This is a genomic window from Rhodococcoides fascians A25f (genome assembly GCF_000760935.2).
GTDB lineage: Bacteria > Actinomycetota > Actinomycetes > Mycobacteriales > Mycobacteriaceae > Rhodococcoides.
Genome location: NZ_CP049744.1, coordinates 5,570,906 through 5,684,239, shown reverse-complemented (window position 1 = coordinate 5,684,239; position 113,334 = coordinate 5,570,906). Strand labels below are relative to the sequence as shown.

110 protein-coding genes, 1 tRNA gene, 1 pseudogene and 1 riboswitch (2 of these 113 only partly in view) are annotated in these 113,334 nt (G+C 64.7%); of the genes and pseudogenes, 49 read left to right on the top strand and 63 right to left on the bottom strand.

Annotated features, from left to right (window positions below; all coding sequences use genetic code 11):
* From ggt to BH93_RS26695, 3 genes are all read right to left on the bottom strand, one after another.
* Window positions 1-1,435, bottom strand: the 5' portion of a protein-coding gene (gene ggt, locus BH93_RS26705) for a gamma-glutamyltransferase (protein ID WP_037172542.1). Its footprint begins 488 nt before the window's first position; only the first 1,435 of its 1,923 coding nucleotides appear in the window; it begins with the start codon at window positions 1,433-1,435; its stop codon lies off the left edge, out of view.
* A gap of 36 nt (window positions 1,436-1,471) precedes the next feature.
* Window positions 1,472-3,694, bottom strand: a complete 2,223-nt coding sequence (locus BH93_RS26700; RefSeq protein WP_037172544.1) for a putative bifunctional diguanylate cyclase/phosphodiesterase — start codon at window positions 3,692-3,694, stop codon at window positions 1,472-1,474.
* Between the two features lie 124 nt (window positions 3,695-3,818).
* Window positions 3,819-4,796, bottom strand: a complete 978-nt coding sequence (locus BH93_RS26695) for an NAD(P)/FAD-dependent oxidoreductase (RefSeq protein ID WP_037172337.1) — start codon at window positions 4,794-4,796, stop codon at window positions 3,819-3,821.
* A gap of 242 nt (window positions 4,797-5,038) precedes the next feature.
* Between BH93_RS26695 and BH93_RS26690 the strand changes: the two genes are divergently transcribed.
* Window positions 5,039-5,281: a hypothetical protein gene (locus BH93_RS26690; RefSeq protein ID WP_037172339.1), complete on the top strand. Its 243-nt coding sequence runs from the start codon at window positions 5,039-5,041 to the stop codon at window positions 5,279-5,281.
* Here BH93_RS26690 and BH93_RS26685 read toward each other — a convergent pair.
* Entirely contained in the window at window positions 5,278-5,436 is a 159-nt protein-coding gene (locus BH93_RS26685) for a hypothetical protein (RefSeq protein WP_165712885.1), read from the bottom strand. The two genes, BH93_RS26690 and BH93_RS26685, sit on opposite strands and share 4 nt — an antisense overlap.
* A 253-nt stretch (window positions 5,437-5,689) precedes the next feature.
* Between BH93_RS26685 and BH93_RS26680 the strand changes: the two genes are divergently transcribed.
* Together BH93_RS26680 and BH93_RS26675 are read left to right on the top strand one after the other, a co-directional pair.
* Entirely contained in the window at window positions 5,690-6,580 is an 891-nt protein-coding gene (locus BH93_RS26680) for an SGNH/GDSL hydrolase family protein (protein WP_242459077.1), read from the top strand.
* Between the two features lie 61 nt (window positions 6,581-6,641).
* Entirely contained in the window at window positions 6,642-7,283 is a 642-nt protein-coding gene (locus BH93_RS26675) for a LysE family translocator (RefSeq protein WP_037172548.1), read from the top strand.
* Here BH93_RS26675 and atzF read toward each other — a convergent pair.
* The 5 genes from atzF to BH93_RS26650 are packed head-to-tail and all read right to left on the bottom strand — an operon-like array spanning window position 7,208 to window position 13,950.
* Window positions 7,208-8,968 carry an allophanate hydrolase gene (gene atzF / locus BH93_RS26670; protein ID WP_242459076.1) on the bottom strand — a complete coding sequence of 587 codons (1,761 nt, stop codon included), beginning with the start codon at window positions 8,966-8,968 and terminating at the stop codon, window positions 7,208-7,210. The genes BH93_RS26675 and atzF overlap by 76 nt on opposite strands.
* Entirely contained in the window at window positions 8,958-10,985 is a 2,028-nt protein-coding gene (locus tag BH93_RS26665; RefSeq protein ID WP_037172345.1) for a 5-oxoprolinase/urea amidolyase family protein, read from the bottom strand. The genes atzF and BH93_RS26665 overlap by 11 nt, the downstream gene beginning before the upstream one ends.
* On the bottom strand, window positions 10,982-11,635 hold the full coding sequence (locus tag BH93_RS26660) for an urea amidolyase associated protein UAAP2 (RefSeq protein WP_037172348.1): 654 nt from the start codon (window positions 11,633-11,635) through the stop codon (window positions 10,982-10,984). Before BH93_RS26660 ends, BH93_RS26665 begins: the two co-directional genes overlap by 4 nt.
* On the bottom strand, window positions 11,617-12,399 hold the full coding sequence (locus BH93_RS26655) for an urea amidolyase associated protein UAAP1 (protein WP_037172350.1): 783 nt from the start codon (window positions 12,397-12,399) through the stop codon (window positions 11,617-11,619). The genes BH93_RS26660 and BH93_RS26655 overlap by 19 nt, the downstream gene beginning before the upstream one ends.
* A 3-nt stretch (window positions 12,400-12,402) precedes the next feature.
* Window positions 12,403-13,950: an amino acid permease gene (locus BH93_RS26650; RefSeq protein ID WP_037172352.1), complete on the bottom strand. Its 1,548-nt coding sequence runs from the start codon at window positions 13,948-13,950 to the stop codon at window positions 12,403-12,405.
* A 187-nt stretch (window positions 13,951-14,137) separates the two neighbouring features.
* On the opposite strand from BH93_RS26650, the gene BH93_RS26645 reads away from it, so the two are divergent.
* Genes BH93_RS26645 through BH93_RS26630 form a run of 4 tightly spaced genes read left to right on the top strand, consistent with a single transcriptional unit; the run spans window position 14,138 to window position 16,769 of the window.
* Window positions 14,138-14,839: a TetR/AcrR family transcriptional regulator gene (locus BH93_RS26645; protein WP_037172354.1), complete on the top strand. Its 702-nt coding sequence runs from the start codon at window positions 14,138-14,140 to the stop codon at window positions 14,837-14,839.
* The gene (locus BH93_RS26640; protein WP_037172355.1) at window positions 14,836-15,501 is read left to right on the top strand and encodes an SDR family NAD(P)-dependent oxidoreductase; all 666 of its coding nucleotides are present in this window, start codon (window positions 14,836-14,838) and stop codon (window positions 15,499-15,501) included. Before BH93_RS26645 ends, BH93_RS26640 begins: the two co-directional genes overlap by 4 nt.
* A gap of 10 nt (window positions 15,502-15,511) precedes the next feature.
* On the top strand, window positions 15,512-15,952 hold the full coding sequence (locus BH93_RS26635; RefSeq protein ID WP_037172357.1) for a cupin domain-containing protein: 441 nt from the start codon (window positions 15,512-15,514) through the stop codon (window positions 15,950-15,952).
* Window positions 15,945-16,769, top strand: a complete 825-nt coding sequence (locus BH93_RS26630) for a spermidine synthase (protein ID WP_037172359.1) — start codon at window positions 15,945-15,947, stop codon at window positions 16,767-16,769. Before BH93_RS26635 ends, BH93_RS26630 begins: the two co-directional genes overlap by 8 nt.
* Here BH93_RS26630 and BH93_RS26625 read toward each other — a convergent pair.
* From BH93_RS26625 to uraD, 5 genes are all read right to left on the bottom strand, one after another.
* Window positions 16,766-17,470, bottom strand: a complete 705-nt coding sequence (locus BH93_RS26625) for an IclR family transcriptional regulator (RefSeq protein WP_230594679.1) — start codon at window positions 17,468-17,470, stop codon at window positions 16,766-16,768. The genes BH93_RS26630 and BH93_RS26625 overlap by 4 nt on opposite strands.
* 100 nt (window positions 17,471-17,570) lie before the next feature.
* On the bottom strand, window positions 17,571-18,971 hold the full coding sequence (locus tag BH93_RS26620) for a nucleobase:cation symporter-2 family protein (protein WP_080738950.1): 1,401 nt from the start codon (window positions 18,969-18,971) through the stop codon (window positions 17,571-17,573).
* Window positions 18,972-18,983: 12 nt separating this feature from the next.
* Entirely contained in the window at window positions 18,984-19,874 is an 891-nt protein-coding gene (gene pucL / locus BH93_RS26615; RefSeq protein ID WP_037172361.1) for a factor-independent urate hydroxylase, read from the bottom strand.
* Window positions 19,875-19,879: 5 nt separating this feature from the next.
* Complete coding sequence (gene uraH / locus BH93_RS26610) at window positions 19,880-20,218, bottom strand: hydroxyisourate hydrolase (protein WP_037172363.1); 339 nt, start codon at window positions 20,216-20,218, stop codon at window positions 19,880-19,882.
* Window positions 20,211-20,723 (bottom strand): 2-oxo-4-hydroxy-4-carboxy-5-ureidoimidazoline decarboxylase, encoded by a 513-nt coding sequence (gene uraD, locus BH93_RS26605; RefSeq protein ID WP_037172364.1) that lies wholly within the window; start codon window positions 20,721-20,723, stop codon window positions 20,211-20,213. The genes uraH and uraD overlap by 8 nt, the downstream gene beginning before the upstream one ends.
* Window positions 20,724-20,978: 255 nt before the next feature.
* Between uraD and BH93_RS26600 the strand changes: the two genes are divergently transcribed.
* The 7 genes from BH93_RS26600 to allB are packed head-to-tail and all read left to right on the top strand — an operon-like array spanning window position 20,979 to window position 28,435.
* Entirely contained in the window at window positions 20,979-21,374 is a 396-nt protein-coding gene (locus tag BH93_RS26600; RefSeq protein ID WP_032385160.1) for an allophanate hydrolase-related protein, read from the top strand.
* Between the two features lie 12 nt (window positions 21,375-21,386).
* Window positions 21,387-22,217, top strand: a complete 831-nt coding sequence (locus BH93_RS26595; protein ID WP_037172365.1) for a hydroxypyruvate isomerase family protein — start codon at window positions 21,387-21,389, stop codon at window positions 22,215-22,217.
* An 8-nt stretch (window positions 22,218-22,225) separates the two neighbouring features.
* Window positions 22,226-23,122, top strand: a complete 897-nt coding sequence (locus BH93_RS26590; protein WP_037172366.1) for a 2-hydroxy-3-oxopropionate reductase — start codon at window positions 22,226-22,228, stop codon at window positions 23,120-23,122.
* A gap of 1 nt (window position 23,123) precedes the next feature.
* Window positions 23,124-24,923, top strand: a complete 1,800-nt coding sequence (gene gcl / locus BH93_RS26585) for a glyoxylate carboligase (RefSeq protein ID WP_037172372.1) — start codon at window positions 23,124-23,126, stop codon at window positions 24,921-24,923.
* A gap of 2 nt (window positions 24,924-24,925) precedes the next feature.
* Window positions 24,926-26,083 (top strand): glycerate kinase, encoded by a 1,158-nt coding sequence (locus BH93_RS26580; protein ID WP_037172374.1) that lies wholly within the window; start codon window positions 24,926-24,928, stop codon window positions 26,081-26,083.
* On the top strand, window positions 26,080-27,123 hold the full coding sequence (gene alc, locus BH93_RS26575; protein WP_037172376.1) for an allantoicase: 1,044 nt from the start codon (window positions 26,080-26,082) through the stop codon (window positions 27,121-27,123). The genes BH93_RS26580 and alc overlap by 4 nt, the downstream gene beginning before the upstream one ends.
* Window positions 27,113-28,435: an allantoinase AllB gene (allB, locus tag BH93_RS26570; protein ID WP_037172377.1), complete on the top strand. Its 1,323-nt coding sequence runs from the start codon at window positions 27,113-27,115 to the stop codon at window positions 28,433-28,435. Before alc ends, allB begins: the two co-directional genes overlap by 11 nt.
* Here the strand turns inward: allB and BH93_RS26565 are convergent.
* From BH93_RS26565 to BH93_RS26530, 8 genes are all read right to left on the bottom strand, one after another.
* Window positions 28,432-30,762 (bottom strand): HNH endonuclease signature motif containing protein, encoded by a 2,331-nt coding sequence (locus tag BH93_RS26565; protein ID WP_165712881.1) that lies wholly within the window; start codon window positions 30,760-30,762, stop codon window positions 28,432-28,434. The genes allB and BH93_RS26565 overlap by 4 nt on opposite strands.
* 147 nt (window positions 30,763-30,909) lie before the next feature.
* Entirely contained in the window at window positions 30,910-31,239 is a 330-nt protein-coding gene (locus tag BH93_RS26560) for a hypothetical protein (RefSeq protein ID WP_155290893.1), read from the bottom strand.
* Window positions 31,240-31,325: 86 nt separating this feature from the next.
* Complete coding sequence (locus tag BH93_RS26555; RefSeq protein WP_037172379.1) at window positions 31,326-32,402, bottom strand: XdhC family protein; 1,077 nt, start codon at window positions 32,400-32,402, stop codon at window positions 31,326-31,328.
* Window position 32,403: 1 nt separating this feature from the next.
* Window positions 32,404-33,846 carry an NCS2 family permease gene (locus BH93_RS26550; RefSeq protein ID WP_032378622.1) on the bottom strand — a complete coding sequence of 481 codons (1,443 nt, stop codon included), beginning with the start codon at window positions 33,844-33,846 and terminating at the stop codon, window positions 32,404-32,406.
* Between the two features lie 109 nt (window positions 33,847-33,955).
* Entirely contained in the window at window positions 33,956-36,280 is a 2,325-nt protein-coding gene (locus BH93_RS26545; RefSeq protein ID WP_230592393.1) for a xanthine dehydrogenase family protein molybdopterin-binding subunit, read from the bottom strand.
* On the bottom strand, window positions 36,277-37,629 hold the full coding sequence (locus BH93_RS26540; protein WP_037172380.1) for an 8-oxoguanine deaminase: 1,353 nt from the start codon (window positions 37,627-37,629) through the stop codon (window positions 36,277-36,279). The genes BH93_RS26545 and BH93_RS26540 overlap by 4 nt, the downstream gene beginning before the upstream one ends.
* Entirely contained in the window at window positions 37,626-38,099 is a 474-nt protein-coding gene (locus BH93_RS26535; protein ID WP_032378620.1) for a (2Fe-2S)-binding protein, read from the bottom strand. Before BH93_RS26535 ends, BH93_RS26540 begins: the two co-directional genes overlap by 4 nt.
* Window positions 38,100-38,101: 2 nt before the next feature.
* Window positions 38,102-38,968, bottom strand: a complete 867-nt coding sequence (locus tag BH93_RS26530) for an FAD binding domain-containing protein (protein ID WP_037172557.1) — start codon at window positions 38,966-38,968, stop codon at window positions 38,102-38,104.
* A gap of 147 nt (window positions 38,969-39,115) precedes the next feature.
* Here BH93_RS26530 and BH93_RS26525 point away from each other — a divergent pair, with 147 nt between their 5' ends.
* Together BH93_RS26525 and BH93_RS26520 are read left to right on the top strand one after the other, a co-directional pair.
* Window positions 39,116-40,621, top strand: a complete 1,506-nt coding sequence (locus BH93_RS26525; protein WP_037172381.1) for a PucR family transcriptional regulator — start codon at window positions 39,116-39,118, stop codon at window positions 40,619-40,621.
* Between the two features lie 14 nt (window positions 40,622-40,635).
* Entirely contained in the window at window positions 40,636-40,932 is a 297-nt protein-coding gene (locus BH93_RS26520) for a putative quinol monooxygenase (protein ID WP_037172382.1), read from the top strand.
* A gap of 68 nt (window positions 40,933-41,000) precedes the next feature.
* Here the strand turns inward: BH93_RS26520 and BH93_RS26515 are convergent, their stop codons facing one another.
* The gene (locus BH93_RS26515; RefSeq protein WP_037172386.1) at window positions 41,001-41,393 is read right to left on the bottom strand and encodes a winged helix-turn-helix transcriptional regulator; all 393 of its coding nucleotides are present in this window, start codon (window positions 41,391-41,393) and stop codon (window positions 41,001-41,003) included.
* Between the two features lie 128 nt (window positions 41,394-41,521).
* Between BH93_RS26515 and BH93_RS26510 the strand changes: the two genes are divergently transcribed.
* Window positions 41,522-42,436, top strand: coding sequence for a zinc-binding dehydrogenase (locus tag BH93_RS26510; protein WP_037172388.1), 915 nt, complete (start codon window positions 41,522-41,524; stop codon window positions 42,434-42,436).
* Window positions 42,436-42,681, top strand: a complete 246-nt coding sequence (locus BH93_RS26505) for a nuclear transport factor 2 family protein (protein ID WP_037172391.1) — start codon at window positions 42,436-42,438, stop codon at window positions 42,679-42,681. The genes BH93_RS26510 and BH93_RS26505 overlap by 1 nt, the downstream gene beginning before the upstream one ends.
* A 155-nt stretch (window positions 42,682-42,836) precedes the next feature.
* On the opposite strand, the gene BH93_RS26500 is transcribed toward BH93_RS26505, so the two are convergent.
* The 4 genes from BH93_RS26500 to BH93_RS26485 all read right to left on the bottom strand — a co-directional run bounded on the left by BH93_RS26500 (window position 42,837) and on the right by BH93_RS26485 (window position 48,996).
* Complete coding sequence (locus tag BH93_RS26500) at window positions 42,837-44,663, bottom strand: bifunctional diguanylate cyclase/phosphodiesterase (protein ID WP_242459075.1); 1,827 nt, start codon at window positions 44,661-44,663, stop codon at window positions 42,837-42,839.
* Between the two features lie 117 nt (window positions 44,664-44,780).
* Window positions 44,781-47,150, bottom strand: coding sequence for a lysylphosphatidylglycerol synthase transmembrane domain-containing protein (locus BH93_RS26495; protein ID WP_037172393.1), 2,370 nt, complete (start codon window positions 47,148-47,150; stop codon window positions 44,781-44,783).
* A gap of 9 nt (window positions 47,151-47,159) precedes the next feature.
* A complete protein-coding gene (locus BH93_RS26490; protein ID WP_037172394.1) occupies window positions 47,160-47,747 on the bottom strand; it encodes a GNAT family N-acetyltransferase in 588 nt (195 codons plus the stop codon).
* The gene (locus tag BH93_RS26485) at window positions 47,716-48,996 is read right to left on the bottom strand and encodes an MFS transporter (RefSeq protein WP_037172396.1); all 1,281 of its coding nucleotides are present in this window, start codon (window positions 48,994-48,996) and stop codon (window positions 47,716-47,718) included. The genes BH93_RS26490 and BH93_RS26485 overlap by 32 nt, the downstream gene beginning before the upstream one ends.
* A gap of 89 nt (window positions 48,997-49,085) precedes the next feature.
* Between BH93_RS26485 and BH93_RS26480 the strand changes: the two genes are divergently transcribed.
* Together BH93_RS26480 and BH93_RS26475 are read left to right on the top strand one after the other, a co-directional pair.
* Entirely contained in the window at window positions 49,086-49,400 is a 315-nt protein-coding gene (locus tag BH93_RS26480; RefSeq protein ID WP_037172398.1) for an ArsR/SmtB family transcription factor, read from the top strand.
* 34 nt (window positions 49,401-49,434) lie between these two features.
* Window positions 49,435-50,583 carry a macrolide family glycosyltransferase gene (locus tag BH93_RS26475; protein WP_037172560.1) on the top strand — a complete coding sequence of 383 codons (1,149 nt, stop codon included), beginning with the start codon at window positions 49,435-49,437 and terminating at the stop codon, window positions 50,581-50,583.
* 38 nt (window positions 50,584-50,621) lie between these two features.
* On the opposite strand, the gene BH93_RS26470 is transcribed toward BH93_RS26475, so the two are convergent.
* Together BH93_RS26470 and BH93_RS26465 are read right to left on the bottom strand one after the other, a co-directional pair.
* Window positions 50,622-51,347 carry a rhomboid family intramembrane serine protease gene (locus BH93_RS26470; protein ID WP_037172399.1) on the bottom strand — a complete coding sequence of 242 codons (726 nt, stop codon included), beginning with the start codon at window positions 51,345-51,347 and terminating at the stop codon, window positions 50,622-50,624.
* Between the two features lie 48 nt (window positions 51,348-51,395).
* Entirely contained in the window at window positions 51,396-51,722 is a 327-nt protein-coding gene (locus tag BH93_RS26465; protein WP_037172401.1) for a hypothetical protein, read from the bottom strand.
* A gap of 29 nt (window positions 51,723-51,751) precedes the next feature.
* Here BH93_RS26465 and BH93_RS26460 point away from each other — a divergent pair, with 29 nt between their 5' ends.
* Complete coding sequence (locus tag BH93_RS26460; RefSeq protein WP_037172403.1) at window positions 51,752-52,504, top strand: alpha/beta fold hydrolase; 753 nt, start codon at window positions 51,752-51,754, stop codon at window positions 52,502-52,504.
* On the opposite strand, the gene BH93_RS26455 is transcribed toward BH93_RS26460, so the two are convergent.
* The 5 genes from BH93_RS26455 to BH93_RS26435 all read right to left on the bottom strand — a co-directional run bounded on the left by BH93_RS26455 (window position 52,493) and on the right by BH93_RS26435 (window position 56,911).
* The gene (locus BH93_RS26455) at window positions 52,493-53,236 is read right to left on the bottom strand and encodes an AIM24 family protein (protein WP_037172406.1); all 744 of its coding nucleotides are present in this window, start codon (window positions 53,234-53,236) and stop codon (window positions 52,493-52,495) included. The two genes, BH93_RS26460 and BH93_RS26455, sit on opposite strands and share 12 nt — an antisense overlap.
* Window positions 53,237-53,247: 11 nt before the next feature.
* Window positions 53,248-53,925: an AIM24 family protein gene (locus BH93_RS26450; protein ID WP_032378609.1), complete on the bottom strand. Its 678-nt coding sequence runs from the start codon at window positions 53,923-53,925 to the stop codon at window positions 53,248-53,250.
* Window position 53,926: 1 nt separating this feature from the next.
* Window positions 53,927-54,535, bottom strand: coding sequence for an AIM24 family protein (locus BH93_RS26445; RefSeq protein WP_037172562.1), 609 nt, complete (start codon window positions 54,533-54,535; stop codon window positions 53,927-53,929).
* Between the two features lie 76 nt (window positions 54,536-54,611).
* Window positions 54,612-55,286, bottom strand: a complete 675-nt coding sequence (locus BH93_RS26440) for a response regulator (RefSeq protein WP_037172408.1) — start codon at window positions 55,284-55,286, stop codon at window positions 54,612-54,614.
* The gene (locus BH93_RS26435) at window positions 55,283-56,911 is read right to left on the bottom strand and encodes a sensor histidine kinase (RefSeq protein ID WP_052064926.1); all 1,629 of its coding nucleotides are present in this window, start codon (window positions 56,909-56,911) and stop codon (window positions 55,283-55,285) included. The genes BH93_RS26440 and BH93_RS26435 overlap by 4 nt, the downstream gene beginning before the upstream one ends.
* Window positions 56,912-57,015: 104 nt before the next feature.
* Here BH93_RS26435 and BH93_RS26430 point away from each other — a divergent pair, with 104 nt between their 5' ends.
* Genes BH93_RS26430 through BH93_RS26415 form a run of 4 tightly spaced genes read left to right on the top strand, consistent with a single transcriptional unit; the run spans window position 57,016 to window position 60,435 of the window.
* Complete coding sequence (locus BH93_RS26430; protein WP_037172564.1) at window positions 57,016-57,996, top strand: Bug family tripartite tricarboxylate transporter substrate binding protein; 981 nt, start codon at window positions 57,016-57,018, stop codon at window positions 57,994-57,996.
* A complete protein-coding gene (locus tag BH93_RS26425) occupies window positions 57,993-58,532 on the top strand; it encodes a tripartite tricarboxylate transporter TctB family protein (RefSeq protein ID WP_037172412.1) in 540 nt (179 codons plus the stop codon). Before BH93_RS26430 ends, BH93_RS26425 begins: the two co-directional genes overlap by 4 nt.
* Window positions 58,532-60,049 carry a tripartite tricarboxylate transporter permease gene (locus tag BH93_RS26420; protein ID WP_037172414.1) on the top strand — a complete coding sequence of 506 codons (1,518 nt, stop codon included), beginning with the start codon at window positions 58,532-58,534 and terminating at the stop codon, window positions 60,047-60,049. Before BH93_RS26425 ends, BH93_RS26420 begins: the two co-directional genes overlap by 1 nt.
* On the top strand, window positions 60,046-60,435 hold the full coding sequence (locus tag BH93_RS26415; protein WP_037172417.1) for a universal stress protein: 390 nt from the start codon (window positions 60,046-60,048) through the stop codon (window positions 60,433-60,435). Before BH93_RS26420 ends, BH93_RS26415 begins: the two co-directional genes overlap by 4 nt.
* Window positions 60,436-60,498: 63 nt before the next feature.
* Here BH93_RS26415 and BH93_RS26410 read toward each other — a convergent pair whose 3' ends face one another.
* A complete protein-coding gene (locus BH93_RS26410; protein WP_032368006.1) occupies window positions 60,499-61,476 on the bottom strand; it encodes an LLM class F420-dependent oxidoreductase in 978 nt (325 codons plus the stop codon).
* A 59-nt stretch (window positions 61,477-61,535) separates the two neighbouring features.
* On the opposite strand from BH93_RS26410, the gene BH93_RS26405 reads away from it, so the two are divergent.
* Entirely contained in the window at window positions 61,536-61,913 is a 378-nt protein-coding gene (locus tag BH93_RS26405; RefSeq protein WP_037172422.1) for a VOC family protein, read from the top strand.
* A 6-nt stretch (window positions 61,914-61,919) separates the two neighbouring features.
* Here the strand turns inward: BH93_RS26405 and BH93_RS26400 are convergent, their stop codons facing one another.
* Both BH93_RS26400 and BH93_RS26395 read right to left on the bottom strand, forming a co-directional pair.
* Window positions 61,920-63,029: a S1C family serine protease gene (locus BH93_RS26400; RefSeq protein WP_037172424.1), complete on the bottom strand. Its 1,110-nt coding sequence runs from the start codon at window positions 63,027-63,029 to the stop codon at window positions 61,920-61,922.
* Between the two features lie 38 nt (window positions 63,030-63,067).
* Window positions 63,068-64,612, bottom strand: a complete 1,545-nt coding sequence (locus BH93_RS26395) for a metallophosphoesterase (protein ID WP_037172426.1) — start codon at window positions 64,610-64,612, stop codon at window positions 63,068-63,070.
* A gap of 69 nt (window positions 64,613-64,681) precedes the next feature.
* On the opposite strand from BH93_RS26395, the gene BH93_RS26390 reads away from it, so the two are divergent.
* Window positions 64,682-65,515, top strand: a complete 834-nt coding sequence (locus BH93_RS26390; RefSeq protein ID WP_037172427.1) for a DUF72 domain-containing protein — start codon at window positions 64,682-64,684, stop codon at window positions 65,513-65,515.
* A gap of 48 nt (window positions 65,516-65,563) precedes the next feature.
* Here BH93_RS26390 and BH93_RS26385 read toward each other — a convergent pair whose 3' ends face one another.
* Window positions 65,564-66,364 (bottom strand): IclR family transcriptional regulator, encoded by an 801-nt coding sequence (locus tag BH93_RS26385; protein ID WP_037172430.1) that lies wholly within the window; start codon window positions 66,362-66,364, stop codon window positions 65,564-65,566.
* Window positions 66,365-66,513: 149 nt separating this feature from the next.
* Between BH93_RS26385 and BH93_RS26380 the strand changes: the two genes are divergently transcribed.
* From BH93_RS26380 to BH93_RS26360, 5 genes are read left to right on the top strand one after another with little or no spacing between them, the layout of a single operon-like run.
* Window positions 66,514-67,374 (top strand): isocitrate lyase/PEP mutase family protein, encoded by an 861-nt coding sequence (locus tag BH93_RS26380; RefSeq protein ID WP_032379388.1) that lies wholly within the window; start codon window positions 66,514-66,516, stop codon window positions 67,372-67,374.
* Window positions 67,371-68,636, top strand: coding sequence for a 3-isopropylmalate dehydratase large subunit (locus BH93_RS26375; protein ID WP_371832079.1), 1,266 nt, complete (start codon window positions 67,371-67,373; stop codon window positions 68,634-68,636). The genes BH93_RS26380 and BH93_RS26375 overlap by 4 nt, the downstream gene beginning before the upstream one ends.
* Window positions 68,633-69,184, top strand: coding sequence for a 3-isopropylmalate dehydratase (locus BH93_RS26370; protein WP_037172433.1), 552 nt, complete (start codon window positions 68,633-68,635; stop codon window positions 69,182-69,184). Before BH93_RS26375 ends, BH93_RS26370 begins: the two co-directional genes overlap by 4 nt.
* Window positions 69,181-70,500, top strand: a complete 1,320-nt coding sequence (locus BH93_RS26365; RefSeq protein ID WP_032378601.1) for an MFS transporter — start codon at window positions 69,181-69,183, stop codon at window positions 70,498-70,500. Before BH93_RS26370 ends, BH93_RS26365 begins: the two co-directional genes overlap by 4 nt.
* A gap of 60 nt (window positions 70,501-70,560) precedes the next feature.
* The gene (locus BH93_RS26360) at window positions 70,561-71,625 is read left to right on the top strand and encodes an NAD-dependent epimerase/dehydratase family protein (RefSeq protein WP_052064927.1); all 1,065 of its coding nucleotides are present in this window, start codon (window positions 70,561-70,563) and stop codon (window positions 71,623-71,625) included.
* Window positions 71,626-71,744: 119 nt separating this feature from the next.
* Here BH93_RS26360 and BH93_RS26355 read toward each other — a convergent pair whose 3' ends face one another.
* Window positions 71,745-72,311 carry a TetR family transcriptional regulator gene (locus tag BH93_RS26355; RefSeq protein ID WP_037172570.1) on the bottom strand — a complete coding sequence of 189 codons (567 nt, stop codon included), beginning with the start codon at window positions 72,309-72,311 and terminating at the stop codon, window positions 71,745-71,747.
* A gap of 81 nt (window positions 72,312-72,392) precedes the next feature.
* Between BH93_RS26355 and BH93_RS26350 the strand changes: the two genes are divergently transcribed.
* Window positions 72,393-74,012, top strand: a complete 1,620-nt coding sequence (locus BH93_RS26350) for an MFS transporter (RefSeq protein WP_230592390.1) — start codon at window positions 72,393-72,395, stop codon at window positions 74,010-74,012.
* A gap of 69 nt (window positions 74,013-74,081) precedes the next feature.
* On the opposite strand, the gene BH93_RS26345 is transcribed toward BH93_RS26350, so the two are convergent.
* On the bottom strand, window positions 74,082-74,840 hold the full coding sequence (locus tag BH93_RS26345; protein WP_052058511.1) for a GTP pyrophosphokinase: 759 nt from the start codon (window positions 74,838-74,840) through the stop codon (window positions 74,082-74,084).
* Between BH93_RS26345 and BH93_RS26340 the strand changes: the two genes are divergently transcribed.
* Window positions 74,839-75,000: a hypothetical protein gene (locus BH93_RS26340; RefSeq protein WP_165712875.1), complete on the top strand. Its 162-nt coding sequence runs from the start codon at window positions 74,839-74,841 to the stop codon at window positions 74,998-75,000. The genes BH93_RS26345 and BH93_RS26340 overlap by 2 nt on opposite strands.
* Window positions 75,001-75,261: 261 nt before the next feature.
* On the opposite strand, the gene BH93_RS26335 is transcribed toward BH93_RS26340, so the two are convergent.
* Together BH93_RS26335 and BH93_RS26330 are read right to left on the bottom strand one after the other, a co-directional pair.
* Window positions 75,262-75,417 carry a DUF6131 family protein gene (locus tag BH93_RS26335; protein WP_094608853.1) on the bottom strand — a complete coding sequence of 52 codons (156 nt, stop codon included), beginning with the start codon at window positions 75,415-75,417 and terminating at the stop codon, window positions 75,262-75,264.
* 93 nt (window positions 75,418-75,510) lie between these two features.
* Window positions 75,511-77,466 (bottom strand): helicase-related protein, encoded by a 1,956-nt coding sequence (locus tag BH93_RS26330; protein ID WP_037172434.1) that lies wholly within the window; start codon window positions 77,464-77,466, stop codon window positions 75,511-75,513.
* 48 nt (window positions 77,467-77,514) lie between these two features.
* Here BH93_RS26330 and BH93_RS26325 point away from each other — a divergent pair, with 48 nt between their 5' ends.
* Genes BH93_RS26325 through BH93_RS26315 form a run of 3 tightly spaced genes read left to right on the top strand, consistent with a single transcriptional unit; the run spans window position 77,515 to window position 80,711 of the window.
* Window positions 77,515-78,228, top strand: coding sequence for a type 1 glutamine amidotransferase (locus tag BH93_RS26325; RefSeq protein ID WP_037172436.1), 714 nt, complete (start codon window positions 77,515-77,517; stop codon window positions 78,226-78,228).
* 9 nt (window positions 78,229-78,237) lie between these two features.
* Window positions 78,238-79,416: an alpha-hydroxy-acid oxidizing protein gene (locus tag BH93_RS26320; protein ID WP_037172439.1), complete on the top strand. Its 1,179-nt coding sequence runs from the start codon at window positions 78,238-78,240 to the stop codon at window positions 79,414-79,416.
* The gene (locus tag BH93_RS26315; RefSeq protein WP_037172442.1) at window positions 79,416-80,711 is read left to right on the top strand and encodes an alpha-amylase family protein; all 1,296 of its coding nucleotides are present in this window, start codon (window positions 79,416-79,418) and stop codon (window positions 80,709-80,711) included. The genes BH93_RS26320 and BH93_RS26315 overlap by 1 nt, the downstream gene beginning before the upstream one ends.
* Here the strand turns inward: BH93_RS26315 and BH93_RS26310 are convergent.
* Complete coding sequence (locus tag BH93_RS26310; protein WP_037172445.1) at window positions 80,701-81,015, bottom strand: hypothetical protein; 315 nt, start codon at window positions 81,013-81,015, stop codon at window positions 80,701-80,703. The two genes, BH93_RS26315 and BH93_RS26310, sit on opposite strands and share 11 nt — an antisense overlap.
* Before the next feature lie 105 nt (window positions 81,016-81,120).
* Window positions 81,121-81,213: riboswitch (TPP riboswitch) on the top strand.
* Between the two features lie 47 nt (window positions 81,214-81,260).
* Between BH93_RS26310 and BH93_RS26305 the strand changes: the two genes are divergently transcribed.
* Both BH93_RS26305 and BH93_RS26300 read left to right on the top strand, forming a co-directional pair.
* Window positions 81,261-82,022: a 3-oxoacyl-ACP reductase gene (locus BH93_RS26305; protein ID WP_037172572.1), complete on the top strand. Its 762-nt coding sequence runs from the start codon at window positions 81,261-81,263 to the stop codon at window positions 82,020-82,022.
* Between the two features lies 1 nt (window position 82,023).
* Complete coding sequence (locus tag BH93_RS26300; RefSeq protein ID WP_037172447.1) at window positions 82,024-83,292, top strand: LLM class flavin-dependent oxidoreductase; 1,269 nt, start codon at window positions 82,024-82,026, stop codon at window positions 83,290-83,292.
* Here the strand turns inward: BH93_RS26300 and BH93_RS26295 are convergent.
* Window positions 83,286-83,873, bottom strand: a complete 588-nt coding sequence (locus tag BH93_RS26295; protein ID WP_037172449.1) for a TetR/AcrR family transcriptional regulator — start codon at window positions 83,871-83,873, stop codon at window positions 83,286-83,288. The two genes, BH93_RS26300 and BH93_RS26295, sit on opposite strands and share 7 nt — an antisense overlap.
* Window positions 83,874-83,960: 87 nt before the next feature.
* Here BH93_RS26295 and BH93_RS26290 point away from each other — a divergent pair, with 87 nt between their 5' ends.
* Window positions 83,961-84,896 carry a quinone oxidoreductase family protein gene (locus tag BH93_RS26290; protein ID WP_037172451.1) on the top strand — a complete coding sequence of 312 codons (936 nt, stop codon included), beginning with the start codon at window positions 83,961-83,963 and terminating at the stop codon, window positions 84,894-84,896.
* A 36-nt stretch (window positions 84,897-84,932) separates the two neighbouring features.
* On the opposite strand, the gene BH93_RS26285 is transcribed toward BH93_RS26290, so the two are convergent.
* The 3 genes from BH93_RS26285 to BH93_RS26275 are packed head-to-tail and all read right to left on the bottom strand — an operon-like array spanning window position 84,933 to window position 87,838.
* Window positions 84,933-85,823 (bottom strand): alpha/beta fold hydrolase, encoded by an 891-nt coding sequence (locus BH93_RS26285; protein WP_037172454.1) that lies wholly within the window; start codon window positions 85,821-85,823, stop codon window positions 84,933-84,935.
* Between the two features lie 12 nt (window positions 85,824-85,835).
* A complete protein-coding gene (locus tag BH93_RS26280; RefSeq protein ID WP_037172456.1) occupies window positions 85,836-86,942 on the bottom strand; it encodes a PDR/VanB family oxidoreductase in 1,107 nt (368 codons plus the stop codon).
* The gene (locus BH93_RS26275) at window positions 86,939-87,838 is read right to left on the bottom strand and encodes a metal-dependent hydrolase (protein ID WP_037172573.1); all 900 of its coding nucleotides are present in this window, start codon (window positions 87,836-87,838) and stop codon (window positions 86,939-86,941) included. The genes BH93_RS26280 and BH93_RS26275 overlap by 4 nt, the downstream gene beginning before the upstream one ends.
* Before the next feature lie 115 nt (window positions 87,839-87,953).
* Here BH93_RS26275 and BH93_RS26270 point away from each other — a divergent pair, with 115 nt between their 5' ends.
* The gene (locus BH93_RS26270) at window positions 87,954-88,469 is read left to right on the top strand and encodes an HD domain-containing protein (RefSeq protein ID WP_052064928.1); all 516 of its coding nucleotides are present in this window, start codon (window positions 87,954-87,956) and stop codon (window positions 88,467-88,469) included.
* Window positions 88,470-88,648: 179 nt separating this feature from the next.
* On the top strand, window positions 88,649-89,842 hold the full coding sequence (locus BH93_RS26265; RefSeq protein WP_037172459.1) for an ATP-binding protein: 1,194 nt from the start codon (window positions 88,649-88,651) through the stop codon (window positions 89,840-89,842).
* Window positions 89,843-89,906: 64 nt separating this feature from the next.
* Here BH93_RS26265 and BH93_RS26260 read toward each other — a convergent pair whose 3' ends face one another.
* The gene (locus BH93_RS26260; RefSeq protein WP_037172574.1) at window positions 89,907-90,374 is read right to left on the bottom strand and encodes an alpha-isopropylmalate synthase regulatory domain-containing protein; all 468 of its coding nucleotides are present in this window, start codon (window positions 90,372-90,374) and stop codon (window positions 89,907-89,909) included.
* A gap of 228 nt (window positions 90,375-90,602) precedes the next feature.
* Between BH93_RS26260 and BH93_RS26255 the strand changes: the two genes are divergently transcribed.
* Window positions 90,603-91,805, top strand: coding sequence for an ATP-binding protein (locus tag BH93_RS26255; RefSeq protein ID WP_037172462.1), 1,203 nt, complete (start codon window positions 90,603-90,605; stop codon window positions 91,803-91,805).
* Window position 91,806: 1 nt separating this feature from the next.
* On the opposite strand, the gene BH93_RS26250 is transcribed toward BH93_RS26255, so the two are convergent.
* Window positions 91,807-92,994, bottom strand: a complete 1,188-nt coding sequence (locus BH93_RS26250) for an alkane 1-monooxygenase (protein WP_037172464.1) — start codon at window positions 92,992-92,994, stop codon at window positions 91,807-91,809.
* A gap of 166 nt (window positions 92,995-93,160) precedes the next feature.
* On the opposite strand from BH93_RS26250, the gene BH93_RS26245 reads away from it, so the two are divergent.
* Together BH93_RS26245 and BH93_RS26240 are read left to right on the top strand one after the other, a co-directional pair.
* A complete protein-coding gene (locus BH93_RS26245) occupies window positions 93,161-94,027 on the top strand; it encodes an alpha/beta hydrolase (protein WP_037172466.1) in 867 nt (288 codons plus the stop codon).
* A 29-nt stretch (window positions 94,028-94,056) separates the two neighbouring features.
* Window positions 94,057-94,902 carry a patatin-like phospholipase family protein gene (locus tag BH93_RS26240; RefSeq protein WP_037172468.1) on the top strand — a complete coding sequence of 282 codons (846 nt, stop codon included), beginning with the start codon at window positions 94,057-94,059 and terminating at the stop codon, window positions 94,900-94,902.
* A gap of 37 nt (window positions 94,903-94,939) precedes the next feature.
* Here the strand turns inward: BH93_RS26240 and BH93_RS26235 are convergent, their stop codons facing one another.
* Window positions 94,940-95,848, bottom strand: coding sequence for an amidohydrolase family protein (locus BH93_RS26235; protein WP_052064929.1), 909 nt, complete (start codon window positions 95,846-95,848; stop codon window positions 94,940-94,942).
* Window positions 95,835-96,521: a dienelactone hydrolase family protein gene (locus tag BH93_RS26230; RefSeq protein WP_037152459.1), complete on the bottom strand. Its 687-nt coding sequence runs from the start codon at window positions 96,519-96,521 to the stop codon at window positions 95,835-95,837. Before BH93_RS26230 ends, BH93_RS26235 begins: the two co-directional genes overlap by 14 nt.
* 106 nt (window positions 96,522-96,627) lie before the next feature.
* Here BH93_RS26230 and BH93_RS26225 point away from each other — a divergent pair, with 106 nt between their 5' ends.
* Window positions 96,628-97,605, top strand: a complete 978-nt coding sequence (locus BH93_RS26225) for an NADPH:quinone oxidoreductase family protein (RefSeq protein ID WP_032378580.1) — start codon at window positions 96,628-96,630, stop codon at window positions 97,603-97,605.
* Between the two features lie 21 nt (window positions 97,606-97,626).
* Here the strand turns inward: BH93_RS26225 and BH93_RS26220 are convergent, their stop codons facing one another.
* Window positions 97,627-99,012 (bottom strand): ABC1 kinase family protein, encoded by a 1,386-nt coding sequence (locus BH93_RS26220; protein ID WP_052064930.1) that lies wholly within the window; start codon window positions 99,010-99,012, stop codon window positions 97,627-97,629.
* Complete coding sequence (locus tag BH93_RS26215) at window positions 99,009-99,572, bottom strand: TetR/AcrR family transcriptional regulator (protein WP_197914507.1); 564 nt, start codon at window positions 99,570-99,572, stop codon at window positions 99,009-99,011. The genes BH93_RS26220 and BH93_RS26215 overlap by 4 nt, the downstream gene beginning before the upstream one ends.
* 69 nt (window positions 99,573-99,641) lie before the next feature.
* On the opposite strand from BH93_RS26215, the gene BH93_RS26210 reads away from it, so the two are divergent.
* Window positions 99,642-100,259: a DUF998 domain-containing protein gene (locus tag BH93_RS26210; protein WP_165712873.1), complete on the top strand. Its 618-nt coding sequence runs from the start codon at window positions 99,642-99,644 to the stop codon at window positions 100,257-100,259.
* Here BH93_RS26210 and BH93_RS26205 read toward each other — a convergent pair.
* Entirely contained in the window at window positions 100,242-101,021 is a 780-nt protein-coding gene (locus BH93_RS26205; protein ID WP_037172474.1) for an enoyl-CoA hydratase/isomerase family protein, read from the bottom strand. The two genes, BH93_RS26210 and BH93_RS26205, sit on opposite strands and share 18 nt — an antisense overlap.
* A 73-nt stretch (window positions 101,022-101,094) precedes the next feature.
* Between BH93_RS26205 and BH93_RS26200 the strand changes: the two genes are divergently transcribed.
* Window positions 101,095-101,168 (top strand) — tRNA-Met (locus BH93_RS26200).
* Between the two features lie 53 nt (window positions 101,169-101,221).
* On the opposite strand, the gene BH93_RS26195 is transcribed toward BH93_RS26200, so the two are convergent.
* The 5 genes from BH93_RS26195 to BH93_RS26175 all read right to left on the bottom strand — a co-directional run bounded on the left by BH93_RS26195 (window position 101,222) and on the right by BH93_RS26175 (window position 108,923).
* A complete protein-coding gene (locus tag BH93_RS26195) occupies window positions 101,222-101,860 on the bottom strand; it encodes an LON peptidase substrate-binding domain-containing protein (protein ID WP_032378578.1) in 639 nt (212 codons plus the stop codon).
* Window positions 101,857-102,789, bottom strand: coding sequence for an alpha/beta fold hydrolase (locus BH93_RS26190; RefSeq protein ID WP_037172476.1), 933 nt, complete (start codon window positions 102,787-102,789; stop codon window positions 101,857-101,859). Before BH93_RS26190 ends, BH93_RS26195 begins: the two co-directional genes overlap by 4 nt.
* Before the next feature lie 102 nt (window positions 102,790-102,891).
* Window positions 102,892-105,432 carry an alpha/beta fold hydrolase gene (locus BH93_RS26185; protein WP_037172478.1) on the bottom strand — a complete coding sequence of 847 codons (2,541 nt, stop codon included), beginning with the start codon at window positions 105,430-105,432 and terminating at the stop codon, window positions 102,892-102,894.
* 180 nt (window positions 105,433-105,612) lie between these two features.
* Window positions 105,613-108,135, bottom strand: coding sequence for an ABC transporter permease (locus BH93_RS26180; RefSeq protein ID WP_037172577.1), 2,523 nt, complete (start codon window positions 108,133-108,135; stop codon window positions 105,613-105,615).
* A 53-nt stretch (window positions 108,136-108,188) separates the two neighbouring features.
* Window positions 108,189-108,923 (bottom strand): ABC transporter ATP-binding protein, encoded by a 735-nt coding sequence (locus tag BH93_RS26175; RefSeq protein WP_032378575.1) that lies wholly within the window; start codon window positions 108,921-108,923, stop codon window positions 108,189-108,191.
* A gap of 75 nt (window positions 108,924-108,998) precedes the next feature.
* Here BH93_RS26175 and BH93_RS26170 point away from each other — a divergent pair, with 75 nt between their 5' ends.
* A complete protein-coding gene (locus BH93_RS26170; protein WP_032379378.1) occupies window positions 108,999-109,763 on the top strand; it encodes a deoxyribonuclease IV in 765 nt (254 codons plus the stop codon).
* Here the strand turns inward: BH93_RS26170 and BH93_RS26165 are convergent.
* From BH93_RS26165 to BH93_RS26150, 4 genes and pseudogenes are all read right to left on the bottom strand, one after another.
* Entirely contained in the window at window positions 109,741-110,463 is a 723-nt protein-coding gene (locus tag BH93_RS26165) for a hypothetical protein (RefSeq protein WP_155290894.1), read from the bottom strand. The genes BH93_RS26170 and BH93_RS26165 overlap by 23 nt on opposite strands.
* Window positions 110,464-110,519: 56 nt before the next feature.
* Entirely contained in the window at window positions 110,520-111,035 is a 516-nt protein-coding gene (locus BH93_RS26160) for a DUF309 domain-containing protein (protein ID WP_052064938.1), read from the bottom strand.
* 10 nt (window positions 111,036-111,045) lie between these two features.
* A pseudogene (locus tag BH93_RS26155) lies at window positions 111,046-112,238 on the bottom strand (multidrug effflux MFS transporter).
* Between the two features lie 169 nt (window positions 112,239-112,407).
* On the bottom strand, window positions 112,408-113,334 hold the 3' portion of the coding sequence (locus BH93_RS26150) for an aldo/keto reductase (protein WP_037172480.1). It continues 18 nt past the right edge of the window; 927 of the gene's 945 nt are visible here — the last part of the coding sequence; its start codon lies off the right edge, out of view; the stop codon is at window positions 112,408-112,410.

Genomic DNA, 113,334 nt, shown 5'->3' with positions numbered 1-113,334 from the left:
CGTCGACCATGTGGAACGAACCGAATGCCGACTCGACGGTCGTCGTCATCGAGGCGGCATTGCCCTCGCCGTCGACGATGGAGATGTGGCTGGTGCCGTGCTCGGGGTCGGTGGACGAGGCGAACTGAACCGGGCCGAAGTCGCCGGGCTGCGCGGTACCCATCGACTTGGACTCGTCGATGAGTCCCGCTCTGCTGCTGAGATATTCGGGGTCGAGCAAGGCGTCGGGGGATCCGCCGGGCAGGGGTACGAAGTCCGGATCGGCCACGTACTTGTCGCGATCGGCGTAGGCCAGTCTCTCGGCCTCGGAGATCAGGTGCACGGCTTCGGCCGTCGGGGTACCGCCGTTGGCGTCCATTCCCGTCGGTGCGTACTGCGCCAGATCGAAGTTGGACAGAATGCCCATCGTCGACGCCACCGCGATGCCGCCCGACGACGGTCCCGGCATGCCGCAGATGTCGTGGTCGCGGTACTCGGTGCATACGGCCGTGCGGGTTTTGGGTTCGTATCCGGCGAGGTCGTCGAGTGTGATCTGCCCGGGGGTGCGGCCCGCGGTGGTATCGGCCGTCGCGTCGACGATGGCCTGGGCGATGTCGCCGGTGTAGAAGGCGTCGGCTCCGTCGGTTGCAATGGTGGACAGCGTCTTCGACATCGCCGGGTTGTTCAGAACCGTGCCGGCGGGCTTTCCGGTGCCGTCCGGTTGCAGGAAGTAGTCCTTGGATGCGGGGTCGAGGGCGAGCTTCGGTGCCGAGTCGGCGATGGACGAGGCCATGCGCGGGCTGATCTCGATTCCGTTGTCGGCGAGACCGATTGCAGGCTGGAAGAGATCCCCCCACGGCTTGTCGCCGTGATCGTCGTGGGCTTGCTCGAGCATCCGCAGGACGCCCGGCACGCCGATCGATCGGCCACTGGACCGTGCATCGGGTTGCGGCACAGTGCGGTTCACATCGTCGATGTATCTCAGGTAGTCGCCGGTGGCGCTCATCGGAGCGGTCTCGCGGCCGTCGTAGCTCTGTACCTCGCCGGACGCCGCGTCGTAGTACATCAGGAATGCGCCTCCGCCGATTCCGGACGACTGCGGCTCGACGAGGCCGAGCACAGTCTGTGCGACGATCAGTGCATCGGCCGCGGTGCCGCCGTCACGCAGCACCTCGCAGGCTGCTTCGGTCGACACCGGGTTCGCCGTCGAGACCGAGTACGACGCAGTCTCCACCGGTGCCATGTTCGATCGATATCCGGTCGCGACTTCCGGATTGGTGGAGATGTCGCCCGAACCCGCGCTGGGTGTCGCTCCTACCGGGGTGCCGCCGCTGGCACCGAGAACGCAACTGTTCTCGGCAGCGGAGTCGGTGCCGGTGCTGTCACTGCTGCTGCACGCGGCGAGCGGTACCAGCAGGAGGGCACAGGCAAGAGCGGTCGAGCGGAGTGGGCGCATTCCGGTTGCAGACACCGCCCGACGCTAACACCGTGATCACCGTCGCTGCGCCGATTCGAGGAGCCAGTGTGCGATGGGTGCGGGCCTGCCGAACAGGAAACCCTGCGCGAAGCGGCATTCGAGCGACTCGATGATCGAGGCCTGCTCCTCGGTCTCGACACCCTCGGCCACTGTGTTCACCGGCAGCGCCGACGCCATGGCGACGATCGCGCGAATCAGTTGAGTATCGGATTCGGAGTGACCGATCTCGTGCACGAACGACTTGTCTATCTTGAGCAACGCGATCGGCATCGCGCGCAACCTGTTCAACGAGGAGTAGCCGATTCCGAAGTCGTCCAGCACGATGAGCACACCCATGGCAGCGAGCCGATCGAGAAGGCTCTTCGCGGTGCCCATGTCGTCGATCAGAACGCTTTCGGTGATCTCGAGCGCCAGATCTGCTCCGTTGAGGCCGTACTCGTCGAGCAGTCCTCTCACGATGGTCGGCAGCGAATCGTCGCGCAATTGCATCGGGGACACGTTCACCGACATCGTGACGTCCTGACCGTGCGCGCGCAGCGTCACCAGATCCGAGAGCGCGGATCGCAGCACCCACTCTCCGATCTCCTTGATCAGACCGGTCGATTCGGCAATCGGAATGAATTCGTTGGGGGTACACACCCGGCCCTCCCTGTTCCAGCGGAGGAGCGCTTCGTAGACGACGGTGGTGCGCGAGGCGGTGTCGACGATCGGCTGGTAGTACACCTCGAGCTCGCCGCGTCTGATCGCGCCGCGCAGCGCGGTTGTGGTCTCCATCGCGGAAGTGGCACGTGCGCGCAAGGATTCGTCGAAGAACGCGTAGCGCGCCGCGCCGAGGGATTTGGCGTGATACATCGCGGTATCGGCCTCGCGGATGGCGTCGTGCAGTCGATCTGCATCGGCGATGCCGACCGATGCCGTGACGTAGGCCATTGCAGCGCTGAGCGGGAACGGCTCGTTCATTCGGTCGATGATGCGACGGGCCAACGCTTCTGCGCCGAGACGATCGCACCGGGACAGGATCACGAATTCGTCGCCCGCGTATCTGACGACGGAGTCGCCGGCACCGACGGCGGCGCGGATACGCCGCGCCGCGGCGACGATCAGTTCGTCACCGACGCGGTGGCCGTACGAGTCGTTGACGATCTTGAAGTTGTCGAGGTCGACGAACAGGACGCAGGTGCGCCCGGGAGCCTGCGAGCGCTCGTGTCGGGCGTATTCCTCGTCCAGCATCGTGCGGTTCGGTAGGCCGGTCAACAGGTCGTGAGCCGCGAGATACTTGGCGTGCTCCTTGCCGAACTGAACTCTGGTGAGTGCGCGTTCGCCGCGCAGGAAGGCACCGACCAGGATCGACGCCAGCAGCAGCGAACGCACGACCAGGTCTCCGGTGGATACCGCCGAGCCCAGCAGGGGCACGGTGGCGCACACGACCAGCAGCATCACCACGAACACGACCCGACGGTTGCTGTGGGCGGGTGCGGGATCCTGCCGCTGAGAGACGGTGCGCATCGACGGGTCGAGTGCTGCCATCGCCAGGGAGAGGTACGCGAAGAGGTAGATACCGTCGAGCAACCCCGAGGACGGCGCATCGGCAGTCGTGGCAGCGAACGCGTACGAGACGTCTCCAACGAGCGTCGCAATCAGAGCGATCAGCGCCCACTGCAACGCCGCTGTGCGGGGTTTGGACGAGTACAACAGGTAGGTGGTCAGCGTGATCAGCGCTGCGTCGATCGCCGGGTACACGCCGTTCACCACAGTCGATGCCGACGAGTGCGAGGATTCGAGGGCCGGTGAGATGAACAGCAACCACGACAGAAACAGGGTGCCGAGGAAGATCAGGCCCGCGTCGACCAGTGGCGTTATGTCGTCGATCGACTGGCGATCTCGGATCCACCGCGACAGGGCATATCCGACGAGTGCGTACCCGGTGAGGGTGAACAGGTCGGGTAGCAACGTGAAGGAATGGGTCAGCGTGCTGGGATCGCTACGAAGCGAAACGCCGAACATGAACAGCACCGAGGCCCCGAACAGTGCCCACCAGCACCGAGAGTCGTCGGGACGGTAGCGGCGAATGGCGGCGCTGATCGCGAGCACCGAGCCGACGGCGACTGTGGCCAGGACGCCGGCTCGCACATCGGCGTCGCCGAGAACGAAGAAAGTGGTGGCTACGACGACCACGGCGGCCAGTCCTGCTGTTCGTTTGGATTGGACGACAAAGGGCGCAGCGACCTTCGTGTTCATCGAAGGACCTACTTCCTTCTCGCTCGCGGCCTGCACACCGCTTCTTTCTCGACGCCTCCATCGGTGAATATACGTCTTCGGTCAGTGGATTCGGTGACAGATCTCTCCTAAGGAGGCACAGCTGTCAGGTCGCCACCGCGGACGTGCTCCGCTGGACTGCGATGCGGACGTCCTCTTCGATCAGGTCACCGTTGATCGCAGCACCGGCTCGCACTCCGGCAGCCGAGGCAGCGACCACCGTGTCCATCGGCGCGGCGACGTTACCCGCCACCCAGACACCGGGCACAGAGGTGGCACCGACGGGGTCGGCCTCGATGTAGGTGCCGAGAACGTGGTCGTTCATCACCATCTCGGTGGTGCCGATTCCGAGCGAGACCAGGATGTCGGCGCGAGAGGTGAAGTTGGGTCCCACGACCAACGCGTCGAGTCGGACCTGCCGCCCGTCCGCCAGCGTGACGCCCACGATCGCGTCGTCGGCGACGTCCACCCGAGCGATCTCCTCGTCCACCACCTCGATGCCGCGGGCGGCCAGACGGCCCTGATCCTCGTCGGTGAGTTCCGGTGCCAGGTGTGCGAACACCGTGACGTGTTCGGTGAGCTGACGCCACATCTGCGCCTGATGTCCGACGAGTGGGCTACCGATGATTCCGATTCTGTGGTCGCGGACTTCCCAGCCGTGACAGTACGGGCAGTGCAGTACATCGCGGCCCCACCGCTCGGCAAGGCCTGGAATGTTCGGGAGAACATCGGTGAGGCCGGTGGTGACCAACAGGCGGCGGCCACGCACGACGGAGCCGTCGGCAAGTGTGACCTCGAACCCGGATTCGGTGCGGATTGCCGACCGGGCGGTGCCCTCGATGATGTGGACCCCGTAGCGACGTGCCTCGTCGCGGCCGAGCCTGACCAGTTCGAGCGGCGACTCGCCGTCACGGGTGAGGTAGTTGTGCGAATGTGCTGCAGGTGCATTGCGGGGGTCGCCGGCGTCGACGACCACGACCGAGCGTCGGGACCGGCCGAGGGCCACGGCAGCGCTGAGACCGGCAACGCCGCCGCCGACGATGATCGCGTCGACCAGGGTGTGGTGAACAGTGTCTGATGTCATGCCCGGAAGTCTGCGGCCGACTGCAATGCATTGGCAAGAATAATTGCCGATCCAGCAACATATTCAAGAGGAAAATACCGCTAGGCGTGATTGGGTCGGCCTAACCGGGGAATGGACTGGTTTCGACCCGGAATGGCCATCCACCGCACTGCCGCTACTGCCGGTAAGCGCGGATGCACCGCTTGAACAGGCAGTTCGCTCGAGGTCTACTGGTCGGTAAGAATCGAGCCGGGGGGGGGCGTATGGGGCATTTCGAGATCGGCGAGACCGTTGTCGCGGTCCGAAATCTGGGACGCGTGCGGTGGCGCAGCGGTATCCCCAAGGGAACCGTCGGAATCGTCGTCGGTGTGGATTGGCTGGGCGACGCACGGGTGAATTTCACCGTCGACGGGTCGATGCGTGCCCGAGGCGAAACGGTGGAGCACATCGTCGCCGACGGGGACGTCCGCACGTTGCGGGCCGCTCCCCGGCGGCTGACCGGCTAGTTGCTGTCGGTGCGCTCGTCGGAGGTCGCGGGGCCGGTTTCGATTGCGCCGCCTTCGCTCGACCAATCGTTGTCTGTGGCGGAAGCTGCGGGGTCGGACTGAACGTCCTCTTCCGCGTCGGGGGCCGAGGTGTTGTCTTTGTTCTGCGTAGTCATGACCTCGGGGTACCCGTACGGTGCCGAACGAACCGTCGGCACCGTACGGGTGCTCGATCGGCCGCTCTCTACAGGCCGAAGGGCAGAGTGCCCGGTGCCAGCTCGAAGCCGCTGCTGCCTGCGGAGATGGAGCCGAAGCCGCCGAGGATCGCGTTGATGAAATTGGTGATCATGAAATGTTCCTGCCTTCGTTGTGTAGATGTTTCGTGCGGACAACCCGGTCGAGGCTACCGGCAGCGGTAGCGTCGAGGCTGTGAGAATCCAGGGAATCCTCGCCGGTGTTGCTGCGGCCGCCTGTGCGATCACGGCATGCACGACGGAATCTCCCGCGCCGACGGCGAGCGCTTCCGCCTCCCTCGACTACGCCTCCCTCGACTACGTGGCCCTCGGGGATTCGGCCGCGTCGGGCCCGCGCATTCCCGACCAGGTCGGCGTGCCGGGATGCCAGCAATCCGATTCCAACTACCCGCACGTTCTCGCGGAAGAACTCGCTGTCGCCTCGTTCGTCGACGTCACGTGCTCGGGTGCGATCACCGAGAACATCGTCTCCACTCCGCAGGGGACGTCCAGCGGTGAGGTGCCGGTGCAGCTCGATGCTCTGTCTGCAGACACCGATCTGGTGACCATCACGATCGGCGGAAACGACATCGGACTGGTGTCGACGGCCGTGGGCTGCCTGACCTTCACGGCGTCGTCGGCGACCAATGTCTGCAAGGACCGGCTCACTGCGGGCGGCGTCGACACCGTCGCCGCAGCCGTCGCGGAGAAGGCACCGAACTGGGGAGCCATGCTCGACGCGGTGGCCGAGCGCGCGCCCGACGCGCGGATCCTGGTCGTCGGCTACGGGACGTATCTGCCGGATGGCGGATGCTTCCCCACCCAACCGATGCTGCCCGAGGACGCCGACTACATCCAAAGCAGCATCACCGCGATGAACGAGGCCCTGAAGACGCAAGCCGACGAGCACGGTGCCGAGTTCGTCGACACCGAGGCGCTGAGCGTCGGCCACGACGTCTGTGTGGCTCCCGATCAGCGATACTTCGAGGGAGTGGTGCCGCAGAATCCCGCTGCGCCTCTGCATCCCACGGCGGCCGGAATGGCGGCGATAGGTGACGCGGTGGCGGAGGCCGTGCGCGCCGGGTAGGTAACCACGACATGGCAACTGGCCATGGAGCGGTCGGCCTCGGTCGCCCATGCTCGACACCATGGTCTCGTATTCCGCTGTGATCGGGGTGTTCGCGGTGGCTCTGGCGTTGGTTCTGACGCCGGGGCCCAACATGATCTACCTCGTCTCGCGAAGCATCTCGCAAGGCAGGCGGGCGGGAATGGTGTCGCTCGCAGGTGTGGCTGTCGGCTTCCTCGTCTATCTGACGGCCACCAATCTCGGCCTGGCAGCGGTGTTCACGGCCGTGCCCGCGTTGTACACCGCGGTCAAGCTCGCGGGTGCCGCCTACCTTGCCTGGTTGGCGGTGCAGGCGCTGCGGGGCACCGTGTCGGCATTCGAACCGACCGAGCTGCAACAGGATTCGACCCAGCGGCTGTTCACCATGGGTCTGGTGACCAACCTGCTGAACCCGAAGATCGCGATCATGTACATCTCGGTCATTCCGCAGTTCGTCGATCCCGCGGCCGGTCACCTTCTGCTGCAGGGATTCACGCTCGGCGGCGTGCAGATCGTGGTAGCGGTGGCGGTCAACCTGGCGATCGTGGTGCTGGCCGGGTCGATCGCCCGATTCCTCGGCGTCCGGCCGACCTGGCTGAAGATTCAGCGCTACCTCATGGGCACGGTGCTCGGACTGCTCGCTGTGCGCGTGGCGACCGACGGGGGCAAACCGGTCCCGGCTTGAGTCATGTATGCGCGCCACCCGCCGAATTCGGTGATGTCGGTTCCTTTCTCGGCTGCGTCATGAGCACAGCAGAACCCGGTGACCCAGCGTCCGTCCGACAACTCGACTGGCGCGAGGCCCATCGGCGCGGGCAACCCGGCGAGGAAGGTGCCGAGCGCGGCCGCGGACATTCGGTACAGCTCTCCGGCAATGGGTGCGCCGTCCCCTTCCCGCCGCACCAGACCGGGCTTGGGCGGGGTGGTGTGCAGATCCACGAGTCGATAGTCCGCAGATGTGGTCACCTCGCCGCTGAAGCGCGCACCCCTGTCGGTCAACTGGTGGTGCACAGGAAAACCGCGCAGATGCGCTCCGACCGCCAACACCTCGATGCCGTCGTCTATCAACGACGGTGACGGGACGCCGCTCAGCTGTGCGGCGAGGTCGATCGCGATCTGATCCTCGAACGCGGGGACGACGAACATGACTCCGAACGGACTGCCGTCCGGCGTCGGTTCACCGGGAACTGCCACCGCTGCCATGTCGAGCAGATTGCAGAAGTTGGTGAACGTACCGAGGCGACGATTGATGCCGATCGGATCCGACTGCACCGCAGCGATGGTCGGGTGTTCGGTGGTCGTGGGCAGCAGTAGACCGTCGAACCCGTTCAGCAGTGCGCGGGCCGCAGTCTCGGCTTCGGCGAGAGCGGCGAGATCGTCCACGTACCGGTGGGCGGACGGCTCCGCCGCCGATCCGACGATCGCGGCCACGGTGGGATCGGCCCCGCCGGGCGCGGTGTCGAGGAACTTCCCGACGGCCGAATACCGCTGCGCCACAATGGCTCCGTCGTAGAGTAGCGTCGCCGCGTCGAGCAGCCCCGAGATGTCGACTTCGACGTGGGTGAAGCCCTTCTCGGCCAGGCCTGCGACCGTCTCCTCGAATGCCCGACGGTACGCCGGGCTCAACGACGTCAGATCTTCACCTCGCGGGACGGCAACGCGGGGCTTCGGCGATGCGGCCAGTCGAACGTCGGTGGGCCAGGCCCGGCTGCGTGGATCGGTCGCGGTAGGCCCGGTCATCACTTTCATTGCCGCCGTGGCACTGTCGAGATCGTGGGCCAGCACGGTGACACAGTCGTAGTCGGCGCACGCGGGTACCACGCCGGTGTTCGGCACGATTCCAAGCGAGGCCTTGATTCCCACCAAGCCGTGGAACGCGGCGGGGACCCGTCCCGAACCGGCTGTGTCGGTGCCGATTCCGATGTCCACGATGCCCAGCGCCACCGCGACGGCTGAGCCCGAACTCGATCCTCCCGAGATCAGTACCGGATCCCAGGCACAGCGCACCGCACCGTAGGGGCTGCGGGTGCCAACCAGTCCGGTGGCGAACTGATCCAGGTTTGTCTTGCCGAGCACCAGTGCGCCCTGGCTCGTCAGTCGCTCGATGGCAGTGGCGGATTCTGCCGGCGTATAGGCGAATTCGGGACAGGCCGCGGTGGTGGGCAGGCCTGCCACGTCGATGTTGTCCTTGACTGCAACCAGTACGCCGGCGAGTGGCAGATCTGCGCCTGCCTCCAAGGCACGTTCGAGAGCCGTGGCCTCGGCCAGCACGTCGTTCTCGTCGCGCAAGGTGATCCACACCTCGGGGCGGTCCACCTCGGCAATACGCTTGTACGCAAGCAGAACTCGCTCTCTTACCTCAGGCCGCATCGGTTCTGCCTTTCGTCGTGTCGAATTCGCCTGCTGCCGACCACGCATCTCGTTCGGCTCCGAAGGCCACGGCTTGCGACGCGCGGAACTCGGCGATGGACTCGGCGTTGGTCTCGAGGAAGTTCTGATGCTCGGCGAGTGAGAATTCACCGTCGGTGATCTCCACTCCACCCCCGCGGCCGGCCGCCAGATCGGCGCGCAGGTCCATCAGCTCCTCGGGCTCCACCGAGTACCAGGAGATTCGGTCGAAGAACCGCAACAGCCACGGAGTTCCTTCCTCGAACGGCCCGCCGCTGTACGCGGCACTGTGGTTCCACACCTGCGTGGTTCGGCCGACGAACTGGTAGCCGCCGGGGCCCTCCATGCCGTAGATGCACAGGTACGCTCCGCCGATACCGACGGCGTTCTCCGGCGTCCACGTGCGTGCGGGGTTGTACTTCGTCGTCACCAGGCGGTGTCGTGGATCGAGTGGCGTCGCCACCGGAGCGCCCAAATACACGTCACCGAGTCCGAGCACCATGTAGTCGGCGGCGAACACGGTGTCGAAAACGTCTGCCACGGAATCGAGTCCGTTCATACGCCTGATGAACTCGATGTTCCAGGGACACCACGGGGCATCGGCGCGCACACCGTGCATGTATCGCTGGATCGCTTCCCTGGTCGACGGGTCGTCCCATGAGAGCGGCAGCCTGACCTGGCGGCTGGGCACCACGAGTTCCGAGGCTGCGGGTAGATCGTCCTCGACCTCGGCGAGCAGTCCCATCAGCGAATCGATCGACAGCACATCGGGATTCACCTTGACCTGCAGTGAGCGGATTCCCGGGGTCAGGTCCAGCAGGCCTCGGGGTGCGATGCCCTCGATCCGCTGGTGCAGCGCGTGCACCCGCGCTCGCAGGGTGAGGTCGAGCTTCATGTCGCCGTACTCGACGAGCACGTTGTCGTCGCCCGATCGGCGGTAGGTGACGCACGTATCGGCGTCTCGTCGAGCGATGACACCGTCGTCGCCGTCACCGCCTGCGGAGAAGACTGCGGGCAGTGATGCGCGCCGGGCGAGGCCGAGCGATCCCAACGGCGCGGTGGCCGCAGCCCGGACCGGAACGAATCGGATGGTGTCTCCGGGACGAAGTTGGCCGAGCTTCCAGCGTTCGGCCGCGACAACGGTGACGGGACAGACGAATCCGCCGAGACTGGGACCGTCGGGGCCGAGCAGGATCGGGGTGTCACCGGTGAAGTCCAATGCACCGACGCTGTAGGCGTTGTCGTGAATGTTGGACGGGTGCAGTCCGGCCTCGCCGCCGTCGGCGCGAGCCCACTGCGGCTTGGGGCCGATCAGCCGGACTCCGGTGCGATCGGAGTTGAAGTGCACCTCGTAGCGGGTGGCGTAGAGGGTGTCGATGTCGTCGCGGGTGAAGAACTCGGGCGCTCCGTGCGGGCCCTCGGTGACGGCGATGTCCCAGGCGGACGTCAGCACCGGCAGGTGTTCCATCGGGATGGGTCCGAGGACGGCAGAGTTGTCGGAGCGGCCGGCCAGTCCGATGATGTCGCCCTCGCTCAGGATGCCACCGCGATGTCCGCCGAACTTGCCGAGAGTGAATGTTGCTGCGCTGCCGAGGTAATCCTCGACGTCCAGGCCACCCTGGATCAGTACGTACATCCGCAGCCCGTGGCCGGTGGTGGTGCCCACGTCCAGCTTCGCTCCGGCGGGGACCAGCACGGGTCGCCACTGCGGTACCGATTTTCCGTCGATGCGCACCGGTACCGCGGCTCCGGTGACGCAGACGTAGGTATCGGCGTCGAACGTCAATGCCGGCCCGGCCATGGTGGATTCGAGCCCCGGTGCACCCTCGGGGTTGCCGAGCGCGGTGTTGCCGAGCCGGAACGACAGATCGTCCATCGGTCCCGACGGCGGCACGCCCACCTTCCAGTAGCCGACGCGTCCCGGCCAGTCCTGCACCGTGGTGAGCATTCCGGGCCGATGGACGGTCATCTTGGCCGCTGTCGAATTCACCGCGTTCATGCCCCTGCCGACTCTCGCGTCACGATCATCTGCACCGCGGTGGGGTCGAATCCGTTGCAGGGGTTGTTGATCTGCGGGCAGTTCGAGACCAACACGAGGGTGTCGATCTCGGCACGCAGTGAGAGCCTCTTGCCGGGGGCCGACAAGCCGTCGACGATGCCGAGGGTGCCGTCGGCGTCGACGGGGACGTTCATGAAGAAGTTGATGTTGGGGGCCAGGTCTCGCTTGCCGAGACCCCACTTGGAACCTTCGATGAGGAAGTTCTCGACGCAGGCGTGCTGGTGCTGGGTGTGGTGGCCGTAGCGGAGAGTATTGGATTCCTTGGAGCAGGCACCGCCCACGGTGTCGTGGTTGCCGACCTCGTCCTCGATGATCGTCATCAGCGGTGTCGAATCATCGCTGCGCAGAACGGTTCCGGTGGTGAGGAACAAGTTCTGTTGCGCGGTGACCGTCGCGGCGGCGGAGTAGCGGAGCGAGTGGTCGTGTGCGCTGTACAGCAGAGTGTCGACGGCCTGATTGCCGTACAGGTCGACGATGGTGAGGACGTCCCCTGCCTCGACGATGGCGGACCAGGGACCGAATGCTGGGGCGATCTCGTCTCGGATGATGGTGGTCTCGAGGGTGCTGATACTCACTGCGCTGCCTTCCATGCGTTCTCGGTGTTCTGCACTGCACGCTGGTATTCCGGTTCGGTGTTGTCGAGCGAGAGCAGCTCTTCGGGTGCCTTCCAGGCCAGTACGTCGAGTGTCGTTGTGGGGTACTCGGGGCTGGGGTCGAGTGGGTGAGCGGTGTTGGCGAGCAACACGATCACCGGCAGATGGATGAGCAGATCCACCGAGCGGCCCGGGCCGGCCGAGCCCGTGCTGACGAGGCCGCCGTCCGCGGCGACGGTGACGCCGTGGAAGAACGACAGAGACGGTGCCACGTCCCGCGGTTCGAGTCCGTGCTTGGCTGCGGCGAGGGTGAACAGTTCACGCCCTGCTGGGGCCGACGAATGTGGTCCGCTCACTCCGTATTTGGCGGTGTTGGTCGCCGAGGACGTCGTGCCGCACAGCGCATCGTGGTGGCCGGAGGTGTCGTCGACGATGGTCGCCAGCACTCGGCCCTGGTCCGAGAGCAGGGGGTGACCTGCACTCAGGTATGCCTGCCACGGAACCTTGACGGTGTCGGCGGTGTTGAGCCGTTCCCACGGTGCGTCGACGCGATAGAGCAGGATGTTGGCACAGGCAGCACCGTCGACGTCGACGAGACGCAGGCGGGTTCCGCGGGCGAGGACCTTGGTGGTGTAGCTGCCGCCCGGCACCGATTCGGCCCAGGTGAGGTCCGAGATACCCTCCGGTGCAGTGGGTGCAGGCGCGACGGTCGCCTGGGATCGTGCGTGTTCCTTGGCGGAATACGTTGTTGCCGTGCTCATGGTTCAGGCTCCGATCGTGACGGGCTTGGGGTGGGCTTTGCCGTGGGGCAGGCAGGCGACGCCTACGACGATCACGGCGAGGACGGTCAGTGGTGCGGCCCACCGCAGCAAGGGGAATTCGCCGGTGGGGTCGAAGATCTCGGCCCGCGGCCACGACAGGTTGATCACCATCAGGCCGCCGTAGAGCACTGCGGCGATGTTGACCGGCAGGCCGAGGCGGCCGAGGGTGAAGAGCTTCTCGCCGTCGGCGTCGTGCATGATCCCGCCGTGCGGCCATCCCTTGAGTCGCTGGATCAGCAGGGGGACGGTGACCATCATGTAGGCGAGGTAGATCAGCACGATGCACACGCTCGAGAGGGTGGTGAAGATCGCGGAGTTGCCGACGTTGACAGCGAGGATCGCAACGCAGGCCAGACCGATGAGCACAGAGGGTGCGATGGGAGTGCCGGTGCGCGAGTTGACCTTTGCCAAGGCGGCGGACGCGGGAAGTCGACCGTCACGGGCCATGGAGAACATCAGCCGCGAGGCCGCGGTCTGGATGGCGAGGGTGCAGATGAACACGGCGATGGCGACGTCGATCAGCAGCACCTTGCCCCACGGGGACGTGAGGATCGAGTCGATGACGTACGGAAGTCCCTGTGTCGCAAGCTGACCGTCGGTGAGGCTCGGTGCGGCCATCAGTGCACCGACGATCATCAGGCCACCGCCGAGAGCCGATGCCGAGAGGGCGAGGCGGATGGTGCGCGGTGCGACGCGTCGGGGATTGCGGGTTTCCTCGGCGAGCTCGCCTGCCGAGCCGAAGCCGACCATCACGTAGGCGGCCATCAGGCCCGAGATGATCCAGGCCCCGATGTAACCGGGATCGGCTCCGGCACTTCCGGTATCGAAGACAACCTGCGGTCCGCGCTCGGCGTGGGTGAAGAACACCAGCACCAGCGCGATGACGCCGACGATCTCGCAGGTGACGCCGATGCTGTTGATGCGCGACATCCAGTTCACGCCGATGCAGTTGATGGTGGTGGTGAGTACCAGCAGAATCGATCCGAGCACAACGGCATTCGCAGCTCCGCTCGACGAGGTGAGCGCGGTGTCCTCACCGATGAACTGGAATCCGCCCCAGACGCTGGGGAGTACGACCTGCAGTGCGATGGCGGCGGCGGAAGCGGTGACGATCTGCGCGATGATCATGAACCAGCCGGCGAACCACCCGACCAGTTCACCGCCCATGCGCCGCGACCAGTGGTAGATGGCACCCGAGATGGGATAGCGCGCGGCGAGTTCGGCGAAGTTGAGGGCCACCATGAACTGGCCGAGGAACACCAGTGGCCAGGTGAGAAAGAAGGCGGGGCCGCCGAAGCTGAAGCCGAGGCCGAAGAGTTGGAAGATGGTGGTGAGGATCGAGACGAACGAGAAACCGGCGGCGAACGACGCGTACTTGCCGAGACTGCGGTGCAGCTGCTGGTCGTAGCCCAGGGCCGCGAGATCCGAGTGATCGGTGGTGGACGTCGGTTCCGAACCCGAGCCCGGGGCCGGCAAAGTTGTCGAGCTCATGTTCTCTCCTACGGGCGAGGTGGGTGGTGAGTGACCGCCCGCTGCATCGCCGAGGCGGGTTTCTGTCAGTTGATAGTTTTCGGCGCCGCCGTTCCCGGGCGGTGACCGTCGTGCAACAAGCTCGTTTCGTCTATTTCGATCAGATGACAGAAATCTCACCGACACGATGACCTGACAAGATAGGGCCATGACCGGCGCAGGCAGACCGAGATTGAGCACGAAGAAGCGGCCCGGCGACACCGCTCGCGAGGAGATACTCGACGCATCGGCCGAGCTGTTCACCACTCGCGGCTTCACCAACACCTCGACTCGTGTCATTGCCGAGGCCGTCGGATTGCGTCAGGCCTCGCTCTATCACCACTTCGCTACCAAGGACGACATCCTCGACGCACTTCTCAGCGGTACCGTCGACGCGCCGTTGGCCGTTGCGCAGCGAATCCGTGATTCCGGGGCCGAGGCCTCGACCCAGATGTACGCGCTCGCCTACTTCGACGCCGGGCAGCTCGCCGCATCGACATGGAATCTGGGTGCGCTCTACCTCCTGCCCGAGCTGCGCAGCGAGCGCTTCGAGACCTTCCGCGACCATCGGTACACGCTGATGAGTCTGTATGCGGCCATCGCGTCGGACACCCTGGTTCAACTCGACTCCGAGCGTCGGCCGGGCACGGAAGACCTGCCGTTTCGCCTGGTGGAGACCGTGGTGAACGCGCGTGCCGATCGCGAGAACGGACGCCGAGACCCGACGGCCGATGCCGCGGGGATCGCCGAGGCCGCCCTGCGTGTGCTCGGCTGGACAGGGGATGTCGCCGCGTTGCACCGGAGTGCGGAGGCCCTGCTCGAGGAGGTTGTCGGAATAGTCGAGGATCGTCGGTCCTTGCATTCGACATGACATCGATAGCAATAGTCGGAGCAGGTGCAGGTCTCGGAGCAGCAGTGGCGCGCAAGTTCGGCGCGGAGGGCTTCTCGGTCGGCCTCATCTCCCGCAATCAGTCTCGTGTCGACGCGCTCGCTGATCAGCTGGTGGCCGACGGTGTATCCGCGAAGGGCTTCGCCGCCGACGTGCGCGACCCGGCCTCGATCGCCGCAGCCTTGGAGCAGGTCACCGAAACACTCGGCCCCATCGAGGTGCTGCAATACAGCCCGCTTCCGCAGAAGGACTTCATGCGGCCCGTCCTCGAGACCACCCCGGCAGACATGGTCGGCCCAGTCGAGTTCTCCATCTACGGACCCATCGCCGCCGTCCATCAGGTGCTACCGGGAATGCGATTCCTCGGCAAGAACAAAGGCACGATCCTGTTCGTCAACGGCGGCTCTGCCGTGAAGCCCGGTCGTACGGTCACCGGCACGTCCATCGCGTTCGCGGGACAGGCCGCGTACGCGCAGCTGCTCAACGAGGAGTTGGCCGAGGAGGGAATCCAGGTGTCGCAGTTGATCATCGGTGGTGCCATCGATGGCAAGGATCCGAAGAAGAGCCCCGAGGCTCTCGCCGAGCAGCTGTGGAGCCTGCACACCGAACGGAACAGGTTCCGGGTTCAGATCTCGGCTGACTAGGCTTGCCGGCATGACATCGCTGCCCGACTGGGCTCAGAGCCTGGACCTTGCACCCCACCCGGAGGGTGGTTGGTTCAAGGAGACCTGGCGCAGCGAGGTCACGATTCCACAGACATCTCTGCCCGACGGTTATCCCGGCCCGCGTGCGGCCGGAACGGCAGTCCTGTTCCTGCTGATGCCCGGTCAGCAGTCGGCCTGGCACACCGTTCGCGGCACGGAGATGTGGCTCTACCACCGAGGCAGTCCAGTGCAGCTGGATCTCGGCGGTGCGGGGGACAAACCGGGTGACGTGACCTCGCTGCTGGTTGCGCCCGAATCTCCGCAGCAGATCGTGCCACCGTTGGTCTGGCAGCGAGCCCGGCCGGTGGGCGAGGAGCCGAGCTTGGTCAGCTGCATCGTCACCCCCGGATTCGATTTCGAGGACTTCCGGCTCGAGGACTCCCATGGGTAGGAAGCGGGCAACGGCGTCGGCCGGATCTCTGCAACCCGGTGTGTTCGAGATCGATTCGGGCACCTGCGAATTGGTGCGGGACACGTTCTCTGCCGACGGGTGGGTAGTCAACGTCAACGACGTTCCCAGTTCGCACATCGACATGAACGACCCCACCGTGCTCGAGTTCGAGTACATGCGGTGGATCTCCGGACTGGTACGTGCGCAATGGGATTCGACCTTCCCGCTACGCGCGCTGCATCTCGGGGGTGGGGCCTGCACGCTGGCACGCTCGTTCACCGCCGAGTTTCCCGGTGCGCGTCAGGTGGTCGTGGAGCTCGACGGGAAGCTCTCGGAGCTGGTTCGCGAATGGTTCGACCTACCGCGGGCACCGTTGCTCCGTATCCGCGTCGGTGAGGCTCGGGCGGTCACGGAAACGCTGAACGAGAACAGTCGCGACCTGATCGTGCGAGATGTGTTCGCCGGAGCCACAACTCCGGCCCCGCTGCTCACCGCCGAATTCACCACCCATGTCCGACGCGTCCTCGCACCCGGCGGCATGTACGTCGTCAACTGCGGTGACCGCCGAGACCTGTCGCTCGCCAAGCAGGAGGCGTCGACCATCGGAAGTATCTTTCCGCACACGGCAATTGTCGCGGATCCGGCGATGCTCAAGGGCAGGCGCTACGGCAATATCATCATCGCCGGTAGTGACGTCCCGATCGGGGATTCCCCGTCGTTGGCTCGCGAACTACTCGGCGGGGCTGTTCCGGCCCACGTGTGGTTGACCGAGGAAGTGCAGTCCTTCGCTCGCGACGCGCGAGTACTGAAGGATTAGGGAGCTGGGTTGTTGCTCGCGAGATCCTTCGCCAGTCGCTCGGCCGCCGAGATCAGCAGGGGTACGAACTGTTCGGCCGATTCGAGGGTGACCCGAGCCGAGGGCCCCGCGATGGACATAGCCGTGAGCGTCGGAGCGCCGAGTACCGGGACGGCGAAGCAGCGCACCCCCACCTCCTGCTCGCCGTCGTCGATCGCGTAGCCGCGTTCGCGGATGAGCGCGAGATCCTCGAGCAACGCGTCGAGGGTGGTGATCGTATTGACGGTGCGGGGAGTCATGCCGAGGCGGCCGACGATCGCGCGGACGGCGTCGTCGTCCAACTGCGACAGCAATGCCTTGCCGACGCCGGTGGAATGCGGCAACACGCGCTGACCGACCTCGTTGAACATCCGCATCGCGTGCTCGGACGGCACCTGCGCGACGTACACCGCCATGTCGTCTTCGAGAAACGCCATGTTGGACGTTTCGTGGGTTATCCGGACCAGCTCTGCCAGGTACGGCTTGGCCCATCCGCCGATGAGCTTGGAGGCGCTGTCGCCCAGGCGAATGAGCTTGGTGCCCAATGCATATCGGCGTGACGGTAAGCGCCTGACGTAGCCGAGGGAGACGAGGGTTCCGATCAGTCGGTGCACCGTCGGCATCGGCAGATCGGTCGCCTCGGCCAGTTCGCTGATCCCGATTGATCCGCCGGAGGCGGCCATGATGTCGAGCAGCTCGAACGCGCGCTCCACGGACTGCACACCGCCACCTGCCGCCACAGTCCACCTCGCACCGTCGTAGTCGTACCCGTCCCGAAGGACTCTACTGGTGATGCCGCGTCGCCACCGGCGGTGCAGCGGTCACCACCGAGGGTGAGGGCTTCTGGCCACGGGTGACGACGTTGAAGAGGATGTTCAGGACCACGGCCACGATGCTCGCCGCGCTGATACCCGAGTCGAGCACCACGTGCACCCAGTCGGGGAACGCGGCGTAGAAGCCCGGTACGGCGATGGGAATGACACCGAATCCGATGGCCACCGCCACGATGACGAGGTTGAGGTTGCCGTCGAACTCGACCTTGGACAGTGTCCGGATGCCGCTGGCCGCCACCGAGCCGAACAACACGATGCCTGCACCGCCGAGGACCGGCAGCGGCACCGACGCCACGACGAGCCCGAGGACGGGGAAGAGACCGAGGAACAGCAGCACCGAGCCGCCGGCTGCGACGACGTAGCGACTCTTGATCCCGGTGACGGCCACGAGTCCGACGTTCTGGGCGAACGCACTGGCCGGGAAGGTGCCGAACACGGGAGCGATGGTGGTGGCGACCATGTCTGCTCGCAGGCCGTCGCCGACGCGTCGGGCATCGACGTCGGTGCCGACGATTTCACCGACGGCCAGGATGTCGGCGGTGGTCTCGGTCATGATCACCAGGATGACGACCACCATCGACATGATGGCTGCCACCTGAAATGTCGGCGCTCCGAACGCGAACGGCTCGGGGAAGCTGAAGATGGCACCGTCACTCACACCGGAGAAATCGGCCTTGCCGACCAGGACCGCAAACACCGTGCCGACGATGATGCCGATGAGAATCGACAGGCGCGAGAGCGTGCCCTGCACGAGTCGGCTGACGAGCAGAACCACCACGAGGCTGAATGCTGCGAGCCCGATGTTGGACATCGAGCCCCAATCGGTGGCCTGCTGATCACCGCCCATGGCCCACCGAACCGCAACGGGCAGTAGTGAGATGCCGATGACGGTGATGATCGTGCCGGTCACCACCGGTGGGAAGAAGCGAACGATCTTGCTGAAGAACGGGGTGATGAGGATGCCGATGGCACCGGCGGCGATGATGGCTCCGAACACCGAGTTCAGTCCACCCGGTCCGCTCGCGATGGCCACCATCGTCGACACCGACGCGAACGAAATTCCCTGTACCAGAGGTAACTTCGCACCGAAGTAGGGCACTCCGAGTGTCTGCAGCAACGTGGCCGCTCCGCTGACGAACAACGCGGCCGAGACCAGCAGTGCTATCTCGGTGCCGGTCAATCCCGCTGCGCCGCCGACGATCAGGGGTGGTGCGATGACACCGCCGTACATCGTCAGGATGTGCTGCAATCCGTAGACGTACGACCTGCCGATCGACAACCGCTCGTCCTCGGGACGGGCGGGATCGTGCGGCGCATGAGTCTTGGTCGGCGTGCGTTTCGTCAGCTTCATGTCGTGTCGCTCCTAGCAGAATCCGGGCACGGTATCCCAGGCGCGGCCTGCGTCCGGGGCATCGTCGCGTTCCACCGTGGCCTCGATCAGACCGTAGGGGCGATCCGCGACGTAGAAGACCTCACCGGGGTTGTCGAGTCCGAACGGCTCGAGGTCGACGAGGAAATGGTGGATGTTGGGCATCGAGAACTTGATCTCGCCGATCTCCGGGTGTGCTTCGAGAACCTGCTTGCCCATCTGGAACAGGCTCTGCTGCAACGCAAGAGAGTGAGTGGAGGCGAAGGCGTCGAGCATGATGGAACGGACGTCGTCGAAGGTCTTGTCGAAGTCGAGCTCGGTGGTGAGGTACCGCCAACGGGCACTGACCGACGTGGCCAGAATTCGGTCGGTGGTTTCCTTCAACGTGGTGTAGCGGTCTTTCGGGTAACCCCAGAACTCCGACGCCGTGGAGTTGAGGACCACAAGATCGCTGACTCCGGAGACGATGGAGATGTCGTCGCCGTCGACCGTGACGATCGTGTTCCGCTTCTCGTCGCTCGCCTTGACGAAGGAATGGTCGTATCCGTCTTCCCCGTTCGCGATACGCGACCACTGGTACTGCTCGATCTCCCAGCGTCCACCGGTGATCCAGTCGAAGTTGCCGGTGAAGTGCGCGCCGAGACGCAGTGCGAAGTTCTCGATGGCACCGATGCCGTCGCGGGCGAAGGCGTACACGGTGTTCTTCTGGGTGTCGGTGGCGACGACGTGTGCGTTGTCGCCCTCGGTGTGGACGGCGTCGAGGTCGCCGCGTAGCTGAGACGTGACGCTGACGTCGGTGATCCGGTGGCGGGGCGTCTCGCGGTCGACGCGGACGAGTCTGCATTCGGCCTTGCCGTACTGGTTTGCTCCGAGCACGATGGTCATGGTTTCTAGCTCCCTCGATAGGTGGTGAAAGCGAACGGGCTCAACAGAAGTGGGATGTGGTAGTGCTGGTCGGGTGCGGTTATTTCGAAGGTGACGACAACTTCGGGGTGGAAGCATTCGGTGTTCTGCGCCGCGAAGTACGCACCGGTGTCGAAGGTGAGGCGATAGGTTCCGGGTGTCAGTTCACTCGGCCCGAGTGAGGAGACTCGGCCCTGTTCGTCGGTGACGGCGTGGGCTGCCTGGGCACCGGTAGCGTCGGTCAGGCAGATCGATATCCCCTGCGCTGGAACGCCTTTGGCGGCATCGAGTACGTGAGCGGTCACGTGGCTGCGGTGGTCAGGCATTGCCCAGGCTTCCTGTCGCGCGCACCGCCGCGATCTCACGCAGTTCGTGCTCGACTACGTCCGCTTCGGTCTGCGGGTCGTTGCAGAGTCGGCTGTCCAGGGCCTTCAGCACGTCATGTGCGTCGCGGCCGGCTGCCCTGATCAGGAACACCTGCCCGAAGCGCTTCTCGTAGGCCAGGTTCCCCGCTCGCAGGCGTTGTTCGATGCTCTCGTCCGAGACGTCCACGCCGGCTTGCTCGGTGCTCGCATGGCGTGCGCTGGCGTCGTCGCCCTCGGGCCGTTCGCCGATGCGGGGATGAACCGCGAGTGCTCGGTGTACTTCGTCGGCCGTCAGTGGCGATGCGGCGTGGGTGATGGCGCGGCGAAGGGACCGCTCGTCGGCGAACGGTCGGTGCCGTAGAACCTCGTTCACCCAACGGGGAACGTCCAGGCAGAGGGACAGTATTCGAGCAGCTTCGGCCTCGGGGACCTCGTTCAGTTCGGTCGTCGCGTCGGGACCGCGCACTTGTGATTCCGCATTACGAAATGTTGATTCCACCAAACGAGCGTGACACCGATCACAACCGGTGTCAAGGGTCGATGTGTGGCCCGCCGCGAGAGAGCGCTTTCGCGTTGCGGCAGCGAGGCATTGGATGCACAGACCCACGCCGGGTCTTGACAGGACCACGTGGCGCACGCCACACTCGGTCGAACAAACGGAATTAGGATTCCGCATTACGGACTTTCAAATGGTCCGCTCGACTCCGAAAGGAACGACTACATGACGGAGCTCTTCTGCAACGGCGGTGCCATGCGCGGCGGCAGCCTGCACCACAACGTCTCCTCGCACCCGTTCGTGGGCACGGTGCGCACCACCCCCAACTACCGGTTCTTCTCGGTACGGGACGAATTTCCGGCGTTGCTGCTCGATCACACCGCCGGTGCGGCCATCGAAGGCGAGCTGTACGACATTCCGCTCGACGACATCCGTACGGCGTTCCTCCCGGACGAACCGCCGGAGCTCGAGCTCACCGTGGTTGCCCTCGAGGACGGGCGTTCCGTCCTCGGCGTCGGCCTCCGCCCCGGGGTGCTCGACGCGCAACCGGACGAGCTGACCGACATCACCTATGCCGGCAGCTGGCGTCGATACCGCGGACTGCCGCAACCTCAGAACTGAAAGGCACTGCGCATGAACCTCTTTGCTGATTCTCGACTCCAGTACACCGTCAACTGTTCCATTCTCTTCACCGATGTGCCCCTGCTCGATCGCCCGCAGCGTGCGCGCGACGCCGGGTTCGACGCCGTAGAATTCTGGTGGCCGTTCTCGAACCCGGTCCCGTCCGATGCCGACGTCGACGCATTCGTCTCGTCCGTCCGGGATGCGGGCGTACAGCTGACCGGACTGAACTTCGCGGCGGGAGACATGCCCGCAGGTGATCGTGGGATCCTTTCCGATCCGGCGCAGGTGCAGGCGTTCCGCGACAACATCGACGTCACCGTCGGAATCGGTGAGCAGCTGGGCACTCGCGCCTTCAATGCCCTGTACGGCAACCGTATCGGCGGTGTGGATCCGCTGGATCAGGACGAGGTAGCCATCGAGAACCTGGCCGCCGCTGGCAGAGCTGCAGCGAAGATCGGCGGCGTCGTGCTGGTGGAACCCGTCAGCGGCGCGCCCGCCTACCCGTTGAAGTCCGCTGCCGGTGCCGTCGCAACCATCAAGCGCGTTGCCCGCGAGCAGGACGTACACAACCTGCGCCTGCTCGCCGACCTCTACCACCTCGCCGTCAACGGAGACGACGTTCCCGCCGCACTCGAGGCCCACCACGACCTGATCGGGCACGTGCAGATCGCCGACTCCCCGGGCCGCGGTGAGCCGGGAACCGGCAGCCTCGATCTCGGCGGACAGCTCACCGGTCTGGCAGCACGGGGTTACGACGGCTACGTCGGACTCGAATACAAAGCCACCCAACATGACGCATTCGCCTGGCTCGACTCGGCCCGCGTCACCACTACCAAGTAGGGATTGATATGAGCACAATTGCATTCATCGGCCTCGGGATCATGGGCAGTCCCATGTCCGTTCATCTCGCCAAGGCAGGCCACCAGGTGGTCGGCTACAACCTGACGCCCGATCGCACCGGCCCCCTCGTCGAGGCCGGCGGCACTGCTGCCGACTCGATCGCCAAGGCCGTCCACTATGCCGACATCGTCGCGATCATGGTCCCCGACTCTCCGGATGTCCAGGACGTTCTCGCCGGGGAAGGCGGGGTGTTCGACAATGCCCGACGCGACGCGCTGATCATCGACTTCTCCAGCATCCGTCCCGACGTCACCGCCACCTTGGCAGCCGACGCGTCCTCGCGCGGGTTCCGTATCCTCGACGCCCCGGTCTCCGGTGGACAGGCCGGAGCCGAGAACGCGACTCTGTCGATCATGGTCGGTGGCAGCGCGGACGACTTCGCCACGGCCAAGCCGATTCTCGACGTCGTCGGTAAGACCGTTGTGCACGTGGGTCCGAGCGGATCCGGGCAGACGGTCAAGGCGGCCAACCAGTTGATCGTGGCCGGCAACATTCAGGTGCTTGCGGAGGCCATTGCGTTCCTCGAGGCCTACGGCGTCGATCTGGCTGCGTCGGTGGAAGTTCTCGGCGGCGGCCTCGCCGGTTCGGCCGTGCTGAACCAGAAGGCGCAGAAGATGCTGGACCGCTCGTTCGAGCCTGGCTTCCGCATCGACCTGCACCACAAGGACCTCGGCATCGTCACCTCGGCTGCGCGTGAAGCGGGCGTCGTGATTCCGATGGGCGCGGTGCTGGCACAGCTGATGGGCTCGGCCCGCGCCAACGGTGATGGTGGACTGGATCATTCGGCGCTGTACCGCGGTGTCGCTCGACTCTCGGGCTCCTCGATCACAGGCAAGGACAACTGACATGGCCAGGATGCGCGCGGCCGATGCCGCAGTGAAGATTCTCGAACTCGAAGGTGCAACAACTGCATTCGGCCTGCCCGGCGCTGCGATCAACCCGTTCTACGCGTCGATGCGCAATCACGGTGGCATCCGGCACGTGCTGGCTCGCCACGTCGAAGGTGCCTCGCACATGGCGGAGGGCTTCACCCGCGCCGCACCGGGCAACATCGGTATCTGTATCGGTACCTCCGGTCCGGCCGGTACCGACATGATCACCGGGCTGTATTCGGCCATGGCCGACTCGATTCCGATCCTTGCGATCACCGGCCAGGCTCCGGTTTCGCGGCTGCACAAGGAGGACTTCCAGGCCGTCGACATCGCGTCGATCGCGGCACCCGTCACCAAGATGGCGATGACGGTGCTCGAGCCGGCCCAGGTTCCCGGTGCATTTGCGCAGGCGTTCCATCTGATGCGGTCCGGTCGCCCCGGTCCGGTGCTGATCGATCTGCCCATCGACGTGCAGCTGGCCGAGATCGACTTCGATCCCGAGACGTACCAGTCGCTGCCCGTGCACAAGCCCGTCGCCTCGCGTGCTCAGGCTGAGAAGGCCATCGACATGCTTCTGGCTGCCGAGCGCCCGTTGATCGTGGCAGGCGGCGGCATCATCAACGCCGATGCGTCGGACCTCCTCGTGCAGCTCGCCGAGATCCTCGACGTTCCGGTCATCCCGACGCTGATGGGCTGGGGCACCATCCCGGACGATCACCGCCTCGCCGCAGGCATGGTCGGTCTGCAGACCGCGCACCGGTACGGCAACGCAACGCTGCTGGCCTCGGACTTCGTGCTCGGCATCGGAAACCGTTGGGCCAACCGGCATACCGGCGGACTCGAGACGTACCGCAAGGGACGGAAGTTCGTCCACGTCGACATCGAGCCGACCCAGATCGGACGAGTCTTCGCACCCGATTACGGCATCATCTCCGACGCCAAGGCGGCCCTTGAGCAGTTCGTCGCCGTCGCCGAAGAGCGTCGTGCCGCAGGCTCTCTGCGCGATCTGTCCGGTTGGGTCGACGACTGCGCGACGCGCAAGCGCACGATGCATCGGCGCACTCACTTCGACAACGTGCCGATCAAGCCTCAGCGCGTGTACGAGGAGATGAACAAGGTCTTCGATCGCGATACCCGCTACATCAGCACCATCGGGCTCTCGCAGATCGCGGGCGGTCAGTTCCTGCACGTCTACTCCCCTCGCAACTGGATCAACTGCGGGCAGGCCGGTCCGCTCGGCTGGACGATCCCCGCGGCGCTGGGTGCGGTGGCTGCCGATCCGACTGCGAATGTCGTTGCCCTGTCCGGCGATTACGACTTCCAGTTCATGATCGAGGAGCTGGCCGTCGGTGCGCAGTTCAACCTGCCGTATGTGCATGTGGTGGTGAACAACTCGTACCTCGGGCTGATCCGGCAGGCGCAGCGCGCCTTCGACATGGACTTCTGCGTGCAGTTGGGATTCGACAACATCAACCACCAGGACACCTTGGACACTCAGCCCGGTATCCCCAAGGGCTATGGCGTCGACCATGTGCAGGTGGCAGAAGGATTGGGCTGCAAAGCGCTCCGGGTCACCGAGCCCGAGCTCATCGGTGAGGCGCTCGTGCGGGCCAGGACTCTCGCCAACGAGCACAAGGTCCCCGTCGTGGTGGAGATCATCCTGGAGCGGGTCACCAACATCTCGATGGGTACCGAGATCGACAACGTCGGCGAGTTCGAGGAACTGGCCAACACGTCGGCGGACGCGCCCACCGCGCTGCTCCTGCTGGACTAGAGATGACGCGAATTCTGCTGGCCCCCGACAAGTTCAAGGGCTCGCTGTCCGCGGCCGAGGTCGCGCGCGCGTTGGCCGAAGGTCTGGTCGCGGTAGACCCGTCGCTCGAGACGGTGTGCTTACCCGTCGCCGATGGGGGTGACGGCACCGTCGATGCTGCCGTCACCGCCGGGTGGGACCGGGTGGCCGTCACGTGCTCGGGGCCGACCGGTGAGGCGGTCGATACGTCGTATGCCCGTCGTGGTGATACTGCCGTCGTCGAACTCGCCTCGGCGGTCGGGCTCGAGCTTCTGCCGGGCGCGCGGTCGGATGCGTTGGGAGCCAGTACGTTCGGGCTGGGCACTGTCATCGCGCATGCACTCGAGGCCGGCGCCGGGTATGTTTCAGGTGCGCGGCGTATCGTCGTCGGGCTCGGGGGCAGCGCATCCACCGACGGCGGTGCGGGAATGTTGACGGCCCTGGGGGCACGCGTCCTCGATGCCGACGGCAGCGATGTCGCGCGCGGTGGCGGTGCGCTACGGGGCGCGGTGCAGCTGGATGTCTCCGGTCTGTTGCCGTCGGCTCGAAATGCATTGTTCGAGTTGGCGTGCGATGTCGACAACCCGTTGCTCGGCCGGACCGGAGCAGCAGCGGTCTACGGGCCGCAGAAGGGTGCCGGACCGCAGGATCTGCTGTACCTCGAACACGGAATGCGGCAGTGGGCGCATTTGGTGCGCAACGTAATCGGACGGGATGTCAGCGGTCTCGCCGGTACCGGTGCGGCTGGCGGCACGGCGTTCGGAGCCATTGCTGTACTCGGTGCGGTTGCCAAGCCGGGTATCGAGACCGTGCTCGAGCTGATCGACTTCGCCGGTGCCCTGGCCGGCGCAGATCTGGTCGTCACCGGCGAGGGCTCACTCGACGAGCAGAGCCTCTACGGCAAGGCACCCATCGGAGTCGCGCACGCAGCGCGCGAAGCGGGTGTTCCAGTGATCACCGTTGCGGGGCGCAGCGTCATCGGCCTGGATCGATTGCGCACTCACGGGATCGTTGCCTCCTATGCATTGTCCGATCTCGAGCCGGACCCTCGAATCTCCATGCGCGACGCTGCAACTCTGCTCCGCGACGTCGGCCGCACGATTGCCACCACTCTCTGCCCTGTTTCGGAAGGAATCTCATGAGCACCACGCACTTCACCTCGTTGACCGATCTCGCGTCTCGGGCTCTCGGCGGCAGCGTCTCGGCCGCGAACGACGAACTGTTCGCGCAGCGCGAGAACCTGATCAAGCCCGACGCTCCGCTGTTCGATCCGGCGGACTTCGGCCACAAGGGAAAGGTGTACGACGGGTGGGAGACTCGACGTCGTCGTGACGAGGGTGGGCACGACTGGGCGATTGTACGTCTCGGCGCACCGGGCATCGTGCACGGCGTGGTGGTCGACACCGCACACTTCACCGGCAACTACCCGCCGTTCGTGTCCATCGAAGCGGCGTCGATCGAGGGCTACCCGTCCATCGACGATGTGCTGAAGGCGGACTGGCACACCATCGTGGACAAGTCTGCGGCAGTGGGTGATACAGCGAATACCTATGAGGTGGCGGATCGGCACCGGTGGACGCACGTACGCCTGTCCATCTACCCGGACGGCGGCGTGGCTCGGTTCCGCGTGCACGGTGAGGTAGTGCAGGACCCTCGCTTCCTCGGGGGCACCATCGACCTGCTCGCGGCCGAGAACGGTGCGCGGCTCACCGAATGCTCGGATGCCTTCTATTCGTCCCCTGCCAACATCATCCTGCCCGGGCGGGCACGGAACATGGGCGAGGGCTGGGAGAACTCCCGTCGTCGCAACGGCGGCAACGACTACGCGGTCTTCGCACTCGCGGCACCCGGCGCACCTCGGCACGTCGAGGTCGACACGAGCTACTACGTCGGAAACGCTCCGGGGTGGGTTCGGCTCAGCGCCATCGATTCTCGTCGCCGACACATCACGGACCCGACGGCGTGGACCGAGATCCTCGAACGCACCGCGGTGCAGCCGGACACGCGTCACCGCTTCCTGCTGAACGAGACGGAGGCGTATACACACCTACGACTCGACGTGTACCCCGACGGCGGTTTGTCTCGGTTGCGGCTGTTCGGCGAGCTCGACGCCGATGCCCTCGACGCGGCTGACATCGCATGGAAGTCGTCCGAGCTTCAGAGTGTCTCCAGTGCAGTCTGATCTGGTTCTTCGCGCTGCTCGTGCCGTGATCGGCGGACGAGAGGTCGCGGCGTCGATCTCGGTGCGGGACGGCCGAATCGTCGCCATCGATTCCTATGATGTGGATGCTTCGGCGGCTGCTGGGACGGTGGTCGAGCTCGGGCCGGACGAGGTGTTGCTGCCCGGGCTGGTCGATACGCACGTGCACGTCAACGAGCCGGGGCGCACCGAGTGGGAGGGGTTTGCCAGCGCTACCCGGGCGGCTGCGGCCGGTGGCATCACGACCATCGTCGATATGCCGCTCAACAGCATTCCCCCGACGGTCGATGTCGCAGCGTTGGAGATCAAGCGCCGGGTGGCGGCCGAGAAGTCGGTCGTGAACGTCGGATTCTGGGGCGGTGCAGTTCCCGGCAATGTCGATCAGCTGCGACCGTTGCACGACGCAGGAGTCTTCGGATTCAAGTGCTTCCTGCTGGCGTCGGGCGTGGACGAGTTTCCGCCGCTGACGATTGCGGAACTGGAGAAGGCGCTCATCGAGATCGCGTCGTTCGACGGTTTGATGATCGTGCACGCGGAGAATGCCGAGGTCATCGCCGAGGCCCCGTCCGCGGCGGGCCGTGAGTACTCGGGGTTCCTGGAATCGCGTCCGCGGGCGGCAGAGAACCGGGCCATCGAGCAGGTGATCGAGCTGTCCCGTCAGACAGGGTGCCGGGTGCACATTCTGCATCTGTCGAGCGCGGACGCGCTGCCGATGATTGCGGCGGCAAAGCGTGACGGCGTGCGGGTAACCGTCGAAACATGTCCGCATTACCTGTGTTTCGACGCCGAGGACGTGCCGGCGGGAGCGACGCAGTTCAAGTGCTGCCCGCCGATCCGCGAGGCCGGCAATCGAGAGGCGCTGTGGCAGGGTCTGCTCGACGGCACGATCGACACGATCGTCACCGACCACTCCCCCTGCACGCCTGATTTGAAGCGATTCGACACCGGAGATTTCGGCGACGCCTGGGGCGGTATCGCGTCGTTGCAAGTGTCACTGGCTGCGGTGTGGACCGAGGCGCGATCCCGCGGCTGTGCACTGACCGACATCGTGCGATGGATGGCCACGAACACCGCCGATCAGGTGGGCATGACCGATCGCGGACGCATTGAGGTCGGCTGCGCTGCAGACCTTGTGGTGTTCGCGCCCGACGAAAAGTTCACCGTCGACGTCGCGCAGCTGTACCACCGCAACCCGGTGACCGCTTACGATCGATTGGGCTTGTCGGGTGTGGTGCGGCGGTCATGGATTTCAGGGTCGGAATCGTCGACGGGGCGATTGCTGGCGCGCGCCTAGAACGGCGGTGCTGCCGTGTCGTCTGTCTCGGGTTGTTGGTTGTCGGGTGGGTCGGGGTAGGCGATGATGCCGGATCGTCTGGGTTTTGTGGGTATGTGTGGCCTCAGGTCGTTGCCGATGATGGGTACGGCTGTTCCGTTGGCGGGCAGGGTGATTCGGGTGGTCTTGGAGGTGGAGGTCCACAGGATCGCCCCGCCGGGGAGCATGACGGCTTTCCAGTAGCCGGCGGTTTTGACTGTGTGGTGGAACTCGCAGAGGCATTGGAGGTTGTTGACGGTGGTCCAGCCGCCGCCGAGGGGGTTGGCGTGATCGAAGGGGATCACGTGGTCGAGTTGGCAGCGGTCGGCGGGGCGGTGGCAGTCGGGGAAGCGGCAGTGTCGGTCGCGGAGGCGGACGGCGGCGGTGGTGAGGGTGTCGGGTCGGTAGATCAGGGCTCGGTCGGTGAGTGGGTCGCGTCCGACGGATTTTCCGAGGGTGGGGTCGGCGGCGATCGCAGCTTCGAGAGCAGCGGCCAGCGATGCGTTGCCGAGGTAGATTCCGGCGGGTGTGTGGATGGTTCGGTTGTTGCGCCGGTTTACGGAGGACAGATCGAGGGCAGAGCTGTGCCGTGTGCCCCTGCCGACGGGTGTGTGGGTGCAGAACAGGGCCGCAGCGGAGGTGAGTGATCCCGCGCGACGCTGGCGTTGGTCGTCGCTGGCGGCGGCAGCCGCGCCTGTTCCTGACGCTGGGTCGTCGGCTGACGTCGGATCGGATGCTGCAGAGCCGGGTTCTGTGGGGCCGGATGGTGTTGTGGACGAGCGTGATTCCGAACAGCTCGGTGCGACATCAGGTGCCGGCGATGTCTGTGGCCCAGGTGATTGCGATGCTGTCGCGGGTTCAGGCGATGCAGCTGCCTCAAGGTCGGCGTGAGACGTTGCCTCCGCTGACGGGTCGGTCACCGGTGACCCTGCGCGTGTTGCTGCGTGCTTCCGCACATGATTGGCGGCATCTGGGTCGGGAGTTGCCGACGGGTCGGCTGCAGGTACGGGTGCAGACTCGTCGGCCTCGTCGGCCTCACCGTTTTCCCGGGCCTCGCCTGTCTCGTCGACCGCATCTGTCGGTGCAGCTGGTGCCGGTGTCGAGGTGTCCACCGGCGCCGGTGCAGGTGCAGGTGTGGGTGTACTGGCCGAAGTCTGTCCGGTCGAGGAATCAGACTCCCTGCCCGAATCGGTGGCCGACCCCATTCCACCATCGCCGTGAGCAGCCGTTGCAGCATCGGCATCAGCAGCCCAGTCCACGCCTTCGTCTCTGTCTGCGTCAGCGTCAGTGTCTGTATCTCCGTCGGCGTCGGCGTCTGGTTCCGTCGCTGTTTCCGTCTCGGGTCCTGTTGCCGCCCCTGTCTTCTCGCTGTCCGAGCGTCGTTCCCATTCCCCGGTTTCCGGGTTCTGCACCGCCAGTCCCAGTTTCTCGGCGAGGGTGACTGCTTCGGTGAGCAGGATCTGCCACTGACTGTTCCGCGCCAACTCCCGCGCGAGATCGGGGTCGATCGATCCATGACCGGCCAGGTATGCCGGGTTGGCGAGTAGTCCGATGAGGGTGGCGATGTCGACGGTGATCATCGTCAGCGGCACCCGGCGATCGGGCAATGCTGCATCTTTTTTCGGGCAGTCGTCGCGTCGGCACAGGCATGCCAGGCGGGGTTCGCCGTGCATGCGGGCCATGAACGCATCGCACAGGCGTTCTTTCTTGCCGCGGGGGTCTTTCGGGCAGAGGGTGTCGGCCATTTCTTCGAGGAGTTGCCATGCGGCGGCGGCCTCGGGGCCGGTCAGCTCGGCTCGGATGCGGGTGAGTTCTCCGGCGGGGCTGTAGGTGACGGTGCGGAACTTCTTCGCGAATTCCCGTAGTGCTGCCGCTTCCTCGGGCGCGACCCGCAGCAGGATGTCCCAGATCTCCTTCTCGAGGGGACCCGGTGACGACCTGCGTGCGGCCTCGACGATCTCGTCCTCGACCATGTTCACGATCTCGTCGGATAGGTTGTCGAGGATCCGGCACACCGTCCGCACTCGGGGGAGGTCGATTTCCCCGGCCTCGAATGCGGACCGCAGCAATGGAAGTCGGGTGTGTAAGGCGACGCCCACGGAGACGTACGATTCGGCAACGGTGGCGGAGCATCCCAACGCCACTGCCATCTCGGTGCGTCCGTACCGGCTGTAGTGCTTGTGCTTGGAATCGAGGGTGATCCAGTCGCAGTGCACGCGGTAGCAGGCGTTGATCTTGCGGGCGGCCTGACGATTTTCCACACGCGCGGCAGCGGTCAACGCCTCCAGTGACACAGTCGGTACTGCCATCCCCATTCACCCCCCGGTGACCCGAAACAAGAACGCATGTTCGAACAGAATGAACAGTAACCCGACCCACCGACAAGAACGCTGGAGCGAATCCGGGATGTTCGCAACTACACCTCTGAACTGGGGGTATCACCCGTCCTACCTCGATCAGAGTGATTCGAACCGAAACCGGAAGAGCCGGTTCCACCGTTCGTCGGTCAACAACATCGGGGCGATGACCGCCATGATTGCGCCAGTCGTGGCTGGGAGGTAATTTCCGGCGACGAGTGATGCCAAGCATCCGAACGTGAAGCAGGCGAGCGCCGTGCGAGGTAGTAGCCAGGTGGGCTTGCGGCCACTGTGGTGGACACCGAACACAATGGCTGCGCCCACGGAGACGAGGATTGCCGCATGCGCGAGTAGCCGACCGACATGGGTCGGGTCGAGTGCCTGAAGCGTGGCGATCGCAGCCATGGTGCCGAGAAGAGCAACGCTCACAAGGTTCAGTTGTCGGTACCGAGGCAGGTCGCGAATCAACTTCGATCCCTTCACGCAAGCGCACGCCATGATGAGAACCAGCGTACCTAAGCGTATTTGGCATTCGCCTCGTCGTGGTGGATTGGGCCCGCTGTTCGTGTCAGTGGCAACGCACTACCCCCGCGTCGCACGGCCACGAATTCTGACGCGATAGCCAGCGCAGTTTCCTCCGGAGTTCTCGCACCCAGGTCCAAGCCGATCGGCGATTTCAAGCGTGCGAGCTCCTGCTCGGTCAACCCGACGTCACGCAACCGGGCCGCGCGATCGTCGTGAGTCCGACGCGATCCCATTGCCCCTACGAACGCCACCGGCAGTCGCAAAGCGACCTCGAGTAGCGGCACATCGAATTTGGCGTCATGGGTGAGTACACAGATCACCGTTCGGGCATCGACGGCCGTCCGCGCCAGATAGCTGTGCGGCCATTCGGTGATCACCTCGTCGGCGTCGGGAAACCTTGCAGTAGTAGCAAATACTGGCCGCGCATCGCACACCGTCACGTGATACCCCAGGAACTTGCCCACCCGGGCGAGTGCGCCGGCGTAGTCGATGGCCCCGAAGATCAGCAGCCGCGGGGCGGTTGCGTAGGACTGTACGAACACGTCGAGGTCCGGCCGGCACCGCACCGACCGGATGCCGGTGCCCCCGGAGTCCAACATCGCCAGCGCCTCACCCACGACCACTGCGTCGACGTCGGAAAAACCGGTCGTACCCATGGTCGCCGAGGACGAGACGGCGAGCGACTGCCCGGAGCCGTCGAGCATCGTCACCGTGGCCACCGCGCTATCCGACGCGATGGCGGCGAGCACGGCCCGCGGAGGGCCGAGGCGCACGAACACCTCGATCACTCCCCCGCAGGTCAAGCCGACCGCAAAAGCGTCGATATCGCTGTAGCCGAACGACTCTCGCTTGGACTCACCGGTCTCGAGTACCTGCAGGCACAGCTCGTACACCGCGCCTTCGACGCAGCCACCGGAGACGCTGCCGACGGCCTCTCCGTCGGCGCAGACCGCCATCGCGGCACCCGGAAGCCGTGGAGCACTTCCGGATACCGCGATGACCGTCGCCACCGCGTAGGGAACACCGGCGTGGTCCCAGGCGGTCAGACGATCGATGATCTCTTTCACGTTACGAGATTCCCAACGCTTCTTCGATGGGGTGCAGGGCGAAGTAGACCAGGAAGATTCCCGACATCAGGTACAGCAGCCAATGCGTCTGGCGTGCTTTGCCTTTGGCGAGGCGAACCAGGGTGTACGAGATGACACCCGCTGCGACTCCCACGGTGATCGAGTACGTGAAGGGCATCAGCACGATGGTCAGGAAGGCTGGGATCGCGATTTCGGTGTTCTCCCAGTCGATCTTACGTACGTGCGTCATCATCAGCGCGCCCACCAGAACCAGCGCGGGGGCTGCTGCACCGACGGGGACCACCCCGGCCAACGGGGTGAAGAAGATCAGGCTGGTCAACAGTCCGCCGGTGACGACGCTCGCAAGACCGGTTCGGGCACCTTCGGTGACGCCGGCCGCGGACTCGACGACGGCAGTGTTGGCGGATCCGTTGATCGCACCTCCGACGATGGCACCGATGCCGTCGACGGTGAGGATGCGGCTCAATCCCGGCATCCTGCCCTGCTTGTCGACCAGGCCCGCTTCCTCGCCGACGCCCAGGATGGTGCCCATGGCGTCGAAGAAACCGGAGAGCACGAGCGTGAACAGCACCACCGAGGCCGTGACGACACCGGCTCGAGCGAACCCGCCGAACAGGTCGACGTTGAAGAGCAGGTCGAATTGCGGTGTGGCGACAATGGAATCGGGCACCTTCGGCACCACCGGGCCCCACGCCTCCGGGGCGATGTCGAACACCGAGTTCAGGATGATCGCAAGATTGGTGGCGACGAAGATGCCGATCAGCATCGCGCCGGGCACTCTCCGAACGAACAGCATGATCATCAGGATCAGGCCGACGCAGAACACGAACACCGGCCAGCCTGCGAGCTTGCCGAAAGTGCCGAGGGTGACAGCGGTTGCGGCCGCCTCGTGGTGGCCGACGAACCCGGCGTCGACCAGCCCGATGAGGGCGATGAACGCGCCGATTCCGACGCCGATCGCCTGCTTGAGCACCAAGGGGATCGCGTCCATGATGAGCTGCCGAATACCGGTGAGGGCGAAGACGACGATGACCACGCCCTCGAGCACCACCAGACCCATTGCCTGCGGCCACGTCATGTACGGGGCGGCCTGGAACACCACGATGGGTGTCACACCGAGTCCCGCTGCCATGGCGAGCGGTGCGTTACCGACCACGCCCATCAGGATCGTCGTCAGGCCGGCGGACAGAGCGACCATCGTCGACAGTTGCGCCGCATCGAGAGTCGCACCCGTGACATCGCGGGCATCGCCGATGATCAGCGGAATGAGAACGATCAGGTACGCCATCGCCACGAAAGTGGTGACGCCGCCGCGGATCTCACGCGATACCGAAGAGCCTCGGCCGGTGATATCGAAGAACTTGTCGATCCGAGATCGATCTTGTCCGCTCTTGCGAGTGCTGGGTGTGTGTACATCGGTCATGATCGGCCCTCCCAGGGCGTGATCAACCTTGTCCGAGCGTGTGACGGTGACCGTGCCGGGGGAGTTGGCCTCGGGTCGCGCTGTGCTGGAGAAGGTCTCATCGAATGAATCAGGGGTTGACGATGTGTTCGGGTCGCACGGGAACTCGGGTCAGGGCGAGTCCGGTGGCGTTGCGGATGGCAGCGACGACGGCGGGCGTCGACGACAGTGTGGGCGGCTCGCCCGCGCCGCGAAGGCCGTAGGGTGCCAACGGATCCGGGTTCTCGAGAATGTCCAGCTTCATGGGCGGCATGTCGAGAATGGTCGGGATGAGGTAGTCGGTGAACGACGGGTTCTTCACCAAACCGTCGACGACGACGATCTCCTCCATCACGGCAAGGCCGAGGCCCTGGGCTGTGCCGCCGTGGATCTGGCCCTCGAGCGAGAGAAGGTTGAGGATCTTGCCGACGTCCTGAACAGCGGCCATCTCGACCACTTTCACGAGCCCCAGATCGACGTCGACGTCCACCACGGCGCGGTGAACACACAGGGCGAGCTGGGTGTGGCTCGCGCCCTGCCCGGTGACCGGATCCATTCCGCTGGTGGGGCGATGGTGGAATTCACGTGTCTGCTCGATGACTCGGTCGCCGAGCACATCCTCGATCGTCGCCAGCACACCGTCGGTGGCCGAAACGATCTTGCCGCCGTCGAGGCTGAGGTCCGCCACGGCGCGGCCGAGGTACAGGCCGGCCAGGACGAACACCGCCTCACGGACGGCCTCGCAGGCAGTCTTGACGGCACCACCGGTCATGTACGACTGCCGTGACGCCGAGGACGATCCGGCGTTGCCGACCTTGGTGTCGGCCGGGTGGATGACAACCTTGGTGACTCCGAGTTCGGTGCGGGCGATCTGCGCTTCCAACGTCACCAGGCCCTGTCCCACCTCTGCGGCGGCGGTGTGCACCAATGCTGTTGCCTCGCCGCCGATCACCTCGAGGCGGACGCGAGCAGTGGAGTAGTCGTCGTAGTTCTCGGAGAAGCAGATGTTCTTGATTCCGACGCCGTAACCGATTCCTCGCACGACGCCTTCGCCGTGGGTCGTCTGGGAAGCCCCACCCGGCAGATTCCTGATGTCCGACGCATCCAGCGGGGCAGGTAGTTCCATCGCTTCGGCTCGGGCGAGCATCTCGGCGAGGGGTGCAGGCGCTTCGATCACCTGGCCGGTCGCCAGGATCGAGCCCTGGCTGACGGCGTTGATCTGGCGGATCGCGACCGGTCCGATGCCGCAGGCCTCACCGAGCTTGTCCATCATCGACTCGTACGCGAAACATGCTTGTACTGCGCCGAATCCACGCATCGCACCGCATGGCGGGTTGTTGGTGTACACCCCGTACGCATCGATCTCGATGTTGGGAATGATGTACGGTCCGACGCCGAGCGAGGCCGCGTTGCCGACGACGTTCAGGGTGGCCGAGGTGTACGCGCCGCCGTCGAGGATGATCTCGACGTCGGCGAACACCAGCTTGCCGTCGCTGGTCGCACCGTACTCGTAGTGCATCTGCGCCGGGTGGCGGTGCACGTGACCGAAGAACGACTCGTAGCGGTTGTAGACGATCTTGACGGGCTTACCGGTGTGCATGGCGAGCATCGCGGCGTGGATCTGCATCGAGAGGTCCTCGCGGCCACCGAATGCTCCGCCGACGCCGGCGAGCGTCATCCGGATCTTCTCTTCGGGCAGGCCGAGGCACGGTCCGATCTGGGCAAGGTCGTTGTGCATCCACTGCGTTGCGACATACAGGTCGATTCCGCCGTCCTCGGCCGGTACGGCCAGTCCGGATTCCGGTCCGAGAAATGCCTGGTCCTGGATCCCGACGGCGAAGTCGCTGCTGACGATGACGTCCGCGGTCGCCCGAGCGGCGGCGACGTTGCCGACGCGGACCGGCTGATGCCGCGCCACTCCGCCGCGTTCCTGCACCTTCGGGTAGTCCGGATCCAGAGCTGCGCGTCGAGCGTCGGTCAGGGGCTCGAGCACGTCGTAGACCACGACGATCTTTTCCATTGCGCGCCGGGCGGTCTCGGGATGGTCGGCGGCGATCAGCGCGATCGGTTCACCCTCGTGTCGCACCTCGTCGAAGGCCAACACCGGCTGGTCCCACGTGTGGTCGAGTCCGAAGCACTTACGTCCCGGCACGTCCTCATGTGTGAGTACGGCTTCGACGCCGGGTGTTGCCAGTGCCTTCGAGATATCGACGGAGACGATCTTCGCACGGGGATGCGGGCTGCGAAGCGTTGCGCCCCACAGCATGCCGTCGATGAACAGGTCCGAAGAATACGCGAACTCGCCCTTCACCTTCAACGTACCGTCGGGCCGCAGTGGGCTGTCGCCGACGCGTCCACGTCCCGGGGCTGGGATGTCGGCGGGAGCTTGCCGGGGTGTAGTGGTCGGGGCGCTCACAGCACGTCCTCCGCGAGTTTCATCAGGCGACGGTGCGCATCGGCTCCGGCGCGTCCTATCTCGTCCTGCGGTGCACTGGTCAGAACGTCGTTCTCGACGATCGCCCGACCGCCCACCATCAATCGCGCGAGCGGTGGCGTCTGCCCGTACGCGAATGCCACGACCGGATCGTCTACGGCCGAGTAGAACCCGTCGGTGCGCCAGATCGCGATGTCGGCCAGCTTGCCGACCTCGAGCGAACCGATCTCGGTCTGACGCCCCAGTACCGTTGCGCCGCCGATGGTTCCGATCTCGAGTGCCTGACGCGCCGTGAGTGCCGTGGGACCGTACTTGGCTCGCTGCATGTACATTGCCTGGCGCACCTCTCCGGCCAGCGGCACCATCTCGGCCGAGGCGGAACCGTCGACACCGAGGCCGACGGGTGCGCCGGCCGCGAGTAGATCGGAGATTCGGGCGATGCCTGCGCCCAGACGTGCATTGGAACTCGGGCAGTGGGCCGTGCCGGTGCCGGTGGCCGCCATCTTCGCGATGTCGGAGTCGTGCAAGTGGACTGCGTGGGCGAACCACACGTCGTCACCGAGCCAGCCGACCTGCTCCATGTACTCGACCGGGGTGCAGTTCATCTGAGCGAGGCAGTGCTCCTCCTCGTCGAGGGTCTCGGCCAGGTGGGTATGCAGCCGAACACCTTTGGCGCGAGCAAGCCCGGCGGACTCCACGAGCAGCTCTTTGCTGATGGAGAAAGGCGAACAGGGTGCGACCGCGATCCGGAGCATGGAGCCGAAGGAGGCGTCGTGATAGGTGTCGATGGCCTCGGCGGTGGCGGTGAGGATGTCGTCGAGCGATTCGACAACCTCGTCCGGTGGCAGACCGCCGTCGGACACGCCCCGATCCATCGAGCCGCGGCACGGTTGGAATCGGACGCCGATGCGTTGTGCCGCATCGATCTCGGCGGCGAAGAGGTCGCCTCGGCCCTTGGGGAAGATGTAATGGTGATCGGTGCTCGTGGTGCACCCCGACTTCGCCAGCCATCCCAGCCCGGCTGCGGCAGCACCGCCGACGACTTCGGCATCCATCTTGGACCACGGCTTGTACAGTGCAACAAGCCATTCGAACAGGGTGTTGTCCTTGGCCAGACCTTGAGAGGCCCACTGGTAGAGGTGGTGGTGAGTGTTCACCAGGCCGGGGGTGACGAGGCAGCCGGACGCATCGATCGTCTCGGCCCCGGCGATGATCGGTGCCGGGCCCGATCCGATGGCGCTGATCGTGGTGCCCTCGACGACGAGATACCCGTTCGGGATTTCGTCGCCGACGATCGGGGCGATGTACGCACCCGAGATGACGGTGGTCATTTGGCTTCGGCCTTTCGGGTTGCTGCGAGCCGCACGGCGTCGAGGATCTTCTCGTATCCGGTACAGCGGCAGAGGTTTCCGGCGAGAGACTCGCGAATCTCGACGTCCGACGGGTTGGGAACGCGTTCGATGAGATCGTGTGCCTGGACTACGAGTCCCGGGGTGCAGAAGCCGCACTGGACGGCTCCGCACTCGACGAACGCCTCCTGCATCGGGTCGAGCTTGTCACCGTCGGCGAGGCCTTCGACAGTACGAATCTCACGGCCCTCGACCTGTCCGGCCGCCACCAGGCAGGCGCAGGCCGGGATACCGTCGAGATAGACCGTGCACGATCCGCATTCGCCTTGCTCGCACGCGTTCTTGGATCCGGGAAGCCCCATGCGTTCACGCAACAGGTACAGCAGACTCTCGCCCTCCCAGACGTCGTCGGCTTCCATGTCTTTTCCGTTGATGGTGCAGTTGACTCGCATGTTCAGGCCACCTTCCGTGCGGCTGTGAGGTCTCGCCATGCCCAACCCAGCGTGCGCCGGGCCATCACGGAGAGGGCGTGCTTGCGGTAATCGGCAGTGCCTCGTACGTCGTCGATGGGACTTGCTGCCGCACTGACCAATCGGCCGAATTCCTCGGACACCCGCGGATCGAGGGCACCGTCCCAGTCGAGTTCGGCCGCGAGGTAGTTCTCGGCATCGTAAGCCCGACGCGGCGTCGGCGCAGCGGAGCCGAGACCGGTGCCGACGCGGCCCTCCTGCGGAAACAGCGCGATCGAGAACGAGCACACCGCAATGACCATCGCGTTGCGAGTGCCGATCTTGGAGAAGTACTGAGGCCCCGCCGCCGGCATCACGTGGAACGCACGGATCAGCTCGTCGGGCTCACAGCAGTTGCGTTTGACGCCGAGGTAGAACTCGGTCGCGGGGATCATCCGTACCCCGCGTGCGGCCGATTCCACTTCTACGGTCGCGCCCGCAGCGAGCAAGGGCGCGTGCAGGTCACCGGCAGGAGATGCTCCACCGAGATTGCCGCCGACGGTGCCGCGATTGCGGATCTGCGGGGAACCGACGGTGCGGGACGCCTGTGAGATGCCGGGAAGTCTGTCTCCGAGCTCGGCGATGATGCGGACGTAGGGCACGCCTGCCCCCACCCGAAGCGATCCATCGGGTAGCTGCTGCCATTCGGTGAGCTCGCTGATCGGGTTCAGATCCAGCAGTCCGCCCGGCCGGTGCAGATCGAAATTCATCTCGACCATGACGTCGGTGCCGCCCTGAATGGGCACCACGTCGACGTCGTCGGCCTTTGCGGCCAACGCGTCGCTCCAGGTCTGTGGTCGCAGGAAATCCATGTTCGGTGCTCCGCTCGCTGTCCATATTTCGTGTTCACCCAGTACAGCCGCCGGGAGTACCGCGAACGAGGGACAGGAACGACGAAGTATGACGCCGATCACAGTGTAGGTTTTGGAGGATCATACGAAGAGGAGGTCGATGACACCGTGAGACTGCGCGATCTGGCCGATCTCCCCGATCTGAAGCTGCAGCCGATCGTGACTCCCGAGCATTTCGACCCGACGATCAGGTGGGTCGTCACCACCGACATGCTCGATCCGAGCCGGTACCTCAGTGGCGGCGAACTGGTGTTGACCGGTCTGATGTGGCGGGCGGGCCCGGAGGATTCGAGAACCTTCGTGCGGGCGGTGTCCAAGGCCGGAATCGCGGCGCTGGCGGCCTCCGACGGCGGTGTTGTGCCGGACGACCTCGTCGACGCCTGCCGCGAACACGGTCTGCCGCTGTTTCGAGTGCCGGCCGACATCGCCTTCGCCACGGTCACCGAAAGTGTCGTCCGGCAGCTCTCGACGGCGCGGGCGTCGGATCTGAGCCTCGTGCTGGACCGGCATCGACGCCTCGTGGCGAGCGCCGGACCCGGCGGCGGCCTGGGGCCACTGTTGGAGATGGTGAGTTCCGATCTGGGTATGAAGTGCTGGGTCGTCACCTCGTCGGGACGTGTTCTCGCCGGATCCGAGAACCCGCCCGACACTGCGGCTGTCGCGCGGGAGTTCATGACGTCGGTACGTCTGCCGCGGTACTGCCGAACGCAGCGGGTGTCGATCTTTCCGGTCGACGGGGAGGCCACCCCCCGTGTTGTGGACTGGTTCGTCGCCTTCGAAAGCGATTGGCAGACATGGGATGTCCCGAGAACGTCGCTGGCCGGGCAGTTGGCGTCGATCGTCGCCGTCGAACGCGGTCGCGTCGACGAACGCGTGTCAGGATCGGGCATCCTGGCTCAGGAATTCGTTCGCTCCATCGTGGGCGGCGCGACACCGGCGGACATCCTGGCGCAGATGCACGTCATCGGACTCGATACCGAAACACGCTATGCGGCAATCGTTGCCGCTACCTCGGGAGAGACGCTCCGGCTCGGTGAGCTGCGGCCGCTGCTACGAGAACTGCTGGCACCTCTCGACATCACGCTGGGAGTCGTCGAGAACGAGGCCATCGCTGTGGTGGAGGCGCGCACCGACAAGACCGACGCCGTTCGACGTGCCGTCCAGTCCGTGACCCCGGGATTGATCGGCAGCGGCACCACCATCGGGGTCAGTGCTCCCACCGCGGCCGCCGACATCAGAAGCGCAATCGAGGAAGCGCGCTACGCCCGCCGGCTCGCCGAGGGGCGGGGCGCGGACTGCAGTGTCGTCGGTCATGACGAATTGGCAACGTTGACAATACTTTTGGCAAATGTGCCCGACGACGTCCGCCGGATGTTCACCTCGAGGCTTCTCGATCCATTGACGGAGTACGACGATCAGCACAACAGCGATCTCATTGCCACGCTGTCGGTCTACCTCGACACCAACGGTGCCTGGACCCGATGCGCCGAACAACTACACATGCACGTCAATTCTGTGCGGTACCGAATGCAGCGCATCGAGGAACTCACCGGCCGCGACCTGTCGCGGCTGGAGGACAGAATCGAGTTCTACTTGGCACTTCGGCTGAGGTGACTAGTGTGAAGCCCATGGCCCTCATCGCAACACTGGATTTCACGTTCAAGCCCGAATCTCTTGCCGAGGCGCGTGCGTTGCTGCGCACGGTGCTTGCCGATACCCGTGCGTTCGAGGGCTGCCTCGGCGTCGAGGTGTGGGTGGACAAGGAGAACGAGGCGCATGTCGTCGCCTACGAAACGTGGGAGTCGGCCGAGGCCGATGCGAAGTACCGCGAGTTCCGCGCCGGCCCGGGCAAGATCACCGAGATGCCGCCGCTCCTGGCTGCCGCGCCTGTACTGACGAAGTTCTCCGTGGATTCGTCGATCTAGCCTCGGTACCGAGGTCACGTGGAGTGCACGTCGGCGGCGAATCTGCGCGCCTCACCGACGGCACGCCATCAGCCGCGGGGCGTCGCGTCATATTCCGTACGGGCCTTTTCGATCAGGTCCAAGTGCTCGTAGGACCAACTGCGAATCACGGCAACTGCCTCGGCAAGATCCGTGCCGAGCGGAGTCAGTTCGTATTCGACTCTTGCCGGGACACTTGCATACACAGTGCGTTTCACCAGCCCGTCGCGTTCGAGAATGCGAAGTGTTTGCGTCAGCATCTTCTGGCTGATCCCGTCGACAGTGCGTCGTAATTCTTGAAATCGCAGCGTGCCGCGTTCGAGTGCGTACAGGACCAGCAAGCTCCAGCGGTCACCTATTCGATTCACGACTTGCCGTGTCGGACAGCCGGCGGCGAGTACGTCGAAGCGTCCGTCCGGAGATGTGGTCGGGGACGTGGACATTGCGCTGACCTCCTTGGTTACCGCGGGGTGCCTGCAGCACTTAATACTGCCTACTTACGAAAGTAGCCCATATTCGCAAAGCTGGTCTCCAGAAGATCCCGATCCTCCGGCATCCGAGGGAGCCAGACATGAAAGCAATGATTCCAACAGCGCCTCAACAGGTTACGTTCGGCGATGTGGCCGAGCCGGTGCCCGCCGACCACGAGGCGGTGGTCGAAGTAGCTGCGTACTCGGTCAACCGTGGTGAAACGTTCCTGCTGGATTCTCCCTCCGCCGGGTGGCGGCCGGGGAAGGATCTCGCGGGCACTGTAGTCGTGGCGGCAGCCAACGGCACTGGACCCGCGCTCGGCACACGGGTAGTGGGGCACGCACCGCACTCTGCGTGGGCAGAGCGTGTGGCGGTGAGCGCAGCGTCGTTGGCGGAAGTTCCCAGTACGGTCGAATTGACGACGGCCGCGGCTCTTCCACTTGCGGGGCTGACGGCGCTCAGGTTGATTCGCCGTGCCGGAACACTGATCGGTCGCCGCGTGCTGATAACCGGAGCGAGCGGAGGGGTCGGCCATTATGTGGTGGAACTCGCGACCGGTGCCGGTGCGGTTGTCACTGCAGTCTCGGCCACTGCCGAACGCGGCGCGAGACTCCGTGAGTTCGGTGCTGCCACCGTGACCCATGTGTGCGACGCCGAGGGCTGGTTCGACGTGACGATGGACTCCGTCGGTGGTGATTCTTTCGCCGAGGCACGTCGGCGAACCAACCCCGCCGGAACGGTGATCTGGTTCGGACAGGCAAGTCTCGAGCCGGTGACGCTGAACTTCTTCGAATGGGTCGACGGAACGGTGGGCGCACGAATCGAGTTGTTCCACTACGAGATCACCGACCACACGGACAGCGAAGACCTTGCCACGTTGCTGCGGCTGGTGACCGAGGGTCGACTGCACCCTGAGATCGGCGCGCTGCTGCCGTGGAACGACACCGCGCTCGTCATCGACGATATCCGCGAGCGCCGGCTTCGCGGAAACGCTGTGCTGCAGGTGACGTCGTGATGCGTACCGCCGATGTGCTCGAATCCTATCTGGCAGTACTCACCACCAGTGACCTGGAACTGATCGCGAATTCGTTCGCGTACAACGCGACCTGGACGCTGCACGGCACACTGCCCATCTCGGGCACCAAGGTCGGTCGCGATGCCATCATGGAATTTCTGGTCGGCGGCGCGGAGCTCTATCGAACGGGCAGTCAGCGAATCATGTTCGGTTGTCGAGGGATCCGAAATAGTCGAGGTGCGTGAGTATCTCGACACACAGCATGCCGCCGAAACGTTGTATCCGCTCGACCGCTGGACTCCGACTACGCCAGAGTGATGCGCACCAGCAAACCTGCAACGTGCGTCGTCGGTCTCGATGACGGAATCGACTGGCACGCGTTCCACGGCGACGCACTGTTCTAGGTGGAGACGCCCCGTATCGCATCCGCCGATCGAGGCTTACCGGTGAGGAATCCCTGCACCATGTCGGCTCTGAGTTCGACGGCGACCTGCAGTTCCGCCTCCGTCTCGACCCCTTCCATGATGACGGTGGAACCGATCTCGTGTGCAAATCCGATCACCGATGCGGCAGCGGCCCGTCGGACCGCGTCGGTGTCGATTCCGTGCACCAATGCGTAGTCGACCTTGAGGGTGTCGGGCCGCAGTTCGACCACCTGGCGAAGCCCGGCGAAGCCGGCACCGACATCGTCGACGGAGATCGAGATGCCCGCCACGCGCAAGGATTCGATGGTTCGAGCGACCGCGCGGTAGTCGTCGACCCGCTCGTGTTCGGTGATCTCGATGTGGAACGCTCGGTCTTTCTGGAACGGCCTTAGCTTCGCAGCCAGGTCGATGGAACGAATGGTGTCGGCAGATGCGTTGAGGGAGATGAAGATTCCGCGGGGCAGAGACTCGGCGGCAACGAGGGCACGTTCGATGGCCGCGACTTCGAGGAGCGGCCCGATTCCGGCGTTGGTCGCGTCGCGAAACCACATCGTCGGCGAGCCGTAGCCGAACGGGAAGCGCGAGAGGGCCTCGTAGCCGACGACGGTAGTGGTGACGGTGTCGCAGATGGGTTGGAACACCACGTCCGGTCCACCTCGGGCGATCAGACCTTCGATGCGTGCGCGAATGTCGGCTCGCGTTCCGGTGCTACTGCCGCGCGCGCTGCCGTCGTCCCCGGCCAGCCGAGACTTGTTGCGGTACATCTCGATATCGGCCAGTGCGATCAGCTTGCGCACTACCGTCGGAGTGACGGGTGCGCTGCCGAGCGATTCCACGGCAGATCCGAGGCTGGTGGTGAACGGAGGTCCGGAGAACGTCTCGTCGAGACCGCTCCGGATCTTGTCGACAGTCGATTCGATGTCGCCGGGGGAACCGACGTGTACCACTACGAACTCGTCTCCGCTCAGGCGCGAGACCACCGACGTCCGCGGGACTGCGGCGGTGAGGCGCGCTGCGATCTCGATCAAGACGGCGTCGCCGGTCGGGTGCCCGAACCGGTCGTTGATCTCCTTGAACCGGTCGATGTCGAGAACGGTGACGCCGATGGCTCGATCGGATGCATCGTCGGCGTAGGCGATAGCGACGCCGTCGATCGCTTCGAGCAATCCACGCCGGTTGAACAGGCCCGTCAACGAATCGGTGACTGCACCGGACGCCCGAGAACGCAGATACCGAATGTAGGCCCGCATCATCAGTGGGGTGAGGTACAACGTGGCGACGGTGACCGCGGTCGCGGCCACCAGCCACGGGTTCGTTCCCTGTTTCACCGCGAGGACGGCCAGGGTGAGGACTGTCGTCATCGAGACGGCGAGGTGAGCCCACATCACTCGATACGAGCTGGCTATGACGGTGAAGACCGCCACGATGGTGAACATCATGCACCCGGTCAGCGGGACGAGGCGGTTCGTACTGCTGAACAGGGTCGCTACGACGCCGATGTCGGCGTACAGAACGAAGGCGTTGGCCATGCGCGGTGACGGCCATGGCCGCAGGAACCAGGCGATCGCCACCGGAATCGTCGTCAACGAGCCGATGAAGACGTACACGTCCAAACCCTCGTAGTGGATGCCGGTGGCAGACATCAGGACGCCGGACACACCGAACAGGAGTGTCACGAGCCCGATGAAGTAACGCACCCAACGTTCGCGTGCGGTGTTCGCGAAGTAGGTGTAGTCGTCCTCGACGCTGTCGAGAGGGATGCCGATCCCAGGTCTGTACCGCGTACGGCTCTGGGCCGTCACCACGGTTCCCGGTTTGGAAATGGGCTTACCTCTCCTGGGCAGATCCCCGGCCATCACGAACGCTACCAGCGCTACCAGTGGCGGGGCCGAAATCGGGCGTACCTGTCGGCCTGTGGGTCAGACCATGTCTTTCTCGGTCATCCAACGCAGCGTGGGCCACCCGAGGAACACCGGCAACCAGCAGGTCAGCACACGGTAGAGCAACACCGACGGCACTGCGATCGAGGCAGGTAGACCGAACGCCGCGAGACCACCGATCAGCGCGGCCTCCACGGCACCCACGCCGCCGGGTGTCGGTGCAGCGGACGCGAGGGTTCCGCCGATCATCGTCACGACGGTCACCGTCACGAACGTCGTACCGCCGCCGAAGGCCTCGATGCTCGCCCACAATGCCAGCGCTGCACCCAATGTCGTTGCGGCACAGCCGAGAATGATGATCGAGAAGCGCTTGGGATCACGTGCGAGCTCGCCCAGTTCGGTGAGGACTTCCTTGATCTGCGGCCGGACGGCGACTCGAAGCCACCGGCGCAGCTTGGGCACGAACATGAACGTTCCGACGACTCCGAATGCGGCACCCGCTATCAGATACAGCACGGTGTTGCCGGGCACCATGTTCGACAACCCCGAGGAGGTGCCGGCGACGACGCTGAAGAAGATCAACAGGCTCACGTGCGTGATCACCTGGACCGACTGTTGCAGTGCCACAGCCGCCGTCGCGCGAACGGCACCCAATCCGCCCTTCTGCAGGAATCGCACACTCAGAGCCAGTCCTCCCACGCCTGCGGGGGTCGTCGTCGCGGCGAAGGTGTTGGCAACCTGCATGACCGTCAGATTCCAGAAGCTGACCTTGCCGAACGCGCACGCCCACAACGCAGCTCCGGCACCGACGTACGTCAGAGCAGAGACCGCCAACCCGAGCAGAACCCACCACCAGTCCACCGAACCCAGTTCGGTGACGAACGCAGGCACCGCACTGATGAACGGGTACGCAACGTAGACCAATCCGATCAACAACACGAGCGAGATGATCTGGTTTCGGCTGAAGCGAGTGACCTGTTCGGCCTCGATCTTGGCGGCCCCGGTCTGCTCGAGCACCTCGAGCCGGACGGCCTTCATCGTCGTGCCTGCATCGCGAACCGATTGCCGAATCCGAGGCGGAATGGCGGATTTGGTGAGGCGGCCCGATGCCGCGATCACGGCGTCGAAGCCGAGGACTCCGACGGCGGTTTCCACGGCACGGCGAGAGCCGAAAAGGTCTGCTGTGGTGAGCAACAGCTGCGCAACGTCCGATTGCATCTGGGCATCCGAGGCACCCAGTTCGGCGTGCCCGTAACCGCAGAACAGGGCTCGACCCTCATGGATTCGGAGTTCGCCTCGGTGCAGGTCTCCGTGCGAGATCTGGTTCTCGTGCAGGGTGTTCAGGGCCTTCCACAACGCGCTGAGGGTGGCGTCGTCGTGCTCGGCCTCGATCGGCTGACCGAGGGGCAGATCGTGCGCGTACAAGGTCCACCCCCGATCGAGTGCCGCGACCGCCAGCGGATGGCTGCCCGCGGCACCCAGCCGCTCGATGGCCAGGCCCATCAGCGCTCGATGCTCGACGGCCCTGCGCATGGACGCATGGAGCGGCGCAGTTTCGCTGCCACGCCGCGTGATCCAGCGCCAGAACTGTCGTAGCGCACCGCCACTGCGCTGATTCTGTCCGTACAACTCGACCACCACATCGGCATCGGACGTGTGTGCGTTCAACACCAACGGGCCCGGTCCGGCCGGACGGACGACGGTGAAGCTGTGGACGGTGACGCCGCGATCGCGGAACAGACGCAGTGCTGCGTCGAGCGGAACCTCGAGAGCCGGCGTACCGACCAGCAGCACGATGACGGCTCCGACGAGCCAGCCGACGGCCAGACCGAGCATCGAGCGAGCCGGGACGACAGTGGAGACGACCAGATGGATCGGCACGAACGCGAGCAACAGCGTCCACCATGCCCGACGCCACCGCGCGGGCAGGCCGGGGCCCGACACCGTGAGGGCCGCGGCCAACATGGCGATCCAGCGAGAGTCGTCGAGGAATTGTGAGAGGAAGGTGTCGAGTCGCTCGGGAACGTCCAGGTCCCAGGTGGGGGTGGAGATTCCGGTGCCGGTGATCGACAGCGCCAACGCGGCCAGCAATGCCGCTGCCGCGTAGCCGGCGAGCAGTTTCCATTTGCGGCCGGCGATCAGGCCGATCAGGACTCCGAACGGGAGCGCGAGGATGGCGACGCCGTAGACGATGTAGACGGCATTGGACTGGTCGGGGCTGAGCACGCCGACGATGTTCGACACCGATTGCTCGAGCGCATCCCACTGATTTCTGGTGATCAGCGAACCGGCGATGACCAGGCCGAGCAGTACCGCAGCCGACACGACCCGAATGATGTCGCTGGTTCTTCGCACCAGCGGTTGAAGCAGGTTCCCCGCTACGGGAATGTCCCGCCCATCCACACGCATGGGGTCAACCTACCGTGCAGTACGCCTGCGGAGTTCGTTGCGGACGGCGGGCCATTCGGATTCGATGATCGAGAACACCACGGTGTCGCGCAACGAACCGTCGGGCATGCGTTGATGATTGCGCAGAATTCCATCCTGCTTGGCACCGAGCTTTGCGATCGCCGTGCGCGATTGCAGGTTCATCCAGTGCGTGCGGAATTCGACGGCGATGCACCCCAGTTCCTCGAAGGCATGCGTCAGCAGCAGCAATTTGCTCGCGGCGTTGGTGCCGGTTCCGTGCGCGGAGCGGGCATTCCAGGTGTACCCGATCTCGACCCGACGGTTCTTCGAGTCGACGTTGCAGAACGTCGTCGCGCCGATGATCTGGCCGGTGTCGTTGCGGCGCAGCGTGAACGGAAGCATGGTTCCTGCTTCGAGCAATTCGAGCCGGCGATCGATCTCTGCGGCCATGTCCTCGGGTTTCGGCACGCTGGTGTACCAGAGGTTCCACAACTCGCCGTCGCGGGCGGCGTCGGACAGTCCTTCGAGATGGTCGTGGCTCAGCGGCTCCAGAGTCACGAGATCGTCAGCGAGGGTCACCGGTTGCAGAAAGGGCATTCGCCGACGATACGTCGGATCGTGCCGTCCGGGAAAGCGCAATGATTGCCGCTGCGGTGACAGCGACAGCGACGACGACGAGGGCGATCACCTCGGTGAAAGCGTGTGCGTAGGCATCGGCGAATCCGGGTTGCCCGGATGCAGCGGCGTCGGCGTCGATCTTGTTCGACACCCGCCCGCGGATGAGGAAGGCCAGCAGCCAGGCATAGCCGGCGACCGCGATGGCCTCGCTGCCGATGCGGAACAGGTTGAGTACCCCGGCGGCGGTGCCGCTGCTGTGCGGCGGAACCACGGCGAGTGCTTCGCCGTCGACCAAACCGATGGGGAGTCCGAAACCGAGCCCCACCAGAATCATGGGGATCGTCACGGCGGGAAGTGGGACGCCGGGTTGAAGGGCCAGCATGCCGAGATTGCCGAGAGCGAGGCAGCCCAGGCTCGCGAGAATGACGCGGCTGGGCGTCACGGCGTCGAACATCGTGCTCAGCCGTGCCACGGTCAGCGGGGCGAGAAGAACCGGGATGGTCATCGCCAGCATGAACAGTCCGGCTCGGCCGGGAGTCATCGACGCGACTGCGCCGAGAGCGGCGGGGAGGTAGGTGAGCAGGGTGACGAAACCGATGGCTCCGGCCACCGGGACCAGGCAGAGCGCGAGGAATCGACGGTTGCGCAGTAGGCCGAAATCCAGCAGACGGTTGGTGGATTCGCCTCGCAGAGTAGGCAGGGCCAGGGTGCCGACGGCCGCGATCAGCAGGACGATCGCCTGAGCGGCGAACACCCCGCGCCAGTCGACTGCAGCGATCAGTAGCCCGGAGATCGTGGGACCCAGTGCCAACCCGAGCCCGTTCACGGTGCCGAACAGTGCAAATGCAGTGGCTCGTTCGGTCCCGTGAAAATGCAGCGACAGAATCGACGTCGAGCCCACCAGAACCGCAGCGGCACCGATACCCGCGACCACCCGAGCCGCGTCGAGTACGAGCAGGGAGGGTGCGAGTGCGCTCACCAGGCTGGCCGTGGCAGTGAGCAGTACGCCGATGCGGAACGACGTGCGGTGCCCGATGCGATCCGAGACCGCACCCCAGACGACGGTGAAGAGGGCGAACGCGACGTTGAAGCCGTTGACGACCCACTGCAGTGGGGTGGGATCGGAGCCGAGATCGGCTGCGATGACCGGAAGCGCGATGGCGGTGCCCGAGATCGACATCGGTACGACGAACTGCGCTGCGAGTACGACCGGTAGAACTGCCCTCATGAATCCCCCTGCGCTTAGGTACGATGCTTTTCGTACTAGAACAGGTTTTGAGGTACGGCGCAAGTCGTACCTTGATGCGGGAGGAGCTCATGGCAGACGAGAACGGGCATCCGGAGCCCGAGGAAATGCAACTCGGTGCGGTGATGTCCGCGCTGGCGGATCCGCTGCGCCGTAAGGTGGTCACCGAACTCGTCGGCGACGACGACGGTGCCGAACGAACATGTATGTCCTTCGAGCTCGGTGTCACCAAATCAACTCTGACGCATCACTTTCGAGTGCTACGGGAAGCAGGTCTGGTCTTCCAGGTCGACCGTGGCAACAGTCGCAAAGTGACGCTGCGACGGCAGGAGCTGAATGAGCGATTTCCTGGCTTGCTGGATCTGATCGCCAACGAAATTCGCTAGCTCGCACTGCGGGATGCGCTTTACGGTGGGAACCATGCACATCGCCATGATCGGCACGACGGCTCCCAGCCACATCTATCCATCACTGGCCGTCATCGCCGAGCTGGTGCGGCGCGGGCATCGCGTCACCTATGCCGTCGGAGATTCTCTGCGGCACATGGTGGAACCTGCAGGCGTGGAGGTGGTCGCGTTCGAGTCGATGCTGCCCGACGGAGAGGCTTCGTGGCCCGATGATCCGGCGTCGGCGATGCGGGTGTTCCTCGACGAGGCCATTGCGTCGTACCCCGTGCTCACTGCGTTCTACGACGACGATCAGCCGGACCTGTTCCTGTACGACATCGGCGGTATGACGGCACCGGTCCTCGGGGTGCGCTACGGGGTGCCTGCCGTACAACTCTCGCCGACGTACGTGGCCTGGGCCGGTTACGCGGAGGATCTCGGTGATGGGATGACCTCCATCCGAGAGTCGCCGACCGGTGTCGCGTATCGCGACACCTATGCAACCTGGTTGCGAGAGAACGATATCGACGCCGACCCCTGGGAGTGGATCACGTATCCGACGCACTGCCTGTCGCTGATTCCGCGGGTGATGCAGCCGCATGCCGACCGGGTGGCCGACACGGTCCAGTTCGTCGGACCTTGTCTCGATCCGGTACGCCTGAGTGACCGCAGCTGGACGTCACCCGGCGCACCTGTCCTGTACATCTCGCTCGGCACCGGATACAACGAGCGACCGGAGTTCTATCGACTGTGTATCGAGGCGTTCGGGAACACCGACTGGAATGTGGTGATCTCCATCGGTCGACGTGTCGATCCGGCCGTGCTGGGTGATATTCCCGCGAATATCGAAGTGCACGAACATGTTCCCCAGCTTGCGGTGCTGGACGCCACCACCGTCTTCATCACCCACGCCGGGATGGGCGGATGCACGGAGGCGCTGTGGTTCGGCGTGCCGACAGTGGCGGTGCCGCAGGCTGTCGATCAGTTCGGCAACGCCGCAATGCTCACCGAACTCGGGGTGGGTGTGCACCTGGACTTCGAGAAGGTCACGGCTGTGACGCTGGCCGAGGCAGTCGCCGAAGCCCGCGAATTCGGTTCACGTGCAGCAGAACTCGGTGCCGAGGTGCGAGCGCACGGTGGCGTCGAACAGGCGGCGAATGCGGTAGAGGCGTTCCGCCGTTAGGTTACGTCGCGAGCGCTCGTAGCTCCCGCGCGCGGGAGCTACCGCTCGGCGGTCGAGCGGCGACGGCGAATCTCCGCAAGGATTCCGAACGCGAGGCCGATCAGGATGCCAGTGCCGTGGTCGTCTCTGAGCACCGTCATTGTGATGCCGGTCAGCGTGACCACCGACAGCACCACGAGTGACGTTCGCTCGACGCCCAGCCCGCGGCGCGCCACCGCTGTCGCCACGATGGAAGCATTGCCCGCAATCACCGATGCTTCCACGCCGCCGATATCGAGTGCCGTGAGGTAGACGGCGAAAAACATCGCGTACACCTGAGCGCATCCACCGAGCGGGCTGTGATCGGGCTCGACCGCGCAGGTCACCACCAGCACTCCGATCAGGGCTGCGACGGCCGCCGACGAACCGCCGCCGGTGTCGGCCGGATGCCACACGCTGTAGATCGCGACACTGCCGACACCACCGATGGCGTAGGCACACAACCAGGTGGCCGGCCCCACCCGGCGCTGTGCGGCGACCCCCACCAGCACTGTTCCGAGGAGGTTGAAGGCGAACTGACCCCAACCGTCCGGCTGCACCAGTACCGGTGTGACAGCTCGCCACCACTGGCCGGATTCGAGGAGCGGCCGGTTCCGGACGAGCAGATCCATCACGCTCGAGTCGAGAAAGGCGACCACGCTGACCACGCTGGTGATCGAGGCGACCACAAACGTCAGTACGGCTGAGTGGCGATCCGCAGATCGTGCGTCGGTCCCGGAATTCATCCGTCACCGTTCACTGACACAGGTGCACGCTAGCCGCATGCACCCATGTCAGTCCTCCAGGACGCTGACGCTCACGCCGTAGGGCAGGAAGCGGACCCGTCGACGCGGGTCGGTGTTGTCCTTGTGTGCACGGAGGGCATCGAGTTCGGTGGCGTAGAGCTGGTCGATCTGGGGTGATCCAGCGTCGTCGACGCTGTAGATCGCCCAGACTCCGTCGCCCTTCTGACCTGTGGTTTCGGGCTCGGGCGGAGCCTTGGGCGCACTGACGTTGGAGGCGAACAGTGAACCGACCACCTCGCGCAGTCCCTCGGTTGCCTCTCGGGCGAACTTGTCGAAGTCGTCGGATCCGAATCCGAAGGGTCCTTGGTTGGCCATGGCTGTACCTCCTCAGGTGATACTCCAGTATGCGCGTTTTCTCCGAACAGCCGCCGAGCGTCCGTACGTTCACGTTGCCGGGCAGCACCGACCCAGCTCTGGTCTTTCTGCACGGACTCGGCTCCGCGGGCATCCCGGCATTTGGCGCCATCGCCGCCGACGCGACGTTCGAGGGTCGAGAGCGGCTGCTGCCGGATCTGCTCGGCTTCGGTTTCAGCGATCGCCCGCTCGATTTCGGGTACTCACTCGACGACCATGCTGCCGCCGTTGCAGACCTGCTCGATCAGCGGAACCTCTCGTCGGTCGACCTTGTCGGCCACAGCCTGGGTGGATCGATCGCCATCGTGCTCGCCTACCGTCGACCGGATCTGGTGGGCCGGCTGATCGTGCTCGAACCCAACCTGCTGCCGTGGGACGGCACCGCCAGTGTCGAGATTGCTCGGCAGTCGGAGGCCGAGTTCGTCGACACCGGTATCGACCGATTGATCGCCGACGCGGATCCGGAATGGGCGTCCACCCTGCGCGTTGCCGATCCGGTTGCACTTCATCGCACCGCCGCCGGGCTGTGCGTGGGACCTGATCCGACGGTGCAGGCCATGCTGGAGTCGCTCACCGTACCGCGGTTGTTCGTCTACGGAGAGCGTACCGGCGCTCCGAGTCAGCAGGACCGATTAACTTCTGCAGGTGTGGGTTTCACACGCATCGACAATGCCGGCCACGTCATGATGGCTGACAATCGCGAAGGCGTCGTAGAGGCCGTGAAAGCCGGGCTACTGCTGTAGCCGGGCACCGATGGTGTTGTGCAGAGCCCGCAGCGAGTTCTGGCCGAGCGAGACCGTCTGCGACTCGACGTACCGCAACAGATGTGAATCGTCGAGAACCTTCTCACTCGACTGGATCAACACGGTGCCGGCACCGGTGAAGTCGAACTGACGCTCCTCGCCGCTGTTGGCTCCGAGAAATCCGCGCGCCGCACCGAGGAAGTTCTGCATCCAGTCTGCGTCGAAGTGATGCGACGGTGACGGGCAATCCGCCCATCCCACAAGCGCTTCCGGGTCGATGCGCAGCGGCGGCTCGGCGAACATGACGGTGCCGTTGGACGAGGCCAGGAACTTACCGGTACCGAGCAGAGTGAGAAATCCCGGGACGATGGACTGCTTGAGATCCAGAGTCGGCTCGAACGCAAGCAGATTCGCGGCTCGGATCGTCAGGTTGCCGTCGTCGAGGTCGTAGCTGTTGATGTTGAATCCGCGATCGCCGAGGATCAGCTTGCCCTGACCCTGCGCGAGAACCCAGTCGTTGGAGTACAGCGGAGACGAGAACCGCGCGGCGACGATGGCAGGCATCGACGTCTGCCCCAGCGGCTCGAAGCGAATGTTGCCGTAGTACGCGATCATCGCGCCCTTCGACGTGAACCACGGCTGACCCGCAAGTTCGACGCAGAATGCGTAGTCGTTGCCGGGCACGTTGTCGTTGACCGGCAGGGTGTACGGGGTGTGAATCTCCAAACTCATTGCGCCGCTCCCTAGAACTTCTGCTCGGACGCCTGCACCCACACGGTGCCCATGCCGGTCATCTTCAGCTGGATCGCCTCGCCGCTGCCCTTGCCGACGGCGTCACGCCAGCCGACATTGGCAGAGATGTCGACGTTGATGTTGCCGATGTGGCACACGTACGCCTGCGGATCGACCACCACCTGTGGGTGATCGGGCCCGACCTGCAACGGTGTCGCGCCGCCGTGCGACAGGACAGCGACGCTGCCCTGCCCGGTGAGTTGCGTCGTGAACAGACCTTGCCCGGTCATTGCGCCGCGCACTGCTCCGCGGACGCCGCCCTGCGAGGTCAATGCCACGATGGAACTCTGCAGGTAGCCGTCGTGCACCAGGAGCCGATCGGCTTCGACGGTGAGCATCGACGACCCGTCGAGATGGATCACCTCGATGTACAACCCGGCGTGACCGTAGAAGACCTCGCCCTGCCCCTCGGCGGCCATCATCGCGACGTGTTCGCCCGCCATCATCCGGCCGGCCATCCCGGCAACGCCGCCCATGCCGGGCATGGCACCGGCCGAGCCGCCCATCGAGTGCGGAACGAACCGGACGTCGCCGGTGTAGTAGAGCATCGATCCACGACGCGCGAGCACGTTCTGATTCGGTGCCAGAACGGATTTCACGACTTTGCTGTTGACGAGTTCGAGTGGCACGTCAGCGCTCCTCGGGTTGGATGTACACGACGCCCTGGCCGTCGAAGCGGAGGGAGAACGCCTCGCCGCTGCCGCCGCCGATAGCGGAGCGCCACGTGACGTCGGTGACGAAGCTCTGGTTCAGCTGGCCGCGGTGGGCGACGAACGCGTCGGGATCGACGACGAGGGGATATTGCGGATCGACGGCGAGGGCGATGATCGGCCCACCCTTCGACAACAGCGCCACGGTGCCGGATCCGCTGACCACCGTGGTGAACAAGCCCTGCCCCGACGTTGCGCCGCGAAGACCGGAGAACTTCACATCGGTCTTCAATTGACCTGTGAGAGCGAGTAATTGAGACGATTCGACGTGGAGGCTGTCGCCTTGCACCTCGACGAGAGTGATGTCCTGGGCATCGACGGCGAAGTACACGGTGCCCTTGCCGGATACGTCCATCAGTGACAACGACTCGCCGGTCACCTTCTGTTTGAGCGCGGCGCGGAAACCGCCGCCCCCGCCCATGCCTGCGCTCTTGAAGGCGACATCGCCCTCGTAGGCCACCATCGAACCCGACATCGCGCGCAGGGAGTCGCCGGTCAGGTCTGCGACCAAGACACGGTGCCCGTTCATCCTCAGCTGAGCCACGGGGGAACTATGCCACTGCTCGCGCCGTCGTGGCTACTGCTGGAGGTATGCCGGCGTGCCACTATCGACGGCGATACAGCCGTTCGGGTCGCCCGGCCCTGCCGTACTGCAGCCGGATATCGAGAATCTCGTGTGACAGGTAATGCTCGAGGTATCTGCGTGCACTCACGCGCGAAATCCCGACGAGATCGGCACATTCACTCGCCGACAATTCGGTTCCCGGCGTGATGACGTCGAGCACCGACTTCCCTGTCTCGGCGGACATTCCCTTCGGCAACTGCACGCGTTCGGCGGCGACGGTTCCACGACCGAACAGAGCGTCGACGACACCCTGGTCGAGCCGATCCGTGGACAGAGCCTTCCGGCGCGCCAGAAACGCGTCGAGCTTGTCTCTCAGGTTCACGTACTCGAACGGTTTGATGAGGTAGTCCGTGGCACCACCGGTCAGCGCGGCATTGACGGTATCCAATTCGCGAGCGGCGGTGATCATGATGACGCCTACGGCGTTGTTCTGCGCGCGCAACGTTCGGAGGACGTCGAGCCCCGATGCGTCCGGAAGATGGACGTCGAGCAAAATCAGATCCGGCTGTATTTCGGCAATGGCAGTGAGTGCTTCCGCTGCAGTACGAGCTACACCCACTGCCCTGAAGCCGTCTGTCCGGTCCACGAAGCGACGATGAATGTCGGCCACCATGAAGTCGTCGTCGACCACGAGGACGGTCGTCGATGCGGTCATCGTTCTCCTGTGCTCTCTCGCTCCGGCAACGGGATTCGCACTCGGAATCTAGCGCCCCCGGTAGCGGCGTTGTCCACCGTCGCTGTTCCGCCGTGTTGCGTACTGACCAATCGGACCAGAGCGAGACCGATTCCGCGCCCGCCGGGTTGGTCGGGTTTCGAGGTCACTCCCCGTGAGAACACAGATTGTCGCATGTGTTCCGGCACCCCTCGGCCCGAGTCGGTGACATCGATGACCAACTCGTCCGTGTCGTCGATGACGACCGTGATGGCACGCTCGCCGCATTCGCGCGATGCGTCGAGTGCGTTGTCCACCAGATTGCCCACCACCGTGATCACGTCCGTCGACATCGCGGGGTCGAGCGGTCTCAGGTTGGATGCGGGGTCGAGAGTCAGGCGCACACCGATTTCTGCGGCCAACGACGTCTTCGCGATGAGTAGCGCTGCCACCGCCGGATCGTGGATGTGTGCGGTGATCGATTCGCTGATCTCCGCGCGCCTACGGGTGAGGGTGCCGACGAGGGCTGTCACCTCGTCGTAACTGCCCAATTGGGCCAAGCCGGAAATGGTATGGAGTTGATTGGCGAATTCGTGAGTCTGGGCGCGGAGCGTGTCGGTGACACTGCGGTGTGACGTCAGCTGACTCTGCATCGACGCGAGCTCGGTGCTGTCACGCATCGTGGTGACGGTGCCGATGTGTTGTCCGCGGCTGGTGGCGGTGCGGCGGTTGAGTGCGAGCACCCTGTGCGCGGTCGTGACGATGAAGTCCGCCACCTCTCCATCGGACTTCAGAACGTCCAGTACCCCGTCGTCGATGCCGACGTGGTCCACCTGCTTGCCGACCACGGTGGGATCGAGCCCGAGAAGTGTGCATGCGCTGTCGTTGATCACGGTGATGGTGCCGTCGTTTCCGATGGCGATCACCCCCTCACGGATACTGTGCAACAACGCTTCTCGATGGTCGGCGAGGCTTGCGATCTCTGCCGTCTCCAGGCCGAACGTGTGTCGCCGTATCCGGCGAGAGAGCAACCACGACCCCACGGCACCCAGACCGGCACCGATTGCCAGGTACAGAATCAATCTCGCTCCGGACTCGGACAACAGCGTCCACGTGGACGGGTACCGCTCCGCCACGGTCACGATGGCGAGCACCGAACCATCGGCTGCCAGGACGGGGACGTGGCCGGCAATGGACCGGATGCCCGCAGCTTCGATGTCACCCGACCACCCGCGGCCGTCGAGGACGTCGCTGTCCCCCAGGGCGGCTGAGCTACCGATTCGGGTGGGATCGGTGGACACGATCACAGCACCGTCGGTGGACACTATTTCTGCCAGCGATGCGCCGGAGAGCGCGACGGCCCGATCTACGTCGGGTGCGAGCACTCGTTCGACCAATGGCGCGTCCAGCTGATCACGAACGACGGGAGTCGACGCCAGATTCTCGGCAACGGAAAGCATCCGAGCTCCGCGCAGGTCGCGAAATTCGTCGGTGGACTGCTCTATCGATATCGCGGCGACGGCACCGAGTACGAGGGCGAGGACGGCGAGCTGCAACACCAAGTACTGCCCGGCGAGGGTGAGGGTGTGTCGTCGGTTGACTGGTCGTCGACTCTGTCGTGACCACAAAGAACTTAACTTCCATTGGTTTCTCAAAAGTGACTCGCATCACGTTGGAATCGATACTTGCTACCGATCACAGTCTCACAGAGACCGAACCGAAACGAGGACCGATGCCCAGAAGGCTGACAGTGGTGTTGGCACTGATCCCACTGCTCGTGCTGGCGCTCGCATCATGTGGCGTCACCCGAGGCGACGAAGGCGAGGGGCTGCACCGCATCCGGATGATGGTGCCCAACAGTCCCGGTGGGGGTTACGACCTGACCGCGCGAACCGCAGTGAAGATCATGGAGGAAACCGACATCACCGGCCGCGTCGAGGTCTTCAACGTCATCGGAGCAGGCGGAACCGTTGCCATGGCTCGATTGATGAACGAGGCAGGCAACGACGACCTGATGATGATGATGGGACTCGGTGTCGTCGGCGCGATGTACACCAACGGCTCGACCGATCGAGTCTCCGACGCCACCCCGCTTGCCAAGATCGTCGAAGAACAAGAGGGAATTCTCGTCCCCGCGGATTCGCCGTTCCAGACCGTCGCCGACTTCGTCGAGGCGTGGAAAGCCGACCCGTCCTCGGTGACGATCGGCGGAGGATCCTCTCCGGGCGGGCCCGACCACCTGTTTCCGATGGAAACCGCGCGCACGGTGGGCGTGGATCCGACGGCCGTGAACTTCGTGTCCTATGACGGCGGCGGCGATCTGTTGACGGCCCTGCTGGGCAACAAGATCTCCGCGGGCACGTCGGGGCTGGGCGAGTACATCGATCAGATCGAGGCCGGACAGGTGCGAGTGCTGGCCGTGTCGGGAGCCGAGCGACTGCCCGGCATCGATGCACCGACCCTGACCGAAGCCGGTATCGATCTGCAGTTCACCAATTGGCGCGGTGTTCTCGCACCGCCCGGAACACCCGAAGACGTTCGTGCACAGATGGTTGCGGCGTTGACCGAGCTGCACGGCACCGACGAATGGAAGGAAGCGCTCGTGACCAACGGATGGATCGACGCATTCGAGACCGGACCTGCTTTCGAGCAGTTCCTGCGAGATCAGGATGCCCGGGTCGAGTCGACACTCACAGAACTGGGACTCGTATGACCGCCACGGTCGACCGCACCGACGATAGCGGTGAGACTGGGTCGGAGAAGGTCGGTCCGGACCGCGCGCAGCTCCTGGTCTGCGCGGTACTGCTGGTGGTCGGCGTATTCTTGATCGTCGACGCGCTCTCTCTCACAGCGGAATTCGCCAAGGTCGATCCCGTGGGTCCCAAGCTGATTCCCATCGTCGTCGGGATCGCCATGCTCGTCTGCTCCGTCTTGCTCGCCGTGGCAACCCTCAGGGGTAGCCGAGGTGAGCAGGACGGGGGTGAAGACATCGACACCTCTACTCCGGCCGACTGGAAGACCGTCGGACTGCTCGTCGGGCTCTTCGTGGCAACGATCGTGCTGGTGGACACGCTGGGCTGGGTGATCGTCGGGGCGATGCTCTTCGGCGGGGCCGCAACGATTCTCGGCAATCGACACTGGATTCGTAACCTGGCCATCGGGCTCGTTCTCTCACTTCTGAGCTTCTATGCGTTCTACGTCGGGCTCGGGATACCGCTGCCTGCAGGCATTCTGGACGGAATACTCTGATGGACAATCTGAACTGGCTGATGCAAGGCTTCTCCGAAGCCGTCACCCCGATGAATCTGCTCTATGCGTGCATCGGAGTGCTGTTGGGCACCGCGGTGGGTGTACTGCCGGGAATCGGCCCGGCAATGACCGTCGCACTGCTCCTTCCGATCACCTACAACGTCAGTCCCAGTGCGGCATTCATCATGTTCGCCGGAATCTACTACGGCGGCATGTACGGTGGCTCGACCACGTCGATCCTGCTCAACACTCCGGGCGAATCGTCGTCGGTGATCACCGCTATCGAAGGCAACAAGATGGCCAAGGCCGGGCGGGCCGCGCAAGCACTCGCCACGGCCGCCATCGGATCGTTCATCGCCGGATCGATCGGAACCATGCTGCTGGTGCTGTTCGCCCCCATCGTCTCGCGCTTCGCGGTGTCGCTGGGAGCGCCCTCGTACCTGGCAATCATGGTGCTGGCCTTGGTCGCTGTGACTGCGGTACTCGGCAGCTCGAAATTGCGCGGATGCATCTCTCTGCTGCTGGGACTCGCCATCGGACTCGTGGGAATCGATTTCCTCACCGGCCAACCCCGGGCCACCTTCGGTGTCGCTCAACTCTCCGACGGAATCGACATCGTGGTCATCGCTGTCGCCGTGTTCGCACTGGGCGAGGCCCTGTGGGTCGCTGCGCATCTGCGCCGCAAGCCGGCCGAGGTGATTCCCGTCGGGCGCCCATGGATGGGCAAGAGCGATTGGAAGCGATCGTGGAAGCCGTGGTTGCGCGGTACCGCATACGGATTCCCGTTCGGCGCGTTGCCCGCCGGCGGGGCCGAGCTGCCGACGTTCCTGTCGTACATCACCGAGAAGAAGCTGTCCAAGCATCCGGAGGAATTCGGCAAGGGTGCCATCGAGGGTGTTGCAGGGCCAGAGGCAGCCAACAACGCCTCTGCGGCAGGCACTCTCGTGCCGATGCTGTCGTTGGGTCTGCCCACGAATGCCACTGCGGCAGTCATGCTCACCGCGTTCGTGTCATACGGAATTCAGCCCGGACCGACGTTGTTCGACAAGGAACCGCTGCTGATCTGGACGTTGATCGCGAGCTTGTTCATCGGTAACTTCCTGCTGCTCGTGCTCAACCTCCCGTTGGCACCACTGTGGGCAAAGCTGCTGCGCACACCGCGGCCGTACCTGTACGCGGGAATTCTGTTCTTTGCCGTGCTGGGTGCCTACGCCGTCAATCTCCAGTTGCTCGATCTGGTTCTGCTGCTGATCTTCGGATTGCTCGGACTGATGATGCGGCGCTTCGGACTACCCGTCCTGCCACTCATCATCGGTGTCATCCTCGGTCCACGGGTAGAGCGTCAACTGCGCCAGACGCTGCAGCTCGGCGGCGGCGAATGGAGCAGTGTCCTCTCCGAACCCATCGCCATCGTGGTCTACGTCGTCATCGTTCTGCTACTGGCTGCGCCGTTCGTGGCAAAGCTCGTTCGGCCCCGCACTGCACCCACCCTCCAGAAGACGAAGGAAAATGCATGATCGTCGTCGGCTACACCCCTGACAAATTCGGTGCCGCGGCACTCGAGCACGGAATTGCCGAGGCCAAGTTCCGCAACACCGGCCTCAAGGTCGTCAACACCTCCACCGGCGACTCCTTGGCCGATCCGCGATTCGCGGATTCCGAGGCCGTGACGGAGTTGCACGCCACCCTCGATCGCTCCGGTGTCGAGTACGTCCTGGACCAGGCTGTAGTTTCGGATACCGTCGACGCACTGCTCACCGTCATGGACGGCGACGATGCCGACGTACTGGTCATCGGAATCAGACACCGGTCAGCAGTGGGCAAACTGCTGATGGGCAGCTCCGCCCAGCAGCTGCTGCTCTCGTGCCCCAAGCCGGTGCTGGCAGTCAAACCGCCTCGATAGCACCGGTTGGGTCCTGCTGTTGTCGCCTGCTCCACCACACGTGTGGGGCAGGCGACAGCCGTGTCAGACGAGAGGCTTCAATGCCTTTCCTGCCAGCTCGACGGCTCCTGGCTGGTGCCCGTTGGTGATCAGGTTGATGATGACGCCGTCGATGCCCTGATCGAGGACGCGCTTCTGCACCTGCTCGGCAACATCGTCGGGGGTTCCACAGAAGTGGCGATCGGTGGCCTTCGCCGCGTCCTCCTCGGACAGGTTGGTCAGATCGAGGCCCTGCTTCAGCACGAACTCGCGCTGCAATTCCTTGGCCTTGTCGCCGTCCTCGTCGATGATGACGAACGCGAGGAAGCTCGTTTCGAGATCCTTCGGGTCGCGGTCGACTTCCTCGCAGCGGGCCTGAACGGCCGCCATCTTGCGCGGCAATTCGTTTGCGTCGCAGATGATGTTGAGGTGATCGGCGAACTGAGCGGCCAGGCCGAAGGTCTTCTTCTCGCCACCGCCGCCCAGCATGATCGGCAGGTCGTCGCGAATACGCGGCTCGTTCATCGCGTTCTCGACCTGGTACCAGAGGCCGTCGAACGTGGGACGCTGGCCGCGCAACATGGGTTCGATGATCTGCAGGGCCTCGTCGAGACGCTCGAACCGATCGGTGAACGTACCGAATTCGAGTCCGAAGCTCTGGTGCTCGAGTTCGTACCAGCCGGCTCCGATGCCGAGGATCGCGCGACCGCCGCTGACGACGTCGAGCGTGGTGACGGTCTTGGCCAGGATCGCCGGATTGCGGTAGGTGTTTCCGGTGACCAGGGCGGAGAGCTGGATGGTGTCGGTGGCGGTCGCAAGGGCGGACAGCGCGGAGTAGGCCTCGAGCATGGGCTCGTCGGGCTTGCCGATTCCAGGGAGTTGGTAGAAGTGATCCATCACGAACGCGGTGTCGAACCCGGCCGCTTCGGCCTCGCGCGCCTGCGCGATGACCTGGGGAAAGAGTTCTGCGACCGAACCGTCGTAGCTGAAGTTGGGCATCTGGTAACCGAGGCGAATAGTCACGGAAGCCACGCTACTCGGATATCGGCCCATGGCACGTGAGAGAGCGCGATAATTCGTCCATGACCACCATCGATCTGGCCCGAGCACCGTTCTCCGGATTCGCCGTCGACGACCTGCCTGCGGCCCGCACGTTCTACGCCGACACCCTCGGTCTCGAGGTGACCGACAACGAGATGGGGATGCTCGAACTACACCTGGCAGCCGCGACGGTGCTGGTCTACCCTCGGCCTGGCCACGTGCCGGCGCAGTACACAATCCTCAACTTCCCGGTGGTCGACATCGAGGCTGCAGTCGATGTTCTGACCGCAAAAGGTGTTGCGTTCCAACAGTATCCAGATATGGGGACCGACGACAAGGGAATCTTTCGACACGGTGGGCCGTTGATCGCCTGGTTCACAGATCCGGCGGGCAATGTGTTGTCGGTGTTGCAGGCCTGATCGCCCTCAGGCGCTCGGGGTTCCCTGGGCGAGAGTGACTGTGCCGGTGGTGGTTACGCCTGCATCGTCCACCCACTCCACGACGGCGGTATCGCCCGGGATGCGACCGACGAGTGCCTCCGACAGATCCGCGGAGGACTGCACGTCCGTTCCATCCAGCGAGACGATGATGTCTCCCGCCGACAAGCCGAGAATCTCCGCGGGAGAATCGGAGTTCACCGAGACGACGGCTGCACCCATCGCCGGTTTGTTCTCGAAGACCGACACGTCACGCACCGAGACCCCGAAGTACGGCGTCGGGCCCACATGTACTGTGCCGCCGGATCGCCGGGCCAGCACCTGATCGAGTACGGCAACCGCCTCGCCGATCGGGACGGCGTAGGCCTCGGGTGCCTGTGGCGGTGTGAACTCGGTGCCGTTGCGCGCCTCGTCCGACAGTCCGGCGGTGTTCACACCCACCACCCTGCCCCAGGCGTCGAACAGTGGCCCACCCGAATCTCCCGCTCGCACATCGGCATCGACGCGAATCATCTTGTCCAGCGTGTTACGTGAGCCGTCCACCGAACTGCGAGTGCGCACCTGCTGATCGAGGGCGGTCACAGCCCCGGGTGCCGGTACCAATACCCCTGCACCCGAGGCGTTCCCGATGGCAGTGACTGCATCACCCACGTCGGGAAGTGGGTCCGGGGCCAACTCGACCACTGGCAGGTCGGCCGCGGTGATCAACTGCACGACCGCGACGTCCCGAGATTTGTCGTAACCCAGCACGGTGGCGTCGTAGATCAGTCCGTTGCCCATGTTCACCGCGCTGATCTCGGTGGCGAACTCAACGACGTGGAAGTTGGTGAGCACGATCCCGTCGGGAGCGACGACGAAGCCGGTGCCCGCGACCCCGGAGAAGCCGGCGGACGCCGACAGCGTGACGACGGCTGGATCGACCCGAGCCGAGAGCTCGTCGAGAGTCAGTGGCGGTGGTTCGACGACGGGAGCAACGGGTGGGACGGGTGCAGGCGCGGCAGCGAAGTCCGTGGTTCCGGGATCGAGTGGTGGCGTTGCGAACAGCCACATACCGGCAGCGACCAGCGTCAGAACCACCGCTCGTCCACCCGACCGCATAGGAATCGATTATGGTCCGGTGGCGTCGGAGGTGCCAGCTAGTTGACGATCACGGCCCGTGGAACGTCGGCGCGCAACGTGAAATCGGTGACGAACTCGCCGTCCTCGGGTCCGTACCGGTTCTTGATGTCGTAGTTCTCGACGTCGAAAGCGTCGAGCGTCGGTGAGTGTGTCGTGACGGCCATCGTCGCGCCGTCGACGTCGAATTGGAGCAGACGCTGAAATCCGGTACTTCGTTCGCCGTCGACCTCGAAGTACTGGTAATCGGCCAGCAACTGCACGACGGTGCGGTCGGTGTCACCGACATTTTCGTCGACCACGGCAACCTGACCGTCCACGTGCCCGGACAAGACGAGGAAGACCGACTCGTGGGGTACGACGAGTCGGTTCCAGATCTGTTGACCCGAACTCGATCCGATATCGCCGAACCCCATCAGCTTCTTCTCGCCGAGTTCGTCGAGGTAATAGTGCGTACCGATGACGACGTTGCGGTCGGGGTGATCGTCGAGTACCCGTTCTGCCCACTGCATGACCTTCTCGGGTGGGTTGTAGCCGATGAAGAGCATGAGAAATTTCGCGCCGGCGATGTCGACCAGATCGTAGTGCGCCGAATTGTCCTCGGCGGTAAAGGAACCGCCCCAGTACGGCTGATCGCGATAGCGCTGCGGGCCGAAGTACTCGTTGTAGAGCGCGTGATTCTTCTCGTGCTCACCTGGAACCAACTTGCCGGCTGCGTTCCAGATGTTGTCGTGGTTACCGGGCAGGACGCCGTGGGCAATGCCTGCGTCTTCCAGGATGGTCATGGACTCGCTAGCAGCCTCGAATTCTTTGCGGGCCTGGGCATCCGGCCGACCCGGGCTGATCCAGCTCTGAATGAGGTCACCGGTGTGCATGCTGTAGTCGATCTTCAACGCGTCGGCGTTGTCGGCAGTCCATTGCGTCATGTCCGAATACACACCGGGGTCGTCGCGCGAGATGTACTGGGTATCGGTGATGTGCTGAAGCGCGAAGTCGTAGGTGTCGGCGTCCGCGAAAGCCCTGTCGGGGGTGGCGTTGGTCTCGGCGAACGAACGATCCGCCCGGGGACTGTCGATGACGAGAACCTCGACAGTGCCGCTTGCACTGGCGACGTCGGCGCTGAGTTCGATCGGCCCGCCGGGTGTCGGAGGTTCGGCTGCCGCGAGCGGCGGACCCCAATCGGCCGTCGCTGCATTCCATACGTGCAACGCGAGATCGTTGTTGTTGACCGATCGACCGGTCCAGGTGAGGGTCGTTCTTTCGGTCCCTGGAACCACCGACACGGTATAGCGAAGATACGGGTACTCGTCCCACCCGGACGTCTGCATCTCGGTGGTCGACGATTCGACACCGACCTCGTGCGTCGTCGGATCCGATTCGGCGGCGATCCCCGCCACCACCGACGTGGTGATCGCTGCGGGCACCGTCGTCAACCCGACACCCGGTACCGCAGCGGCCTGACGAGGCGTCGGCTGGTCGCGACGTTCGGCTGCCGCGTCGGCGCAGCCGACAGTGAGTAACGCACAGACCAGCGCCAGGGAGCCGAATGCGGATGGGCGCTGCATGCCATCGAGGCTACCGATACCAGCGCCGGAGCCGCGGCGACGACGCTACCGCCCGTCTACAGTCGGCTCATGTCCGCACAGCGTCGACCTCGGGTTTCGATCGGTATTTCCGGCTGGACGTACGCGCCGTGGCGAGGAGATTTCTATCCGGCGGGCTTGGCGCACCGCAAAGAGCTTGGGTACGCCTCCGAGCACCTGACCTCGATCGAGATCAACGGCACGTTCTATGCGATGCAAAAGCCTTCGAGCTTCACCAAGTGGCACGACGAAACGCCCGACGACTTCGTGTTCGCCATCAAGGGTGGCCGATACGTCACGCACATCAAGCGACTTGTCGGTGTCGAGTCGGCCTTGGCGAACTTCTTCGCCACCGGGGTCCTGACGCTCGGTGACAAGCTGGGGCCCTTCCTGTGGCAGCTTCCGCCGAATCTCGAATTCGACGCGCAGAAGGTGGCGGACTTCTGTGCCCTGTTGCCCAGAACAGTCACTGCGGCAGTGACGTTGGCCGAGTCTCGGGACGACAAGCTGGCCGAGGACCGGGTGTTGCTGCCCGCCGCGTCGTCTCGGCCACTGCGGCATTGCATCGAAGCCCGGCATGCCAGCTTCGCCTCCGACGCGGCAGTGGAACTGTTGCGCGAGAACGGTATTGCAATCGTGGTTGCCGACACCGCCGGAAAGTACCCGTACATCGACACCCCCACAGCGGATTTCATGTACGCCCGGTTGCACGGGGACGAGGAACTGTACGCCAGCGGTTACACGGACGAGGCCCTCGATCGATGGGCACAGAAAATTGCCGAGTGGACGTCGGTGGGACGCGACGTCTTCGTGTACTTCGACAACGACATCAAGGGTTACGCGCCATTCGACGCCATGAAGCTCATCGAGCGCGTCGGTAGGTAAGTATTCTCCTGTCTACCGTCGAGGCTAGAGATCCTGATACTTCGATAGCTACTGATTCGATGCAGGTAGAGCCTCTGCGACGCGTGACAGGCTGCGCGCCGCCGCGAGAATCGCCTGCACCTTGTCCGTCAGAGCGTCGCCCTCGAAAGTTTCCACGCGGCCACCGACGCTGATCGACGCCACGACCACCCCGTCGCGTCCGAGAATCGGTGCACCGACTGCCGCGACACCAGCGAGGTAGTCGGAGTTGCTCAGCGCATATCCCTGCGATCGGATTCGGTCGAGATGGCCGATCAACTTTTCGGGCGAGGTCAATGTCCGGTTCGTGTACGCGGGCAGTTCACCGCCGAGCCAGCGGTCGCGAATCCGAGCGGAGAACGCCAGCATCGCCATCGGCCCGGCCGTGGCGTGATACGGAAGGACGGACCCGATCGAAATACCCGCTACTACAAGAGGATTACTGCCTTCATGGCGATCGATGCAGACCGCACCTTCGTCTGCGGGGACCATCAGATAGGCGGTATCGCCGAACTTTTCAGCGATCTCGGACAGGTACGGCTGGGCGGCACCGCGGATGTCGAGTTGTGTCAGCGCGGACGAGCCGATCTCGAACACCGGCATGGCGATTCGGTACGAACCCTCCGCTGTTCTGTCCACCCAACCGGCGTGGATCAACGTCGTCATCAGACGGTGCACGGTCGTCTTGTTCATTCGACTCGCCGTCGTCAGATCGTTGAGCGTCCACACGGGATGGGTCGTGTCGAAATGGTCGAGTAGAGCGCATGCCTTCACGACGGCACCGACGATGTCGCGGCCGGCCTGAGCGTCGGACTCGGTGGGAACTGCCACTGGTTGTTCCTTCCGGTCGGGTGGAGCGTCGTCGCCATCCTACGAACCGACGCTCGATGCGGTATCGATCGACAGGTGTTGACTTGTGATCCGAGCCACTCTAAATTCGGAAGGCGTTCCGCAATACGAAACGGAGAGTGCTCGTGACGATGACTTTGAGAGGCCTGACCGAACAAGGCCTGGTGTATGCGCCCGGCGTGTGGGACGGGTTGACGGCCAAGCTGGCCGAGCAAGCGGGATTTTCAGCGCTGTGTGCCTCCGGATTCGCCGTATCAGCGGCCCTCGGCCTACCCGACGCCGAGCTCTACACCATGACCGAGAACCTCCAGGCGGTCCGGACCATTCGGGAGGCATCGGCTCTGCCGCTGGTCGCGGACATCGATACCGGGTATGGAAATGCAGTCAACGCCGCGCGCACCGCGAGCCGGTTCGCCGAGGCCGGTGTCCAGGGCGTGTTCATGGAGGACCAGCTGTCCCCCAAGAAATGTCCGATCTGCGTGGGCGAGCCGGTGGATCTCATCTCCGTCGACGAGGCATCGGGCAAAGTGCGAGCGGTGCGTGATTCGATGCCGGACGACGTTCTGCTCATCGCGCGCACCGATGCGCGGGGCGACGATGCGATAAGGCGGGCCCAGGCCTATGTCGATGCTGGCGCCGACATGATCATGCCCGTCACCAAGACATTCGAAACCGTCGAGCAGTGGGAGAACTGTCACCGAGCGGTCGGGGTTCCGCTGATGGCCACACTCACTGCCTCGACCTGGACCGAGCGGGAGTTCACCCCGGAAGTTCTGGCGCAGATCGGAGTGCGGTTGGCCCTGCTGCCCACTCAAGTACTGATGGCCGCGACGGGTGCCGCACGCGAGACTCTCCGCCGCCTGGCCGCCGGTGAAGCTCCCGCAGACGTGAGCGCCGACGCGTTGCAGCACCACGAGTTCGTAGACCTCATCGGCTTTCCCGAAGTCGAAGCGCAGCAGCGCAAGTACCTCCCCGCGGAGTCGAACCGATGACTCCGGACTCTTTCACGATGGTGGAGAAGATTCTCGGGAGAACCTGCGGCGGCGATCCCGTGCGCGCCGGTGAGAATCACGCGGTGCGTCCGGCTCGGATGATCGCGTACGACTTCCCCGGATACACCGATGTGATGTTCCGCCAGATGCGTGATGACTTCGGTATCACCTCGTTGGAGGACCCAGCCCGGTACGTCGTCTTCATCGATCACATGTTGACCAAGCTCAACGATCGGGAGCAAGAAGTCCACCAGGTCACCCGGGAATGGTGCGAGTACTACGGAATCGAGCTGCACGAGGGCCGCGGCATCGGGCACCAGCTCACTGCCGAGCTCGGCCTGGCCATCCCCGGTGACTTCCTCGTGCACTTCGACGGCCACATCAGCGGAATCGGCGCGTTCGGTGCGTTGGGCTGGGGTATTCGCCGCGACCTGATCGAAGCGTGGGTGACCGGCCAGCTGTACGTGGATATTCCAGCGACCACGCGGTTCGATCTGTACGGCGAATTCGCGCCGGGAGTGGACAGCCGCGATCTGGTGCACTCCATCATCGACCTCGTCGGGGCCGACGGATGCGCACATCAGGTGATGGAATTCGGTGGCCCCGGTGCCCGATCGATGAAGATCGACCACCGACAGGGGTTGTGCGGCATGGCGATGTTCACCGGAGCTGTGTCCGCGATATTCGAGCCGGACGAGATCTCCCTCGCCTACGCCAACGATGTTGCGAGACAGTCTTTCACGCCGATCTATCCTGACTCCGGTGCGGTATACGCAGCTCGGCACACCATCGATCTCGCGCAGATCGTGCCGCAGGTCGTTGCGCCCGGCTCGGCGCGCGCAGCCAACACCCATTCTGCCGCAGACCTCGCCGGCACTCCGATCACCAAGGCGTTCATCGGATCCTGTGCCAGTGGGCGAATCGAAGATCTGCGGGCTGCGGCGCTCGTCCTCGACGGCCGCACCGTGGCCCCCGGCGTGGAACTCAATGTGGTGCCGACGTCGCAGAAGGTGCACGATCAAGCCGAAAGAGAGGGTCTGCTCGACGTACTGCGTGCAGCGGGTGCCCACATCGCAGTATCGAGCTGCGACTTCTGTTTCGGCTATCAGAAGCCATTAGCGGCGGGCGAGAACTGCATATCGACCGGCGTACTCAACATCTCCGGCCGGATGGGCAGCTCGGACGCCAACATCTACATGGGCTCTCCGTATACCGTCGCGGCAAGCGCGCTCGCGGGCACAATCCAGCAGGTGAGCTCGTGAGTGCCTACCCGCCCCCGCCCGACGTCATCGCCGGCCGAGTTGCATGGGTCTTCGGCGACGACTTCGACATCGATCTCGTTGTCGGCGTTGCAAATATCAAGTCGTACGATCCTGATCATCTGAGATCGGTCTGTATGGCCGCATACGATCCGGGTTTCGTCGACCGCGTTCGGCCGGGCGACATCATCGTCGGGGGCCGGAACTTTGGCTACGGCCACCCGCACTACCCGCCGATGGTGGCCCTGCGTAACGCCGGTATTCGAGCCATCGTGGCCGAGTCGTTCTCGCCGGGTTTCTGGCGCGGAGAGACGTTCAACGGAGTACCCCTCATCACCATTCCGGGAGTTTCCGGCGCGGTCGAAACCGGTGACGTCGTCGAACTCGATTGGCGACGAGCATCATTGACCATCGGCGACGGCCGATCGATGGTGGGCGCTGCGCCCAGCCCTCGTACAGTCGCAGTCATCGAGGCCGGCGGATCGTACGAACTACTTCTTGCCGAACACCGAAGCAAGCAACCACTCACAGGACAGGGAACAGCGCGATGACGAACGTCGACCAGCCTTCTGCGGTCACCAGCGCACCGAAAGCCGATACCAGCACCGCGCGCCGTGCCGCGCTGGCCGGTGGCGTCGGCACGCTGATCGAGTACTACGACTTCGCCGTCTACGGCTTTCTCGCCGTAGTCATTGCGCCACTGTTCTTCCCGTCCACGAGTCCCGGCGTATCCATACTCGCGACCTTGGCAGTATTCGGCGTCGCATACGTTGCTCGTCCGCTCGGCGGCATCTTCTTCGGCCGCCTCGGCGACAGAAAGGGTCGTCGACAGGCGTTGGTCGTGACGGTGGTCTGTATGGGTATCGCGTGTGGAGTCCTGGGAATGCTGCCCACACACTCGAGTGTAGGAGTGTTGGCACCGATTCTGCTCGTCATCATCCGACTGGCCCAGGGCTTTTCTGCCGGCGGTGAAATCGGCGGTGCAGCAACCTATATCGCCGAATCGGCACCACCGAACCGTCGAGGATTCTTCGGGTCGTTCACCCCGGTCGGTTCTACCCTCGGCTTCGCTGTCGCCGCAGCCGTCGTCGGAGTGGTCGCCCTTGTCACCACCGACGATCAGATGTCGGCGTGGGGCTGGCGCATTCCGTTCCTGCTGGCTCTTCCGCTGGCATTCGTCTGCCTGCGAGTGCGTCTGAAGCTGGAGGACAGCCCGGAGTTCGAGGAAATGGCAGCCAAGAACGAGGTTGCCAAGAGCCCGCTGAGCGATGTCGTGAAGAAGCAGCCGTGGTCGGTGCTCCGTGTCGTCGGCATCGCCATTGCAATGAACGGATCCGGTTACATCGGACTGACCTACTTCAGCGTCTACCTCATCAACGACCTGGGGTTCTCGAAAGATTCGGTCTACTGGACCTCCGCGATCGCAATCGCGTTGGCCTGTGCGACCTTTCCCCTGAGCGGCATGCTGACGGACAGATTCGGTCGCAAACCGGTGCTGCTGTTCGGTTATGTGGCCTACGTGATCATCGCGCTGCCGGTGTTCATGATTCTCGGTGCCACGTCCAGCATTCTGATCGTCGGCGTCGTCTACTTCGTCTACATGGTGCTCAACGGCGTAGTGCAGGTTCCGGCGTTCCCGCTGTTCACCGAACTGTTCCCGCGCTCCGTGCGCTACACCGGAGTGTCGTTGGGCTTCAACATCGGAACGATCGCGGCAGGCGGAACTGCGCCGTACGTAGCCGCACAGTTGGTCGAATCGACCGGCAACGCCATGTCACCCGCGTACTGGGTCATGGGTGTGTGCGTCATCGGTGTTGCGACGGTGCTGACCATCAAGGAGACGGGACGCAGCAAGCTTCCTGTGTAGCTCGAGCCGCTCTGCTGTCAGCAGCGTGCCGAAGGTGACAATCGACGGCACACTGAATGCATGAAACTACTGGTTCTCGGGGGCAGCGATTTCGTCGGGCGAACGGCCGTCGAGCATGCCCTTGCCCTCGGATGGGACGTCACCGTGCTCAATCGTGGCACGACGGCGTCCGATCCTCGGGTCACGCAACTCCAGGGAGACAGGCGCGCGTCCGGAGGGCTCGATCCGATTCGAGAAGGTAACTGGGACATTGCCTTCGATACTTGGTCGTGGGAGCCCGGTGTAGTGGCGCAGTCGGCTTCTGCGCTTACCGGTCGAGTGCGCAGCTACGTCTATGTGTCGAGCCGATCGGTGTACGACGCGCCTGGAGCAGGTGCGACCGAGACCTGGCCGACGGTACAAGGGCCTGGCGATGACTACGCACGATGCAAGCTCGGTGGTGAGCAGGCCGCCGTCACAGCATTCGGTGTTAGAGCCTTGTTGGTCCGGGCCGGATTGATCCTGGGACCGTACGAGAATATCGGTCGACTTCCATGGTGGCTCAACAGAATTGGGCAGGAGCGGAGCCTGCGGAGTGACCAGAATGGGCGTGCCGGGGATGTTCTAGCGCCCGGTCCCGCCGACCTGGCACTGCAGTACATCGACGCGCGCGATCTTGTCGGCTGGGCTCTGGACGCGGCTGCCCGTGGGCTCGGGGGTCCGTACGACGTGGTGAGTCGGCCCGGGCATGCAACGATGCGCGAGGTTCTGCAGGCCTGTGTTGCCGCGACACGGTCCGATGCTCGCCTGCGTTGGGTGGAACCGGACGTCCTCAATGCTGCCGGAGTGCAGCCGTGGACGGAGCTACCGATCTGGATTCCGCCTGGCGCAGATCATGACTCGTTGCACGCGTCCGACGTGTCGAAGGCGTTCGCGGAGGGGCTTCGGGCACGGCCGATCCAGGAGACCGTCGCAGACACGTGGACCTGGCTGCAGTCAGTGAATGGTGAGCCGTCGACGAGACGCGACCGGCCGCCTGTCGGACTCTCCGCCGACCGTGAGGCGGCAATTCTCGCGGGCGTGGGGCGTGCAGAGGTCGGTGAACTCGACAGACGCGCGCGGAATCGTCAGACGCGTTCGGAATAGCTTCGAGATCGGTATCGAACTCGCTCGCATCTGACAAACGCGCGCGCATTTGCGGGGAACGAGGCAGCTACCCCAATATTCGAGACTCTTGCGAAGATGCTAGAGAACGATAGACAAGACTACGGAGTGCAGAGTCGTCGCACTGCGGCCTCGATTTTCGACGCCCTGCGCTGAATCTCGGCGTCGTCGGCGGATTCGCAGGCTCTGCTCGGCGCGGTCATCCAGGCCGAGGTGATCCCGAACATCATGGTGATCAGGTCGTCGACGGTGAAGGCGTCGGAGATCAGTCCGTCTCGTTGGGCGGCGGCCATGGCGTTGCGTCGTTCTGCGATGACCGAGTGGATGTCATCGGTGCCCGATGCTGCCATACCGCCCTGGAGCTGGGTCCACAGAAGTAGGCGGTGTTCCTCGGGATGTGCTGCGAGATGCAGGTATTCGCGTGCCGCATACCCGCCGAGGTCGTCGATGGAGAAAGGTACTTCTTCGATGAACCGCGCGAACCCGTCCTCGACCACAGCGCGGAACAGGGCTTGTTTGTCGCCGAAGTATGCGTACAGGCGCTCCTTGCTGGCCTTGGCCGCAACCGCGATGCGATCGACTCGAGCTCCGGCCAGTCCGTGCACCGAGAACTCGTCACGGGCGGCGACGACGATGCGGGCGCGGGTCGCGCTGGCGTCAGGTTTCATGGCGGTCACCATACCCCCAACCAACTAGTTCGTTTGACAGTCGGTGCCGAGTGGCTTACCTTTCTGATCGGGACATTTTTCGTGCCCAGAATCAACGAGTACGAGTGGGGTAGAAACATGTCGCAGCACTCCGAGCGCGAAGCGCCGGATCTGAATCCGAACTACGAGCGCCGATGGCTGGTGCTGTGCATCGTCGCCATCACGCAGCTCACAATCGTGCTGGACGGCACCATCGTCAACATCGCGCTACCGCAGGCGCAGATAGACCTGGGCATCAGTGACACCAGCCGCACCTGGGTTATCACCGCCTACGCTCTGGCATTCGGTGCGTTGCTGCTGCTCGGCGGTCGCATTGCGGACTACTGGGGACGCAAGCGCTCGTTCATCGTCGGCATGGCAGGCTTCGCCGTTGCCTCCGCCATCGGTGGACTCGCCCAGGAAGGCTGGCAGCTGTTCATCGCACGCGCCGGCCAGGGAGTTTTCGCTGCACTGCTCGCACCTGCAGCACTGGCCATCCTGACCGTCACCTTCACCGACACCAAGGAGCGCGCCAAAGCGTTCGGTGTCTTCGGCGCGATCGCCGGTGGCGGCGCAGCCGTCGGTCTGCTTCTCGGCGGCGTGCTCACCGAGTACGCGAACTGGCGCTGGTGCCTTCTGGTCAACATCCCGGTCGCAGTGATCGCCATCGCCGCAGCAGTGCCGCTGGTGAAGGAGAGCAAGGCACACGGAGACACCCGCTACGACCTGCCCGGCGCGATCCTCGTCGCTCTGGGTCTGGCCTCGCTGGTCTACGGCTTCACCGAAGCCGAAAACGGTTGGGCGACGGTACCCACCATCTCGTTCATCGCGTTGGGCCTGGCTCTGCTGGCCGCGTTCGTCGTGGTCGAATCCAAGTCCGCCAACCCGCTGCTGCCGTTGAGCGTGCTGCTCGACCGTGACCGCGGTGCCGCGTACATCGGCTCGGCCGTCATCGGTGCTGCCCTGCTCGGTGGCACGTTGTACCTCACGTTCTACTTCCAGATCGTGCTCGAGATGAGCCCGGTGATCGCGGGTGTCGCGTCACTCCCGATGACCGGCGGAATCCTGATCACCGCAGCGCTCGCGTCCGCACTCGTGCCGAAGATCGGACCCAAGCCGCTGATGGCCGTCGGTCCCGTCGTCTCGGCGATCGGCCTGCTCCTGCTGACGCAGATCGGCGTCGACACCTCGTACTGGACGCACGTGCTGCCCGGCGTCGTGCTGCTCGGTCTCGGTCTCGGCCTGCTGATGGTGCCGATGCAGAACGTCGCGCTCATCGGGGTCGCCGATCACGACGCGGGTGCCGCATCTGCGCTGATCAACGCCACGCTGCAGGTCGGTGGCGCTCTCGGCGCGGCAGTGTTCACGACGGTCTACACCTCGTCCAAGACCTCGTACCTGGCCGACAACCCGGCACCGACTCCGCCGGCCGGAGTTCCTGCGGAAGCTCTCGCGGGCCAGGAGATCCCCAGCGCCGAAGTACTGGCCTCGCTCCCGGAGCCGATCCGCAACTTCGTGCTCGCCACCATCGACCACGCGTTCGCGGCCGAGGTCTCCGGCTACGCCTGGGCATTCGGTACCGCCGCGATTCTCGTCGCGCTGGTGTGCCCGGTGGTGCTGGGACTCGTTCGTGCGAAGAAGGACGACCTGCCCGTCGGCGACACCCCGGTGCATATCGGATAGCTCTCGCTGGACACACAGGCCCCGCTGCTCACCCGTCGAGCAGCGGGGTTTTCCTTCGAAGGCGTGCGCTCAGTCCGGGTCGATTGCGTCGGCCTGCGCGGTGAGCAGCATGTGCAACAACTCCGGCGGCACGGCCATCGGAGGCAACGAACCGAGGGTGATGGAGTTGTCGGCATCGCCGTTCAGCTCCGTCACCTCGTCGTGCAGCCTTTCCATCTTCTCGTCGAGCTTGTTCGCGCTCTCGGCGGCCTCGGCCAGTTCGGCCTGCAGAGTGGGCGGAATCTCTCCGCGGTATTTGTAGAAGATCTTGTGCTCGAGGCTCGCCCAGAAGTCCATGGCAATCGTGCGGATCTGCAGTTCGACCAGTACCGGTTGGACGCGGTCGGACATGAAGACCGGGATTTCGACGATGAGGTGCAAACTCTTGTAGCCGTTGGCTTTCGGGTTCGCGATGTAGTCCTTGACCTCGACGACCCGAATGTCGGTCTGACTGCTGAGCATGTCCGCGATGCGGTACGTGTCGGAAATGAAGCTGCAGGTGATGCGGACACCGGCAACGTCGAGGATATTCTCGCGAATGGCGTCGAGCGTCAGCGCGCACTTCTTCCGCTGAGCCTTGTCGAAGATGCTCTCGGGTGTCTTGAGCCTCGACGAGACGTGCTCGATGGGGCTGTACCGGTGGATGTGGGTGAATTCCTGCTTCAAGATGTTGATCTTCGTGATCAGTTCGTCGATCCCGAACTTGTAGCTCATCATGAATCGCGTGAAATCTTGTCTCAGTCGACCCAGGTCGACCGCAGTCTCACCGTTCTTCATGACCTCGCTCATGACCACGATTGTCCACGACGGCGGGGCGAGCGCGCGCGGCGCGGGAATCGAAGCTGGCATCACTGCATGTCGGACCGAGTTCCGGGGTGAAACGCACGAGACCACAGCTCTGGCATTGATGCGTGCGGTGATGCCCTCTCTCGCACGAGCATGCACGTGAACCCACCAACACCGAGCCGGCGACGAGTGGGTGGCCGTTGGTGCAGTGGGTAGGTGCTCGTTCGGCCCACCGATCGCCGACGCGGTAGAGCGATCCGGCAACCGGGTCGGTATTGCGCTCGCCGGATGCCATCGCGCGCAACCGCCTTCGACAATGTCTACCGCTCGATATGGACCGCCCGAAGTGGCTCGGCTGGCTGCGTCGCCAACTCCGGGGGCGCATTCACACTAACAGAAATCGAACGTATGTTCTAACGCGTAGTCAGAACCATGTCTTGCGGCCACCGACTGCGCGCCCCATCGAACCGAGCACCGTCAGAACTGCGCCGACGACCACCAAGATGATGCCGACAGTCGTCAAAATTGAAATGCCGGCGAAATAGCCGATGAGGGCGAGGATAATTCCGAGAACGATCATGACCACTCCTGAAGTTGGGGTGAGCCCGGTACCGGCGGATGCCGATAGGACCGAAGCTACGCCACCGAGATGGAGGAATGGTCACGATTGTCGCTATTTTCCGGCATCCACTTTCGCTGCGAGAAATGCCTCCGGGTCGATCAGATCCGACTGCCCGACGATCGATCCCAGGTCAGCGATACGTTCGATGCCGGTGAGCACCATTTCCTCTTCCACGGTGCCCTCGGCGTAACCGTAGTAACAGGTCGACGTCGTGTGGTTGTGGTCCTTGTCGATGCGGTTGGCGCGGCCCTCGATCTGCCTGATGTCGATGGGTGTCCACCGAGGATCGTGGATCAGCGTCACGCGCGGGGCGAGAGTGGACACCTCCCCTTCGGGGAGCAGTAACTCGTTGGTATGCAGGTTGATTGCGCTGGTGGTGGTCGAGACGATGACCGACGCGGCCCCGGTCTGGAAGCGTCTGATCGACGCCTCCTGCTCGGGGCTGCTCATGCTGCCGTCGACCACGGCAACGTCGAGTCCCTCGTCCCGCAGAGTCTGCGCCAGTGCCGCGACCGACTCTCGGTAGAACATCGAGACGAACACCTGGTTGCCGGCCTTGACCCACGTCCGCACCTGGTCGGCCGACGCGGGAATGCGCAGATACGAACACTTCTGGCGAAATCGCAGCGTCGCGGCGCGGGTACTGGGGTTCTTCTGCAGCACTCGCTTGCCACCCACGGCTTTCCAGTTCGGCAGGCCCACCTCCTTGCGGTAGTCCACCCACGCGGAGTTGTACAGCCGCTTCTGCGCGGCGGTGAGTTCCTGACCGAGTGGTTCCCGCGGAGTCGGCGGCGACGGCCGCGAAATAGACCACGGCACGGCACCTCCCGACAACCAACCGTGCACCGATGCGATGTCGCGGGCCCGTTTCGACGCGTCCTCCGGCTCCCACCGCCACGTGGTCAAACCGGTCGTGGCCTTGCCTGCCTTGACGGAGAACCCGGACTCGATGAGGAACTCCGCCCACTTCATCGTTACCGCGTAACCGAGATATTCGTCGTCACCCAGGATCTCGACCCCGCGGCTGCGCTCGACCGCGCGAGCCATGTACGCGAAGTGCAACGGTTGATAGCCGGGCGTCGCGGACATCCACACCACCGAGCGGGCCGCCTCCTGGTACCGCCAGAGGATCTGCGACTGCTGGGATTCGATGTTCATCAGCGCGTGCGACTCGTCCGCGATCACCACATCGATGTCGAATCGCAGCTCACCGAGCGAGATGGTCCGTTTGTTCTGTGTCCGTTTACGTTTGCCCAGATCGGTCTCGGGCGGAACCGACAGCAGCTTCTTCGTCGACTGATAGGTGATCAGCAGCCAGCGCTTGCGATCGGATGGTTCGATGTCGGCTTCGCTGTCGGCGATGGTACGACGCCATCCCGGTAACGCCCCCTTGGGCGCAACCACCAGTACGGTCCCGATCTCGGCCGCCGACATCTGCCGAACGGCCTCGCACACCGCCAGCGTCTTGCCCAGACCCGTCGAATCCATCTGCGCGAAGTACGGGAATCCGGCGTCGAGCGCGGCGAGATGCCGTCGAACCGATTCGAGTTGAGTTTCTCGGGGCTGCATCGCCCGCTGCCGAACCATCTCGTCGCGCCACGTGTCGTTCGCGTCGTCCTCGAGCCAACGCTGCAGGCTGTACGGAGTCGACTCGTAGGGCTGCAGGTACTCCGGCAACTCGGTGCCGTAGTACGCGAACACCCGAGGCCCGGGATACCACCGCGCCCCGGCCGCACCCGCCGCCGATCGATCCTCGAACGGCACGTCCAGCACCCAGACGCGCTCACCGGGATCGGGAACCCGCAGATCGGGTGCGGCCGACTTGCGGGGCGAGGTCTTGCGCGGGGCCGATCTCTTGCGCGGTGCTGCTTTTTTCGGGGCAGCTTTCTTCTGTGCAGCGGCGGGCTCGCCGTTCTTCGCGGCCGCGAACTTTCGCGCGGCACTGCTCTGCCCGGCCTTGACGGTGCGGGCAGTGGTGGATCGGGCTGTGCGTCTACGAGGTGGCATCGGATCCAGTCTGTCGTACGGTGTGCACGAACACCGTAAAGGAGCCCTGTGACATACCCGAACCACCCGCGCGCCGTAGTACTCGTCCACGATCAGGATCCGATCCTTGCGCGACGCGACATCGGCACTCTCGCTGCCGAATTGCGCACCAGGGGTTTCCAGTTGGACGTGCACTCCTTCGACCACAGCCCCGATGTCGCACCGCCGCTGCTGTCCGACGCGCAGTTGGTGGTGGTCATGGGCTCACCCGATGCCGCGTACGACGACACGCTGACGTGGCTCGCGCCGGAAATTGCGTACGTGCAGGGCGCGATCGACGCGCAGGTCCCGGTTCTCGGTGTGTGCTTCGGCGGGCAGCTGCTCGCGCGGGTACTGGGCGGCACCGTCCGCAAGTCCGAGCATTCCGAGTACGGATTCGTCGACGTCGAGACGTCCGAGCCCGAGCTCATCGCCCCCGGACCGTGGATGGAGTTCCACGGCGATACGTTCACCGCTCCCCCGCAGGCCACGGTGATCGCCCGGAACGATGCCGCGCAACAGGCCTTCGTGTGCGGCCCGCACCTCGGCTTGCAGTTCCACCCCGAGATCGACCTCGACACCTACGACGCGTGGGCAGCTGCGTGGGACCGCGACGGCGTCGAACACGGGGTGGACGTGCACGAGATCAGGAGAGATATCGCCGACGCGGAACTGGCAGCTCGGGCGCGGTGCTCGGCTCTGCTGGACGCCTTTCTCGCCCGATCCTCGGCGGTGCCCCGGTAGGGTCAAACGATGACCGAGGCCAGGCCCAGCAACTTCAGCGATCACCAACTCGGCATCTACGCCGCCGGGATGTTCGCGCAGCAGACACCGCCGATCACCACCAACCTGGCACGGCTGGAGGACCAAGCTGCCGAGAAGCTTTCGCCCGAGGCGTTGGGCTACATCGTCGCCAGCGCGGGCAGCGGATCGACGGCGCGGGCCAACCGGACGGCGTTCGACAAATGGGCTATAACGCCGCGGATGCTCCGCAGTTCGGCCTCGCGTGATCACGCATGCACCGTGCTCGGCACCGATATGCCGGCTCCGCTGCTGATCGCGCCCGTCGGCATCCAGACTCTCGCCCATCCCGACGGTGAGCTCGCGACGGTGCGAGCGGCTGCGGAACTCGGTGTGCCGTACATCCATTCGACGCAGGCATCGCATTCGTTCGAGCAGATCGCCGAGGCAGGGGGAGATGCTCCCCGCTGGTATCAGTTGTACTGGCCGACGGACGAATCGGTACTGCTGAGCTTCCTGCAGCGCGCGAAGGACACCGGGTTCACCACCTTGGTGCTGACTCTCGACACCACGTTGCTGGGCTGGCGGCCTGCCGATCTCGACCGCGGGTACCTTCCCTTCCTCGCCAATCTCGGCATCGAGAACTACCTGAGCGACCCGGCGTTCCAGGCCGGACTGGCGCAGCCCGTCGAGGAGAATCCTGTTGCCGCCGCGATGCATTGGGCACAGATGTTCCCCAATCCCGGGCTGTCGTGGAAGAATCTGGCGTTCCTGCGCGAGCATTGGAGCGGTCCGATCGTGCTCAAGGGAATCTGCACCGTCGGCGACGCCCAGGAGGCAGCAGCGCACGGTGTCGACGGCATCGTGGTCTCCAACCACGGCGGACGTCAGATCGACGGTGCCAGGCCGTCACTCGACGCGTTGCCGTCCATCGTCGATGCGGTCGGAGACGATCTGACGATCCTGTTCGACTCCGGTGTGCGCACCGGTGCCGACATGGCCAAGGCGTTGGCGCTCGGAGCGGATGCGGTCTTGCTCGGCCGGCCGTTCCTGTACGGTCTCGCGCTCGGTGGACAAGAAGGTGTTGCACACGTATTACGTTGCCTACTCGCCGAATTCGACCTGGTGACGAGTTTGTCGGGTCACACCGGCGCCGGCGAATTGGGCCTCGACTCGGTCATGGAGTCCTGATGGAGTGGACGAAGTACGCAATCTGGTGGCACCTGTACCCGCTCGGCTTCACCGGTGCGCCGGTGCACGGCTGGGACGGTGAATCGCAGTCGGATCTGCACCGGCTGAACAGAATCGAGAAGTGGCTCGACTACACACTCGAGCTCGGTGCGTCGGGCATCGCCCTCGGGCCGATCTTCGAATCCGAGAAGCACGGCTACGACACGGTCGACTACTACCATGTCGACGGCAGGCTCGGCACCGACGAGGACATCGACTCCCTGATCGCTGCCGCGCACGGCCGAGGCCTGAAGGTCATGTTCGACGGTGTCTTCAACCATGTGGCGCAGAGCTTTCCGAAGTTCCGACAGGCTCTGGCCGAGGGACCGGACTCCGAGGCCGCGCAGTGGTTCCACCTCGACTGGTCCGGGGACACGCCGACGCATCGCAACTTCGAGGGCCACGACGAACTGGTGGCGCTCAACCACGAGAGCCCGCACGTGCAGGAGTACGTCGTCGACGTGCTCTCGCACTGGCTCGACCGCGGCGTCGACGCCTGGCGGCTCGACGCTGCCTACGCTGTGTCGCCACGCTTCTGGGCCGCGGTGATACCCAAGGTTCGCGAGAAGCATTCGGACGCATATTTTCTCGGCGAGGTCATCCACGGTGATTACGACCGGATCGTCTCGGCCTCCACGCTGAACTCGGTTACCCAGTACGAGCTGTGGAAGGCCATCTGGAGTGGCCTGAGCGAGAAGAATTTCTTCGAGCTCTCGCACGCGCTGGAGCGTCACAACGGCTGGCTCGACGCGTTCGTGCCCGCCACGTTCGTCGGAAATCACGACGTCAATCGCATTGCCAGCGTCGTCGAGGACGAGCGACATCTGCTGCACGCGTTGGTGGTTCTGTTCACCGTGGGTGGGATGCCGATGATCTACTACGGCGACGAACAGGCATTCCGCGGTATCAAGGAAGATCGCGTCGGCGGTGACGACGACGTGCGTCCCGAGTACCCCGAATCCCCGGATGATCTGGCCCCGTACGGTTGGCCGGTCTATCGCGTACACCAGGAGCTGATCGGAGTACGGCGTCGTAATCCATGGATGTACTCCGCGCGCACCGAGACGCTCGAGCTCACCAACACCGCGCTGCTCTACCGCGTGTCCGGGGAAGACAATTCGATCACGGTGGCGCTCAACCTTGGCGACGATGCCATCGACTACCCGGCTCAGGGTAGCGAAGTACTGGCCGGTGAGGCGCACCTGAACGACGGCCGGGTGAGCGTTCCGCCGCACGGCTGGGCCGTCATCGGCTGAGGTCCCTTGCTGCCTTCGCGCGGTCGAAGAACGCCAGCAGATGCGGCAGCTGTTCGTCGGTCACGGTGAACTTCATACGGTCGCCCGAGTAGCCGATGCTGCCGTCGGATGCGCGCAGACCGAGGACGATCTTGGTGCCGTCTCGCGTCGGCTTCGCGTCCACGCCGAGCTGATCGACGTGCCATCGGCAGCGCCCACCGGCTGCGGTCCTCACGGCGGCGTCGAACGCTTCGACCGTGCGGTGGTCGAGTACGAAAATCACGTTCTCGTCGAGGCGATACTCCAGGTAGACGCGTTCGGCCATGGCGGCACAATAACTTGTCATCGTCGTATTCGGGTGTCTATCACTCGCGCTAGAGAGCTGTATCGACGGCAATGCAGCGCCTTGCCGAGGCCGATGGGTACAGTCGAGCGCGACACGGGGTGCCCGGCAGGGCTGAGATCACACCCGTCGAACCTGATCTGGTTAGGACCAGCGAAGGGAATGTCGTGACGTTCGGTATTCCTGTCCCTCGTGACGGTCCCGACCTCGAACGAGAGGCGAGGCGCATGAAATTCGACGAGCAGACGGTGTTGATCACCGGCGGCGGCCGCGGACTGGGAGCAGCGATTGCCGCTGCTTTCGCCGGTGAGGGAGCACGCGTGGTGATCGACTACCGCAACAGCAAGGATGCCGCCGAAGCGCTGGCCGATCGCCTCGGCAAAAGTGCATTCGCGGTTCAGGGTGACGTGACGGACGAGAGCGCGGTGGCCACGGTGTTCGACTCGGCACGTGAGCATTTCGGCACTCCGATCACCACTGTCGTCAACAACGCGCTGGCCGACTTCTCCTTCGACGGTGATGCCCGGCCCAAGGCCGACACCATCACCTGGGACCGCTTCGACGCTCAGCTGCGCGGCAGTGTCCGTGCAGCGTTGCTCACCACGCAGGCTGCTCTGCCGGGTATGCGCGAGGCGGGCTTCGGCCGAATCATCAACGTGGGCACCAACTTGTTTCAGAATCCGGTGGTGCCGTACCACGATTACACCGCGTCCAAGGCCGCACTGCTCTCGCTGACCCGGACTCTGTCCGCAGACCTCGGCGCAGACAACATCACCGTCAACATGGTCTCGGGTGGACTGCTGCGCACCACCGACGCCAGTGCCGCCACTCCGGCCGAGGTGTTCGATTTCATTGCGGCCTCGACCCCGCTGCAACGGGTCACCACCCCGGAGGAGTTCGCCGACGCCCTGCTGTTCTTCGCCTCGCCGTGGGCGCGGTCGGTGACCGGTCAGAATCTGGTGGTCGACGGCGGCCTGGTCAAGGACTGAGATGCACCTCAACGCTTTTCTCTACGGCTGCGGTCACCACAGCGCGGCGTGGCGTCATCCCGATTCGCGAGTGGAGGACCTGGGCAACATCTCTTACTACGAGGAACTTGCGCAGCTCGCCGAACGGGGAAAGTTCGACGCGGTGTTCTTCGCCGACGGACATTCGGTGCGAGACCCGGCAGGCGCAGGGACCTGGTTTCTCGAACCGATCACCGCGCTGTCGGCCATGGCCAGAGCGACCACCCATATCGGGCTGGTCACCACCGTGTCCTCGACGTTCTACACGCCGTTCCATGCCGCGCGCATGCTGGCGTCGTTGGATCACATCAGCGGTGGCCGGGCGGGCTGGAACGTCGTCACTTCCATGTTCGACGCCGAGGCACGCAATCACGGGATGGATGTCATCCCGGCTCGTGAGGAGCGCTATGCCCGCGCCGAAGAGTTCGTCGATACTGCACTGGCGCTCTGGGATTCGTGGGATGCCGACGCGTTGACGCTCGATCGCGCTGGAGCGTATGCGGACCCGGCCAAGGTGCATGCCATCGATCACGACGGCAAACACTTTCGCGTCGACGGTCCGTTGACGGTGCCGCGTTCACCGCAGGGTCGGCCGGTGCTGTTCCAGGCCGGGGCGTCGGGGCCGGGTCGTGATCTCGCTGCGAAGTACGCCGAGGCGATCTATGCCGTCGCCTACGATCTCGTTGCAGCGCAGAGCTATTACGACGACGTGAAGGCGCGCATCGTCCACGCGGGCCGAGACAGTGCGGCAGTGGGCATCATGCCGGGTTTGGTGACGTACATCGGATCGACGATGGACGAGGCCCGACGCAAGAAGGCCGAACTGGATCAGCTACTGCCTACCGAGCAGTCACTGGCAATGTTGTCGACCTTCACCGGGCAGGGCTGTGCTGCTTGGGAACTCGATGAACCGGTGCCGCCGCTACCGCCGGCAGCAGAGTTCACCGGACCGCAGGGTCGCTACGAGACGATTCTGCGCATCGTCGAGAAGGACGCCCCCACCGTGCGTGAGTTGCTCGGCACGCTGGCTGCCGGCGGCGGGCACGCAACGATGATCGGTACACCGGAGTCCATCGCCGACGAGATGGAATCGTGGATCGGTCGCGGTGCCGACGGATTCAACCTGATGTGCCCGCGCTACCCGGACTCGCTCACCGACTTCGTCGATCAGGTGGTCCCTATCCTGCAGCAGCGCAGTCTCTTTCGTGCGGACTACACCTCATCGACGCTTCGCGGGCACCTGGCTCACTGAGCGGCAGGCCCGAAGACTCCTCGATCGACGAACGTCACCAGAGCGTCGAGACCGTCCTCGGGCGAGCCCTGCCACAGCCGGGCGAAGTTCTCCGCCGCGCTGCCGATCAGCATCGCGGTGGTGGCAGGGGATGCCGGGAGCTCGACGCCTGCCTTCTCGAAATTCGCGAGGCGGTCTACCCACGGCTCGAACTGAACCTGTGTGAATTGCTGTACTCGCTGAGCGAAGTCCGCATTGACCAGCGCTGCATCGCGGAGGGCATCGATCACCACGCGGTGTCGAGTGAACAACTGCCAGAACACCTCGACGTGGGGCCGCATCGTCGGGTGCTCACGCGCAGTCGGGTCCTGGGCGGCGACGATGACGTCGGCATCCACACCGATCTGCTCGGCGAGCGCCAACAGCAGTTCGTCCTTGCCGGAGTAGTGGTTGTAGAACGACCCCGCTGCCCGGCCCGCCTGTCTGGTTATGTCGACGATCTTGGTGTTGAGATAGCCGGATCGGGCGAACACGACGCAGGCCGCGCTCTCCAGCTCGTTTCGGGTCTGTTCGGCCTGCTGCGCCCTTGTGGTGGCTGCCACCGCTTTCTACCTCCTGTTGACACCTCTGCCGTCACGATACACACTGAATCCAGATTCAGTGAATGCCAATTCGTCGAAGGGGTGGATATGAAAGCAGCAGTACTGACCGAGTTCGGAGTGCCGAGGTACGCCGATCACGCCGAGCCGACGCCGGCCGAGGGTATGGAGGTCATCGACGTTGCGGCCGCAACGCTCAATGCAGTCGACGTGGTGATCGCTTCCGGCACGCACTATTTGAGCCCGAAGTCCCTTCCGACCGTGAGCGGTATCGAAGGCGTCGGTACGACGTCGGACGGTCGGCGAGTGTACTTCTCCCCGCCCGTCCCGCCCTACGGTTCGATGGCGCAGCAGGCGTTGGTACCGACGACGTCGCTCATCGAACTACCCGACGGGCTGGACTTCTCGACCGCCGCGACGCTGGGCAATGCCGGCCTCGCTGCACTGATGCCACTGACCCATGGGGGTCGCATGACGCCAGGGGAGAACGTGGTGATCCTCGGAGGTACCGGGGTGGTCGGCCGCCTCGCGGTGCAGACTGCGCGGTTGCTCGGCGCAGGATCGATCACGGTCGTGGGACGCGATGAGGCCGCGCTCGAATCCACCCGTGATCTCGGGGCCACGGCGACGGTTGCCATCGGAGACAGCAGCGTCGACGAGCTGAGCTCGGCCATTCGGCAGGCATCTGCCGGGGCCGATGTGATCGTCGATTACGCCTGGGGCGCAGTCGCTCTGGCCGCGCTACGTGCCGGCAACCGGCTCGTTCGTCTGGTACAGATCGGCGACCGAGCCGGTGCCGAGGTCACCGTTCCAGCGCAGCTCCTACGATCACTCGGGGCGAGCATCGTCGGCTTCATGCCGATGCACTACGGACCCGATGCAACCTCGCAGGCGTATCGCACCCTCACCGACTGGGCCGTTACCGGGCAGCTCGCAGTGGAATACGAGAACGTGCCACTGGCAGAGGTCGCGAGTGCATGGGAGCGAACCCCACGCACCCGTCACAAGCTGGTACTGGTCCCCTGACCCATCAGCCCATCAGCCCATCAGCCCATCAGCCCATCAGCCCAGAGAGTCGATGAATTCCTTTGTCAGCCTGGAGATGTCGTCGGCATGGGAGATGGGCGACCAATGCCCCGCCGGAATGTCGTTGCGCGTGAGGTTCTTCACCCACTTGCCGGTGTCGTCGTAGTGGTACGGACGCACCGCGACGTCCTCGGTGTTGACGATGAGGTGAACGGGGATGTCGATGTATCGATCTCGCGGATTGGTCAGCAGCGGAATGATGTTGGCTCGATACAGATTGGTGCCGTTGGTGGCATCCGACCACAGAGTGGGGTTCTGGGTGACGAGCTTCGGGTCGACTCCCGAGAACTCGTGGAGGAACGCCGGCCAGCCCTTGGCGAACTGCCGCTTGATCCGCAGCGTCGACAGGCCGGGGATGTGGAAGGTGACGGTGTACCAGGACGCTCGCGTCTGGGCGAGGACCTGCTTGATGCCGGTGAGGGTGGGTTTGCGGAGCCGCGACTGCGACCACTTGCCGAGATGGTCGAGATTGGGTCCCGAAATCGATGTGTAGGAACGAATTCGGTCCTTCGCCTGCGGTTGAGCTGCGGCCTCCCATACCTCCACGGCACCCCAGTCGTGAGCGAGCACGTGCACGGGAGCATCGGGGCTGACCGCATCGGCAACGGCATAGAAGTCCGATGCCAGCCGCGCCAATTTGTACGCCGACTGCTCGGTGGGCACCGTGCTTTCGCCTGCACCGCGGGAGTCGTAGCTGATCACCCGGAAGCGATCCTCGAGCTGGGGCACGATGTGACTCCACAGTTCGTGAGTATCGGGCCAGCCGTGCACGAGGACGATCGGATCGCCGTTCGGGTTTCCGCTCTCGAACACCGCCAATCGAATTCCTTCGTTGACGACCGTCGTGCGAACTGCATTGCTGCTCAACAGTTTTCCGTTCTATAGATCGAGTACGAGACGCCCGCTGCGTGAGCGGGAGACGCAGATGAGCATGTGATCGCGCTGCTCTTCGGGGGTCAATCGCGTTTCGAGGTGCTCGGGCTCACCGGAAAGCACACGCACCTTGCAAGTACCGCAGAAGCCCTGCTGGCACGAGTACGCGATATTGGGCTTCTGTTCCTTGACCGCGGTCAGTACGGAGGCGTCTGCGGCTACGTCGAGCACAGCTCCGGTGCTGATCAGCTGCACCTCGAAGGGTTGGCCGTCGAGAATCGGCGGCGGGCCGAAGCGCTCGAAATGCAGTGCGGTGGCGGGGCACTGACGGAAGTCGCGACGGACGGCGTCGAGCATGGGGGTGGGGCCGCAACAATAGACGGCACCGCCGGCCGGGGCGCGCTCGAGCAGTTCGCCCTCACCGGGGTATCCGTGCACATCGTCGGTCCGGATGAACACGCGGTCCGATTCCCAGCTCTCGATCTCGTCGAGAAAGGGCATCGTGTCGCGGGAGCGACCGCAGTAGACGAACTGCCAGTCCATGCCGAGAATCCTTGCGGCACGGACCATCGCGATGATGGGAGTGATTCCGATCCCACCGGCGATGAAGAGTGCGCTGCCGTCGCCGACGAAGGGAAAACCGTTGCGGGGGCCGCGAACAGTGACCTCGGTGCCGGGTTGCAGTCCGTGCATCTCGATGGAACCGCCTGCGCCGGTGGGGATTCGGCGCACCGCGATGCGATAGGAACTGCGGTCGGATGGGTTGCCGCACAGGGAGTACTGCCGACGGCGGCCCGACGGTAGGTGCAGATCGAGGTGGCAGCCCGGATGCCAGATCGGCAGCTGCTCTCCCGTCGGCGACGCGAGGGTGAGGGCAGCGACATCGTTGTCCTCGGCGACGATCTCGCGTTCTGTGACGACCAATCGCAACGCGGAATCGGGGTTGTGTCCAGCGACGGCATCGTTGTACTCCGCGCCGGCAGCCGCCTGCATGTACCCGTTGAGAAACGTGCCGAGGAGCTGCATCGAGCGATCCGGGCGTCCGCGTCCGCGCAGATCCGGCGGTGCATCCTTGGGGAGCAGCCGTGGGACGCGGCGTGAGGTGAGCTTCACCTCGCCGCAGCCTGCGCGGCCGGGGAGGACGCCAGGTATCGGACGGCCTGGGCAGTGGAGCCTTCCTGGCTGGGGTGGTACGACTTCTTGAGGTAGCGTGACATGCTGCGGCCAACGTGCGTCAGCGCGGGCAGGGTGCCGCGGCGGACCGACTTTCTCCACAGTGCCGAGCGCGGCTTGCGTACGGATTTCGGTGCCGACTGCAGTTCCGGATCGTTCTTCATCAAGAAGATGATCCCGCGCATCCAGATGTACGCCATCAACGGCACGACGACCACGAACGTGCGCAGCCGACGAACTTCGCGCTTGTCGAAGTAGCGGAGCGTGTCGTACGCGACCGAGCGATGCTCGACCTCTTCGGCACCGTGCCAGCGCAGAAGGTCGAGCATGGTGGGGTGGATGCCCGCGCGGTCGAGACCGTCGGCGTTGAGCACCCAGTCGCCGAGAAATGCCGTCACGTGTTCGATGGCGGCGATCATAGCCAGTCGCTCGACCAGGTTGTTCTTCGATCGCAGGCTGGTCACAGAGTCGGATCCGAGGACCTTGCCGAAGGCCCACTCCATCTGGTCGGTGAACGGTGTCGGGTCGAGGCCTTTGGCCTGAAGATGGACGAGGACGCCGGTATGTGCCTCGGCGTGAACGGCTTCCTGCCCGATGAAACCGATGACGTCGTCGCGCAGCTTCTCGTCGTCGATGTACGGCAGAGCTTCTTTGAAGGTGTCCACGAACCAGTGCTCGCCGGCGGGCAGCAACAGGTGCAGCACGTTGAGAACGTGCGTGGTGTACGGATCGCCCGGCACCCAGTGCATCGGTAGATCGGTCCAGTCGAACTTGACGTTCCTGGCTTGCAGCATCACTTCGCCGGGGTCCGATGCGACGACTTTCCGCTCGCTCATCGAGTCCACCTCCTCCACGTTCGCATGTGTGGCCGATGCCACAGAGCGCAACTTAGTATAAACACCGGTTACATGTAAAAGGAACCATGTCGGTCGTGAATGAGAGACTTCTGCAATGACCGACCCCTCCCCAGCGGCAGTTCCCCCGAGCACCGTCCCCATCACGTGGCCTGCCGAGTGGCCGGCCGAGGTTCGACGGATCGCCGATGCCACGAACGATGCCCTGGCCGCTGTTGCGGCGGGGGATCCGATCGCGTTCGACGACGCCGTCGAGCTGTTGGGCCGCTCGGACTCGGCGCAAGCCGGTCACGTGCATGCCGAAATGGTACGCACGTTGCTCGAGGAGGTATATAGCGACGGATTGACCGGCGAGAACGTCCAGGAGGTGCTCGGCCGCACCGTACGAGGTGCGCACTGGCTGCCGAATCTGGATATCGCCGGGTTCGTCGAGGTGCTCACCGGAGCCCTGGGTGTCGCAGACACAGAAGAGCAATCCCGCTCCAGGCCCCGTCCGGCGCACGCGTTGTTGGTGGTCGCGGACCTACTCGCGGTGCGCCGCGCCAGGGCCGAGACCTACCTGCGCCGAGCGTTGGCCGAAGTCCACCGAGCCGAGACCATCGAGATGCCCTAGTCCACGCGGGCCGGGGACTGCCATTCATCGAAGGTGGGTGCCTGCGGCGCGCGTATATCGATCGATGTGATCGAACGGGTCACCCGACTTCTCGATCGTCGGGGACAGTTTTACGAGCTATGCAAGGTTTAACGACACTTGTTAAAGTACGGTCAGGTTGTCTATTCGGGGGATGAGCAGTGGACCGTCGGCGGAACCCGTATACGCCCAACGCTGGCGCGCCGCCGCGTTACTTGGCGGGTCGCGAGGTGGAACTCGATGACTTTCGCACCCTGCTCTATCGGTTGCGGAGGGGCTATTCCGAGCAGTCGCTGATCGTGACCGGCCTGCGCGGCGTCGGCAAGACTGTTTTACTCGGTCGGTACCGCGAGATAGCTGAGGATGAGGGCTGGGTCGCAGTCGAAGCCGAGGTATCGAAGAGCACCGCATTCGGTCCGCAGATTGCCAGCCTGGCCAGGCGCGCTTTGTTGCAGACGTCACCGAAGGCGAAGTGGAACGACCGCATACACAGATCAGCCGCGGTGCTCAAGTCGTTCTCGTTGTCGATCCAACCGGATGGATCACTGAATATCGGTTTGGACGTCGATCCAGCTGCTGGACAGGCCGACACGGGAAACCTGAATGACGACCTGGCTGATGTCTTCGAGGCAGTCGGGTTGGCCGCTCGGGAAAGCGACATCGGGGTGGTATTCCTTTTCGACGAGATTCAATTTCTGTCGAAGGGTGAGCTGGAAGCGTTGATCGGTGCCGTCCACAGAACTGTCCAGCGGGAGCTTCCGATCACGTTCGCGGGTGCTGGTCTGCCGCAGCTTCCGGGTTTGGCAGGTGATGCCAAGTCCTACGCTGAGCGACTGTTCCGATTCCCGTCTATCGGTGAGTTACCCGGGCCGGAAGCGATCGCGGCCCTGACCGAACCAGCGAAGCTCGAAGGCGTCGAATACGACGTCGGAGCCATAGACAAGATCCTGCACTATACCGAGGGGTATCCCTACTTCATCCAGGAATTCGGGAGAGCAGTGTGGAACTTGGCCGAGGGTCCGAGGATCACGGAAGCTGACGCAGTCGCTGCTGCCGATCTCGTCGACGATGAACTCGACGACAGCTTCTTCCGGACACGTGTTCAGCGCTGCACGAAGGAAGAGCTCCGCTACATGCGGGCTATGGCCGAGCTTGGACCGAAGGAACAGAAGGCCGTCGACGTGGCGCTCCTCCTGCAAAATCAATCGGAACAGGTATCGCCGCTGCGCTCGCGATTGATCAACAAGGGTTTGCTATACACCCCGAATTACGGTTACGCGAAGTTCACCGTTCCCCAGTTCGATCGGTTCATGCGCCGATACATGCCGGAGATCGACGGTCAACCTCCGACCTGAGTGTCGGTTTCCCTAGCGAGATCTTCGCCTGTCTTGCGCAAGCGCTAGACAGGCGAAGAAAGCGCTACCGATGCAGAAGGTTGGCCCCGGCGACGACTGCCTTGATGGACGACAGGGTGGTGTCGGCCTCGATTGCCATCGACCATTCTCGGCGGCCGTCGCACTCGATCGAGACGAAGGTTGCGGTCTCGTCGCCGACGATCTGCTGGTGGAACGACAGGATCTCGATGCGGAAGCCGGCATCGTGCAACATCGACGACAGTGCCTCGATCGGCCCGTATGTCGTTGCGGCACAGGTGATGATGGTGTCGCTGATTCCGAAGGTCGCGTCGTAAGCAGTCCTCCCGCCGGTTGCCCTGCCGGCAGTCCACGACCCCAGTCGGAGCGGTCCGGTGGTGGGTGAGAAGCGTTCGGTGAAATTCGCCCACGACATGTGTTGCCAGGTGATCTCGTCGCGCATCGTGCGCGGCAGGGCGCAGCCGAAACGGGAATGGAACGGATCTGTGGCGAAAGAGGAAGCAAGTGCATTCATGAGGATGGTCTTCCGAATGTGAAGGGAGGACCGAGAGAGCACGACGACCCGCAGCGAGGGGTCGGTCCGAATCAGACCCCGCTACGGCGGCGTACTACGAGAATGCGCTTCACACCCCAGAAAGTAGTCCTTCGTCGCAGCCGCGCGCAAGTATCGAGTGAATACAGATCTCTAGGACACGAGCTAGATGTCCGCATATATCGCACGATCCGTTGTAACTTTGGCCCCATGGACCCCGTGCGTAACCCTTACGCTCCCGGCGCCGGCCAGCGCCCACCCGAGCTCGCAGGCCGAAAGAAGCAGCTCGACGCCTTCGACGTCGTGCTCGAACGCATCACCCGCGGCCGACCGGAGCGCAGTGTCGTACTCACCGGTCTGCGGGGCGTCGGGAAAACGGTGCTGCTCAATCAGCTCCGTTCCGCAGCCATCGCCCGCGGATGGGGAACCGGGAAGATCGAGGCCCGCCCGGACCAGGAACTGCGTCGACCACTGTCCTCGGCGCTGCACATGGCCGTCCGCGGGATCGCGGCCTCGCATCGCGATCCCGAACGCGTCGACGAATTCCTCGGGGTGCTCAAGGCCTTCGCGCTGCGCTCCACCGCCGACAAGGGCATGCGGGAGCGGTGGCAACCAGGCATCGACGTCCCGGCCAAGACCGGCCGAGCCGACTCCGGCGACATCGAGATCGACCTCGTCGAGCTGTTGCTCGACGCCTCCGCGCTGGCCGGCGACGTGGGCGTGGGTATCGCCATCTTCATCGACGAGATGCAGGACCTAGGGCCCGCAGACATCTCCGCACTGTGCGCGGCCTGTCACGAGCTCAGCCAGGACACCGCCCCGCTGATCATCGTCGGTGCCGGCTTGCCGCACCTACCTGCGGTGCTGTCGGCATCCAAGAGTTACTCCGAGCGGCTGTTCAGCTACCACCGGATCGGTCGGCTGGAGCGGGCCGCGGCCGACCTTGCGTTGATCGCCCCGGCCGACCGCGAGGACGTCGAATTCACCCCGGATGCCCTCGACGCGCTGTACGCGGCCGCCGACGGTTATCCGTACTTCGTGCAGGCCTACGGCAAGGCGACGTGGGATCTCGCCGCCGACACCCCGATCACCGTCGAGGACGTGCGCGTCGCCGCCCCGGCGGCGGAAGAGGAACTGGCCGTCGGATTCTTCGGTTCTCGCTACGAACGCGCCACACCCGCCGAGCGTGAATACATGCGCGCGATGGCCGAACTGTCGGTGGACGACGGCTCGGTGCCGACCTCGGCCGTGGCGACCGAACTGAAGCGCAAGCCGGCGTCACTGTCCCCGGCCCGCGACGGCCTGATCAAGAAGGGCCTGATCTACTCGGCCGAGCGCGGCACCATCGCATTCACGGTGCCGCACTTCGGTCGCTATCTGCGCGCGCAGACCGACGAACCCGCGGCGGTGTGAACTATCGGTGCGCCTCGGCTCGCTCGACGCACAGCTGCTCGAGCTTCCGTACTGCCCTCGGGTCGGAGCGATCGACGTTGACGAGGTCTGCGTCACCGTCGTAGAAGTCGATCAGTCGCTGGTCCATCACTCTGCGCCACAGCGGCGGAACCAGCGAGCAGAAGATCATCACGGCGTATCCGGCCGGTAGCTGCGGGGACTCGTCGACGGTGCGCAGGGCCTGATAGCGGCGCACCGGATTGGCGTGATGATCGCTGTGGCGTTGTAGGTGGTAGAGGAACAGGTTGCTCCACAGGTGATCGCTGTTCCAGCTGTCCCGATGAGTCGGTTTGCCGTATCGCCCGCTCGGCCGCTTCCGACGCAACAGCCCGTAGTGCTCGAGGTAGTTGGCCGCCTCGTACAGAACGATGGCGATCGCGGCCTGCAACACCAGATACGGCACGATCACGGTGCCGAAGACGGCGATCAGTACGCCGAACAGCGCGACGCTCATGGCCGCGGCGTTGAACAGATTGTTTCGGTACGACCACCGCGACAGGCCTTGCCGGGCGAGGCGTCGGGATTCCAGCTCCCAGGCCGATCGCAGGCCGTGCACGACGGTGCGCGGCAGAAACTTCCAGAACGACTCGCCGAATTTCGCCGATGCCGGATCCTCCGGGGTGGCAACGCGGAGGTGGTGGCCGTGATTGTGTTCGACGTAGAAGTGGCCGTACAGAGTCTGTGCCAACGTCACCTTCGAGAGCCATCGTTCGAGGCGGGCACGCTTGTGGCCCAGTTCGTGGGCGGCATTGATGCCGACTCCGCCGACTATGCCGACGGTGATGGCCAGGCCGATTCGCTCGGGAACCCCCAGCGGTCCGTGCGCCCACAGGTAGCAGGCGGCAACGAGTCCCGCGTACTGCAGCGGCAGGAACAGGTAGACGCACCACCGGTAGTAGGGGTCCTTCTCCAGCGCGGCGATCGCCTCGTCGGGGGGATTGCTGCGGTCGACGCCGGCGAACTTGTCCACCAGGGGCAGCGCGATGCCCATGATCATCAGGCCGAGGGTCCAGAAAGCGCCGGGACCGAGGAGGGTCACCAGACCCCAGGCCAGGAACGGACTCAGCGGAATCGTCAATCCCAGCGGCCACAGGTAGCGCTTGGGGTCGCGCCACCGAGGCGACGTGCTGGTGGCGGACTGATCACGCATTCTGGATTCGTAACTCCTGGTTTGTGGCCGAACCTCGGGCCGCGGTTCGGCGGTAGTGGCGTCTCACAATGACATCGCCCGCTCGGCCAGGATAGTTACTCGAGCGAATCTTTGCGGGTTCGCCGATGGGCCGTCGCCCGACCCGCCACCCTTGTACGGTGACCGCATGAAGCATGTCGATTCGTCGTTCGCCGGAGTCCACGGAACCCGAATCGTCTACGACGTGTGGACCCCCGAGACTGCAGCCGAGAACACACCGACCGGGGTTGTCGTGCTGGCCCACGGCCTGGCCGAGCACGCGGGTCGGTACCGGCACGTCATCGAACGGCTCGGCACTCTCGGCCTTGTCGTCTACGCGCCCGATCACCGCGGGCACGGGCGCTCCGGTGGCAAGCGGGTGGCATTGGCGAAGTGGTCCGACTTCACCGACGACCTGCACACGCTGTTCGGAATCGCAGCCGACGAGTATCCGAACAAGCGCACTTTCCTGCTCGGCCACAGCATGGGCGGCGCGATCGCACTGTCCTACGCCCTCGACCATCAGGCCGACCTCGATGGGCTGATGCTGTCCGGCCCAGCAGTGGTTCCCAGCGTCGGGCAACCGAAAGCCCTGGTGGCGGTGGGCAAGATCCTCGGGCGCCTGGTACCGGCAGCTCCCGTACTGAAGCTCGACCCCAACCTGGTCTCGCGGGACAAGAACGTCGTCGACGCCTACGTTGCCGATCCGTTGGGGTACCACGGCAGCGTTTCGGCAGGCCTGGCCGCAGCGATGCTCGGTGCCGGTGACAGTTTCCCGGCGCGCCTGCCGTCGCTGACGATCCCGGTGTTGCTTCAGCACGGAACCGCGGACGGATTGGCCGATGTCTCCGGCAGCGAACTCATCGCCGAGCTGGCCGGATCCGACGACCTGACCCTGAAGAAGTACGACGGGCTGTTCCACGAAGTGTTCAACGAACCGGAGAAGGAGCGCGTCCTCGACGACCTCATCGCCTGGCTGCGTCCGCGAGTACAGACCAGCGCTGTAAGTTCCTGACGGATCTTTTCGATGAAGGGAGTAAGGCCATGACCAGGCGAGCACTCGTATTGGGCGGCGGCGGAGTCGCAGGTATTGCGTGGCAGACGGGTGTCCTACTGGGATTGGCGGAATCCGGAGCCGACGTCACCGATGCCGAGATGCTGCTGGGAACATCGGCCGGCTCCTCGGTGGCAGCGCAGATCTCGAGCGGTGCCACGTTGGCCGAGTTGTTCGAGCGTCAGGCAGACGAATCGAAACAGGACGACGAGCCGCACGCCGAGGCAACCATCGACGAGCTGGTCTCCATGCTGGCTCGGGCGGCTCAGAATTCGGACGGAAGTGCCATCGACACTCGCCGTCGCATCGGCAGCGAGGCGCTGGCGGCCTCGACGATCACCGAGCGTGAGCGCAGGGCCATCATCGAGCGACGGCTGCCGTCGCACTCATGGCCGATCCGCGACCTGCGGATCGTCACCGTCGACGCGCTGACCGGCCGGCATCGGGTACTCGATCGTGGCTCGGGCGTTCAGCTGGTCGACGCGGTGGCCGCGAGCTGCGCCATCCCGGGAATGTGGCCCCCGGTGACGATCGGCGATCATCGTTACGTCGACGGAGGTATCCGTGCGAGCGAAAACGCCGATCTGGCAGTCGGTTTCGAGAAGGTGCTGGTGTTCAGGGTGGGCGCACTCGACCTGGAGCACGATCCCTTCGACATCGAACGAGAGCGGTTGGTGAAGGGTGGCTCGAAGGTGGAAGTGGTTGCACCCGACGCCGATTCGTCGGCGGCAATCGGACCCGACGCCACCGACGTCGCCGTCCGATCAGCTGCGGCCGTGGCCGGACGAGCGCAGGGCAATGCCATCGCCGAGCGTATCGCCGAGTTCTGGGTCTAGAGAACTGCTCTGCCTGGGTGCTCAGCCGAACAGTTGCTCAGCCGAACAGTGCAGCCCCGTTTTCCCAGCACACTGCGCGAACCCAGTCGTCTCCCAGGTCGAGTCGGCGTACTGCGTGCAGAGCGTCCAGGTACGGATACGGGATGTTGGGAAAGTCGCTGCCGAACAGAATGCGATTCTGCAGATCGAGCAGTCGTGGCAGCTCGTGTCTCGGAAAGGGTGCGCCCGCCTCCGAGAAGTCGGTGAACGCCATCGTGGTGTCCAGTCGAACGTTCTCGTAGCGATCGGCCAGGTCGAGGAAGTCGACGTACTCGGGCATGCCCATGTGCGCGATGATCAACGGGAGCTCGGGGAACCGTTGCAGCAGTGCGGCAATCGGCTCCGGTCCGGTGTGGGTGCCGGGTGCCGGACCGGAGCCGCAGTGGATCACCACGGGTACCTGCGCGTCCGAGAGTGCGCCCCAGACGCCGTCGAGCAGGGGATCGTTCGGTGAGTAGTTGCCGACTTGGATGTGCGACTTGAAGATTCGGGCACCGTTCGTCAATGCCTGCTCGACGTACTCGGCGGCACCGTCCTCGGGGTAGAAGGTAGCGGTCTGCAGGCAGTCGGGAGTCCGGGCCGCGAAATCGGCACCCCACGAGTTGAGCCACGCCGCCATCGACGGCTTGTGCGGGTAGATCATCGAGGTGAACTTGCGCACCCCGAACCCGCGAATGACCTGCAGCCGTCGGTCTTCGGCAAAGCGATACGAAATGGGCCACACGCTGCCGGTCAACGGCCCGGCACTGTCGAAGTAGCTCCACACCTTGTCCATCACGTTCTTCGGCATGAAGTGTGTGTGGACGTCGAACAGGCCGGGCAACGACAGCTCGGTCCAGAAGGCGACGATGCGTTCCGTCTCTTCGAGAAGTTCGGCGTCGGAGCGCGGTTGTTCAGCGTGCGACATGGGCGTCGAACCACTCGAGAGTCTTGCCCCAGGCATCGGCCGCGGCATCGGCGTCGAACACGGCAGGGCGGTCGTCGCAGTGAAACCCGTGCTTGCCGTGGGCGTAGCGGGTGATCTCGGTGTCGACCGGGGCCGTCGCGGTGATCTCGCGCAACGTCTCGACGTCTTGGAACGGTATGCCCTCGTCCAGGTCTCCGAAGAAGCCGTGCCAGGGTGTCTGGAGAGCGTCGCCTACCGAGTCCATCGCAGGATAACCGAAGCGGCCCTTCGTGATTCCACCTCCGTAGAATGTCGATGCCGCACCGAGTTGCCGCCGAACAGCGGTATGGAACGCGACAGTGCCGCCCATGCAGAAGCCGACGATCGCGATGGACGAGGGCTCGAATCCGAGTTCGGCGAGCGCACTCGCCGCCGCGTCCACGTCGGAGTCCACCTCATCCGCCTTCAATTTCCCGATGGCCGCCATGGCCGAGTCCATGTCCGAGTAGTCGAGCACAGTGACGCCGTCCTGCCGGTGGAACAGATGCGGAGCGACCGCGACCCACCCTGCGGCCGCAACCCGATTGCAGACGTCGACGATGTGGTCGGTGACGCCGAAGGCTTCCTGGATGACGATGACGCCGCCACGGGCGGTGCCGTCGGGCTGGACGACGGTGAGGGGAGTGGTGTTCACCCTTCGATTGGAGCACATCACCGGTACCGCATGCCGGTAGCTGCGGTGAGTTCGGCAGTTTTGTACGGTGGCGTGCAGGGAACGATCCCGACCGAGAGGACCATTCATGCGCGCGGTACAGATCTCCAGCCTCGACGGACCCGACTCGGTGAGCGTGGTGGACATCGACGAACCTGCCCCGCGCGACGGGTCGGTGGTCATCGAGGTCCATGCCGCGGGCGTCGCCTTTCCCGATGCGCTGCTCACCCGTGGGCTGTACCAGTACAAGCCGGAATTGCCGTTCGTTCCCGGAAGCGAGATCGCCGGTGTCGTCCGGTCGGCTCCGGCGGAGTCCGGCTTTTCGGCAGGCGATCGCGTCGCGGCGCTGACGGGCTTGAGCGACGGCATGGCAGAGGTCGCCGTGGTCTCACCCGATACGGTGTTCGCGCTGCCGGAGTCGGTATCGCTCACTGCAGGGGCCGGTCTGTTGTTCAACGACTTGACGGTGCACTTCGCGCTGCGTGAACGCGGCCGGCTGGCGGCGGGCGAGACGGTGCTGGTGCACGGTGCCGCAGGCGGAATCGGAACCTCGGCGCTGCGGATGGCTCCGGTACTCGGTGCGTCCCGGGTGATCGCCGTCGTGAGCTCGGAGGCGAAGGCCGACATCGCCCGCTCCGCCGGAGCCACCGACGTCGTTCTCGTCGACGGGTGGAAGGACGCGGTCAAGGAGCTGACCGGCGGACGCGGGGTCGATGTGGTCGTGGATCCGGTGGGCGGCGATCGGTTCACCGACAGCATCCGCTCGCTCGCACCGTCGGGTCGAATTCTGGTGCTGGGCTTCACCGGTGGTGAGATTCCGACGGTGAAGGTGAATCGGCTACTGCTCAACAACGTCGATGTCGTCGGCGTCGGTTGGGGCGCGTGGTGGATGACGCGGCCGGGCTACCTCGCCACCCAGTGGGCCGAGATCGAACCGCTGCTCGCCGACGGTTCCCTCGTGGCTCCCGAGCCCTCGGTGTTCCCGGCTGCCGATGCCGCTGCGGCCATCGCGTCACTGGAAAACCGGACTGCCGCAGGTAAAGTGGTGCTCGACTTCAGTCTGTGATCGGGTGTGCGGACTGCCGGTTCACTCCGGCAGCTCGACACCCCTCGCCTCGGCCAAGGCGGCTATCTCGGCGGGGAAGACATTCTTGAAGACGAACGGATCCGTGCCCAGAGCCCAGTTGGGTGCGAGTTCGATGGCGTATCTCTCGAAGTAGCCGAGTTGCTTGGCCACCAGGATCAACTCCTCGGGGCTCGACGTCTTGTACTGCTTGCCCATGTTCACCAGGGCCCGGATGAAGTCCGCCAGACTGAAGTGCGCGAGCGTCGTCGAGAGCATCGGGGCGAACACCGACTGCAGTATCGCCCCGACCTCGGCGTCCGAACCCATCTGTGGTGCAACGATTCCCAGGCGCTTGACAGTACCTGCGAGCCGGGTGAAGTCGCCGTCGATCACGGTGGCATGGAACAGGTCGAGTAGCAGCGCGCGCCATTGCTCGTCCACCTCGCCCATGACTCCGAAGTCGAGGAACGCCACCCTGCCGTCGTCGAGCACCCACACGTTGCCCGCATGCACGTCGCCGTGGAAGAGACCGTGCAGCACAAGCGCTTCCATCCAGACCTTGGCCGCTCGGCGGACGATGAGCTCGGACTGCTCGCCGGGCTCGTAGCGGTCGAGTGGGGAGCCGTGCATGCGTTCCATGCAGATGACGCGGCCGCCGCAGTAGTCGAGGAACACCTCGGGCGCGGTGACGTGCTCGTTGTCTCCGAACGCACCGATGGCCGCGCGAAAGCTGTCCTGCCGCTTGGCCTCCACGGCGCTGTCCAGTTCCGCGAAGGTGGCGGCATGCAGGTCCACGATGATGGCCGACGCATTGGCGGTGGCGAAGAACGGAATGAACTTCTCCAGCCCGCGGGCAATGAGGTACGCGATCCGTAGATCGATCTTCATGCGGTGGTAGATGCCCCGCCGCTGCACCTTCATGACCACTTCGCGTCCGTTGTCGCGGCGCACGCACAGGTGTACCTGAGCAACCGACGCTGACGAGAGCGGCACGTCGTCGAACGAGGAGAACAGATCGTCGATTCCGCGGCCCAGGTCGGCCTCGATCACCGCGCGTGCTTGCGAGCCGGGGAACGGTGGAACCTCGTCGAGGCACCGCAGGCACGTATCGGCGAGGACCTTCGGGAACAGTCCCGGCGACGAGCCCATGAGCTGCCCGACTTTGACGAATGTGGGTCCGAGAGCGAAGAACGCGTCGACGACGGCCTCCGAGGCATGTATCGGCCATCCGCGTCGGGGCGCACGAACCCAGCGTCCGATCGCAACGACCTGGAAGTACGTCAACACCGAACCGATGACGATCAGCCGCAGCAGTTCTCGTATCCCGAAGGTCCTCAGCTCGGGTGCGGGCTCGGGCGTCAAGGCTTCGGGTACAGCGGGCTCGGGTGTCGTGGCATCGGGAGTCATGCGTGTACTCCTGCGGGCAGGCGTGCGGCCGATGCTTCCAGCCTCGACAACAGTCGATCGAATCTCGTCTCGTCGTCCGATGCGCGCGAGAGCACCAACGCGCCTTGGATGCCGGCGACGATCTCCTCGGCCAGTTCGGCCGCCGAGTCGCCGTGTCCGAGCCGATTCAGTACCGGGGTGAGTGCCTCGATCCAGTGCGCGAAATGTGCTGCGACGCGTCCGGAGAAGGCCGCGCGCTCCAGGCCGAGTGTGAACGCCCCGAACAGGCACACCAGGCGATTGGAGCGGAAGTAGCGGGCGGTTTGCTCGAACATGTCGTGCGTGGTCGACGCGGCATCGGTGCCGTGCCGCAGCGGCTCGAACACGTTGTGGTGAAACCACTGCTCCACGTCGTCGAGGACGGCCTCGGCCATCTCCTGCTTGCCGCGCGGAAAGTAGTGGTAGAGACTGCCTTTCCCCAGGCCGGTCTGCCTGCTGATGACCGCGAGAGACGAACCGTCGAACCCGTGGTCGCGGAACACCCCTGCGAGTATCGGCACCACGTCGTGGCGATCGCTCATGAGCCGGTACTGTACCAATCGGTACACGCCGGGTGCATCCGGGGCAAGCAGGCAGTGAATACTGCAGTTGTGAAGAGAACTACGGTCCTGGCCGCTGGAGCCTTTCTCGTCGGCGGGGTGACCTATCTGGCCGCCGAAGCGGTTGCGGCGCTGGGCTGGACCGATCGGCCGTACAGCTACGCGCGCAACAACATCAGTGACCTCGGGATTCCGGACATCTCACCGTGGCACCCGGTGATGAACACCGGTTTTGTGGTCGACGGCACGCTGTTCGTTCTTGCCGGCCTCGGATTGTCGGTGCTGTTCGAGGGCCGAGCGCGGTGGATGGTGCTGGGTACCTCGGTTGTGCACGGCGTCGGCAGCATCGTGGTCGGGCTCGCGCATGCCTCGGTCGACGGAGCGTCGGCACCGCACGCGGCGGGCGCGGGTATGGCCATCATCGGCGGAAACCTGGTGCTCCTGGCTGCAGGCCGGTACGGCGGCCGCGTCGGAGCGCCGCGTTGGTACACGCTCGGTAGCGCCACTGCGGGGGTCGTCGGCCTGGCCGGTCTGGCCCTGTTTCTCGCCGACACGGGGATCCTCGGCGGCGGAACGTTCGAGCGGATCTCGGTTTACACCATAATCGGCTGGGAGATCGTCACCGGCGCAACAATTCTCGCGCAGAGCCGCCTATCGAAATCTCGGTGATTCCTTGGCGAGAAAGGCGCGAACGCCTTCCCGTCCGTCCGTCGACCCGAACGCTTCCTCGAATACCGGCAATGCCCGTTGTGCCGGTTCGTACGGGGATGGCCCGAAGACGAGCTCGAGTGCTCGCTTGTTCGCGTGCACCGCAGAACGGGACTTCCGAGCGAGCGTCTGCGCCAGGTCCAAGGCCACCGACAGCGATGCACCATGCGGTGCCACCCGATTGATCAGACCCCACTCGAGCGCGGTCTCGGCGGTGATCGGCTCGCCGAGCAGGACGAGTTCGGCCGCATGGGCCTGACCCACACGGCGCAAGGCGCGCATCGATCCGCCGCTGCTGGGGATGACGCCGAGGTCGATCTCCGGCAGTCCGAGTCGAGCTCCTGCGTCGGCGACGACGAGATCGCAGCACAGTGCCATCTCGAGTCCGCCGCCCAATGCGAATCCGTCGATCGCCGCGACCGTCGGAAGCGGCAGTGCGGCCAGCAGATCGAGCGTGGCGTTCTCGAGGGTGCTCTTGCGTGCCAGCACGTCGCCGTCGTTCTGCATATCCGGCATTTCGGAGATGTCCGAGCCGGCGCTGAACACCCGCTCGCCGGTGAGGACCACCGCTCGAATTGTGGCGTCCCGAGCCAGTTCTCGCAGAACGGCATGCAGCCGCCGCGTCGCCGGACGGGTCAGTGCGTTGACCGGTGGGTTGCTCAGCGTGATTTGTGCGACGGCATCGAACGGATACGACAGGACTGGGGAGGACTCGGTGGGCATACCGAGAACCGTAGAGCGTTGACCAGGCGATTGGGAGACTGCCGAGATGGCATGTACCGTTGGGGACACACAGCGCGGGGTGGAGCAGCTCGGTAGCTCGCTGGGCTCATAACCCAGAGGTCGCAGGTTCAAATCCTGTCCCCGCTACTACGTACGTCAGGCCCGACACATCGTGTCGGGCCTGACGTGTTTCGTACGTATCAGGGTTGCAGTCTGAACTGTACGACGGCCGTGACGTTCTCGATGGCGTCGTCGAGTGCCGTCTTGCGGGCCCGGGCGTCCGGTGCCGACAGAATGTCGAGGCGATCGGACTGTCCCATCGGAATCAGTGCAGCCAGCGACCAGATTTTCTCGGCGGCCGAGATCGGCAGGCTCAGAAAGTCCGGAAAGCCCGGAGTGGCAATGCTTTCGGTGGATTCGAGTCGGCCGATGAGCTCGTACAGATCCTCGACCCGCGCCCAGGTGGTGTCGAATTCGGAATCGGCGATCACCGACTCGGCGTCCTCGTCGTGCCACGGTCGAACGTCTGCCAAGGGGTAGGGATCGTCGGGCAGCCAGGCGTCGATCCGGATCCGTTCGCCGCCGACACACTCGAGTAGGTACCTGCCGTCTCCGATGGCCTCGTGCCCGATGATGTGCGCGACCGTCGCCACGTCGTGTCGAACGTCGCCGCCCCCGGCCTCGTGGCCGCGCGCGATGAGAACGACGCCGAAGCTCGGGTCGTCCTGCTTCAGGCAGTCTTGTACCAGCGCCTGGTAGCGAGGCTCGAAGATGTGCAGCGGTAGACGTTCGCCGGGAAGCAGCACGCTCCCGAGCGGGAACATCGGGATGACACTCACGGGCGTTGCAGCGGCATGACTGCCGGAGTGATGTCTTCGCGCGCGTCGGTCCCTGCCGCGACGTCCTTCCCCTGCCCGTTCGAGTCCAGGAACTCGTCCAGAAGTCGGAAGAAGAAATCGGGCTCGTCGAGCTGGGGAAAGTGGCCGGCATCGGGGAAGATCTCGACGCGGCTGTTGGGCACCTCGCGTCGGATGTTGTCCGCATGTTTGGCGGGAATCATGCGGTCTTTACCGCCCCAGACGAGCAGAGACGGAATCGACTCGAACTTCTCGAAATGCTGTTTGGCGCTTACGGTCTGACCGCGTGGGCCGACCACTGCTCGCGTCGACGCCAGGAAGGCCTCACGAGTGGAGCGGTCGGCGACCGACCGGAACGATCGCCAGGTCTCGGCCATGCTCGGACCGGGCTTGACCGGAAGGCCCCACTTGCCCAGCTGCGACAGTGCGCCCTCGGCGTTCTTGCGGAACCAATCGGACGCAAGCAGCGGAAGTACCAACTCGCTACCGGGCAGCGTCGCGGCCTTGAGCAGGAGGCTCACTTCGGGGCCGAGGCCGCCACTGCTGACCAGGGCGAGGCGATCGACCCGCTCGGGGAAGAGATACGTCAGCTGCATGATGATGCCGCCGCCGAGGGAGTGACCGACCAGCGGAGCGGAGTCGATCTTCAGGTGATCCATCAGATCGCGAATGGTGGCCGAGTGTGAGCTCAGCGAGTAGTCACCGGTCGGCTTGTCGGACTCGCCGTGCCCGAACAGGTCCGGCGCGATCACCCGGTACTTGTGCGAGAGGCGCTCGAGCTGGGGTGCCCACGATTGATGCGATCCGAGGAGACCGTGCACGAGGATCACGGGCGGACCGTCGCCGATGTCGACGTAACGCAGGACGTCCTTGTGTAGTTCCACGGACTGCAATTCGTACGATGAACTCATAGTCGGCCTCCCTGTCGAATAGTTCGGACCTGCCGCGCCTTCTGGCACAAACGTACAAGCTGTGCCGCGGTCGCGACAGACCGTCCTACGGGCTGCCGGGCTTCAGCGCCCGCTGCCGACGGTGTCGTCGATGATCTTGGCCAGTTCCTCGGCCATCGGTTCGCTCAGCATGTCACCGTGATCGCCGTTGATGTCGACGAAAGTCAGTTCACCAGAAGCAACTGTCTGCCACGACCGGGCATCTTTCACGTTCTCCGCTGTGCGAACCACGGTCATCGAGCCCGACCACGGAGTCGGCACGTGCTTGTTCAACGCCACGTACCCGATGCTTGCGAAGACCAACCATTCCATGGTCGTCGGGTAGCGCAACAACCCGGCGAACTGCATGCGGATCCACAGAGCGGCCGTGCCGAGGCGGCCGAGGTGGAAGCCCGCTTCTTCCCGCGTCTGGGCCGGAGGTGCAGCCGGAACCTCGGTACCGCCGGGCAGCTTGTCCAGCAGATGCCGAAACAGCCGGGTGTCCAACAGAAGCAGGTGCGGAGATCCGAGACCACAGTCGCGGATTCTCTCGGCCATCGCGATGGCGATCCACCCGCCGAGCGAATGGCCGACCAGATGGAACGGTCCCTCGGGCTGGACGGTGCGTATCGCGTCGACGTATCGCCTCGCGGTTCGTCGGATGGTGCGGTCCGGTCGTCCGCGCTTACCCCGGCCGTGCGCCTGCAATGCGTACACCGGATGGTCGTCGTCGATGTGCTTGACGAGCTTGAGGAATGCCATCGCGCCGACGCCGGCTCCGCCGATCAGGAAGATCGGTGCCTTGCTGCCCTCGGTGCGCAGGGGCACCAGCACATCGTGTTCGCCGGACGTGCGTCGACGAACGGTGGCCGCGTCTCGCAGGCGGGCATCGACCGTCGTAGCGAGAGTTCGAACGGTCGTCGCCGCGAACACGTCCTCCGCCGTGAGATCGACCTTCAACCCCTCCCGCAGTTGGGCGAGCATCGCCGTTGTCGTCAGCGAATTACCGCCGAGAGCCAGGAAGTCCTCGTCTCGGCCGATGGAGTCCAGACCGATGGCAGCCCGCGCAGCCTCGGCGACGATGTATTCGGTCGGCCCGACCGCTGTTCGCTCGACCCGTCGATCCGCGGGCTCGGGCAATGCCATGCGATCGAGCTTGCCGCGTTCGTTGCGCGGCATCGCGTCGAGCGCGACGATGTGCGTGGGCACCATCCATTCCGGCAGGGTCCGGCGCAGCGACGCTCTGATCTCGCCGACGGAGGGACGCTTGGCCGATCCCGCCGAGCACACGTAGGCCACCAGGTCGGTGTCGGTACCCGAGTGTCTGCCGATCACCGCGGCCTCGTCGATCTCCGGCATGGCTCGCAGGGCTGCCTCGATCTCGGCCGGCTCGACCAGGTAGCCGCGAACCTTGACGGCGTCGTCGATGCGTCCGGCCAGATGCAGCGTCCCGTGTTCGTCCAGACGCCCCAGATCGCCGGTTCGGTACCGGAACAGGCCATCGTCGAGAGCGGCGAATCGTTCTGAATCCAGGCCTGCGTCGCCGAGGTAACCGTCGGCCAGGCAGGTCGACGTCACTCGGACTTCGCCGATCGCGTCGGGCATACACACCGAGCCGTCGGTGGTGACGACCTCGACGAGCTTGCCGGGAATGGGCCTTCCGGCCGGCAGGAAGCCGGACGGCAGCGTCCGCTCCGGAGGGAACTCGCTGTAGGCGACGGCCCCGGCCTCTGTGGTCGCGTACCAGTTCACGACCGTTGCATGCCCGTCGAACATTTGCCTGAAATTGTCGACGTCGTCGGAATGCAGGGACTCCCCGTACGTGGTGACCACGCGCAGACTGGGCACGGCAGCGTGCCCGTGGTCGGCTGCCGCGATCGTGCGCAGCAGTGACGAGGAGCAGTGCAGCGTGGTCAGTGACTGCTCGGCGATCCATTCGGCGGTGTCGGACGGGGCACCCGACCGAGGGTCTCGGCAGTGGACCGCGGCACCGCTGAGCAGCCCGGCGAAGAGCGTGTTCAACCCGGCACCGAAACTGACCGGCAGCGAATTTCCGATGCGATCGTGCGGGCCGATCGACAACGCGGTGGCGACCTCGTATGCCTTGGTCAGACACATGCGATGGCTGAGGATCACGCCCTTGGCGGTGCCTGTCGATCCCGAGGTGTAGTTGATCACCGCGGTGTGATCGCCCGACAGCGTCGGTAGTGGCACGCAGGAATCCACGGTCTCGGCAACGGTGGCGGCGTCGATCGCCGTCGCACCGGCTCGGTCGATGATCGTGGCGCGTCGCTCGGCGGGAAGCATGGGATCGAGCGGCACGAGAGGGTGACCGGAGGCGACGACGGCCAGCATCAGCACGATCGAGATCGGAGTGTCGTCGGTATCGACGGCAAGCGGCCGAGAGTCCCCGGGGAAGAGGGTGGCGATCTTCCGAGCCTGCGAGTATGCGCGGTGCAGCAGTTCGTCGAAGGTGAGCGAGGTTCCGCCTACGGAGAGTGCAACGGCGTTCGGCAGAACGTGAGCGACTTCCCGGTAGCGCGCCATCAGTGTGTCGCGGCTCTCGGGCCGGCACAGTGGGGCCAGTGCGGGACGGGTGGGTGCATCGATGTCTTGAACCGACATGATTCTCCTTGCACGAGCCCGACCCGTGATGACAGAGTTGGTTTGCGGACTGCAAACCTACTTGAAGACTGTTTTACCGTCTCAAAGGTAGACGTGCATCACCTTTCGGCGCAAGCCAAAAACCGGACATTTCACAACAAATAGGTGTCGTTGCGAAATGCCCGGTCGGGTTCGGGAGTACTAGAGGTCTGCGATCGCCTCCAGAGGCTTCGTGCGAGCCGCCCGCACAGCAGGCCACAGTGCGGCCAGTACTCCTACGACGGCAGATCCCACCAACATGGACGCCACCTGTCCCCAGGGGACGGTCATGGTCCCCAGGCCCTCGTCGCGCAGGGTCTGCACGAATCCCCAGCCGAAGGCGATGCCGAGGACGACGCCCACGATCGCGCCGAACAGCGCGATGAGCAACGACTCGAGGTAGATGATGCGACGAACCTGTGGACGCTGCATGCCGATGGCCCGCAGCATCCCGATTTCTCGCCGACGCTCCACGACGGACAGGGCCAGCGTGTTGACGATGCCGAGCACGGCGATGACGACGGCCAGTGCCAACAATCCGTACAACACGGCGAGCAGGGTGTCGATCTGTTGTCCCTGACTGCCCTTGAACTCTTCGACGTCCTGAACCTGAACGACGACGAACGGCTTGGTGGCGGCCTCGAGGTCGGTGCGAAGGGTACCGAGATCGGTTCCCGGCACGGCCTTCACTAGCACCAGAAGATCCGACCGCGTGATGGACGGCGTCACTTTCTGATAGATGTCGCCCGAGACGATCCAGTTTCCGATCAGCGGATTGTCGGTGAACACCCCGGTGACGGTGACCGGCACCGAAGCCCCGTCGACGGTGTCGAAGGTGACCTGGGTGCCCACGGTCCATCCGCGGCCGGCGGCCTCGGTTTCCGATACCGAGAAGCCGTTGCTGTCGAGGTCTGCCGTGCCCTGGACCATCGACAGATCGAGCAGGCCTTCCGGCGAACCGTCGATGGCGGCTCCGTACTCCTCCTCGCCGGCGATCGTGACGAACACCGGGTGCAGAACTGCGGTTCGGTCCACGCCGTTCACTTGTTGCGCTGCTGTGGTGGCACCGGTCGGAACGCCGATCGACTGGGGGCCCGAGAGGATGTAGTCGGCCTCCACACCGGTGTCGACGAGCGAATCGACGCTGGCTTTCGCAGTGGATCCCAGCACGCCGATCACGGTGACGAGCATGAGGCCGAGCATCAGAGCGAAGGCGGTGGCCGCGGTGCGACGCGGGTTGCGCACCGAGTTGGTTCTGGCCAGCCGTCCTATCGCTCCGAACGGACGGGTGATGACGGCACCGAGTGCACCGACGATGGGCCGCGACAGGGACGGTGCGGCCAGTGCGGTGGCGACGATGAGTGCGACTGCACCTGCCCCGACCGTCGCGGCCGCGGCTCCGCCGGTCGACTGTGCGCCGATGACCAGTGCAGCCGCACCGGCGATTCCCAGCCCGACACCGACGAACGTCCGAGTGCGCAGGGTGTCGCCGGCCGAGGCGAACTCCTCGCGCATCGCGGCGACCGGCGGAATCTTGGCTGCTCGACGCGCCGGTGCGTATGCGCTCAGGACGGTGACGATGATGCCCACCGCGAAGGCGACGGCGACGGTGCGGGGTTCGAGTGCCAGTGGCCCCGACGGCAATCCCAGATCGAAGGCGTTGAGCAGAGCGCGCAGGCCGTAGGCCAGCCCGACTCCGCCCGCGAAGCCGAGGACACTGCCGATGACGCCGACGACGAGTGCTTCGAGTACCACCGAGCGGCTGACCTGGCCGCGGCTGGCCCCGATGGCCCGCAGCAGCGCCAGCTCACGGACTCGCTGGGCAACGATCATCGAGAACGTGTTGTAGATGATGAAGGTACCGACGAGCAGTGCGATTCCGCCGAAGGCGAGCAGGAAGTAATTGATGAACGACAGGGCCGACTCCACCTCGGCCTGGGTCTCTTCCTGTACGTCCGCGGCCGTCTGCACCTTCAAGCCGGGGAGCGCCGCGGAAATCTCGTCCCGCAGATCGCTCTGCGTGAGCCCCTGTGCGGTGAGATCGTTACCTGCGACGTCGATGTACTGCACGTGGGCCCCGTCGGTGAACAACTCGTTCGCCTGGCTCTGCACGAACTGGATTCCGATGTACCCGCCGGATTCTGTTGCAGTGGAATAGATTCCGGAAATCGTGATATCGGTGATGCCCTTGGACGGCACGAGCACCTGGGTGGCGTCGCCCACCTTCAACCCGGCGCGCTCGGCACCGCCGGCATTGATCGCGACCTGACCGGGAGTGGTGGGAGCCGAGCCTTCGACGAAGGTGGTCGGGTCTCCGAGTCGTTGGTCGTCCGGAAGGTAGGACTCGCCGATGGTCGGTGCGCCGCCGGATTGCACTGCGGCACCGTCGGTGCCCAGCAGTACGAGCTGTCCGCCGGCGTACGGCGATACGGCGCGCACGTTCGGCAGGGCAGCGATTGCCGCGATGTCCTCGTTGGGCACGCCGCTCGAGCGCGCGTCCTCGGGACTCACCCGTACGTCTGCGCCCTGTGCGGTATCGGCGAACAGTGACGAGAAGGTGCGCTGGAGGGTGTCGGTGAACACGAACGAACCAGCGACGAATGCCGTGCCGAGTACGACGGACAGCACCGTCAGTGCCAATCGAACCTTGTGTGCAGCAAGGTTTCTCAGTGACACCTTGCGCATGGGATTGCCCGCCGGCTTGTGTCGTTGAGTCTTGTTGGAGACAGAATGCGCCATTATCGGACCGTTTCCAGCTTCTTCATCCGCTCGAGTACGGCGTCGGCCGTGGGCGAGTTCAGCTGATCGATGACGGCACCGTCGGCGAGGAACACGACGCGGTCGGCATAGCTGGCTGCGCGTGGATCGTGGGTGACGATGACGACGGTCTGGTCGAATTCGTCTGCGGCAGTGCGCAGAATCGACAGCACCTCGCCGGAGGAGCGAGAATCCAGGTTGCCGGTTGGCTCGTCGCCGAACACGATGTCGGGTCGGCCGGCGAGCGCGCGGGCGCACGCCACTCGTTGTTGCTGCCCGCCCGAGAGTTCGCTGGGGCGGTGATCGAGGCGATCGCGGAGGCCGAGTCGGTCGACGACGGTGTCGAGCCACCCCTGATCCGGGGCGCGGCCCGCGATGTCGAGTGGCAGGGTGATGTTCTCCAGCGCGGTCAGCGTGGGCACCAGATTGAATGCCTGGAACACGAATCCGATTCGGTCCCTGCGTAATCCGGTCATCTCCTTGTCGGAGAGCGCCGTCAGCTCGGTGTCTCCGATGGTCACCGTGCCCGACGACGCGGTGTCCAATCCGGCCAGACAATGCATGAGGGTGGACTTGCCCGAACCCGACGGGCCCATGATGGCGGTGAATTCTCCGCGAGCGAACTCGACGCTCACCCCGGACAGTGCGTGCACCTGGGTGTCCCCGGAGCCGTAGACCTTCGATACGTCGACCGCGCGCGCGGCAATGTCGCTCATACGCTCCAGTGTTTCAGTGTTCTGCGCCGGTTGCTATCAGGGGAGACCCTGAACACGACCCCTATGATGGACGTCATGCGCATCGGAGCACACGTCCGCGACAGCACCGACCCTCTCGGTACCGCCGAGGCGCTCGGCGTCGATCTAGTCCAGATGTTTCTCACCGATCCGCAGAAGTGGAACAAGCTCGAACCACACCCGCAGGGTGAGGCTCTGCTGGCCGGCTCGGTCGATGTGGTGGTGCACTCGTCGTACGTGCTCAACGTCGCGAGCTTGAACAATCGGATTCGCATCCCGTCCAGGAAGGCCGTCGTCGAGCAGGCGGCTGCCGCAGCCGAGATCGGGGCCATCGGGCTGGTCGTCCACGGCGGCCACGTCCGCGAGGGCGAGGATACCGCCAAGGGAATCGACAACTGGCGCAAGCTCTTCGAGCGTCAGGCCGAGCAGGGCGGCTTCGCGGTGCCGATCTTCGTCGAGAACACCGCGGGTGGGGATTCGGCGATGGCGCGTCACTTCGACGACATCGCCCGGCTCTGGGATGCGATCGGCGAGTTCGGTGCCGGCTTCTGCCTCGACACCTGCCATGCGTGGGCCGGGGGCGAGGATCTCGTCGACGTCGTCGACCGCATCAAAGCCATCACCGGACGAATCGATCTGGTGCACCTGAACAACTCGCGCGACGAGTTCGACTCGGCCAGAGACCGACACGCTAACCTCGGCACCGGAACCATCGACGCCGAGATCCTGACCGCCGTCGCATTGGCCGCCGACGCGCCGGTGATTCTCGAGACGCCGCCCGAAGGCATCGAGGACGACGTCAGGCTGCTGAAGAGCCTGTAGCCGCGGCTGCCGTCGTTGTCAGGTGATGGACGGCTACCGACCACAGTCGGATCAGCTCGTCGACTTCCTGCAGTTCGCCGGCCCAGCTGACCCGTGCCACCGCGGTGCCGGCGTCCGTGACAGCAATCCTGACATCGATCGCGTATCCGTCCTTCGGCTCCGTCGATGTGTGGTCACGCACGATGATCTGCGCCCCTGCGCGTGATGCGAGCGCGGGATAGTTGCGGGTGAGCGCGTAGTCGCGGCCGCCGTTCGGCACCGAGTCCAGTTTCCTGGAGACATCGTCGACGAGGTTCTTGCCGTGCGTGGGCACGGCGAGCGCGTCGGTGTGGACGGCGGGGAGGCGAACCGGGTGCACTGCGCTCGTGGCGTCGAGATCCAGGTCGACCAGCACGCCGGCCGACGAGCCACGTCGGTTGTTCCGCTGCCACGTGCACACCGCCGACCCGAGCGCCGCGAGCAGCAGGGCATGGGGGTGGTGAGGGCTCTGGGGAAGGTCGAGCGTCACCGAAGCCTGCTCGGAACGACCCGATGCCGATCGGGCGTCGAGCAGAGGCCGCTCGGCGGGGGTCAACACGGCAACCCAGTAGGGAACCTGTTCGGCGACCTCGGTGCACAGGGTGCGTCCGAGCTGAGCTGGGCTGATGGTCTCCCCTGAGAGTCCCTGTCGTGCGACTCTCAGCGGTGCGAACACGGTCACGCCGACGAACCCCACTTCCGGTGCAGATTGTCCTAGCCTTACCTAATTCTCTCAGGCTAGCTCGAGCCGGAATCGGGTGCCGGCACACCCCGGCGGGGATCGGTGGCGCGCAGCATCGGAACACCGGGGGAGACCGGCAGGGTTCCGGTCTCCAGGTCGTCCAGCAGCCCTTCGGACCAGGCCAACAAGCCGCTGACGTCGACACTGTGCGGTGGGTCGGCCTCGAAGCCGATCAAGCGATCGTGTCCTTGCCGAAGCAGCGACGCGGCACCGATGCGATTGCCGCGGAGAAGGTGCGTCAGCCCGACGGCGAGTTGGGCGAGACCCTGCCACAACGGACGCTCGTCGGTCGGGCAGCTCTTCCACGTGCCCTCGAGTACTTCGTGTGCGTGGAACGGCATGTTCGCATCGAGAAACTTCTGTGCCTCGACGAGAGCTGCGCCGGGCGGAAGTCGTACGTCGTCGGGCACGCGTGGGGTTCCGCTTCCACCGCGGGCGAGTGGCCGCCCGAGACCGTCGCGAGGCCTGGCATTGAGGGGTTTACCGCGCGCATCGCGCTCGCGTTCGGTCATGGCGGTCACCCTAGTGGGTGGGTGCCACTCCCTCGGCCGGTTGCGGCGCAGACGACCGCGCGGTGATGACGCCCAGGGCGATCAGTGCTGCAGCGGACGTCACGACCATCGTCGTGGACACGGCCACCGCATCGTTTCCGAGTGCGCCGACGATGGGCGCGACGATGGCACCGAGACCGAACTGCGCCGCTCCGAGGAGTGCAGCAGCACCACCGGCGGCCTCACCGTGCCGAGACAGGGCGAGTGCGGGAGCGTTGGGCATCACGAATCCGACGCCCCGAGCACGAACCACAGCGGGACGACGAATCCCGCCATACCGCCGGTCCCGGTCACCGCCAATGCCACCATGACGCCGCCGGCGACGACGCCGAACGACAGTGCCGACAGGACGATCTGTACCGGTGCGAAGCGTCCGAGCAGCAGGACGTTGAGCTGGGACGCGCCGATCAGGGAAATCGCGCCTGCAGCGAAGACGATCGCGAACTGCTGCTCGTCGAGGCCGAACTCCTCCTGCAGCACGAACGACGACCCGGCCACGTAGGCGAACAGCGACGACATCGCCAGTGCGGCGACCAGGACGAGTACGACGAACTGGGCATCACGCAACAGCGAGCGGTAGGTGCGCAACACCGGCATGACGCCACTGGCTCGACGACGCTCGGGTGGCAGGGTCTCGCGCAGCGACACGATCGCCAACGTCAAAAGGCCGACGCCCAGGATCGCCAGCGCTGCGAAGACGAGACGCCATGATCCGACCAGCAGCACGGCACCGCCGAGCGACGGAGCCAGCACGGGCGCGACGCCCATGACGAGCATCAGACGCGACAGCACGGTGGCGGCAGCGCGGCCGGTGAACAGATCGCGCACGATGGCCATCGCCACCACCGCTGCCGCCGCAGCTCCGAGACCCTGCACGACGCGTAAGCCACCGAGCACGGCGATGTTCGGGGCCACGATGCAGGCCACGGAAGCGAGGATGTGCACGCCGGTACCGACGATCAGGGGAAGCCGTCGCCCGACGATGTCCGACAGCGGCCCGATGACGAGTTGTCCGAGGGCGAGCCCGACCAACGTGCCGGCGAGCGTGAGCTGCACGGCGGACGACGGAGTGTTCAGGTCGTCGGCGATGGCCGGTAGAGCCGGCAGGTACATGTCGATGGTCAGCGGACCGAGGGCGATGAGCGCGCCGAGTACGAGAATCACCCGCAGGCGCTCCCGCGACGTCGGCTCGGTCACCGGAGCCGAGGTGTCGGTCACCGGCGTGCTGGCTACGGCTGTGTTCGTTGACGACGTGTTCGATGCTGGGGCCACCCGAAGGTCAGCAACCGGGGAACTCGTTCTGTTCCCGGTTGCTGACTACAACTTTCGTGTTCTATGCCACGGCGTCGGACAGAACCGTCAGTTTCTCGACTTCCTGACTGGTCAGAGCCAAAGCCGGTGCGTCGAGCAGGGCGGGCAGCTGAGAAATCTTGCTCGCACTGGCAATGGGCGCAGTGATGCCCGGACGAGCCAGCAGCCAGGCCAGTGCAACGCTCGAAATCTCCGCGGATCGCGATTCGGCGATCTCACGCAGGCCCTGCACCACATCGAGCCCGGCATCGGAGAAGTATCCCGTGGTCAGCCGCTCGCGCTGTTGGCCGGCCAGGTCCTCGCGGGTGCGGTACTTGCCCGTCAGGAATCCGGCAGCGAGGGAGAAGTAGGGAAACACGCCGAGGTCGTGATCGACGGCCAGCTTCTGCAGTTCGCCCTCGTAGTCGCGGCGGGCGACCAGGTTGTAGTGCGGTTGCAGCGCGATCGGAGCGGCGAACCCGTTCTCCTTCGCCAGTTCGAGCCACTCGCGCACCCGCGCCGGGGTGTAGTTCGAGATGGCGACATAGCGAACCTTGCCAGCCGTGACCAACTCGTCGAACGCGGCGAGGGACTCCACCAGCGGGGTCTTGTCGTCGTCGTAGTGCGCGTAGTAGACGTCGATGCGGTCGGTCTGCAGCCGGGCCAGCGACGCGTCGGCCGCGGCTCGGATGTTGTCCGGGGCCAACCCACGGAACTCGGGATGTTGGCTGACCTTGGTGGCGATGACGACGTCGTCGCGGTTGCCGCGGGCAGTTATCCAGTTGCCGATGATCGTCTCCGACTCGCCGCCGGAGTTGCCGTCGGCAAAGGCCGAGTACGAGTCGGCGGTGTCGACGAAGTTGCCTCCACCGGCGGTGAAGGCGTCGAGAATCTCGAAGGACGCAGCCTCGTCGCTGGTCCAGCCGAAGGTGTTCCCGCCGAGGGCGAGCGGAAAGATGTCGAGATCGGA

Excerpts from the sequence above, each read along its gene's own strand:
- BH93_RS26625 (WP_230594679.1), bottom strand. The coding sequence starts at position 17,470 with ATGGCCGCCTCCGGCGGATCAATCGGGATCAGCGAACTGGCCGAGGCG.
- BH93_RS26460 (WP_037172403.1), top strand. The coding sequence starts at position 51,752 with ATGCGCGTTTTCTCCGAACAGCCGCCGAGCGTCCGTACGTTCACGTTG.
- BH93_RS26640 (WP_037172355.1), top strand. The coding sequence starts at position 14,836 with ATGACATCGATAGCAATAGTCGGAGCAGGTGCAGGTCTCGGAGCAGCA.
- BH93_RS26405 (WP_037172422.1), top strand. The coding sequence starts at position 61,536 with ATGACCACCATCGATCTGGCCCGAGCACCGTTCTCCGGATTCGCCGTC.
- BH93_RS26335 (WP_094608853.1), bottom strand. The coding sequence starts at position 75,417 with ATGATCGTTCTCGGAATTATCCTCGCCCTCATCGGCTATTTCGCCGGC.
- BH93_RS26650 (WP_037172352.1), bottom strand. The coding sequence starts at position 13,950 with ATGAGCTCGACAACTTTGCCGGCCCCGGGCTCGGGTTCGGAACCGACG.
- BH93_RS26235 (WP_052064929.1), bottom strand. The coding sequence starts at position 95,848 with ATGTCGCACGCTGAACAACCGCGCTCCGACGCCGAACTTCTCGAAGAG.
- BH93_RS26415 (WP_037172417.1), top strand. The coding sequence starts at position 60,046 with ATGATCGTCGTCGGCTACACCCCTGACAAATTCGGTGCCGCGGCACTC.
- BH93_RS26665 (WP_037172345.1), bottom strand. The coding sequence starts at position 10,985 with ATGAACGCGGTGAATTCGACAGCGGCCAAGATGACCGTCCATCGGCCC.
- BH93_RS26445 (WP_037172562.1), bottom strand. The coding sequence starts at position 54,535 with ATGAACGGGCACCGTGTCTTGGTCGCAGACCTGACCGGCGACTCCCTG.
- BH93_RS26345 (WP_052058511.1), bottom strand. The coding sequence starts at position 74,840 with ATGAGCGAGGTCATGAAGAACGGTGAGACTGCGGTCGACCTGGGTCGA.
- BH93_RS26310 (WP_037172445.1), bottom strand. The coding sequence starts at position 81,015 with ATGGCCGAACGCGTCTACCTGGAGTATCGCCTCGACGAGAACGTGATT.
- BH93_RS26225 (WP_032378580.1), top strand. The coding sequence starts at position 96,628 with ATGCGCGCGGTACAGATCTCCAGCCTCGACGGACCCGACTCGGTGAGC.
- BH93_RS26635 (WP_037172357.1), top strand. The coding sequence starts at position 15,512 with ATGACATCGCTGCCCGACTGGGCTCAGAGCCTGGACCTTGCACCCCAC.
- BH93_RS26490 (WP_037172394.1), bottom strand. The coding sequence starts at position 47,747 with ATGCCCTTTCTGCAACCGGTGACCCTCGCTGACGATCTCGTGACTCTG.
- pucL (WP_037172361.1), bottom strand. The coding sequence starts at position 19,874 with ATGACCATCGTGCTCGGAGCAAACCAGTACGGCAAGGCCGAATGCAGA.
- BH93_RS26395 (WP_037172426.1), bottom strand. The coding sequence starts at position 64,612 with ATGCAGCGCCCATCCGCATTCGGCTCCCTGGCGCTGGTCTGTGCGTTA.
- BH93_RS26190 (WP_037172476.1), bottom strand. The coding sequence starts at position 102,789 with ATGAGTTCATCGTACGAATTGCAGTCCGTGGAACTACACAAGGACGTC.
- BH93_RS26590 (WP_037172366.1), top strand. The coding sequence starts at position 22,226 with ATGAGCACAATTGCATTCATCGGCCTCGGGATCATGGGCAGTCCCATG.
- BH93_RS26485 (WP_037172396.1), bottom strand. The coding sequence starts at position 48,996 with ATGAGGGCAGTTCTACCGGTCGTACTCGCAGCGCAGTTCGTCGTACCG.
- BH93_RS26595 (WP_037172365.1), top strand. The coding sequence starts at position 21,387 with ATGAACCTCTTTGCTGATTCTCGACTCCAGTACACCGTCAACTGTTCC.
- BH93_RS26250 (WP_037172464.1), bottom strand. The coding sequence starts at position 92,994 with ATGCGTGATCAGTCCGCCACCAGCACGTCGCCTCGGTGGCGCGACCCC.
- BH93_RS26270 (WP_052064928.1), top strand. The coding sequence starts at position 87,954 with ATGACCGACCCCTCCCCAGCGGCAGTTCCCCCGAGCACCGTCCCCATC.
- BH93_RS26685 (WP_165712885.1), bottom strand. The coding sequence starts at position 5,436 with ATGACTACGCAGAACAAAGACAACACCTCGGCCCCCGACGCGGAAGAG.
- BH93_RS26360 (WP_052064927.1), top strand. The coding sequence starts at position 70,561 with ATGAAACTACTGGTTCTCGGGGGCAGCGATTTCGTCGGGCGAACGGCC.
- uraH (WP_037172363.1), bottom strand. The coding sequence starts at position 20,218 with ATGCCTGACCACCGCAGCCACGTGACCGCTCACGTACTCGATGCCGCC.
- BH93_RS26700 (WP_037172544.1), bottom strand. The coding sequence starts at position 3,694 with ATGAACACGAAGGTCGCTGCGCCCTTTGTCGTCCAATCCAAACGAACA.
- BH93_RS26565 (WP_165712881.1), bottom strand. The coding sequence starts at position 30,762 with ATGGCAGTACCGACTGTGTCACTGGAGGCGTTGACCGCTGCCGCGCGT.
- BH93_RS26690 (WP_037172339.1), top strand. The coding sequence starts at position 5,039 with ATGGGGCATTTCGAGATCGGCGAGACCGTTGTCGCGGTCCGAAATCTG.
- BH93_RS26630 (WP_037172359.1), top strand. The coding sequence starts at position 15,945 with ATGGGTAGGAAGCGGGCAACGGCGTCGGCCGGATCTCTGCAACCCGGT.
- atzF (WP_242459076.1), bottom strand. The coding sequence starts at position 8,968 with ATGCGGCCTGAGGTAAGAGAGCGAGTTCTGCTTGCGTACAAGCGTATT.
- BH93_RS26315 (WP_037172442.1), top strand. The coding sequence starts at position 79,416 with ATGGAGTGGACGAAGTACGCAATCTGGTGGCACCTGTACCCGCTCGGC.
- BH93_RS26255 (WP_037172462.1), top strand. The coding sequence starts at position 90,603 with ATGGACCCCGTGCGTAACCCTTACGCTCCCGGCGCCGGCCAGCGCCCA.
- BH93_RS26175 (WP_032378575.1), bottom strand. The coding sequence starts at position 108,923 with ATGAGCGACATTGCCGCGCGCGCGGTCGACGTATCGAAGGTCTACGGC.
- BH93_RS26170 (WP_032379378.1), top strand. The coding sequence starts at position 108,999 with ATGCGCATCGGAGCACACGTCCGCGACAGCACCGACCCTCTCGGTACC.
- BH93_RS26205 (WP_037172474.1), bottom strand. The coding sequence starts at position 101,021 with ATGCCCACCGAGTCCTCCCCAGTCCTGTCGTATCCGTTCGATGCCGTC.
- gcl (WP_037172372.1), top strand. The coding sequence starts at position 23,124 with ATGGCCAGGATGCGCGCGGCCGATGCCGCAGTGAAGATTCTCGAACTC.
- BH93_RS26530 (WP_037172557.1), bottom strand. The coding sequence starts at position 38,968 with ATGGATTTCCTGCGACCACAGACCTGGAGCGACGCGTTGGCCGCAAAG.
- BH93_RS26455 (WP_037172406.1), bottom strand. The coding sequence starts at position 53,236 with ATGAGTTTGGAGATTCACACCCCGTACACCCTGCCGGTCAACGACAAC.
- BH93_RS26660 (WP_037172348.1), bottom strand. The coding sequence starts at position 11,635 with ATGGAAGGCAGCGCAGTGAGTATCAGCACCCTCGAGACCACCATCATC.
- alc (WP_037172376.1), top strand. The coding sequence starts at position 26,080 with ATGAGCACCACGCACTTCACCTCGTTGACCGATCTCGCGTCTCGGGCT.
- BH93_RS26290 (WP_037172451.1), top strand. The coding sequence starts at position 83,961 with ATGAAAGCAGCAGTACTGACCGAGTTCGGAGTGCCGAGGTACGCCGAT.
- BH93_RS26600 (WP_032385160.1), top strand. The coding sequence starts at position 20,979 with ATGACGGAGCTCTTCTGCAACGGCGGTGCCATGCGCGGCGGCAGCCTG.
- BH93_RS26695 (WP_037172337.1), bottom strand. The coding sequence starts at position 4,796 with ATGACATCAGACACTGTTCACCACACCCTGGTCGACGCGATCATCGTC.
- BH93_RS26300 (WP_037172447.1), top strand. The coding sequence starts at position 82,024 with ATGCACCTCAACGCTTTTCTCTACGGCTGCGGTCACCACAGCGCGGCG.
- BH93_RS26440 (WP_037172408.1), bottom strand. The coding sequence starts at position 55,286 with ATGACCGCATCGACGACCGTCCTCGTGGTCGACGACGACTTCATGGTG.
- BH93_RS26275 (WP_037172573.1), bottom strand. The coding sequence starts at position 87,838 with ATGAGCGAGCGGAAAGTCGTCGCATCGGACCCCGGCGAAGTGATGCTG.
- BH93_RS26215 (WP_197914507.1), bottom strand. The coding sequence starts at position 99,572 with ATGAGCGATCGCCACGACGTGGTGCCGATACTCGCAGGGGTGTTCCGC.
- BH93_RS26515 (WP_037172386.1), bottom strand. The coding sequence starts at position 41,393 with ATGTCCACGTCCCCGACCACATCTCCGGACGGACGCTTCGACGTACTC.
- BH93_RS26245 (WP_037172466.1), top strand. The coding sequence starts at position 93,161 with ATGAAGCATGTCGATTCGTCGTTCGCCGGAGTCCACGGAACCCGAATC.
- BH93_RS26355 (WP_037172570.1), bottom strand. The coding sequence starts at position 72,311 with ATGAAACCTGACGCCAGCGCGACCCGCGCCCGCATCGTCGTCGCCGCC.
- BH93_RS26520 (WP_037172382.1), top strand. The coding sequence starts at position 40,636 with ATGGCCCTCATCGCAACACTGGATTTCACGTTCAAGCCCGAATCTCTT.
- BH93_RS26240 (WP_037172468.1), top strand. The coding sequence starts at position 94,057 with ATGACCAGGCGAGCACTCGTATTGGGCGGCGGCGGAGTCGCAGGTATT.
- BH93_RS26550 (WP_032378622.1), bottom strand. The coding sequence starts at position 33,846 with ATGACCGATGTACACACACCCAGCACTCGCAAGAGCGGACAAGATCGA.
- BH93_RS26390 (WP_037172427.1), top strand. The coding sequence starts at position 64,682 with ATGTCCGCACAGCGTCGACCTCGGGTTTCGATCGGTATTTCCGGCTGG.
- BH93_RS26185 (WP_037172478.1), bottom strand. The coding sequence starts at position 105,432 with ATGTCGGTTCAAGACATCGATGCACCCACCCGTCCCGCACTGGCCCCA.
- BH93_RS26220 (WP_052064930.1), bottom strand. The coding sequence starts at position 99,012 with ATGACTCCCGATGCCACGACACCCGAGCCCGCTGTACCCGAAGCCTTG.
- BH93_RS26470 (WP_037172399.1), bottom strand. The coding sequence starts at position 51,347 with ATGAATTCCGGGACCGACGCACGATCTGCGGATCGCCACTCAGCCGTA.
- BH93_RS26305 (WP_037172572.1), top strand. The coding sequence starts at position 81,261 with ATGAAATTCGACGAGCAGACGGTGTTGATCACCGGCGGCGGCCGCGGA.
- BH93_RS26180 (WP_037172577.1), bottom strand. The coding sequence starts at position 108,135 with ATGCGCAAGGTGTCACTGAGAAACCTTGCTGCACACAAGGTTCGATTG.
- BH93_RS26365 (WP_032378601.1), top strand. The coding sequence starts at position 69,181 with ATGACGAACGTCGACCAGCCTTCTGCGGTCACCAGCGCACCGAAAGCC.
- BH93_RS26160 (WP_052064938.1), bottom strand. The coding sequence starts at position 111,035 with ATGACCGAACGCGAGCGCGATGCGCGCGGTAAACCCCTCAATGCCAGG.
- BH93_RS26510 (WP_037172388.1), top strand. The coding sequence starts at position 41,522 with ATGAAAGCAATGATTCCAACAGCGCCTCAACAGGTTACGTTCGGCGAT.
- BH93_RS26375 (WP_371832079.1), top strand. The coding sequence starts at position 67,371 with ATGACTCCGGACTCTTTCACGATGGTGGAGAAGATTCTCGGGAGAACC.
- BH93_RS26675 (WP_037172548.1), top strand. The coding sequence starts at position 6,642 with ATGGTCTCGTATTCCGCTGTGATCGGGGTGTTCGCGGTGGCTCTGGCG.
- BH93_RS26430 (WP_037172564.1), top strand. The coding sequence starts at position 57,016 with ATGCCCAGAAGGCTGACAGTGGTGTTGGCACTGATCCCACTGCTCGTG.
- BH93_RS26260 (WP_037172574.1), bottom strand. The coding sequence starts at position 90,374 with ATGAATGCACTTGCTTCCTCTTTCGCCACAGATCCGTTCCATTCCCGT.
- BH93_RS26465 (WP_037172401.1), bottom strand. The coding sequence starts at position 51,722 with ATGGCCAACCAAGGACCCTTCGGATTCGGATCCGACGACTTCGACAAG.
- BH93_RS26540 (WP_037172380.1), bottom strand. The coding sequence starts at position 37,629 with ATGACCACCGTCATCTCGGGTGCGTACATCGCCCCGATCGTCGGCGAC.
- BH93_RS26535 (WP_032378620.1), bottom strand. The coding sequence starts at position 38,099 with ATGCGAGTCAACTGCACCATCAACGGAAAAGACATGGAAGCCGACGAC.
- BH93_RS26620 (WP_080738950.1), bottom strand. The coding sequence starts at position 18,971 with ATGAAGCTGACGAAACGCACGCCGACCAAGACTCATGCGCCGCACGAT.
- BH93_RS26420 (WP_037172414.1), top strand. The coding sequence starts at position 58,532 with ATGGACAATCTGAACTGGCTGATGCAAGGCTTCTCCGAAGCCGTCACC.
- BH93_RS26655 (WP_037172350.1), bottom strand. The coding sequence starts at position 12,399 with ATGAGCACGGCAACAACGTATTCCGCCAAGGAACACGCACGATCCCAG.
- BH93_RS26340 (WP_165712875.1), top strand. The coding sequence starts at position 74,839 with ATGACCACGATTGTCCACGACGGCGGGGCGAGCGCGCGCGGCGCGGGA.
- BH93_RS26320 (WP_037172439.1), top strand. The coding sequence starts at position 78,238 with ATGACCGAGGCCAGGCCCAGCAACTTCAGCGATCACCAACTCGGCATC.
- BH93_RS26495 (WP_037172393.1), bottom strand. The coding sequence starts at position 47,150 with ATGCGTGTGGATGGGCGGGACATTCCCGTAGCGGGGAACCTGCTTCAA.
- BH93_RS26380 (WP_032379388.1), top strand. The coding sequence starts at position 66,514 with ATGACTTTGAGAGGCCTGACCGAACAAGGCCTGGTGTATGCGCCCGGC.
- BH93_RS26645 (WP_037172354.1), top strand. The coding sequence starts at position 14,138 with ATGACCGGCGCAGGCAGACCGAGATTGAGCACGAAGAAGCGGCCCGGC.
- BH93_RS26330 (WP_037172434.1), bottom strand. The coding sequence starts at position 77,466 with ATGCCACCTCGTAGACGCACAGCCCGATCCACCACTGCCCGCACCGTC.
- BH93_RS26400 (WP_037172424.1), bottom strand. The coding sequence starts at position 63,029 with ATGCGGTCGGGTGGACGAGCGGTGGTTCTGACGCTGGTCGCTGCCGGT.
- BH93_RS26475 (WP_037172560.1), top strand. The coding sequence starts at position 49,435 with ATGCACATCGCCATGATCGGCACGACGGCTCCCAGCCACATCTATCCA.
- BH93_RS26425 (WP_037172412.1), top strand. The coding sequence starts at position 57,993 with ATGACCGCCACGGTCGACCGCACCGACGATAGCGGTGAGACTGGGTCG.
- BH93_RS26505 (WP_037172391.1), top strand. The coding sequence starts at position 42,436 with ATGCGTACCGCCGATGTGCTCGAATCCTATCTGGCAGTACTCACCACC.
- BH93_RS26580 (WP_037172374.1), top strand. The coding sequence starts at position 24,926 with ATGACGCGAATTCTGCTGGCCCCCGACAAGTTCAAGGGCTCGCTGTCC.
- BH93_RS26480 (WP_037172398.1), top strand. The coding sequence starts at position 49,086 with ATGGCAGACGAGAACGGGCATCCGGAGCCCGAGGAAATGCAACTCGGT.